The organism is Paenibacillus sp. FSL H7-0690 (assembly GCF_037980415.1).
Lineage (GTDB): Bacteria > Bacillota > Bacilli > Paenibacillales > Paenibacillaceae > Paenibacillus_AQ > Paenibacillus_AQ odorifer.
Window position 1 is genome coordinate 3,402,617 of record NZ_CP150281.1, and the last position, 115,343, is coordinate 3,517,959.

86 protein-coding genes and 1 pseudogene (2 of these 87 running past the window's edge) are annotated in these 115,343 nt (G+C 44.6%); 66 read left to right on the plus strand and 21 right to left on the minus strand.

Translation table 11 applies throughout. From position 1 onward, the window contains the following. Window positions 1-179 carry the final stretch of an SUMF1/EgtB/PvdO family nonheme iron enzyme gene (locus tag MHI32_RS15065; RefSeq protein ID WP_340012668.1) on the plus strand. The gene continues 649 nt to the left of window position 1, outside the view, so only the last 179 of its 828 coding nucleotides appear in the window; the start codon falls outside the window, past its left edge; its stop codon occupies window positions 177-179. Between the two features lie 104 nt (window positions 180-283). On the opposite strand, the gene MHI32_RS15070 is transcribed toward MHI32_RS15065, so the two are convergent. Beyond that, entirely contained in the window at window positions 284-1,138 is an 855-nt protein-coding gene (locus tag MHI32_RS15070; protein ID WP_036677458.1) for a LysR family transcriptional regulator, read from the minus strand. A gap of 131 nt (window positions 1,139-1,269) precedes the next feature. Here MHI32_RS15070 and MHI32_RS15075 point away from each other — a divergent pair, with 131 nt between their 5' ends. After that, complete coding sequence (locus MHI32_RS15075) at window positions 1,270-2,259, plus strand: zinc-binding dehydrogenase (protein ID WP_036677456.1); 990 nt, start codon at window positions 1,270-1,272, stop codon at window positions 2,257-2,259. Between the two features lie 23 nt (window positions 2,260-2,282). On the opposite strand, the gene MHI32_RS15080 is transcribed toward MHI32_RS15075, so the two are convergent. From MHI32_RS15080 to MHI32_RS15095, 4 genes are all read right to left on the minus strand, one after another. Further along, window positions 2,283-2,852, minus strand: coding sequence for a hypothetical protein (locus MHI32_RS15080; RefSeq protein WP_076125581.1), 570 nt, complete (start codon window positions 2,850-2,852; stop codon window positions 2,283-2,285). Between the two features lie 143 nt (window positions 2,853-2,995). Next, complete coding sequence (locus MHI32_RS15085) at window positions 2,996-4,243, minus strand: ATP-binding protein (protein ID WP_340012669.1); 1,248 nt, start codon at window positions 4,241-4,243, stop codon at window positions 2,996-2,998. Continuing rightward, the gene (locus tag MHI32_RS15090) at window positions 4,240-4,932 is read right to left on the minus strand and encodes a response regulator transcription factor (RefSeq protein ID WP_076184620.1); all 693 of its coding nucleotides are present in this window, start codon (window positions 4,930-4,932) and stop codon (window positions 4,240-4,242) included. Before MHI32_RS15090 ends, MHI32_RS15085 begins: the two co-directional genes overlap by 4 nt. 165 nt (window positions 4,933-5,097) lie before the next feature. Next, complete coding sequence (locus tag MHI32_RS15095) at window positions 5,098-7,182, minus strand: subtype B tannase (RefSeq protein ID WP_340012670.1); 2,085 nt, start codon at window positions 7,180-7,182, stop codon at window positions 5,098-5,100. A 252-nt stretch (window positions 7,183-7,434) separates the two neighbouring features. On the opposite strand from MHI32_RS15095, the gene MHI32_RS15100 reads away from it, so the two are divergent. After that, entirely contained in the window at window positions 7,435-7,938 is a 504-nt protein-coding gene (locus MHI32_RS15100) for a DUF1572 family protein (protein WP_340012672.1), read from the plus strand. Window positions 7,939-8,008: 70 nt separating this feature from the next. On the opposite strand, the gene MHI32_RS15105 is transcribed toward MHI32_RS15100, so the two are convergent. Further along, window positions 8,009-8,878 carry an AraC family transcriptional regulator gene (locus MHI32_RS15105; protein ID WP_340012673.1) on the minus strand — a complete coding sequence of 290 codons (870 nt, stop codon included), beginning with the start codon at window positions 8,876-8,878 and terminating at the stop codon, window positions 8,009-8,011. Between the two features lie 123 nt (window positions 8,879-9,001). On the opposite strand from MHI32_RS15105, the gene MHI32_RS15110 reads away from it, so the two are divergent. From MHI32_RS15110 to MHI32_RS15145, 8 genes are all read left to right on the plus strand, one after another. Then, complete coding sequence (locus MHI32_RS15110) at window positions 9,002-10,060, plus strand: Gfo/Idh/MocA family oxidoreductase (protein WP_076125574.1); 1,059 nt, start codon at window positions 9,002-9,004, stop codon at window positions 10,058-10,060. Further along, window positions 10,057-10,914, plus strand: coding sequence for a sugar phosphate isomerase/epimerase family protein (locus tag MHI32_RS15115; RefSeq protein WP_076125572.1), 858 nt, complete (start codon window positions 10,057-10,059; stop codon window positions 10,912-10,914). Before MHI32_RS15110 ends, MHI32_RS15115 begins: the two co-directional genes overlap by 4 nt. A gap of 24 nt (window positions 10,915-10,938) precedes the next feature. Continuing rightward, window positions 10,939-11,832: a sugar phosphate isomerase/epimerase family protein gene (locus MHI32_RS15120; RefSeq protein ID WP_340012674.1), complete on the plus strand. Its 894-nt coding sequence runs from the start codon at window positions 10,939-10,941 to the stop codon at window positions 11,830-11,832. 144 nt (window positions 11,833-11,976) lie between these two features. Beyond that, window positions 11,977-13,110, plus strand: coding sequence for an amidohydrolase/deacetylase family metallohydrolase (locus tag MHI32_RS15125; protein WP_340012675.1), 1,134 nt, complete (start codon window positions 11,977-11,979; stop codon window positions 13,108-13,110). Continuing rightward, window positions 13,064-14,176 (plus strand): DgaE family pyridoxal phosphate-dependent ammonia lyase, encoded by a 1,113-nt coding sequence (locus MHI32_RS15130; RefSeq protein WP_076306468.1) that lies wholly within the window; start codon window positions 13,064-13,066, stop codon window positions 14,174-14,176. The genes MHI32_RS15125 and MHI32_RS15130 overlap by 47 nt, the downstream gene beginning before the upstream one ends. Then, on the plus strand, window positions 14,169-14,924 hold the full coding sequence (locus MHI32_RS15135; protein ID WP_076276547.1) for a KDGP aldolase family protein: 756 nt from the start codon (window positions 14,169-14,171) through the stop codon (window positions 14,922-14,924). Before MHI32_RS15130 ends, MHI32_RS15135 begins: the two co-directional genes overlap by 8 nt. After that, window positions 14,917-15,933: a sugar kinase gene (locus MHI32_RS15140; protein ID WP_340012676.1), complete on the plus strand. Its 1,017-nt coding sequence runs from the start codon at window positions 14,917-14,919 to the stop codon at window positions 15,931-15,933. The genes MHI32_RS15135 and MHI32_RS15140 overlap by 8 nt, the downstream gene beginning before the upstream one ends. A 213-nt stretch (window positions 15,934-16,146) precedes the next feature. Then, a complete protein-coding gene (locus MHI32_RS15145; protein ID WP_340012677.1) occupies window positions 16,147-18,084 on the plus strand; it encodes a hypothetical protein in 1,938 nt (645 codons plus the stop codon). Between the two features lie 104 nt (window positions 18,085-18,188). Here MHI32_RS15145 and MHI32_RS15150 read toward each other — a convergent pair whose 3' ends face one another. Beyond that, window positions 18,189-18,728, minus strand: coding sequence for a GNAT family N-acetyltransferase (locus MHI32_RS15150; RefSeq protein WP_076309428.1), 540 nt, complete (start codon window positions 18,726-18,728; stop codon window positions 18,189-18,191). A 294-nt stretch (window positions 18,729-19,022) separates the two neighbouring features. Here MHI32_RS15150 and MHI32_RS15155 point away from each other — a divergent pair, with 294 nt between their 5' ends. The 24 genes from MHI32_RS15155 to MHI32_RS15270 all read left to right on the plus strand — a co-directional run bounded on the left by MHI32_RS15155 (window position 19,023) and on the right by MHI32_RS15270 (window position 51,915). Beyond that, entirely contained in the window at window positions 19,023-19,916 is an 894-nt protein-coding gene (locus MHI32_RS15155; RefSeq protein ID WP_076309429.1) for a LysR family transcriptional regulator, read from the plus strand. Between the two features lie 119 nt (window positions 19,917-20,035). After that, on the plus strand, window positions 20,036-20,551 hold the full coding sequence (locus MHI32_RS15160; protein ID WP_076125558.1) for a GNAT family N-acetyltransferase: 516 nt from the start codon (window positions 20,036-20,038) through the stop codon (window positions 20,549-20,551). 4 nt (window positions 20,552-20,555) lie between these two features. Continuing rightward, window positions 20,556-21,413, plus strand: coding sequence for a transporter substrate-binding domain-containing protein (locus MHI32_RS15165; RefSeq protein ID WP_340012678.1), 858 nt, complete (start codon window positions 20,556-20,558; stop codon window positions 21,411-21,413). Between the two features lie 33 nt (window positions 21,414-21,446). After that, window positions 21,447-22,232, plus strand: a complete 786-nt coding sequence (locus MHI32_RS15170; protein ID WP_076125555.1) for an amino acid ABC transporter permease — start codon at window positions 21,447-21,449, stop codon at window positions 22,230-22,232. After that, window positions 22,229-22,939 carry an amino acid ABC transporter permease gene (locus tag MHI32_RS15175; protein ID WP_076125553.1) on the plus strand — a complete coding sequence of 237 codons (711 nt, stop codon included), beginning with the start codon at window positions 22,229-22,231 and terminating at the stop codon, window positions 22,937-22,939. Before MHI32_RS15170 ends, MHI32_RS15175 begins: the two co-directional genes overlap by 4 nt. Continuing rightward, complete coding sequence (locus MHI32_RS15180) at window positions 22,936-23,688, plus strand: amino acid ABC transporter ATP-binding protein (protein ID WP_076125552.1); 753 nt, start codon at window positions 22,936-22,938, stop codon at window positions 23,686-23,688. The genes MHI32_RS15175 and MHI32_RS15180 overlap by 4 nt, the downstream gene beginning before the upstream one ends. A gap of 11 nt (window positions 23,689-23,699) precedes the next feature. Continuing rightward, entirely contained in the window at window positions 23,700-24,716 is a 1,017-nt protein-coding gene (locus tag MHI32_RS15185) for an LLM class flavin-dependent oxidoreductase (RefSeq protein WP_076125550.1), read from the plus strand. A gap of 53 nt (window positions 24,717-24,769) precedes the next feature. Next, a complete protein-coding gene (locus tag MHI32_RS15190; RefSeq protein WP_076278493.1) occupies window positions 24,770-25,951 on the plus strand; it encodes an amidohydrolase in 1,182 nt (393 codons plus the stop codon). Beyond that, window positions 25,948-27,120 carry an N-methyl-L-tryptophan oxidase gene (solA, locus tag MHI32_RS15195; RefSeq protein WP_340012740.1) on the plus strand — a complete coding sequence of 391 codons (1,173 nt, stop codon included), beginning with the start codon at window positions 25,948-25,950 and terminating at the stop codon, window positions 27,118-27,120. Before MHI32_RS15190 ends, solA begins: the two co-directional genes overlap by 4 nt. Continuing rightward, a complete protein-coding gene (locus tag MHI32_RS15200) occupies window positions 27,120-27,599 on the plus strand; it encodes a DinB family protein (protein ID WP_076184634.1) in 480 nt (159 codons plus the stop codon). The genes solA and MHI32_RS15200 overlap by 1 nt, the downstream gene beginning before the upstream one ends. 75 nt (window positions 27,600-27,674) lie before the next feature. Further along, window positions 27,675-29,021 carry an LLM class flavin-dependent oxidoreductase gene (locus tag MHI32_RS15205; protein WP_076125544.1) on the plus strand — a complete coding sequence of 449 codons (1,347 nt, stop codon included), beginning with the start codon at window positions 27,675-27,677 and terminating at the stop codon, window positions 29,019-29,021. Window positions 29,022-29,228: 207 nt separating this feature from the next. After that, window positions 29,229-30,122, plus strand: a complete 894-nt coding sequence (locus MHI32_RS15210; RefSeq protein ID WP_081387769.1) for an ABC transporter permease subunit — start codon at window positions 29,229-29,231, stop codon at window positions 30,120-30,122. Between the two features lie 6 nt (window positions 30,123-30,128). Further along, entirely contained in the window at window positions 30,129-31,025 is an 897-nt protein-coding gene (locus tag MHI32_RS15215) for a carbohydrate ABC transporter permease (RefSeq protein ID WP_036677267.1), read from the plus strand. Between the two features lie 30 nt (window positions 31,026-31,055). Further along, window positions 31,056-32,741: a hypothetical protein gene (locus MHI32_RS15220; RefSeq protein ID WP_076276554.1), complete on the plus strand. Its 1,686-nt coding sequence runs from the start codon at window positions 31,056-31,058 to the stop codon at window positions 32,739-32,741. Between the two features lie 102 nt (window positions 32,742-32,843). Further along, a complete protein-coding gene (locus MHI32_RS15225; RefSeq protein ID WP_340012680.1) occupies window positions 32,844-34,634 on the plus strand; it encodes a sensor histidine kinase in 1,791 nt (596 codons plus the stop codon). Then, window positions 34,634-36,238 (plus strand): helix-turn-helix domain-containing protein, encoded by a 1,605-nt coding sequence (locus MHI32_RS15230; RefSeq protein WP_340012681.1) that lies wholly within the window; start codon window positions 34,634-34,636, stop codon window positions 36,236-36,238. Before MHI32_RS15225 ends, MHI32_RS15230 begins: the two co-directional genes overlap by 1 nt. A 10-nt stretch (window positions 36,239-36,248) precedes the next feature. Continuing rightward, window positions 36,249-39,056 (plus strand): glycoside hydrolase family 2 TIM barrel-domain containing protein, encoded by a 2,808-nt coding sequence (locus tag MHI32_RS15235; protein WP_340012682.1) that lies wholly within the window; start codon window positions 36,249-36,251, stop codon window positions 39,054-39,056. An 840-nt stretch (window positions 39,057-39,896) separates the two neighbouring features. Then, window positions 39,897-42,545, plus strand: a complete 2,649-nt coding sequence (locus MHI32_RS15240; RefSeq protein ID WP_340012684.1) for a glycoside hydrolase family 2 TIM barrel-domain containing protein — start codon at window positions 39,897-39,899, stop codon at window positions 42,543-42,545. Then, the gene (locus MHI32_RS15245) at window positions 42,538-44,643 is read left to right on the plus strand and encodes a hypothetical protein (protein ID WP_340012685.1); all 2,106 of its coding nucleotides are present in this window, start codon (window positions 42,538-42,540) and stop codon (window positions 44,641-44,643) included. Before MHI32_RS15240 ends, MHI32_RS15245 begins: the two co-directional genes overlap by 8 nt. A 211-nt stretch (window positions 44,644-44,854) precedes the next feature. Beyond that, window positions 44,855-45,787: a sugar ABC transporter permease gene (locus MHI32_RS15250; protein WP_197740348.1), complete on the plus strand. Its 933-nt coding sequence runs from the start codon at window positions 44,855-44,857 to the stop codon at window positions 45,785-45,787. Window positions 45,788-45,792: 5 nt separating this feature from the next. Further along, window positions 45,793-46,677 carry a carbohydrate ABC transporter permease gene (locus MHI32_RS15255; protein ID WP_051490964.1) on the plus strand — a complete coding sequence of 295 codons (885 nt, stop codon included), beginning with the start codon at window positions 45,793-45,795 and terminating at the stop codon, window positions 46,675-46,677. 142 nt (window positions 46,678-46,819) lie between these two features. Further along, window positions 46,820-48,250, plus strand: coding sequence for an extracellular solute-binding protein (locus MHI32_RS15260; protein ID WP_081383668.1), 1,431 nt, complete (start codon window positions 46,820-46,822; stop codon window positions 48,248-48,250). Window positions 48,251-48,351: 101 nt separating this feature from the next. Then, entirely contained in the window at window positions 48,352-50,814 is a 2,463-nt protein-coding gene (locus tag MHI32_RS15265) for a hypothetical protein (RefSeq protein WP_280752976.1), read from the plus strand. Window positions 50,815-50,874: 60 nt separating this feature from the next. Next, a complete protein-coding gene (locus MHI32_RS15270; protein WP_280752977.1) occupies window positions 50,875-51,915 on the plus strand; it encodes a hypothetical protein in 1,041 nt (346 codons plus the stop codon). A gap of 370 nt (window positions 51,916-52,285) precedes the next feature. Here MHI32_RS15270 and MHI32_RS15275 read toward each other — a convergent pair whose 3' ends face one another. Continuing rightward, window positions 52,286-54,013 (minus strand): sensor histidine kinase, encoded by a 1,728-nt coding sequence (locus MHI32_RS15275; RefSeq protein ID WP_340012686.1) that lies wholly within the window; start codon window positions 54,011-54,013, stop codon window positions 52,286-52,288. 31 nt (window positions 54,014-54,044) lie between these two features. Beyond that, the gene (locus MHI32_RS15280) at window positions 54,045-55,328 is read right to left on the minus strand and encodes a response regulator (RefSeq protein WP_076307826.1); all 1,284 of its coding nucleotides are present in this window, start codon (window positions 55,326-55,328) and stop codon (window positions 54,045-54,047) included. A 270-nt stretch (window positions 55,329-55,598) separates the two neighbouring features. Between MHI32_RS15280 and MHI32_RS15285 the strand changes: the two genes are divergently transcribed. The 4 genes from MHI32_RS15285 to MHI32_RS15300 all read left to right on the plus strand — a co-directional run bounded on the left by MHI32_RS15285 (window position 55,599) and on the right by MHI32_RS15300 (window position 66,465). Continuing rightward, entirely contained in the window at window positions 55,599-57,773 is a 2,175-nt protein-coding gene (locus MHI32_RS15285; RefSeq protein ID WP_076307827.1) for an alpha-amylase family protein, read from the plus strand. A 63-nt stretch (window positions 57,774-57,836) separates the two neighbouring features. Further along, window positions 57,837-60,002, plus strand: a complete 2,166-nt coding sequence (locus tag MHI32_RS15290) for a GH92 family glycosyl hydrolase (protein ID WP_340010124.1) — start codon at window positions 57,837-57,839, stop codon at window positions 60,000-60,002. A gap of 417 nt (window positions 60,003-60,419) precedes the next feature. Beyond that, on the plus strand, window positions 60,420-61,517 hold the full coding sequence (locus tag MHI32_RS15295) for a hypothetical protein (RefSeq protein ID WP_340010126.1): 1,098 nt from the start codon (window positions 60,420-60,422) through the stop codon (window positions 61,515-61,517). A gap of 25 nt (window positions 61,518-61,542) precedes the next feature. After that, window positions 61,543-66,465, plus strand: coding sequence for an S-layer homology domain-containing protein (locus MHI32_RS15300; RefSeq protein WP_340010128.1), 4,923 nt, complete (start codon window positions 61,543-61,545; stop codon window positions 66,463-66,465). Window positions 66,466-67,320: 855 nt separating this feature from the next. Here MHI32_RS15300 and MHI32_RS15305 read toward each other — a convergent pair. The 3 genes from MHI32_RS15305 to MHI32_RS15315 are packed head-to-tail and all read right to left on the minus strand — an operon-like array spanning window position 67,321 to window position 69,148. Beyond that, on the minus strand, window positions 67,321-67,566 hold the full coding sequence (locus MHI32_RS15305) for a hypothetical protein (protein WP_036677231.1): 246 nt from the start codon (window positions 67,564-67,566) through the stop codon (window positions 67,321-67,323). Beyond that, window positions 67,563-68,711, minus strand: coding sequence for a M56 family metallopeptidase (locus tag MHI32_RS15310; protein ID WP_036677228.1), 1,149 nt, complete (start codon window positions 68,709-68,711; stop codon window positions 67,563-67,565). The genes MHI32_RS15305 and MHI32_RS15310 overlap by 4 nt, the downstream gene beginning before the upstream one ends. Then, on the minus strand, window positions 68,708-69,148 hold the full coding sequence (locus tag MHI32_RS15315; protein ID WP_036677226.1) for a BlaI/MecI/CopY family transcriptional regulator: 441 nt from the start codon (window positions 69,146-69,148) through the stop codon (window positions 68,708-68,710). The genes MHI32_RS15310 and MHI32_RS15315 overlap by 4 nt, the downstream gene beginning before the upstream one ends. Window positions 69,149-69,521: 373 nt before the next feature. Between MHI32_RS15315 and MHI32_RS15320 the strand changes: the two genes are divergently transcribed. From MHI32_RS15320 to MHI32_RS15385, 14 genes are all read left to right on the plus strand, one after another. Further along, complete coding sequence (locus MHI32_RS15320) at window positions 69,522-70,277, plus strand: hypothetical protein (RefSeq protein WP_340010131.1); 756 nt, start codon at window positions 69,522-69,524, stop codon at window positions 70,275-70,277. 136 nt (window positions 70,278-70,413) lie between these two features. Beyond that, on the plus strand, window positions 70,414-71,271 hold the full coding sequence (locus MHI32_RS15325; RefSeq protein ID WP_339167805.1) for a hypothetical protein: 858 nt from the start codon (window positions 70,414-70,416) through the stop codon (window positions 71,269-71,271). Between the two features lie 515 nt (window positions 71,272-71,786). Then, window positions 71,787-72,128, plus strand: a complete 342-nt coding sequence (locus MHI32_RS15330) for a helix-turn-helix domain-containing protein (RefSeq protein WP_036677218.1) — start codon at window positions 71,787-71,789, stop codon at window positions 72,126-72,128. Between the two features lie 317 nt (window positions 72,129-72,445). Further along, entirely contained in the window at window positions 72,446-73,015 is a 570-nt protein-coding gene (locus MHI32_RS15335; protein WP_081383283.1) for a TetR/AcrR family transcriptional regulator, read from the plus strand. A 73-nt stretch (window positions 73,016-73,088) separates the two neighbouring features. Further along, window positions 73,089-74,276: an MFS transporter gene (locus tag MHI32_RS15340; protein WP_254848961.1), complete on the plus strand. Its 1,188-nt coding sequence runs from the start codon at window positions 73,089-73,091 to the stop codon at window positions 74,274-74,276. Window positions 74,277-74,281: 5 nt separating this feature from the next. After that, the gene (locus MHI32_RS15345) at window positions 74,282-74,905 is read left to right on the plus strand and encodes an FAD-dependent monooxygenase (protein ID WP_340010134.1); all 624 of its coding nucleotides are present in this window, start codon (window positions 74,282-74,284) and stop codon (window positions 74,903-74,905) included. After that, window positions 74,898-75,494 (plus strand): FAD-dependent monooxygenase, encoded by a 597-nt coding sequence (locus MHI32_RS15350; protein WP_340010136.1) that lies wholly within the window; start codon window positions 74,898-74,900, stop codon window positions 75,492-75,494. The genes MHI32_RS15345 and MHI32_RS15350 overlap by 8 nt, the downstream gene beginning before the upstream one ends. A 142-nt stretch (window positions 75,495-75,636) precedes the next feature. Beyond that, window positions 75,637-77,379: a histidine kinase gene (locus tag MHI32_RS15355; RefSeq protein ID WP_340010138.1), complete on the plus strand. Its 1,743-nt coding sequence runs from the start codon at window positions 75,637-75,639 to the stop codon at window positions 77,377-77,379. Further along, a complete protein-coding gene (locus tag MHI32_RS15360) occupies window positions 77,295-78,971 on the plus strand; it encodes a response regulator (RefSeq protein ID WP_340010140.1) in 1,677 nt (558 codons plus the stop codon). Before MHI32_RS15355 ends, MHI32_RS15360 begins: the two co-directional genes overlap by 85 nt. After that, entirely contained in the window at window positions 78,968-80,710 is a 1,743-nt protein-coding gene (locus MHI32_RS15365; protein ID WP_340010142.1) for a hypothetical protein, read from the plus strand. Before MHI32_RS15360 ends, MHI32_RS15365 begins: the two co-directional genes overlap by 4 nt. Window positions 80,711-80,937: 227 nt before the next feature. Further along, complete coding sequence (locus MHI32_RS15370; protein WP_340010144.1) at window positions 80,938-84,288, plus strand: glycoside hydrolase family 9 protein; 3,351 nt, start codon at window positions 80,938-80,940, stop codon at window positions 84,286-84,288. Window positions 84,289-84,409: 121 nt separating this feature from the next. Next, window positions 84,410-85,369, plus strand: coding sequence for an ABC transporter permease subunit (locus MHI32_RS15375; protein ID WP_038574490.1), 960 nt, complete (start codon window positions 84,410-84,412; stop codon window positions 85,367-85,369). 13 nt (window positions 85,370-85,382) lie between these two features. Beyond that, the gene (locus MHI32_RS15380) at window positions 85,383-86,318 is read left to right on the plus strand and encodes a carbohydrate ABC transporter permease (RefSeq protein WP_081383287.1); all 936 of its coding nucleotides are present in this window, start codon (window positions 85,383-85,385) and stop codon (window positions 86,316-86,318) included. 90 nt (window positions 86,319-86,408) lie between these two features. After that, window positions 86,409-87,971, plus strand: a complete 1,563-nt coding sequence (locus tag MHI32_RS15385; protein WP_340010146.1) for an ABC transporter substrate-binding protein — start codon at window positions 86,409-86,411, stop codon at window positions 87,969-87,971. A gap of 94 nt (window positions 87,972-88,065) precedes the next feature. On the opposite strand, the gene MHI32_RS15390 is transcribed toward MHI32_RS15385, so the two are convergent. From MHI32_RS15390 to MHI32_RS15405, 4 genes are all read right to left on the minus strand, one after another. Further along, on the minus strand, window positions 88,066-89,826 hold the full coding sequence (locus tag MHI32_RS15390) for an ABC transporter ATP-binding protein (RefSeq protein ID WP_036677200.1): 1,761 nt from the start codon (window positions 89,824-89,826) through the stop codon (window positions 88,066-88,068). After that, on the minus strand, window positions 89,826-91,577 hold the full coding sequence (locus MHI32_RS15395; protein WP_340010147.1) for an ABC transporter ATP-binding protein: 1,752 nt from the start codon (window positions 91,575-91,577) through the stop codon (window positions 89,826-89,828). Before MHI32_RS15395 ends, MHI32_RS15390 begins: the two co-directional genes overlap by 1 nt. A gap of 119 nt (window positions 91,578-91,696) precedes the next feature. Continuing rightward, window positions 91,697-92,752 carry a HAMP domain-containing sensor histidine kinase gene (locus MHI32_RS15400; RefSeq protein WP_340010149.1) on the minus strand — a complete coding sequence of 352 codons (1,056 nt, stop codon included), beginning with the start codon at window positions 92,750-92,752 and terminating at the stop codon, window positions 91,697-91,699. Then, on the minus strand, window positions 92,749-93,423 hold the full coding sequence (locus MHI32_RS15405) for a response regulator transcription factor (protein ID WP_036677195.1): 675 nt from the start codon (window positions 93,421-93,423) through the stop codon (window positions 92,749-92,751). The genes MHI32_RS15400 and MHI32_RS15405 overlap by 4 nt, the downstream gene beginning before the upstream one ends. 325 nt (window positions 93,424-93,748) lie before the next feature. On the opposite strand from MHI32_RS15405, the gene MHI32_RS15410 reads away from it, so the two are divergent. Further along, window positions 93,749-94,714: an aldo/keto reductase gene (locus MHI32_RS15410; RefSeq protein ID WP_076281835.1), complete on the plus strand. Its 966-nt coding sequence runs from the start codon at window positions 93,749-93,751 to the stop codon at window positions 94,712-94,714. Between the two features lie 36 nt (window positions 94,715-94,750). Beyond that, window positions 94,751-95,602 carry an aldo/keto reductase gene (locus MHI32_RS15415; RefSeq protein WP_340010152.1) on the plus strand — a complete coding sequence of 284 codons (852 nt, stop codon included), beginning with the start codon at window positions 94,751-94,753 and terminating at the stop codon, window positions 95,600-95,602. A gap of 118 nt (window positions 95,603-95,720) precedes the next feature. On the opposite strand, the gene MHI32_RS15420 is transcribed toward MHI32_RS15415, so the two are convergent. Then, complete coding sequence (locus tag MHI32_RS15420; protein ID WP_340010154.1) at window positions 95,721-97,217, minus strand: glycoside hydrolase family 43 protein; 1,497 nt, start codon at window positions 97,215-97,217, stop codon at window positions 95,721-95,723. A gap of 174 nt (window positions 97,218-97,391) precedes the next feature. Here MHI32_RS15420 and MHI32_RS15425 point away from each other — a divergent pair, with 174 nt between their 5' ends. The 7 genes from MHI32_RS15425 to MHI32_RS15455 all read left to right on the plus strand — a co-directional run bounded on the left by MHI32_RS15425 (window position 97,392) and on the right by MHI32_RS15455 (window position 108,454). Then, the gene (locus MHI32_RS15425) at window positions 97,392-98,306 is read left to right on the plus strand and encodes an ArsR family transcriptional regulator (protein ID WP_340010156.1); all 915 of its coding nucleotides are present in this window, start codon (window positions 97,392-97,394) and stop codon (window positions 98,304-98,306) included. A gap of 154 nt (window positions 98,307-98,460) precedes the next feature. Further along, window positions 98,461-99,480, plus strand: a complete 1,020-nt coding sequence (locus MHI32_RS15430; protein WP_179088134.1) for a phosphotransferase — start codon at window positions 98,461-98,463, stop codon at window positions 99,478-99,480. Between the two features lie 70 nt (window positions 99,481-99,550). After that, window positions 99,551-100,474, plus strand: coding sequence for an aminoglycoside phosphotransferase family protein (locus MHI32_RS15435; protein WP_340010158.1), 924 nt, complete (start codon window positions 99,551-99,553; stop codon window positions 100,472-100,474). Window positions 100,475-100,701: 227 nt separating this feature from the next. Continuing rightward, the gene (locus MHI32_RS15440) at window positions 100,702-103,353 is read left to right on the plus strand and encodes a discoidin domain-containing protein (protein ID WP_340010160.1); all 2,652 of its coding nucleotides are present in this window, start codon (window positions 100,702-100,704) and stop codon (window positions 103,351-103,353) included. A gap of 283 nt (window positions 103,354-103,636) precedes the next feature. Beyond that, the gene (gene ppsA / locus MHI32_RS15445; protein ID WP_340010162.1) at window positions 103,637-106,252 is read left to right on the plus strand and encodes a phosphoenolpyruvate synthase; all 2,616 of its coding nucleotides are present in this window, start codon (window positions 103,637-103,639) and stop codon (window positions 106,250-106,252) included. Window positions 106,253-106,344: 92 nt separating this feature from the next. Then, window positions 106,345-106,953: a TetR/AcrR family transcriptional regulator gene (locus MHI32_RS15450; RefSeq protein WP_076133162.1), complete on the plus strand. Its 609-nt coding sequence runs from the start codon at window positions 106,345-106,347 to the stop codon at window positions 106,951-106,953. Window positions 106,954-107,125: 172 nt separating this feature from the next. Then, the gene (locus MHI32_RS15455) at window positions 107,126-108,454 is read left to right on the plus strand and encodes an amidohydrolase family protein (protein WP_340010164.1); all 1,329 of its coding nucleotides are present in this window, start codon (window positions 107,126-107,128) and stop codon (window positions 108,452-108,454) included. A gap of 64 nt (window positions 108,455-108,518) precedes the next feature. On the opposite strand, the pseudogene MHI32_RS15460 reads toward MHI32_RS15455, so the two are convergent. Both MHI32_RS15460 and MHI32_RS15465 read right to left on the minus strand, forming a co-directional pair. Further along, window positions 108,519-109,037 (minus strand): annotated as a pseudogene (locus MHI32_RS15460) (LysE family transporter); the annotation flags it as partial. Between the two features lie 140 nt (window positions 109,038-109,177). After that, a complete protein-coding gene (locus tag MHI32_RS15465) occupies window positions 109,178-109,678 on the minus strand; it encodes a DUF3231 family protein (protein WP_340010166.1) in 501 nt (166 codons plus the stop codon). A 179-nt stretch (window positions 109,679-109,857) separates the two neighbouring features. Between MHI32_RS15465 and MHI32_RS15470 the strand changes: the two genes are divergently transcribed. Beyond that, window positions 109,858-110,028: a hypothetical protein gene (locus MHI32_RS15470; RefSeq protein WP_175617339.1), complete on the plus strand. Its 171-nt coding sequence runs from the start codon at window positions 109,858-109,860 to the stop codon at window positions 110,026-110,028. A gap of 644 nt (window positions 110,029-110,672) precedes the next feature. On the opposite strand, the gene MHI32_RS15475 is transcribed toward MHI32_RS15470, so the two are convergent. Further along, window positions 110,673-111,221, minus strand: a complete 549-nt coding sequence (locus MHI32_RS15475; protein ID WP_076130485.1) for a TetR/AcrR family transcriptional regulator — start codon at window positions 111,219-111,221, stop codon at window positions 110,673-110,675. 182 nt (window positions 111,222-111,403) lie between these two features. Here MHI32_RS15475 and MHI32_RS15480 point away from each other — a divergent pair, with 182 nt between their 5' ends. The 3 genes from MHI32_RS15480 to MHI32_RS15490 all read left to right on the plus strand — a co-directional run bounded on the left by MHI32_RS15480 (window position 111,404) and on the right by MHI32_RS15490 (window position 114,247). Continuing rightward, on the plus strand, window positions 111,404-112,405 hold the full coding sequence (locus MHI32_RS15480) for an NADP-dependent oxidoreductase (protein WP_340010168.1): 1,002 nt from the start codon (window positions 111,404-111,406) through the stop codon (window positions 112,403-112,405). 232 nt (window positions 112,406-112,637) lie between these two features. Continuing rightward, complete coding sequence (locus MHI32_RS15485; protein WP_076307844.1) at window positions 112,638-113,390, plus strand: SDR family NAD(P)-dependent oxidoreductase; 753 nt, start codon at window positions 112,638-112,640, stop codon at window positions 113,388-113,390. Window positions 113,391-113,674: 284 nt separating this feature from the next. Continuing rightward, window positions 113,675-114,247 (plus strand): TetR/AcrR family transcriptional regulator, encoded by a 573-nt coding sequence (locus tag MHI32_RS15490; protein ID WP_076277331.1) that lies wholly within the window; start codon window positions 113,675-113,677, stop codon window positions 114,245-114,247. Between the two features lie 201 nt (window positions 114,248-114,448). On the opposite strand, the gene MHI32_RS15495 is transcribed toward MHI32_RS15490, so the two are convergent. Beyond that, window positions 114,449-115,343 carry the 3' portion of a glycoside hydrolase family 2 TIM barrel-domain containing protein gene (locus MHI32_RS15495; RefSeq protein WP_340010171.1) on the minus strand. 815 nt of this gene lie beyond the right edge of the window, so the window shows 895 of its 1,710 coding nt (coding positions 816-1,710); its start codon lies beyond the right edge, outside the window; its stop codon occupies window positions 114,449-114,451.

Genomic DNA, 115,343 nt, shown 5'->3' on the forward strand with positions numbered 1-115,343 from the left:
TAAGGGAATGGTGTTGGAACTGGTACGGAGATATAGATAGTAACAGCGGTTCTTTCCGGGTTGTAAAGGGTGGCGGGTGGATCGGCGGTATCAGCAACAACGAGATTTCTTTTCGGGGAAAGTTCGAAGCGAATGGTATGGGTCCTGATCAAGGTTTTCGAGTAATTCGTGGTGAGTAGACGGGAACAAGACATACCATATATAATCGGAAAAAGCTGAAAAGGGTTTGATTAATAAACAAGCTTTGCGCTCGAATATAATCAAACCCCAATATGTATGTTTGCTATATTTCTTCGATCATTTGGATTAATTTTGAAAACGCACTAGAAAAAACCGCGTTCCGGCGATACACAAACCATACCTGCAAATCTCGATATCCTTCAGGCAGACGGTGGGAAGTAATTACTCCCGTCTCTTCAGCCTTGGAAATCGAAGATTGGGGCAGCATAGACACGCCGAGTCCTGCGGTAACCCCACTTAGAATTACATCTAACGTTCCGTATTCCATAATCTTATAAGAGCTCATCCCGCTTTCATTTAGGAAACTCTCAGCTTTGGCGCGATGTGTACATCCGACGTCGAAAAACAACATTGGCTTTGTAAGCAATTCGCGCATATCGCTCTTACCTGGTTGTGAGATAAGCACCAGCTCCTCTTCGAAAGCAACAACATGTTCTATATCAGGCTGGTCAATGGGCCCATAAACAAAGGCTCCATCTAGTTGGTAATCAAGCACCTTTTGTAAGAGTTTATGCGTTTCTCCCGTTATAAGCGATAGATTAACATCGGGATATCGTAAGTGATATTCGGTTAGCAGAGGCGTTAGATGAGTAGCCGCTGTTGTTTCGATGGAACCTAAACGGAGCGGACCAGCAGGGTGCTCAGAGTATTGTGTGGTTATCACAGCCTCGTCCATTAGTAATAATATTTTGTCTGTATAGGCCAGTAAGTTCTCACCTGCCGGCGTTAACGTCATCCCTCGATTGGATCGACGAAATAGGGGGATTTTCAGCTGAGCTTCTAGATACTGAATCCGGTTCGTCACATTTGATTGGACATAATTTAAGACTTGAGCAGCCTTCGTTATGCTACCCTCGCGAGCAACCGCTTGAAATATTCTCAAATCTCCACTTTCCATTTCCTTTGCACCTTCTTGGTATGATGATTTATGATAGTCACCTTCAGTTTTGATCATTTTACTGGATTACACCCACTATGTAAAATTTATTATAGATTCATTAATAACAACTTGAGGAAGGGGCTTAGATGATGAAAGCCATTATACATGCTGGAGAAGGTGGCCTGAAGGGCTTGAACTATAAAGAGATTATGGATAAAAGACCGGGGATTGGAGAAGTGAAGGTTAGGTTAAAGGCTGCAGGGCTAAACCACAGGGACTTGTTTATCATGGATGCCAGAACAAAACAGGATGTTCCTTTGATTATCGGTTCTGATGGTGCAGGGAGAATTGAAGCAATAGGTGAAGGTGTGCTTGATCATAATGTAGGTGAAGATGTCATCATTAATCCGTGCATCGGATGGGAACATACCGATAATGTTCCAAACGTTCCAGCCATTGTAGGGGGACCTTCAGAAGGCACATTCGCTGAGTCAATCATCATTCCTGCGCAAAATGCCATCAGCAAGCCAGCTTACCTGTCATGGGAAGAAGCCGGCGTGCTGCCCTTATCTGCCTTAACAGCCTATCGGGCGCTATTCACTAGAGGCCGCTTAAAGAAAGGTGAACATGTTCTTATACCTGGCATTGGTGGTGGGGTTGCGACTTATGCCATGATGATGGCTTCAGCGGTGGGTGCACGTATCAGTGTCACTTCACGCAGTGAAACGAAAAGACAAGCTGCACTCGCTCATGGAGCTGATCATGCGTTTGACAGTCATAGCAACTGGAAGGAAAGCATGAAAGGAGACACCGTTCATCTCATCCTCGACAGCATTGGGCCTGCGACGTTCCCACATTACTTTGATATTATTAAACCCAATGGACGTATTGTTACGTTTGGTGCAAGCTCAGGAGATCGAATCGAAATCCCGACGCGAGCCATATTTTTCCCGCAAATTAGTATCATAGGTAGCTCAATGGGAAGTAGTGAAGAGTTTGCGGATATGCTTCAGTTTATGGAACACCATTCGATTCGACCTATCATTGATCGAGTGTATCCTTTACAAGACACAGTTCAAGCCTTTCACCGAATGCAGCAGGGAGAACAATTTGGTAATATCGCGATAAGAATAGAATGAGCGGAGTCCATTATAACTGGAATTCAAATGCCAAATATATCGATTTCGGAGACAGGAAACCACTTTTTCGAAGCCACATCTTTAAAAAATACTTGAATAGTGTAGGTGCCCTTTGTAGTAAAGGAATATGTATACTCGTTGGTTTTGAACCAAAAGTTTTCTTCGCTGTTCTTAATTTGTTGAGCATCAATGGTTTCTGTTTTATCCGCAGGATCGGTGATCACAACCTTAATATCTGAAATTTCTGTTTTTAAATGATCCACCTGTAATAGAGTAGAAAATGCAAAACGTGACGGGCTTTTTACTTTACCAAAAATCTCTCCGTTATTATCGAGCATAACCATGTTTATATTAGGCTTGTAGATTCGAACGGTTTTACCTGATTCATCCAAGGCGAATAGTGCAAATAAATCTTTAGACAACTGTTCAGTCGTCAAGGAAATCGAACCTTCGGACAATATTGCGGGCTGTTTTTGAAGCACATTATTCAAATATAATGATACTTCAGATGAGCCAGCTGCAGCATAAATCACGGTTCCCGGTAAAATCATGATGCAAAATCCTAAAAGAATCAGCTTCCTTATTTTTCTCAATGATTTTCCCTCCTATAGAGCTTTATGTTAATTATACCCATAAGATGGAAGATAGTTTCTTTTACACAATTAATAAAATATAAGAAGGTCAGTAGAGGGAAATACCCTTACCTGACCTTCTTGGTGTTAAATGAGAGAGTTAATTATTTGAACCGTCTAATGGTAAATTGAAAAGCCGTTCCTTTTCCCTGTTTGCTTGTAACCAATATTTTTTCTCCCAGACCATTTACAATTTCCTCGGCGATAGCAAGCCCAAGACCACTTCCTTTTTCATTATGGGACTGTTCACTTTTGTAAAATCTTTCAAAGATATAAGGGAGGTGCTCTTTTGCAATGCCGGGTCCATTGTCTGATATCTGCACAGTTACAACCCTCGAATGCACAATAGCATCAAAAGTTATTTTCCCATCCTCCTGAACGTATTTCATGGCGTTATCCATCAAAATATTGACTAATTGCAACACTTTATCTTTATTAGAAAAAACATCTGGAAGGTTTCTGGCGTTATCTGTAATCTCAAATACAATGCCCATTTCATCGGACAAGAAAGAGTATTTAGACTCAATAAGCATGACTAATTCCTGAGTATCTATTTTTTCTTTATTCCAAGTTTCTTTTTTATTTTGCATTCTTGATAATTCCAGTACATCATAAATCAATCGTTGCAAGCGCGCACATTCGGATAAAATAATTCCATAGTATTTATTTGTTTTTTCTTCATCTTGAATCATTCCATCTGCCAGCGTCTCCGTTAAAGCTCTGATAGAGGCAATGGGAGATTTCAGCTCATGGCTAATATTCGCTATATAATCCCGACGAGTCTTTTCAAGCTGCTTCATCTCCTTTAGATAGGAGGATATAAAGAAGCTGATTATTAGTGTGCCTAACAGAAGGGTACCTGTAAAAACGTAATAGAAGCCATTCAATACCGCCTGAAATTCACTACCAGGTTCTAATAAAAAGACGACTCCGACCGCTTGTTTATCCTGAATAATAGGTGCACCTACGACAATGGATTTACTCGGAAACCCATTAATATTTTTAATCGCAGCGAATTTATTGTACTTAATTACTTCGGGAATATAATCTATAAGGGCATCCTTGAATTCATCCGATGTAACATTGAAAAAAAGATGCTTATTTTCATCACCAGGTGAAAGGTCATTCCCCTCTAAATCATACACCTTCATAAGATACGGTTTAAAACCTCGAATGCTCATCTCATTTTGTGCCATTTCAGCAGCTATAGCAGAGGCCTGAGGCAGCATATCTTTTAATTTATAATTCAAAAAAAGCTGTTTAATAATCAAGGTTCCTCCAAGTTGTCCTAAAATGAAACAAAAGAGGATGGCCAGATAAATCACTTTTTTGTTGGAAGTTACTTTTTTCATGTGGAAGTCTCCATTTTGTAGCCCATCCCATAAACAGACTTGATTTCAAATCCCAAATTCTTTTCAGGCAGTTTTTTTCTCATTCTTTTTATGAGATTATCAACGGCTCTAGTATCACCGAAATAATCATAACCCCAGACCTTATTTAAGATTTGTTCTCTTGAAAGCACCTTGTTTTTATTAATTGTAAAATAGATAAGCAATTCGATCTCTTTAGGTGTAAATTCCATTCGTGATCCATTAATTTTGATATTAAAAGCATTTCGGTCAATCTTCATTTCTCCCAGCGTCAGGATGGCGTCTTCACTTGGAAAGGTGTAATGAGTGCGTTTTAAAATGGTTTTTACTCTTGTGACGACCTCCCGGGGGGAGAACGGTTTTGTAATATAGTCATCTGCACCAATTTCCAAGCCTAATATGCGGTCAGTTTCCTCACCTTTTGCGCTCAGCATTATAATCGGGACGTTACTAGTCAAGCGAATCTTACGACAGACCTCTGTCCCAAAAAGTCCAGGCAGCATAATATCTAGAATTATGAGATCAAAATGCTGATCTTCCAATTTGTAAAGAACTTCCTCACCATTGTATACGGATTCATATTCCATATTTTCCGCCTGTAAATAAGCAGATATGCTCTCATGTACAGCTATATTGTCATCACAAATTAGTATGTTCACTTTACCCTGCATAGCTACCACCTTTATTCCGATATCTTGGTCCTTATTGTATGTAAATTGTCTAAAAGGAGCAAGGAAGACTGCATGTTGGTGAGGGAAATAATCGCATTCTACATGGAATGGAAAGAGACCGATTGAAGGATCGGCCTCTTGTAACCAGAATAAGTTACTGTTCTATTATTTATTGCTGTCCTTATAGATGTTAGAAGTATCTATACTTATGGTGTGCGTTCCAGCATCCCATTCCAAATTAAAATCAAGTGATTTTGCAATATCCCTCAGCTTAAAATACTCACTACCGCCGATATTATAGCCCGTTACTGAAATCTCTTGTCCGTTCAAAGTTATCTTAGTGGCTGTCATAACACCGGTCTTTGAACTAGTATCTACAGATGCTGAAAGTTCAATGCCCGTCGGAGTGTACGTTTTGTCAGATGTAATGTTTAAAGTATTCGTATTTTCATCCGATGTCACTTCAAACTGTTGTGTAGTGTTGTTTACAACCATAGCAATGTCCCGTAATTTAAAATAGTTGCTGCCGTCGATATTGTACGCGTTAACAGATATCTTGTTACCATTCACCAACAATGATGATTTGGAAGGAATGGCAGTTGCGGATGCTTTTGGCGAAGTAGCACTAACCTTGTCTGCCCAAGCAAAAAGCTCATCCAGATCGTAATCTCCGCTGTGTGGAATATCCCAAGCCATTGCAAAGTCAACGTTTGAACCTTTGTTCTCAAGTTCTGTTGCCAATATAGTAGAAACAGCGAGGGAGGTATCACTATCCTTGGTTCCCATCCGAATCCGCCAATTATTTGTAGTGGTTGTTCCCTCAGTGCTGATATAGTTCATTGGATTCATCATTTTCACTAGATTCTGGTCAGCAAGTGTTCCCCCCGCTGTATCATGCTCCAAACCGAACTGAGTAAAATGCTGTGCAGCGACATTCGCTGTGCCGAATAGATCGTTTTCACCATTGCTCAGGTCTAAACCGTCAAAGGCTCCAGGCAGTTTCATTCTGCCCAAGTATGCAAGATATTGATCATAGTCGATATCCGTAACAGTGCCATTTTCAATGGTGATCCAGGTTTTGTCGGACAGATCTGTACCCGATTTTAACGCTTTTTGCGCTGAAGCGATCACAAAAGCTTTGATGTAATCTTTAAAGGTGCCATTGCCGTCCGCATCCATCTTCAAAGCTGTTCCGTCAGTATTCGTAAGTCCTAGACTATTGACGTATTCAGGGAACATAGCTTCCAGTTCGTTAGATACCTGAATCTGATCCTCCGTCAATGTTCCTTCTACCAACTTTCTTTCCATGTTAAAATCCGTATTTCCGGAGAAATCAAGTTTTTCATAAGTGTTAATTCCGTTGAATTGCCACTCATAAGCTGCATCTGCGTTATCTAGATTCGTAATCGGCGTGTAGGCCGAAACGGCAAAAACGTCGTCACGCTCATCAGCTGCTCCGATCGCTTCCAAATAAGGCTCATATTCCGCATTGTTGCCGGTAGCACCCAGTAATGCGGAGAGCGCGCCGCCAGCACTTGTGCCGTTAGAGATGATCTTCTCGGCGTCACCAGGCATAATGTCGTCGTTAAAGCGAAGGTAGCGGACAGCCGCCTTCAGATCTACGATAGCTGCGGGTGCCTTACCAGTGTAAACACCTTTTTCGTCCTTTGTAGTTCTACCGCGAGCGCCTGGAGATGCGACCACATAACCTTTGGACAGGGCAACTGCGATAGCACTGGGAGATTCAGATGAAGGTGTTCCTGCGTTTTCGTCTTTACCCGCAGCGGGTTTATTCAATTCCGTTCCTGTATCGGCGCCTGGGGCTGCTGCGGATTCCTTGTCTGTTTTCGGAGCGCCGTTCTGTGGACCTGCCCCCATACCCATTCCTTTACCTGTTTCAGTACTACCTGGCTGAGCAGGCATATACCCGCCAACCTGGTTTGGGAAGAAGATAGGTGCGGTATCGGCGGTGTAACTACCGATCGACTTACCCTGGAAGTATTCCTCAGGGACATAGACGTTCATAGTTTCATAATTAATATCTACAGGGTTCTTTACATAAACGATATTCTCATATGCCCGATAAGTGACGGATTGACCATCCACCGTTATGGTCTTTGTAGTATAGTTAGTCGCATTGAATTTCAAGCTATACTCGCGGTTAGTTGCTGCACTTGCAGATCCTGTAGCGAAAGAGAGGCTCATCAGAGAACATGTGAGGATAGGGGCAATCCATTTTTTAAGTTTCATTTCGTATCTCCTTTTTCTAAAAATAGTAGATAATCTCATCAGTCTCTTTTGTACTAATCTGAATGATCCAGTGTCATATACCAACTCCTTCTTTTAAGGCCAACAAACGTTATCAATTAACTCTACTCAGGAGCTCGGATAAGAATGTAACAAAACATTGTGGCATAAAAATAGCATTGGTACTGGATTTCATTTGACAGTAGAGATGAGTTTGGTAAAATTTACATAGGTTATATCAATAGGAGGTTAGCAATGGATATCGCCATTGAGTTAATTGAAAGTATGTTGGTTAAATTTAGATCGGAAAAGAAATGGACGCTCCAAGCAATCGAGCAATGTACCCAAGAGGATATTACATGGTCCCCAACCGTGGAAAGTAACAGTATTGCAAATTTGGTTGCTCATATTAGCGGAGCAGTACACTCACGAATTGAAACCATTCTTTTAGATATTCCTGATACAAGAGATAGAGAGAGGGAGTTTGAAAGAGGTCTAGAAATGACAAAAGAACAAGCTATAACCATGACCAGGGATGCTTTTGATGTTATTATCCAATATCTTGAACGGCTCCAATCTAACCCGGAGTTATTGATGTCACAACCCTTTCTTAATTTGCCACCACTTACATATAGCCAAGTAAATAACGAGACCACTGCTCTTAATCTCATGATAGCGATGGTGAGAGAAGTCCATTATCATACAGGCCAAATCATCTATGCAGCAAAAATAAGAAAGGGACAGCTTGTATGGCAATAATAGTTTAACTAGAGGAACGCTGCATACACTAACAAAGGACTGCCAAGAGGCAGTCCTTTGTTCACTCTAACTAGAATCCCCTCACACTGCTAGGGGTTACTTTTTTATGCTTTTTGAAGGTGCGGCTGAAATAGTAGATATCGCTGAAGCCAGTAGTGGTAGCGATTTCAGAAATCGTTAGCTGGGTATGGCGGAGCAAATAATCTGCACGGTCTAAACGGACAGCATTTACATATTCCGATATCGTATGCCCAGTTAGTTCCTTAAAGAGACGGCTGAAATGGAAGCGGCTTAGCCCCGTTAGCGCCGCAAGTTCGTCAACTTGAATCGGTTCTTGGTAATGGGTATCGATATATCGCAAAACAGGTGCGAAGCGTTCAACGGTCTGAATACGCCTCTCTTGCTCAGCTTGTGAGAGTACGGTGACGATATGTCTGCGCAACAACAGCGTTAACAGGCGGTATAGCTCGGACTTGACGGCCAGCTCGTAACCAAATTCGCGACGTTCCAGTTCCCGAATAATCGCCAAAGCACAGTCAGTAATATGCTGATCCCCCCGGATATGGTTACGTAACAGCAGCTGGTTCCGCTGAATCGGGGAGATGAACTTGGTTTCGGCAGCGTCGCTTACCGCACTATGCAGCAAAGAAGTATCTGCAATAATCGCATAATACAATAAATCAGAAGAAGCGCTTACCCCATAATGCAGCTCGTTGCTGTTCACAGCAACTAAATCGCCAGCCCGAACGTTGATCGGTGTTCGTCCGCACTCAAAAACAGCCTCACCACTCTCAATAAATATAAACTCAAGATGCTCATGCCAATGATGGGGGAACAACATAACTCCTTCTTGGTGGAAACGCTGGGTATGTACTTTAATCGGAAACTCGGGATCCGGCATGTCCATGGGTTCCTGTAGATGTTTATCATAGTCCAACATTTATAGACTGCACCTCCTATAGCACAATTGTACAAATGAAACCGCAAGGCTCTGCATGGTGTTTAGGGTTGAAATCATTATAATACGAATCATAACCTATGCAAAATAAAGGAGCGAGTGTTAATGGATAAGATCAAAATTGGCGTAATAGGTACGGGCTCTATCTCCGGCATGCACTTAAGTGCTTATCGGAATAATCCGCAGACAACCATATATGCGGTATGTGATCTGAATGAAGAACGTGCACGCGAAGTTGCTACAGAATATAACGTCGAGAAGGTATACACGGATTATCGTGAATTACTGGCCAATTCCGAAATAGATGCAGTCAGCATCTGCACATGGAACAACTCTCATGCCGAGATCAGCATCGCGGCGCTTGAGGCAGGCAAGCATGTGCTTGTGGAAAAGCCGCTTTGCCGTACGGTTGAAGAAGCGCTTCAGGTACAGCAAGCAGTGGAAAAGAGCGGCAAGATTTTGCAAGTAGGCTTTGTACGACGTTATGACTCCAATGCCCAGCTCCTTCAGACGTTGGTGGAACAAGGAGAATTCGGCGAAATCTATTATGCAAAAGCAACGACGTTCCGGAGACTAGGCAATCCCGGCGGCTGGTTCAGTGATATTGAACGCTCCGGCGGCGGACCGCTGATCGATATTGGTGTCCATGTGATTGATCTATGCTGGTATTTGATGGGCCGTCCGAATCCAGTATCGGTAAGTGCTAATACCTACCGGAAGCTCGGCAATCGTTCTAATATTAAGAATCTCTCATTCTATAAAGCCGCCGATTACGACGCAGCGAACAATACGGTGGAAGATTTAGCGAATGCACTGATTCGCTTTGAGAATGGAGCTTCGCTAATGGTCGATGTCAGCTTTACACTGCATGCCAAAGAAGACGAGCGTTCGGTACGCCTGTATGGTGACAAGGGTGGTTTTGAAATTGATCCTGAGATAGTCATTGTTAAAGAACAGGCGGATACGATCGTCAATACCTATCCGCAGACCGATAATAAGGGGTTTGAGTTCAACAGTGCATTCCAGAATGAAATTAATCATTTTGCGAGCAACATCAGTACCGGCTCTACACCAATTAGTCCTGTGCAAGACGGCGTTACAATCATGAAGATACTCGGCGCGATCTATGAATCCGCAGCCAAAGGTGAAGAGGTGAAACTATGAAGTTAGGAATCAGCACTTACAGTTTGCATTCGGCTTTTTCAACGGGTGAGCTCACGCTTGAAGGAGTCATTGAGACGATCGCCGATCTGGGCGCAGAACATGCGGAGATTGTACCTTTGGGTATCAATTTGGTTGAAAATCCTGAGCTAATAGATCAGATTGTACGAACAGCAGCGGGTCGTGGACTAGAGTTATCCAATTATGCTATCGGGGCGAACTTTGCCGGGCTGGAGACAGCGGAAATGCAGCGGGAAGTCGAGCGGGTAAAGCGGGAAGTAGACGTGTGCGCGGCATTAGGCATTCAGCGGATGCGGCATGATGTAGCCTCCTCAAACGATCTATCCATCACGCATTTTTTGGAAGAGCTTCCACGTTTGGCTGAAGCCTGCCGAGAAATTGCCGATTATGCCGCAGGTTTAGGCATTACGACCAGTGTGGAGAATCATGGATACTTTATTCAGCACAGCGATCGTGTACAGGCGCTGGTTCATGCGGTGGGTAGAGACAACTTCCGTACAACACTCGACATTGGGAACTTCCTGTGCGCAGATGAGAACCCGCTAATAGCTGTACCTAACAACATCAAGCTTGCTTCAATGGTGCATTTCAAAGATTTCTATATTCGTCCGCAAGACCGCCAGCCTGGCGAAGGTTGGTTCCAATCCTCCGGTGGGAACTGGTTGAGAGGTGCCATCGTTGGTCAAGGAGACATCGATATGCCGAGTGTAATTCGAATCGTTAAGGAAAGCGGTTACGATGGATATATCTCTGTAGAATTTGAGGGAATGGAAGAGTGCCGTAAGGGAACAAGACTGGGGCTGGAATACATCAAGCGGGTTTGGAACCAAATCTAATTCATTATACTGGAGGATTATGCCATGGTTAAACCAATGATCACTAATAAAATCGGTGTTATCGTAGACAGCTTTCAGGTTGGAGTGAAAGAGGGATTGCGCAAGGCAAAAGAAGCTGGGGCAGATGGAGTTCAGATTTATGCGGTACAAGGCGAATTTGATCCCGCTACTCTCTCTCAGTCAGCACGCCGTGAATGGAAGGATTACATTGCATCGCTGGGTTTAGAAATCTCTGCCCTCGTTGGAGATTTAGGCGGACATGGCTTTCAGGACCCTGCCCAGAACCGTGCCAAAATTGAAAAGTCCAAGCGCATTATGGAGCTGGCCAAGGAGCTAGGTACAGATATCGTAACTACACATATCGGTATTGTTCCTTCTAACCCTGCCAGTAAAATCTATGAAACCATGCACATTGCCTGTGAGGAACTTAGCAGATATGCACATGAGATGAATTCTTATTTTGCGATTGAGACTGGGCCAGAACCCGCTGCACGTCTGAAGACGTTCCTCGACGGTCTGGGTTCCAGAGGGGTTTCCGTTAATTTTGATCCGGCCAATATGGTCATGGTGACTGGTGATGATCCGGTGCAAGGTGTTCATACTCTAAAAGACTACATTGTACACACCCATGCTAAAGATGGTCTCAAGCTTGCCGATATCGATCCACGCGATGTTTACGGTCAATATGGTTATGAAGCACCAGCATTAGACCATGAGAAAATCGCTGAAATGGCCGAGACCGGCTCGGCATTCCGTGAAGTTCCGCTCGGAGCGGGTTCTGTTGATTGGAACAACTATCTGCAAGCACTGAACGACATCGGTTATACAGGATTCCTGACCATAGAACGGGAAGTTGGCACTAATCCGGAGGAAGATATCCGCCAGGCTGTGAATTTTTTAAAGGGGTTTCGGGTCTGAACACGGTAGTGATAAAGAATAAATAGTTCATTCAAACAGTCCCTGTGAAAAAAGATCCTACATCCATTGGGACTGTTTGTGTTATAGATTGTGCGGGAAAGACCTAGGACGGTAATGTTCTGAATTTGGAAAGAAGGTGTGACGATGACAGCAGAACGTTTGCTCCTCCGCCGGGCGAAAGTCCTGAATGGAGCGGAAGTGGACATTGTCATAGCTGATGGCAACGTAGTCCAGATTGTTCCCGGAGGCACCGCCGAAGACCATGGTTTCAAGGTCGTGGAAGCCAATGGGGCGTATGTCTCTAGCGGCTGGATCGACTTGCATGTACATGCGTTTGCAGAATTGAATCCGTATGGAGACGAGATCGATGAAATCGGAATCAAATGTGGCGTGACTACCCTCGTGGACGCAGGTAGCTGCGGAGCGGAGCGTATTGGTGAGCTGGCAGAGGCGGGGAAAAAGTCAGCAACGCAACTGCTTGCTTTTCTTAACATTTCAAAGATTGGCCTGATGCGAATTGACGAGTTGTCCCAATTAGAGTGGATTGATCATGAAAAGGTGCTTCAGGCGGTAGTTGCTTATCCTGAATTTATCGTAGGCTTGAAGGCCAGAATCAGCAAAAGCGTAGTGGGTGACAATGGCATTCAACCGCTTCAACATGCACTGGAGCTTTCGGAAAAGACCGGGCTGCCACTGATGGTACATATAGGCTCCGCACCGCCGGATATCCGTGAGGTTTTACCGCTACTTCAACGCAACGACGTGATAACCCATTATCTAAATGGCAAAAGCAACAATTTGTTCGATAAGGAGAATCTACCGCTCCAGGTGCTGAGAGATGCTATTGAGCGTGGGGTTCACTTGGATGTGGGACATGGTACAGCTAGCTTCTCGTTCGCTGTGGCCGAGGCGGCCAAACAAAACGGTATTGATCCGGATACGATCAGCACAGACATATACAGAGGCAACCGTATGAATGGTCCAGTTTACTCCATGGCGAATCTGTTGAACAAATTCCTTGCACTGGGATATTCCCTAGAAGAAACAATTGCACGGGTGACGAGTAGAGCAGCTCAGTGGCTGGGACGCCCGGAACTTGGGGAGATTCGGATCAACAACAAGGCGAATCTGACCCTTTTTCGTGTGACGGATAAGAAGATTGAGCTGGTAGATTCTGAGGGGGAACGCCGGGTAGCGCAGCAAACCATTCAAGCTATAGGAGTGATCATAGGTGACAAATACATGGAATGCGAAATACGGCCTGAAAAGAGTTATTAATGCAAGCGGCCGGATGAGCATCCTCGGGGTATCGGCACCGACCGATACGGTGATGGAAGCTATGCGTCAAGGCGGACAGAGTTATGTGGAAATCGCCGATTTGGTGGATAAAGCGGGGGATTATGTTGCACGTCATACAAGTTCTGAAGCAGCGGTGATCGTGAACTCGGCTTCCAGTGGAATTGCTTTATCCGTGGCGGCGCTGGTAACCCGCGGTAATATTCGTACAAGTCTGCGGCTCCATCAGGATAGCATTGTTAGAAATGAAATTGTGATGCTAAAAGGTCATAACGTACAATACGGTGCACCAGTGGAAACCATGGTTTATCTCGGCGGTGGTAAAGTAGTGGAAGCAGGTTATGCCAATGAAGGACGGGCGGAGCATTTGGCTGCTGCGATCTCGGATCAGACTGCGGCTATCTTGTATGTCAAATCTCATCATGCCGTCCAGAAGAATATGATCTCTGTAGAGGAAGCTTGGGCTGTGGCCCAAACGCATAACGTGCCGCTTATTGTAGATGCTGCAGCGGAAGAGGATCTGCAGAAATACGTGCAAATATCCGATCTGGTCATTTATAGTGGCTCCAAAGCCATAGAAGGTCCAACATCCGGACTTGTGGCGGGAAAACGTCTTTATATTGAATGGCTGAAAGTGCAGCTTCACGGCATTGGCCGCAGCATGAAGGTTGGTAAGGAAACATCCTTCGGCCTGATGCAAGCGTTGGATGAATATGCTCACAAACAGGATACAAGCGAAAAGGAAAAAGCTACGCTCCAATTGCTGATGCCGCTCGATGGGCTTCCCGGAATTCGGGTAACTATCGTGCAGGATGAAGCAGGCCGGGCGATTTACCGTGGACGCATCCATGTGGACCCGAATCAGTGCGCAATAACAGCACTTGAGCTGTCCCAGCAGCTTCAACAAGGTGAAGTGGCTATTTACACTAGAGACTATGGGGTAAGGCAAGGTTATTTTGATATTGACCCGCGTCCGCTAATGGGTGATGACATAGAAATGATTACAGCGAGGATAAGGGAATTGACAGGAGGGGCAAGCAATGTCTGAAATTAACAAGCGGTTCTATAAAGGTCGGGTGGCCTTAAACGTATTGGCTAAGGATATAGAAAATGCCAAAGAGGTATTTGCTGCTGCCGAAGGTTATGTACTGGTCGGTGTATTGTCCAAAGACTATGCAACGGTAGAAGAAGCTGTGCAGGCGATGGAGGCATATGGGCGGGAAATTGACGGTGCGGTATCAATAGGACTAGGTGCGGGTGATAATCGGCAAGCTGCTGTTGTTGCAGAGATTGTCAAATCCTATGCTGGCAGCCACATTAATCAGGTATTCCCAGCAGTTGGTGCGACCCGTGCCAACCTTGGAGCGAAAGATAGTTGGATTAACAGTATGATCGCACCAACGGGACAACCTGGTTTTGTGAATATCTCCACCGGCCCGGCCAGTGCGGCACAATCTGTACCCGCTGTAATTCCCGTAAATGCAGCCATTGCATTGGTTCGGGATATGGGCGGAAATGCTTTAAAGTATTTTCCGATGCAGGGGCTGAGCCGTAAAGCGGAGCTAATCGCTGTGGCCAAAGCCTGTGCGGAAGAGGGTTTTGCGCTGGAGCCGACCGGCGGTATCGATCTGGACAACTTTGAAGAGATCTTGTCTATTATATTGGAAGCGGGAGTGCCGCAGGTGATTCCCCATGTCTATACATCGATCATCGATCCGCAGAGCGGAGCAACGAGAGTGGCGGACATACAACAGCTGTATCGGACGATGAAAAAGCTGGCAGATCAATATGCCTAAACATATCGCCGCTTTTGGTGAAATAATGATGCGGCTACAGGTACCGGGCTTTGAACTGTTATCTCAGGGTAACCTGCTGAAGTATTCGTTCTCCGGCACCGGAGTCAATATACTGTCCGCATTGTCCCGATACGGACATCGGGGGACTTTGGTGTCCAGACTGCCTGCGAATCCTATTGGTGACGCAGCAACAGCCTATCTTCGGCGACTGGGCATCCAGCCGGAGCATATCCAACGCGGGGGCTCAAGTATAGGGATGTACTTTCTTGAAAACGGATTCGGGGCTCGACCCTCCCGAGTGACTTATTCCGGTCGCCCGGAGAGCAGCTTCAATACTGCTCCTCCGGGTACTTATCCATTCGCAGAGCTGGCAGACCTCGCGGATACTGTTCATTTCTGCGGGATAACACTGGCAATGAACGATGATGTGCGAAAAGCGATGAAAACTTATGCAAAAACGGTTAAGCAACACGGTGGTCTAGTCGTTTTTGACTGCAATTACCGCCCATCGCTCTGGGGGGAGAGCGGCTATGAGCTGGCGCGCTCCCATTACGAAGACATGCTGCATTTGGCCGACATCGTGCTGATGAATGAAAAAGACGCAATGCTAATCCTTGGTATGAAGCCCGAAGGAACTTCAAGAGAAGAACAACTTCAGGAGCTGATTCCCACAGTAGCTTCACGCTACAGTCTAAGTACGGTAGCAGGAACGCATCGGTCCATCCATGATGATAACCACCACTCGTTGCGCGGTTATATCTTCAAAGCCGGTTGCTTCGCTTATTCCGAGACCTTAACCTTTCCGGTGCTTGATAGAGTCGGGGCTGGAGATGCATATGCCAGTGGTATAATTCATGGTGAGCTGGAAGGTTTTGATCCTCAGCATTCTGTAGCCTTTGCGGCCACGGCCGGTATGCTAGCCCACACAGTAGAAGGAGATTCTCCGCTGGCCTCCGAGCAAGAAGTTATTGGTGTACTGACGGGTGCTGTAAGAGATATATTGAGATAAAGAAGAAGCTGCCTTACAGGAGAACAGGCCTGTGCGGTGGCTTTTTTTATCGCTACAAACACTGTACTTTTGTTCAGGCCAAGAATCAGATCCAATGGTTACAGGCTAGATTTGGCTTATTTAGATCTTTTTAAATAGGTGTAAAATCTCATTTTTTGCAACTTTATCCTCTATCTGGCGTCAAAGAAGAGAGAATAAGAAGGGGGAGCCTATATGAAAAAGTTAAATCTACTAGCCCTTTTAGCAGTTATTTCAATGATCTTTGTTGGATGTGTCAATACAGGGAATAAAGATAAAGGGAATCAAACGCTAATCGATCTGAGTTCTGTGGACTCCATGACAATCCATAATGATAGCGGCGGATTAATAACCATAACGGACCAAAAGCTAATAGAACGTTTCAATAAAGCTATACATACTGCTGAGTATGACAACGCGAAGCTTGATATTGCAGCACCTGATTATGAGGCTATTGTTGAATTGAAGAATAAAGAAAACGAAAAATTCTCATTCTGGATTATGGGCAATAATAATGGTCTTTTCACCAAATCAGGAGTAAATGGGCATTACAAGTTATCTGAAACGGATAAGGCTGCTTTGCTTAACTTATTTCAATCAAATGATCAGCATGTAGAATCCGATAATCTAAAGATAGATGAGACCATCAAGCGAATCACATTAGCAAACGCTCTAGCACATGGTTCAGTGAATGCTAACATAAAGGATGAATATACAGATCATGAAACCATAGATATTTTCGTCCGAGCCATCCGTACCGCTGAACAAATACCAGGGAATTTAAATACCGCAACGCCTAACTACGATATCGTTCTAATTTCAGATAATAATAAATATGCCTTTCATTTATGGATTAACGAGACAAGCGAGCAAGGCATGTTAATGAATGTGAACAAAACGGATACAGGCTACACACTTACTAACGAATCAACTGCCGAGTTAAAGAAGATTCTTTTCTCGGAAGCAAAATTTAATGGTTTGGAGTTTAATACAGAACGGAACTCTATTGGAGATCTAGTGGCCAAACCGATTGGCCTATCCGAAAATAACTATCTGTTAAACGGTGGAGAAGTAGTTGAACTGCAAGGGATCACTTATCATACCATTCATCTTTTCTATGGCGACCATAATGCTGTCAACGCTTTGTTAGCCCATGATCCTGCTTCGGATGAGGTAAAGGTGAAATGGAGCGACGAGCTCAACGATTCCAATAATCGATGGAATAATGCTTTTATGAGCAACTATAATATGCTAATCCCGCTGGATGAGGATCATCTATTATTTCTGGAATCGGATGTGACGAAAAAAGCTGGGCAATATCATTTGTCCTCATATAATGTTCTTACAGGAAAGATTGAACGACTTCGGGAAAACTTCTGGCCGCTTTCTGATGATTATGATTACATTTATAAATTTCAATGGAAAGCTGATGAGCAAAAATTGTTTATGCAGAGTTATCTCGGCAATGTATGGATCTTTGATCTGAAAACAGGAAAGGACGATGTTCATCTTCTGAAATATCGCGTAATCCCACATTCGACGACCGGGGCGCCATCCCTGTTCCTCTCACCAACTTTTAAAAGATTTGTACATGATGATGAGAGCGGCGAATTAACCTTTTACGATAATAAAGGAGTTTCTCTTCGTACTGTTCCGTTACCACAAGAGCAATATGTACCTTCTGAGAAAATAAAGTGGAACCCGGCGGGCACGATTGCCTGGATGGATACAGCAGAAGTCAACGAAAACCGAATTCTTGACATCGATATCGATTATCTGAAAATAGCTGCACAAAAAATTAATTTTTATAATCAGGATGGTCTTTCCATCGGCTCCATTAAGACTGAAGGCAACCATGAAGATACAGCTATTGAAGTTGTGGGGTGGATGGACGCTAATGTAGCCGTGATAAAATCCTATACTGTAGAACTTATACACAAGGATAATGTAGGGCTTAATGTTAAGGATGTTTCTTATTATCTCTATGATGTAAAAAAGAAGCAGAAGGGGGCAAGCTTTTCGTCCATCCCTTCCCGTGCTATCGTTACTACAGATCTTCGAATGGGCGATGCCGATAATACGGGGGAAATCACTGTGAGTTTTAAAGAAATCACTTATAAAAAAGAAAAATAAATAAGCCTCGGGAGTTCACCGTAACGATCACACAAGATCATTGGGGAAGCTTTCCGAGGCTTCTTTTTATATTTAAAAGACAAATATTTAAGAATTCTCGAATTCTATATTTGTCCCGCTGTAGAACGGACGGAGGACAGCAGGTCTAGCCGGAAGCCTTGTACTAGAGTGTCACCGTTCATAAGATCGGTCTCATATGCACGATTAAAGCCTAAGCGCTGGTACAGTTTGATGGCTGAAGACATCATTTCCGAGGTGTGCAGGTTCAAGGTGGTGGCACCCAACTGTAGTGATCTCCGTGCAGCATCGCGAATCAGAAGGGTTGCAACGCCAAGACCACGAGCGGATGGAGATACGGCTAGCAGACGTAGGATCGGGGAGTGAATCCCGAGCTCCGGTTTCCCGTAAGCCGTTTCCGAGGAGCTGAACAAGAGTGCGCTACCAACGATTTTCTTGTCGATTTCAGCGATGATCCGTACGAGCGGGGTATCACCATGAACGGAATCAAGAAGCGATTTCCGATACTCCAGCCACAACGGCTCAGGCATGATCTCCGAATATTGGTGGTATGCATCTAACAGCACTTCGGCGATAGCATTACGATCTTTATTCTCAGCTTCACGGATAATGATCTTTTGTGACATGTTTTCGCTATCCCCTTTCAGACAAATGTAATGTTCATTCGAATGAAATTATTATATATGATAATTCCCAGTGGAATAAGAGGTGTTTTATAATTCTGATATAGGAATAGAAAAGTTCTATATGAAATAAACATAACGTTTGATTCAAAATCCGATTGATTTACACGGAATTAATTGTTGACAAAAAATAGGGCGATGACTAAGATATAAACAAAATCTATAGGAAAGCATCGCTATAATTCATTGTTTTTTCATCGGAATAGTAAAATTAATAAAAGCATAGGGGGATTAGGGATGAACATTGAAAATATTGAGGCATTTGTCTACATCAATCATTATGGAAGCTTCAATAAAGCGGCCGAAGTCCTATATATCTCACAGCCGACAGTAACGGCCCGGATTCAATCGCTAGAAAGGGAACTGGATTGCAAAGTGTTTGATCGGTTGGGGAAGCAGATTAACCTGACGGATAAAGGTAAACAGTTTCTACCCTATGCCCAGCAGATTCTCCAGATCTATCAGAACGGTAAATATCAGGTTCAGGCTAAGGGACACATTCCAAATGAACTGAGAATCGGCAGTACGGTCTCGGTTTCCAATTATTTAATGCCCCATCTGATGCTTCATTTAAAGCGCAGATATCCTCATATCACAATCAAGCTTATGACAGCTTCTACGGAAGTATTGACTGAAAAGTTAAAATCGAAAGAGCTTGATTTGGCTTTTATCCGTAAGGTCGTAAATCCGGCAATTCAAACCTTTCCATTCTGCGAGGACCCCATCTCACTGTATGTACATGAGGGACACCGCTTTGCTAAAGCACAGCGGGCTTCACTGGAGGATATCCGCCAGGAGACGTTGGTTTTTTTTGAATGCGGATCTTTGGATTGGATGCGGCTGCATCGTGTATTTGAGAGTATGGAACAGCCACCGAAGATTGAATATCAGGTAGATAACCTGGAGACAGCCAAAAAGCTGGTATTGAAAAAAGCAGGCATCTGTTTCCTTCCCGCCCTCAGTGTGCAAGAGGAAGTGGCGACGGGGTCGCTGATCCGGGTGGATATTGCGGAGACGGAAGGCATCTCCTTGCGAACCAGCCTGATTTCACTGAATGGAGAGAACGCAGAATTCATCGAAACCTTGCTTGAACTGGGGATTGGTAAAGTGGGAGATCGACTAATTGTATAGATGTATTAAAAAACTCTATTAGCGCGTGGACACATGCAGTGATAAAGTTAATTGCATATAATCACGACTATTTCGATAGGGATTATTAAATTAATTTCCGAAAGGCTGGAGGGCATGTGATGAGTGAGGTATTCAGGCTAGCAGAACTGAAGGATGCGGAGCAATTGCTAGATGTTACATATCGTGCCTATCAGCTGATTCGTGAACTCGGGCTGCATTGGCCGGCGGCCACAGCCGACTTGGCGCTTATTGAAGACAATATAGCTACGAATGAGTGTTATGTGCTTGAAGTTGACGGAACGATAGTTGCAACCATAACCCTTTCAAAGGAAGAAGAGATTAAGAAGATTAGCCCACTGCCTTTTATCAAATGGTTTGCTGCTCATCCAGATTACAGTAACAAAGGTTATGGTGGAAAACTTTTGGATTGGGTTGAAGAGAACATTATTGCTGGACAGTTACGTTCGGCTGCAGTCACGCTGGCAACGGCGAAGAAACATCCGTGGTTGGTTCAAATGTATGAACGCCGGGGGTACGAACGGTTTTTAGAACTGGATCAGCAGAACGGTGACGGCATTATGTATCTGATGAAAAAAACACTTACAGACAAACCACAGTTCATTCAAAGGGGATAAAACAATGAAAAAGTCCATTTCACTAGTATTTGCATCGGTATTGACACTGGCGATTGCCGGCTGCGGAAACAACAGTAACAGCGCTAGCAGCAATCAGAATGGAAATGCAGCAGAAGCTGCGGCACCGGCAAAGGATTCGGCAAAGGTAACTAAGATCATTGTGGGCACGGGTACTGCTTTTCCGAAAGTCTGCTTCATAGATGAGAACGGCAAACTCACCGGATTTGATGTGGAACTGCTCAAAGAAATCGATAAGCAGCTGCCAGAATATGAATTCGAATTTCAAACCATGGATTTCAGCAATCTGCTGCTGAGCCTGGAAACCAAAAAAATCGATTTGGTCGCCCATGTCATGGAGAAAAATCCGGAACGGGAGCTGAAGTACTCTTTTAACAAAGAAGCCTATGCCCACTGGAGAAACCGCATTGTAGTGGCAAAGGATAATAATTCAATCCAATCGCTTGATGATCTCAAAGGGAAAAAGGTACTTGTAGGTGCAACGAGTGCACAAGCACAAATACTCGAGAACTACAATAAAGAGAATGACAATGCGATTGATATCGTGTATCAGAATGGTGCAGCGAATGATACCGTCGCACAGATTAGTACTGGGCGTGTGGACGCTACGCTGGCTGCAGATTTTGTCCTGCCGATCATTGATCCGCAGAGTCAGCTAAAAGCTACGGGTGACGAGCTGTCATCCGCGGATATTCTCTATGTTTTCCGTAAGGATGATGCCAATTCACAAAAGCTGTCAGATGCGATTGACAGTGCGATTAAAGAGCTGAAGACAGACGGCACACTAGGCAAGCTTAGTACGGAATGGTTGGGTGCGGATGTTACAGCGGATTCGGTGAAATGATTGAGCCGGTGAGCACGGGAAGGGGGGGAATATATGGGCGCACAGTTTGATATCAGCTTTGTATTTTCGTTTTTGCCTAAGTTACTAGGGACTTTAAGCACCACGCTTCTGATTGTCGCCTGTTCTCTACTGACAGGAATTCTTGTCGGCTTTCTCGTAGCTCTGCCAAGACTTTATAAAGTGCCTGTGTTAAAAACCATCTCCGAAATCTATATTTCTTTTTTTCGGGGAACTCCGATTCTTATCCAGCTCTTCTTGTTTTATTATGGTCTGCCCGAAATTATGAAGCTGGTTCATGTCGATATGACCCGGACTCCGGTGCTTGTTTTTGTGATTCTTACTTACGGGCTGCATACGGGAGCATACATGTCCGAAATGATCCGGGCTTCTGTAATGGCGGTGGATAAGGGGCAGGTAGAGGCTGCTTATGCTACAGGGATGACGGGGTTTCAAGCCTTTACGCGAATCGTGCTGCCGCAGGCGCTCGGAATCGCAGTTCCGGTATTCTCCAATCTGGTGATTGCTCTACTGAAAGATACGTCATTGGCCTTTACTCTTGGGGTGATGGAAATGTCAGGTAAAGCACAGACGCTAGGCAGCTTAACTCAGCATTTTATTGAAACGTATATCGCGCTTGCGCTAATCTATCTGGTCATCAGCTTTACAATTGAGAAACTGCTGCTTATAGCAGAACGCCGGCTGCTGCGGCATGAGAAACGGAATACACCGGAGAAAAAATCGTTCAAAATCAACAAAAGCTGGTCCTACCGCCGCATCATTGCTGAACTTGGACCGGGTAAAGGAGGTAGCGGATTATGAAGCTGGACCCATCTTTTATCTGGACTGCTCTGGTGCAAATTTTAAGTGCAATTCCTGTGACCTTATCTATTACTGCTGTCTCAGTACTCATTGGATTTGTGATTGGTGTGGCTGTAGCGTTGATCCGGATATACAGAATTCCACTGCTGTATCCGCTGGCTGTCGGTTATGTTACGTTCATCCGCGGGACACCGATGCTGACGCATCTTTTGCTTATCTATTTTGGGCTTCCCGTGTTAATCGATGGTCTGGCAGTGCAGTTCGGCTGGAGCTTCAGGTCGGTAGCCATTCCGATGATCGGTTTTGCCTATATTTCATTCTCGATTACAGCGGGAGCCTATATGTCCGAGGTCGTCCGTTCCGGTCTGCTTGCTGTGGATCGCGGTCAGCTGGAAGCGGCCCATTCTATCGGAATGACCACACCCCAGGCACTGCGGCGGATTGTTTTTCCTCAGGCGCTGGCGGCGAGTCTGCCTAATCTGTCAAATTCGGTAATCGGTATGCTGCATGGATCTACCCTTGCTTTTACCGTTTCGGTGGTGGATATCAATGCTAAGGCGCAAATTGTAGCTTCAACGAACTGGAAGTTTTTTGAGGCTTATCTGGCGGCAGCACTGATTTTCTGGGGACTTACGTTCCTAATCGAACGCGTGACGTCGCTGATTGAAAAAAGAATTAATCTGTACAATCGAGGTGGAGTAGCATGATCAAGCTTGCGCAAATTTCGAAGTCATTTGGTCGGAATCAGGTGCTCAATAATATAGATTTAACGGTGACGAAGGGTGAAGTTGTCGTCATTCTTGGTCCCAGCGGCTCAGGCAAAACGACACTTTTACGCTGTGTGAATTATCTGGAGAAGCCAAGCAGCGGAGAGATCGCCATCGGCGATTTCAAAGTGAACTGCAAACATCCCCGCAAAAAGGAGATTCATCTGCTCCGGCAAAAAACGGCAATGGTGTTCCAGCAGTACAATTTATTCCGCCATAAAACCGCGCTGGAGAACGTGATGGAGGGACTGCTGATTGTCAAAAAGCTTCCGAAGGACGAAGCGAAAAATCGGAGTATTGCCCTGCTTGAAAAGGTTGGTCTTGGCAGCAAGCTGGACGCCTATCCAAGTCAGCTGTCCGGAGGCCAGCAGCAGCGGGTTGGCATTGCCCGTGCCTTGGCGCTCGAGCCGGAGGTTATATTGTTCGACGAACCCACATCGGCGTTGGACCCAGAGTTAGTGGGTGAGGTGCTGGCCGTCATCCGTAAAATTGCCAAGGAAGGCATCACAATGATTGTGGTGACTCATGAAATGGGCTTTGCTCGCGATGTGGCGAATCATGTGGTTTTTATGGACGGAGGCGTCATTGTTGAAGAAGGGACTCCGGCAGAGCTGTTTAACCATCCGCGCGAAGAAAGAACGAAGCAGTTCCTGAAGCGGATCACACCTGAATTTAACTATTCCATATAGGAGGAAAAACAATGGCTATTACAATCAGCGTACTTGATCAAAGTCCGATCTATCCGGGAGAAACGCCGGAGGAAGCATTCCAGCATACGATCAAGCTGGCACAATTGTCCGAAGAGCTTGGATTCCACCGGTTCTGGGTTTCGGAGCATCATGACTCCGAGCAGGTAGCCGGCTCTTCCCCGGAAGTACTTATCTCACATCTTCTGGCTAAAACAGAGCGAATCCGCATTGGCTCCGGTGGCATCATGCTCCAGCATTACAGCCCATATAAGGTAGCGGAGAACTTCAATGTGCTGTCCACACTGGCTCCTGGACGAGTGGATCTCGGTGTGGGACGTGCTCCCGGTGGACTCCCACGTAGCACACAGGCACTACAGCAGGGAAAAGCTGAAACCCCAGACCTGACGGATAAAATCATCGAGCTGGAAAAATATGTACATAACCGCCTCGAAGAAAACCATCCGCTGGCAGGGTTGAAGGCAGGTCCCCTTCCTGGTATTCCTCCTGAGTTGTATGTCCTTGGCGCGAGTGTAAGCAGCGCGGAAATTGCCGCTGAACTGGGGTTACCGTACGTATTCTCCCTGTTTATTAACAGCGATAAGGCGGTAGCGCTGGATGCCATACGTGCTTACCGCAGCGGTTTCGCTTCTTCACAGGGCAGACAACCGCAAGCGATTATCGCTTTAGCGTTAGTGGTGGCTGAGACTGAGGAGGGAGCGAAAGAACTGGCAGGTGCGCATAAGCTGATCCGGATTCAACTGGCGAGCGGGAAGAAGCTGACGGTAGGGACCTTGGAACAGGCGGAAGAATTTGCCCGCCAGAGCAATGAAGCCTACACGATTGAAGAGCTGGAACCGGAGATTACCAAGGGAACAAAATCATCTGTCCGTGAACAGTTGTTGGAACTTTCAGAGGCATCCGGTGTCGAGGAGTTCATCATAACGACGAATGTACAGCCCTTTGACAAACGGCTCCGATCCTTTGAGCTACTGAGCGAAGCAATCGCTGAAGTGGCTGCAGAGGCATAAAGCGGGCGGGCTCGGTATCACACAGGAAATCGTGTAAAGGAGGGTGACTGTATATGACAAGTAAAGCTAAAGAGTTGAGTGCGGAAGCGCTTGAAGAAGAATTAATCGGGATACGCCGTCATCTGCACCGGCACCCGGAACTGTCCAATGAAGAATATGGCACAACAGAATATATTATTTCCCTGCTGGAGCGGGCAGGAGTCAGGATCGTAGAATACGGTCTGTCTACCGGCGTGATCGCAGAGATTGGCGGCAAAAAGCCCGGTTCGGTCATCGCACTGCGCGCAGATATTGATGCCTTGCCAATCCAGGAGGAAAGCGGAGTATCCTTCGCTTCATTATATTCCGGCAAAATGCATGCCTGCGGGCATGATTTCCATACGGCTGCCTTGATTGGTGCCGCCTATCAATTGAAACAGCGAGAGCAGCAATTACAGGGAACGGTGCGCCTGTTATTCCAACCAGCGGAGGAGAAGGCGCAGGGTGCACAGCGAATCATTGCTAGCGGGGCACTAGAAGACGTCCGGGCAGTGATCGGGCTGCATAACAAGCCAGACCTGCCAGTCGGAACCATCGGTATTAAGGGTGGTCCTTTAATGGCAGCAGCTGACGGGTTTGTGATTGAAGTGCAGGGTGGTAGTTCTCATGCTGCCGTTCCGGAAGCTGGCATAGACCCGATTGTAGCGGCTTCGCATATTGTGACGGCATTCCAGTCCATTGTAAGTCGCAATGTCAGTCCGCTGCAGAGTGCGGTGGTTAGTGTGACGCAGATTCACAGCGGCAATTCATGGAACATTATCCCCGAAAAAGCGGTGCTTGAAGGGACGATCCGCACCTTTGATGAAACGGTGCGCAGCAAAGTGCTGGAGCGGTTTCAAGAAGTGGCGGTCGGTGTAGCAGCGGCTCTTGGAGCAGAAGCTACCGTTCGCTGGATAGAAGGGCCACCTCCGGTTATCAACGATCCCTCCCTAGCAGCGCTTGGAGTTGAATCGGTCGAAGCTCTTGGCTACCGAGCGATTCAGCCAGAGCTTTCTCTGGCTGGAGAGGATTTCGCCTTCTATCAGCGCGTGGTACCCGGACTGTTCGTTTTTGTAGGTACTGAAGGAAGCCAGGAATGGCATCATCCGGCCTTCAATCTGGATGAACGTGCACTCCCTGTGGCAGCACGTTTCCTTGCGGATGTAGCTGTACGATCCCTAGTGCAGTACAGTCCCGAAGGAGGTGCAGAATTATAGCTGAACATAACAGTTACGATGTAATTATCGTCGGCGCAGGCTCGATGGGCATGAGTGCCGGTTACTATCTTGCGAAGCGCGGAGTGAAGACGCTGCTAATTGATGCCTTTGATCCTCCACATACACAGGGAAGCCATCACGGGGAAACGCGGCTGATCCGGCATGCTTACAGTGGTGATCCCGCCTACATTAATTTGGCTCTGCGGGCAGATCATTTATGGCAAGAAGCCGAGCAGTTGAGCGGAATAGAACTGCTTGTCCGCTCGGGCGTTTTGAATCTCGCAGATAGTGCAGTGTATTCCTTCAGCGGTCGTCTCGCGGAAGCAAAGAAACGGAAGGTGCAGGTCCAGCATCTGGATGCCGGAGAGATCCGGCGGCGCTGGCCGGGATTGAACATTCCGGAAACATTCGCAGCAATGTATGAACCAGATGCCGGGTATTTGTACAGCGAGCGCTGTATCTCCGCCTACCGCCAGCTTGCCCTTGGACAGGGTGCGGAACTGTTGACGAACACTTCGGTAGTAAACATCACCGCCCGCGAAAGCAGTGTAACAGTTCATACAACAAACGGCGATTATCACGGAGCGTCAGCTATCCTTAGTGCCGGAGCCTGGTTTGGTGCGTTAGCGCCTTTTGTGCATTTGCCAATCAAGGCGATCCGCAAAGTTGTGGGCTGGTTTGAGAGCTCACCTGCTTTTGCAGCCGGTAACTTCCCTGGCTTCACGCTAGGAGCTGAGGAAGGTGGCTATTATGGCTTTCCCAGCATTGCTGGAGCCGGTCTGAAGATCGGCCGGTACGATACGGGGCTGGAATGGAAACCAGGCACACTACTTGCTCCCTTTGGCAGTGAAACCAGCGATGAGCAAGACCTCCGAAGAGTACTGGAGACTTACATGCCGGGTGCAGCTGGCCGATTACTTAAAGGATCTGTATGCAAATATGAGCATACACCTGATGAAGATTTCATTATTGACCGCCATCCGCTCCACTCCAATGTGCTGGTAGCCGGAGGGTTCTCAGGGCATGGTTTTAAATTTTCTAGTGTTGTAGGTGAAATACTTGCTGATTTGGCGACAAGTGGAGCTACCAACCACAACATTCAACCTTTTGCGTTATCACGTTTTACACCTGATCATTCGCAAGCAGGCCTTATTTTGGAGGGGATTTAATGAGCAAAGTTCAAATTAGCAATTTTTTAAGTACGCACAACCAACTGGTGCATGCAACCGCAGGGTTATCAGAGGAACAGCTGAAATGGAAGGCAGCACCAACGAGTTGGAGTATTACTGAGGTGTTAGCCCATCTAGCTGATCACAGCATTGTGGTTTCGTTCCGTATACGTGATATTCTCGCTGCTACAACTGCGCAGCTGCCAGTCTTCAATCAGGACGCTTGGGTCAGCGGCCAGTACGCCAATAGTGGTAGTGCTTCCGATAGTCTGGAGTTGTTCCGCAGCCTGCTTTATTATAACAGTCTATTGTTTGAACGGCTCAGCGCAGAGGATTGGGAGAAAAGCGGGGTTAACTTCAAGGGGGAAAACGTTAAAATTTCCGATATCGTCCATAGCTTCACCGCACATGTAGAGAGACATCTTGGCCAGATTGAGCGAATCAAGCAGGGCGCAGCCAATGCATCGTTCGTGCAATGAATACTTTCATAGTTAGTTTTGCATGAAGTAAAACCTGGGAATCGTATGCTCACAAAACTTTTAGGAGGAATGAACATGACCAAACCAAAACAACTGAAGCTAGGCGCACTGCTGCATGGAGTAGGAGGCAGCACGTCGATGTGGCGCCATCCTGATGCTAAGCCGGATGCAAGTGTAAACTTTGAATTATACAAGGCGTGGGTACAGAAGGCAGAAGAAGGCAAGCTGGATCTGATCTTCATCGCAGACGGTTTGTACATTAATGAAAAGTCCATTCCGCATTTCCTTAACCGGTTTGAACCGCTGACCATTCTTAGCGCACTCGCCGCCGTCAGCACCAACATCGGTCTGGTTGGTACCCTGTCCACCTCCTACAGTGAACCGTTTACCGTCGCGCGTCAATTCGGCTCACTGGATGTAATCAGCGGTGGCCGGGCCGGCTGGAATGTGGTGACTTCACCGCTGGAAGGCTCTGCCTCGAATTACAGCAAAACAGAGCATCCTGACCATGGCAAGCGTTACCGTATTGCTACCGAATATTTGCAGGTGACCCGCGGATTATGGGATTCCTGGGAGGATGATGCGTTTGTTCGAGACAAAGAAACAGGTGTATTCTTTGATCCGCAAAAAATGCATACCCTGGACCATCAAGGAGAGTTCTTCTCCGTGAAAGGACCGCTCAATATTGCTCGTTCGAAGCAGGGGCAGCCAGTCGTGTTTCAGGCAGGTTCCTCAGAAGTTGGTAAAAATTACGCCTCAAAGGAAGCGGATGCTATCTTCACTGGCCACGAAACGCTAGAAGATGCCCAGGCATTCTATAGCGATGTTAAGACACGGGTAGCTTCATTTGGCCGGGATCCGAATGAGGTGCTGATCTTTCCTGGTATTGCACCAATCATTGGCGACACATCAGAGGAAGCAGAGCGTAAATATCAGGAGGTTGCTGGTCTCGTGACGATTGAGAATGCACTGAACTATTTGGGCAGATTCTTCGAGCATCATGATTTCTCGCAATATCCGCTGGATGAACCGTTCCCTGAGCTTGGCGAGTTGGGGCGCAATAGTTTTCAGAGCGGCACGGATAAAATCAAAAAGGACGCGAAGGAGAGAGGCTTAACACTAAGACAGGTCGCCTTACAATCCGCTACCCCGCGCAGCAGCTTTATTGGCACACCTGAGCAAGTGGCTGATCAGATTCAAACCTGGTTTGAGGGTGGAGGAGCAGACGGATTTATGATCGCAGCTGCTGTTCCTAATGGACTGGAGGAATTCGTCGATCGGGTAGTGCCGATTCTGCAAGAGCGGGGCCTGTTCCGCACTGAATACGAAAGTAGCACCCTGCGTGGAAATCTCGGTATTCCATTGCCAGAGAACCGCTATTCCAAGGCTTCACAACCGGTAGGGCAAAAAGCCGTACATTAACAATAATAATTTGAATCGAATAATTAGCTTTCGTCATAAAAAATGTAACGCAGCCGTTTAAGGCTGCGTTTATTTGCGTGCGAGCGGAGCTTGTCTAACAACGTAAGCGCTTTAAAGAACCAATCAGAGCAATAGATAACCAATCACTGTTATATAGGCAGGGTTCCCGCTGCACCTTATGATAGAAATATCAAGGAGGGATGTAAATTGTACGCTAAGTTCTACAAGTACCGATGGCAATACTTAATGATTCTTCCGGGAGTGCTGTTGCTATTTTTGTTCAGCTATATTCCGATGGCAGGGATTCAGGTCGCCTTCCGCGACTTTCAGATTGGCACCTCGATCTGGAACAGCACATGGGTGGGATTAGACAACTTTTCTTTCCTGCAAGATCCCCAGTTTTTAACTGTCGTCAAAAATACGTTATATATATCTGTGCTTAAGTTCATCTTCGGATTCCCGGCACCGATTCTACTGGCACTGGTGATTAACGAGGTAACCCGGCCTGTATTTAAGCGATTCGTGCAATCGGTCAGCTATTTGCCACATTTTTTCTCATGGATTGTAGTCGCTTACATCCTGCAGTCTTTTCTGACTTTGGATGGTGGGCTGGTCAATCAGTTCATCGAGAAGGCAGGCGGTGATCCTGTATTTTTTCTGGGTTCCACGGAGTGGTTCCGGCCCATGGTTATATTAAGCGGCTTGTGGAAAGAGACCGGCTGGAACACGATTCTCTATTTGGCTGCGATCACAACGATTGATCCGCAATTGTATGAGTCCTCCAAAGTAGAGGGTGCAGGAAAGCTAGCCCAGATTCGGCATATCACCTTCCCGGGTATTCTACCGACAATATCGATTGTGCTAATTCTGAGTATCCCTAGCCTGATTTCAGTAGGGATGGATCAGATTTATCCGCTGATGAATTCTGCTAATCAAGGGGTCGCGGATGTACTGGATACGTATATCATCCGCAACGGATTGCAGCAGGGATATTTTGGAATGGCGACCGCAGTGGGATTGTTATCCTCAGTGATCAGCTTGATATTGGTTGTTTCGACTAATCAGTTATCCAGAAAAATAAATGGTGAAGGATTATGGTGATGGCATATGAAGCTCAGCAGAGGTGAAAAAATAGCTCAATACGTCATCGTCATAGTACTGGCCGGTCTGTGCTTGTCTGTACTATATCCATTCCTATACATGCTGGCCATCTCACTGAATGACGGTGCAAGTGCGGCCAAAGGTGGCGTGTATCTATGGCCCAAAAATTTCACATTAATTAATTATGAGATTGTATTAGGAAATGAGATTATCCGCCAGTCTTATCTAATTACAATCGCTAGGACAGTCATTGGCACATTCGCAGGACTTATCGTCACACTTCTGGTGGCCTTTGGCTTGTCCTACCGCGGCCTTCCATTAAGAAGCACGATTCTAGGCTATATTCTTTTAACCATGCTATTCAGTGGAGGACTGGTTCCTTTCTATATTCAGCTTAATAATCTCGGGCTTATCAACACGTTCTGGGTGTATATTTTTCCCGGGCTGTTCTCGGTCTGGAACATGTTTGTCATGCTGAAGTTTATACAGGGAATCCCTGAAGCTCTGGTAGAATCCGCTGAACTAGATGGAGCCGGTCCTGTTCGTACTCTGATTCAGATTATTATTCCACTCTCTCAACCTATGCTTGCCGCACTTGGATTGTTTACCGCAGTGGGACACTGGAATGACTGGTTCGCCGGTGCTTTCTTCGTCACGAAGCAGAACCTGATTCCGGTGCAGACCTTCCTGCAGCAATTGCTCGCTGCTCAGGATTTATCCGCTGTCCTTGGCTCGAATACCAACCAGGAAGCTTTGGCGAGAAGCTCACAAATGCAGAATATTACACTGATGTCGATTAAGATGGCAGTCGTTATGGTGAGTGCAATCCCCATCCTGTGCGTGTATCCGTTCCTGCAGAAATATTTTGTGAAAGGAGTTCTTGTAGGGTCAGTAAAAGGCTGATTTTCAATAATAGAACAGGGGGAAAAATCAATGATATTCAAAAAAACGGGTCTAGCCGCTTTGGCTGCAGCAACCTTACTGATGTCTATTGCCGGATGCTCCGGATCAGGTGAGAATACTGCGAACAAGCCTGGAAGCGACAATGAAACGTCAAGTAACCTGCCCGCCAGTGGCTCGACTTCCTTTAATCTCTGGCTTGGATGGACGGCAACCATCAATAATGATAGTTTGGTCCAGAAATATTGGCGTGAACAGGAGCCTGGAGTAAATGTGAAGCTGGAAACCACTCAAGGCGACGCGATGACTGCACTTAATTTGAAGATAAACACAGGCGGCTTTGAAGATGCAGCTATCTTCAGCCGAAACGAAACGGTCAAAAGCGCGATGAACCGGTCGAAACAGCTTATGCCGCTAGAGCAGTATTTCGACATGCCTGACAAATATCCAGGACTGGCGTCTATTCCAAAGCAGTATCTGGAACTTATGAAGGATAATGAGGGCCATATCTGGTCCATTCCTACCTGGTTTGACCAAAACCCGGAAGATCCGTGGCCAGGCTGGGCATCTCAAGCCTGGATTGTCAGAAGTGATGTGCTGGAGAAAACAGGTATGACCAAAGAGGACTTAGCAACGTTAGAAGGAGTTGAGACCTTCCTTCGGAAAGCTGCAGAAGAGAAGGATGCTTCCGGCAAATCGCTTATTCCTCTATCATTCCTAATGGACACTAGTGATAATCTGGGCTGGAGCGATGAAAACGCGATTTTGACCGCATTCGGGGTGACTACAGCGGGTAATGGCGTTGACAAACGCGGCGATGATTTTGTATTCGCTTACGACGATCCCAATTATAAAGCAGCGTATCAATGGATGAACAAGATGTACCAGGAGAAGTTGATCGATCCAGAGGTCGTCACCAGCAAAAAAGAACAGTATACAGAAAAGAACAAATCAGGTCGTATTGCCTTCAATGTCGGCAGCTTCTGGAACATTCCTGCCTCAGCCTGGGAGACATTGGACGGTCCAACAGAGCCAGGGTGGTTTTACGAAGCGATCCCTTTTCCTAAAGTGGATGGTGTAGAGAAAGTCGGAATTAATCAGGTTACCAATCCGAATCCAGGCTATGATGTCTATGTTAGTGAAAAAACTAAAAATCTGGAAGCTATTCTGAAATTCTTCGATTATACCTTGCAGCCAAAACCCGAGCAGCAGCAGGTCATTAATGAAGGACCGGCGGGATTATACTGGGATTGGATTGATCAACCGTTGGGCAAATGGAAATTCACAGACGAAACCTACAAGACGAGCCGCAATTCCGGAGACACCGCACAAAAAGCTAAAGTCACCCCTGAGCTTTACATGACTGCCTCTTACAGCAATGAATGGTACCCATGGTGGAACACAGAGGATGCAGGAAAAGCCGGAGCTGCTAAGACCATTAAGTTCACTGAAGCTATCGGCAAAATGGGAACGATCCGCGTGGCAGAGCCTTATGATCTATTCCAGATGAAACAGGGCGGCGCATGGGAGAAATATTCACCGGAGATCGAAAATATCCGCAAGGAATATCGAGCCAAGCTTTTAATGGCCAAAGACGAGGGGCAATTCGAAAAGAATTGGAGCGATTTCCAAGCAGCACTAGAGAAGCGTGGGCACTGGAGTGAAGTCAAGCAGGAGTGGCTGGATACGTACAAGGAGGAAGTAACAGCCTTGCAATAGACAACCGTGCCGCTCTTTCAGTCGCGGATCGTAAACGATAAAAAATTAATGGAGCACCTCTCACTTGGAGGGGGCTCCCTTTGCACTTCATGGGGGGAATCTATGATTAAACAACAAATAGAGAAATGGATCATCCGTATGACCCGTTCCATGAACCTGAGGAGTAAAATTGTATTATTCTACGGACTCATTGTATTTCTCCCCACCGTACTGCTGGCTGCAGGTGCAGGGTACATGATGCTTCATACGGTGCGGGCCAATTATATGCTTACGATCAGGGAAGCCGTTCGGCAAAGTGCGCAGAGTATTGAATTCAGGAAGCAAAGCTATGATCTGCTGGCTACCCGAACGGCTACGGATGGTGAGCTGATCTCTAGATTAGCCAGGGACTATGCGGATATCGATGAACAATTGGGTACGGTCAATTATGTGGACCGATCCTTTCTGCTCACCAGCAAATACTTGCCAGGTATTGAGAATTTCCGAATCTATCATACCAACGATACACTAGTGCAAGATGGAGGGCTTCTGTGGAAGCCGGAAGAACGGAGCCTTTCGGGAATTCGAGAGCGGGATTGGTATACGAAAATGCTTCGCACAACAGACAATCTGGTATGGACTAATGCAGCTGACGACAGGACTAAGCTAGTGGTATCCCATAAAATTCTGAACGCGTATGGAGATGTTTACGGGATTGTGTACCTGTTACTGAACTATAACGGTGTCTTCATGGAATCGTTCGAACATCCTTTTGAAGGGGCCGGAGAATTGTATATCGTTGACGACAACGAACGCATTATTGCATCCTCGGAGCCCTCTGAAATTGGCAGCCGGTTAACTTCATCCTCCTTAGGTCAGTACTGGAACAACTCGTTGGAAACCTCAGCAACAAAAAGCGGGATGATGCTGATCACTCAGGAGATTAAGTCTGGCTGGACGGTTGCCGCACTTGTGCATCTTGACCGACTGGAGGAGCAGTCTACGCGGATTATGTACTATATCGGAGCAGGTATTGCATTTTTCCTGCTGCTGTCCATCTTTCTAATCATGATTGTACTTAAAAATGTGATTTGGCGGATCCGCAAGCTGGGCACCAGGATGACAGATATCTCACAGGGCTATTTCGAAGTTACAGTGAGAAACCGTGACAACGATGAGCTGGGGGAGCTTGAGGTATTGTTCAATTCCATGTCTGGCCGTTTGAGAAAACTGGTCGAAGAACATACAGAGGCCATGCTCAAAGAGCGGGAGCAATCATTCAGGGCGTTGCAGGCACAGATTAACCCTCATTTTATTTATAATTCGTTAAGCCTGATCCGTTGGCGGGCATTAGATCAGCAGGACGAATTGCAAATCCGAACCATAGATGCGCTGACGACATTCTATCGGCTGGCACTCAATAACCGGGTTAATGTGACGCTGATCCGTGACGAAATTGAGCATCTGAAAGCGTATATCGAAATTCAGCAGCTGCGTTATCCCGGTCAGGTATCCGTAGAGTGGCTGGTAGAGCCGGACGTTCTTGACCTGTACAGCATTAAGCTGATCCTACAGCCAACGGTCGAGAACTGTTATCTGCACGGGGGCATCACAACTAGAACTCATGCTTTTATACAAATTACGATCAAACGAGTGGAGAATACGGTGCAGTTTCAGATTTTTGATAATGGAAAAGGGATTGGCAGTGAGAAGCTGGAACAGATCCGTGCCGGCAGCTACACGGGTACGCAAAACGGATTCGGGATGAACAATATCCGTGAACGTCTTGCATTGTATTTTGGCACAGAGGGCCGCTTTGAGATTAAAAGTGTAGAAGACGAATGGACTTGTGTAACCATTGATATCCCTGTTTGCAAGGAAAGTCCTGAGATAAAAAAGGGGGATGGAGCTTAATGCGGGCATTAATTGTCGACGACGAGCCTATGCAGATTCAAGGGCTTCTTCGTCATATTGGCTGGAAAGCTCTGGGGTATGAGGAACCGTTAACTGCATTATCTGGTGAAGAAGCACTAACGATTCTAGGAGAAACTCCTGTGGATGTGCTGATCGCTGACGTCTCGATGCCCGGTATGACAGGGATCGAACTGCTCGCCAGATGCAGAGCGGATTATCCGACACTCCAGTCTTTACAGACTGTGATGATCAGTGGATATGACGAGTTTGAATTTGTGCAGGAGGCTATACATCTGGGAGCTAAGGCTTACGTTCTGAAGCCCATCAAGACGGAAGAACTCGAAATGAAACTGGCTGCGTTCAGAGAAGTAGTTGAGAAGAAAAAACAGATTGAACAGGAAACCACTATACTTAGGGAGAAAGTTACAGAGAGCTATGAGGTGCTGCAGGAACGTTTCGTCAAAGATATGGTTGAAGGCTGGATCCACAGTGAAGAGCTGCTCGAATCCTGGCGGCGCCTGCTGGATCTGCCTAATGGGGAATGGCAGGCAACATTATTCCTGTTCGGATATGACCGCAGGTTCCTAGATAATCCGCATGATGCCAAGGATCGGATCCTGCTTAGCGAAGGGCTATTGAACTGCGTTAAGACTGGTCTATCTGGTTTCTCCGGTACCTATATAGGGAAGACAGGAGCGGATGAACTGGCCGTCATTGTGCTGAACGCAACGCCATTGGTGCGGGCAAGACTTGAGAAGCAGCTTGCGTTTATCCAAGATATCCTAAGAGAGCAGTATAAAGCCTCCGTCTCGGTCGGAATCAGCAGAGAGTGTTTGTTCTGGACGGAAATACCGTTGCTGTATAAGGAAGTAAGGCATATGATGAGCGGTGCCAGGCTGGCCGGCTACGGACAAATCCTCTATTTCGACCGGAACTTGATGAATGAATATCATGATTTCAGGTTGCGTGAAGAATACATTCCGGAAATCGTTAAGCTACTGGACAGAGGAGAGAGCGATAAAGCTTCCGCTTATTTCAATCATGCTTTCGAAGTGTTACTTGCACGAGAGCCTGTATCCTTTTCCTATGTGCAGGCTTTCGGAATGGGTTTGCTTAGCGAGCTAGCCAGAAAACTGAAGCGTGTACATGAGAAGGAAACAGAGATGAACATCCTCATGTGGCAGCGGTTGATCGACTGTACAGGCGTAGATGAAGTCAGGAAGGTCGTACTGGAATATTTGGCGCAATATGCTAAGCTTAATCAAAGAGAGCAGGTCGCTCAGCAGCATAACCTTATCCAGCGGGTCGCCCGCCAACTGGAGGAGCATCTGCATGAGAACATGACTGTTAAGCAGCTTGCTGAGCAGTTCCACTTGAATCACAGCTATTTAAGTGTTCTCTTCAAGAAAGAAATGGGCCGGACGATTTCCGACTTCGTGCAGGAAGCGCGTATGAACAAAGCCAAGGAACTGCTTCGTGACCCCAATATTAAGGTTTACGAGGTTGCCGAGCAGGTGGGCTTTCAGACCGCGGCTTATTTTGCCTTCCTTTTTAAGAAAACAACCGGCACTACACCTCAGGAGTTCAGAGATTATCATTATTAGGAGTGATATTTTGCAGACAAAGATCAGCCTGGAAGGCGAATGGAAGTTGCAATTGGATGAGGGAAAACAAGGACTGCTGGCATTGCCTTTTACAGATGTTATCACACTGCCCGGAACAACGTCCTACGCACGCAAAGGTCCGAAGAACGAGGATGTTTTAGTAAGCGCATTAACGGATGAGTATTTGTTTGAAGGGCAAGTCTGGTATTCAAAAGAGGTCGTCATTCCGGAAGAACTAGCCGGCAAAGTCTGCTTCCTATTTTTGGAACGTACGAGACTGACGACTCTATGGCTGGACAATCAGGAAATAGGCAGCCGTAACAGTCTAAATACCCCACATATATATGAGTTGCCGCAGCTTCAACCTGGGAATCATACGCTCACCATCCGCGTGGACAATACTGGTTACCCAACCAAAGGTGGACATTTAACGTCGCAGGATACCCAAACCAACTGGAACGGGATTACCGGACGTATGGAGCTTCAGTTCTATGGTGAGTCACGGCTCAGCGGCATCCGGCTCGATCCGGATCTCTCAGCCCGCTCAGTCCGAATCACGGCAACCTTGGACAGCAGGAATGAATCTATACTTACAGTGTCTGCTCAGAGCTTCAACAGCGACAATACACATGCTGTGGACGAGCGGGAGTACCCAGTCTCACCGGGTAGTTTTTCCGTCAACTATGAGCTAGGTCAAGACGCGCTGCTCTGGAGTGAAGGCGCTCCCAATCTTTATAACATAAACCTTGTTTTGAAAGACAGCGATGGATATATAATGGACCGACAGGAGCTCGTTTTTGGATTGAAGGAATTCCGGGCAGAGGGCGATAAGTTTACAATCAACGGAGAAAAAACCTTCCTCCGCGGCAAACATGACGGCCTGATCTTCCCGCTTACCGGTTATGCCCCGACTGACGTCGAGGAATGGGTAAGAATCCTGGGCATCTCCAAGTCTTACGGCATCAATCATTATCGCTTTCATACCTGCTGTCCGCCGGAAGCTGCTTTCACCGCAGCGGATATGCTCGGTATCTACATGCAACCAGAGCTTCCCTTCTGGGGAACAATCACAGAAGAAACCGATGAGGGCCATAATCAGGCGGAGCAGGACTATCTGATTAGCGAAGGCTATGCCATTCTCCAGGCTTTTGGCAATCACCCCTCCTTCGTGATGATGTCGCTTGGCAACGAGCTATGGGGCAGCAAAGCTAAGATTGATTCCTTCCTAAAGGACTATAAAGCATTTGATAACCGGATTCTCTATACACAGGGGTCCAATAACCACCAATGGGTGCCAGAAATTCTGGGACATGACGATTTCTTCAGCGGCGTGCGCTTCTCCAGAGATCGGCTGTTCAGAGGCTCCTATGCGATGTGTGATGCTCCATTAGGTCATGTCCAGATCGATCTGCCAGGCACGATGAAAGACTATGACGATCAGATCGTCCCTCAGGATCTCTTCAACGGAGAGGGGATGGAAGCTGCCGCTGGCGGAGAGATCCAGATCCAGTATGGTACGGAAGCCAAGACGGTGAAGGCTGGAGACGCTTCCGCAGAATGGATACCGCACATTCCGGTAATCTCGCATGAGATCGGACAGTATGCTACCTATCCTAATTATGAGGAAATCGATAAATACAACGGTCCGCTCAAAGCTGAGAATTTCATAATTTTCCGTGAACGACTGGAAAGTAAAGGGCTGGGTCATTTGGCTGCCAAATATTTCGAATGCTCAGGGCAACTGGCAGTAGCTTGCTACAAAGAGGAACTCGATGCGGCATTCCGCTCCCGGCGGCTTGCGGGCTTCCAACTGCTTGATTTGCAGGATTTCAGTGGCCAGGGAACGGCGCTGGTGGGTGTCCTCGACGCCTTTATGGATTCCAAAGGAATGATAAGTGCTGAGGACTGGCGAACTTTTTGTAATGATGCCGTTCTGCTGGCAAGATTCCCCAAGTATAACTATGTCTCTGGTGAAACGTTCGATGCCCATGTCGAACTGAGCTGTTTCCGCAGCGGGATGCCGAGTACATTTGAACTGCATTGGGAGCTTACCTCAGATAACGGTATACTCGCCGCAGGTTCAACCGAGGTGGACGTACCTGCAGGAACGAATTATATCGATATCTGCGATCTGGCAATAAAACTACCTGTAGTTGACCGGATGAGTACTATCGTATTGTCCCTCTCCATACAGGGAACAGATATCCGTAAGAGCTATGACCTGTGGATTTATCCAGTGAAGAGTGGCAACATGCTGGAGGGTGTCCATGTCTTCGACAAGCTATCTGATGATGCACTTGCATTGCTGGAGCAAGGTGAGAATGTACTGCTTATGCCGAAACCGGAATCTCTCAAAAATGCTGTTGAAGGTTATTACTGCACAGATTTCTGGTGTTATCCAATGTTCCGCTCGATCTCAGAGAGCATGAACCGGCCAGTACCCATTGGTACTATGGGGCTGTTGATTGATAACAAGCACCCGGTGCTTCGTGAGTTCCCGAGCGAGGAATATTCTACCTATCCTTGGTGGAGTATTGTTGAGAATTCGAAATCGCTCATCATGGATGCAGCTGACCGCGATTGGAATCCCGTTGTGCAGACTATCGATAATTTTGAACGCAATCATAAGCTGAGTTTCCTAGTGGAATGCAGTGTAGGAGCAGGCAACCTGCTGATATGCGCATTGGATGCTGTTAAGGTTAGCGATACGCCGGAAGGCAGACAGTTCTTATCCAGCCTTGCGGGTTATATGAAATCAGACGATTTCAAACCACAGTACAAGGCCAATGTTGCGGAGCTTCTAGAGCTGATCCAATAGGCAGAGGCAGGCGATTACTGAGCTACTTATCGCATTTCATATGGATGAACAGTCCAAGGGCGCTATACTAAAAACTACTTTTTTATTGAGTAAGACAGAAGGTTTCATCGTAAAAAACTCTAGAGCAGCGTTTCTCATAATAAAGAGAGATTCGCTGCTCTTAGTTTTTTGCTGCTTTTAGTTTATTGGTAGCCGCCAGCTTCAACTGTGTCATCGTTATCTGAGTCTCTGAGGGTTTCGGACCCAGATGACACTATTTGCTAATTTTCAGCCTTTTGAACAACATTACGGACTCCAGTGACGCTATTGCTTAAAAAGAGGTCCATATGTGTTGTATTTCATACAGATAGTGGCTATGGGGACCGTTAGCCCACCAAAAGTACAATAATACTGCTTTTAGCGTCATCTATGTCCGATAGGTGGTGCTACATTGTTGCAATAGTTCTTAAAACTTCTATCGAACAAAAAGTAAAGGAGTTCACCAAGCAGCCTTTCGCGGCTGAAGGGAACTCCTTTTTTCGCGTTCGACGTATTACACGTATTGGTAAAGCACGGGAGTCAGAGGCTCCGAAACAAAACAAGCCTTAAAAAGTCACCTCTATAGATGATTGCTGATAAGCCTCACTCCAGCCTAGAGGGGTTGTTTGTGTTTATCAGCAACTGAGCAGTTTTACAAACGATTTCACAGGGTTGGAGACCTTTGAAAACATTAACCCGGTGCTATCATTGGTAATGAAGCTGCACACCTAAAGTTGTAAGCGCATTAACGAATGGCGCCAGAGCCGCTCATCGTCAGGAACAGCGCCAAATTTAGCAGGGTTTGGGGGAACGGGAGAAGACATGAATGAAATTCTATTGAACGATTTGAAGTGGGAAGTCAAAGGGTATTGGCCCTGGGTTCCGCTAAAGGGCACCAGTATGGAGCTGGGACAGGAATTGATGGGGGTTACGGACTGGATGCCTGCCACTGTGCCGGGTGGAGTTCACTATGATCTCTTCAGACAGGGCTGGATTACCAACCCTTATCAAGAGTTAAATAGCCTGAGTTGTGAATGGGTGGAGAACCGCTGGTGGGTTTACCGTACGACCTTGAAGCAGCCTGAGCTGAGAGCAGCCAGAGTTGAACTGGTCTTTCAGGGACTGGACTATGAAGCCTCGGTATACGCTGATCATTTACTGCTGGGTGAACATAAAGGTATGTTCGAGCCGGCTGTATTTGATGTTACAGACCTGCTCTCCGGGCGGGAAAGCCTTGAAATTTCAGTGCTGTTGAAGCAGGCGCCAGATGAAATGGGGCAAATCGGCAAAACCTCGGCTACCTTCACGCAGAAGAGCCGTTTTAATTATAAATGGGATTTCTCTACCCGGTTGGTCAATGTCGGAATCTGGGATGATGTGGTATTGAGGGTACATCAACAGTGCTCTTGGGATGATGTGTCGATCACTACAGATGCGGAGTTTGGCGAGAACGATAGAAATCAGATCTCGTCTGGTCGAATTACCATTCAAGCAGGAATCAAGCGAATGGCTGGCTCTGAAGATGATGGGACACTGACAGCGTGCATCACCTGTGCTGATCCGGAGGGGAATCCGCTGCTGGTTCAATCGCGACTAGTTCGAGCTGGAGAGCTTCTGAACGCGGAGCTGGAAATACCCGAACCTGAGCTATGGTACCCAAACGGTTATGGAAAGCAGCCACTGTACAATCTTGAACTAAAGCTACTGGATGAAGCTGGAACGGAATTGGATACCCAGAGCTTTCAAACGGGCATTCGCAAGCTCGATTATATCCACAATGTAGACAGTCCAGACAACGCCCTACCATATACAGTGGTGATTAACGGAAGCAAGATCTATATGAAAGGGGTAAATATGACCCCTCTGGACCATCTCTACGGGAATGTAACGGTTGAACAATATCAACTGATGATTCGTCTGATGAAAGCAGCTCATATTAATCTCGTTCGGGTATGGGGCGGTGGAATCATTGAGAAAAAGGCTTTTTACGACTTATGTGATGTAAACGGCATTATGGTCTGGCAGGAGTTCATTCAGTCCAGTTCAGGTATTGACAATATCCCTTCGAAGCAGCCGGAGTTTTTGGAGCTGCTTCACAAGACTGCCTGCACAGCGCTCTGTGACAAACGCAATCATGTATCGCTAACGGTATGGAGCGGCGGCAATGAATTAATGAGTGAGCCAAATAAGCCTTCCGACAGCAGCGATTCCAATCTGGCGATGTTGAAAGAACTGGTAGAACAGTATGATCCGCAGCGACTCTTCCTACCGACCTCAGCTTCCGGCCCGGTAGAATATATTACGGATGCAAAAGGTCAGGGGCATGATGTGCACGGTTACTGGAAGTATATGGGAAACCCTTATCACTACGAGTTATATGGCAGCAACGATAATATGCTGCACAGCGAATTTGGGGTGGACGGTCTGAGTTCTCTCAAAAGTCTGGAGAAATTTCTGAGTGAGACCAACCGGCGACCGGTTTCTATGGAGAACAACGCGATATGGAGACATCACGGGGAGTGGTGGGATACGCTGAGCCGTGAAGAAGAAATGTTCGGCAGCATGACAGATTTGGAGCAGTTCTCTGCCTGCAGCCAGTGGATACAGGCGGAAGGAATCCGGTTCGTGCTGGAGGCTAACCGCCGCCGTAAGTTCCGAAACAGCGGCAGCATTGTCTGGCAATTCAACGAGCCGTGGCCGAATGTGTCCTGCACTAACCTTGTCGATTATTACGGTGAAACGAAGATGGCCTACCATTGGGTGAAATCTGCCTTCCGTCCGCTACATGTTTCGCTGGACTACCGCAGTCTACTGCTTACACCAAGCACCGGATTTCAGGGAGATGTATACGTGCATGGAGGAAATGGACACAGGGTAGAAGTCGACGCGGAAGTCTTCGATGCAGTCGGACGGTGCATCTATCAGCAATCATTTGAGGCAGAGGGAAACAAAGATCAGGCTGTCGGCGCTGGGGTGCTGAATTTCAACGTGCCAGAGCATGACGATGCTTTATATTTCGTCAGATTGTCCTACCAGGACGGCGATGAAGCACCACAGCAGAATTTATATGTATTCTCTACCAATAAAAAGCATCCATATGCTCCCGCGCTTGCACTTATAGGAGGCAATCTTGAGGTGCGTCAGGAGAGTTTATGGCAGCCGACGGGTGCTCAGGAGAAGAGCCAGCAGGCCCGTTTTACAGTCCGAAATACCGGTAGTGAAGTTTTGCTGCATGTACATGCAGAGGAAAGGGGAGACCGCTACTGGATGGAAGCGGATGAGCAGTTCCATACCCTCTTTCCGGGTGAGACCAAAACAGTAACGGTTACTTGCACTCCTAAACTCTCAGGAGGATTCCTGTCTGGGGAAAATTATAGGATCACAGATGGCTTGCCAGAAATTAGATTCATGTCGTTCCTAACAGCACAGAGCAGAATGATACAGGTTGGAGGAGAAAAAAATCGTGAGTAAAACATTGTGTTTTGTACCGGAGGCATATGTTCCGCTAAGTCGGTTTATTCAAGCCGAGGGATCTACACCTGTAGCTATACCTGTTAGCAGAGCAGTGGCTGATTACTTAAGGCTGCACAACGCTCCACTGCTGCTTGCTTGCTTGCGAGGCGGCGAAGTAGCTTATCAGAAAGCGAATTGGTCAACCCTCCATGAAGACACTGTTGAAGCTGAAGCAGCAGAAGGGATCTCCGAGAAAGAGGAGGGGGTATTTGTATTAGTCAGTCCTTTGCTGACCAATATGCTTCCTGTAGTGTCTCATTGGGATAATAGCGTTGCTGAGGGAAAAGGAGGCTTCCGTTATGGCGGAACAGATGGCATAGGGACATTGCGGATGGACGAAGCCGGGGAAAAGGTTGTTTCCGAGCATGCACGGCTCTATAATAGCGACCCAGATAGCCCTTATGTATACAATACGGAAGATCATCAGCTGTTCGGAGGCAACGAGGGGAATAAGAATCTTAAAACTCCGCAATTCGAGCATTATATCGGTGACCGCTACAGTCTCTATGCTGTAGATGATCTAGTTGCAGTTTCCTTGAGCGACCGCATCCTTAAGACCTTCGGATTTCCGGTGGTTTTCCGCAATGCATCCACAGACAATGCTGCACTTTTAAGCAATGCGCCTGTATTTCAGCTCATCAGCGGCAGTCTGCTAGTTACAGAGAATGACCAGCATAGCCTTGCTTCCTATATTCTGCCGCCCTTTTGGAGCGCGGCAAATGTTAAGGGATATCCACTGTTGTTCAATGGTTATTATGATGCCAATGAGAATACCTTCAGCACGGTAGGTCCCTCATTTCTGGAAATCATCGGCAAGACTCTGGCCAGCACCGGCAAAGGCGTTGTCGGCATTCTGTGGAACGGAGGAGGATATATCGGCAGCCGTTCCTTGCAAGGCTCCATCTATGCTGGCATTGGGGCGGCAATTACCAGAGGTCAAGAAAGTTATGGCGGTGATGCAGAGCAGGTAGTGGCTGTAGGTGGTTCGCGCGGCGGCTTAACTGCGCTGCTGGCTGGAGGCAATCCGCTTTGCTTACCCTATCGGGTGCGCTACACACTGTGTTATGCACCGCCGTTGATTCTGAACGGGCTCACCCGTGAGTTTGCCGAAGGAGCTTGCCCACTGATCTGGCATGTGGCGGAAGTAGACACCGGTTACCGGGAAATCTGGAAGAAAGATTGGCAGCATCCACAGAACGGCAGCACGGGAATCGAGACTCTGCTACAGACTCTGACGGGAACTATTGACTCTGCAAGTCTAAAGGAAACGACCGGACTGGAATCCGAATTTTTTCTGGAGGGTCTTAAAGCGAGTGGCACAAAGCTGCTGATTAACCATGGCACGCATGATGCCTTTACCCTTAGCCGCTTCAGCTTTTCCTTCGCGGCTTTGGTTCGGAGTCGCGGGATACCGCTTCGCCATGAGATCGGATACCGCTTCGGCCATAACAACTGCACGGATCTTTACGAGCAAGCTACTCTATGTCTAATAGCTCTGCTACAGGAACAGGAGCTCGAATTCACGGGCACGGTGCATTATCGCAGACGCAGTCCGGCTGCGGGAGAGTGGGAGCAGACCGAACGTTTTGTCCCAACTCATCAACCCGTTTTTCTGGAAGCACCTAAGTTCGTAGCGGTGGGTAGCCCTGTGGCTTGGACTCTTTATGGAGAGCCGGGAATGGAATACCGCCTGGATCTGGGAATCCTAGATCAGCAGGCTTGGGAACAGAAGCAGCAGGTAGTTCGAAATGAGCGCATCACACTGGCGTCCGGTGTATTGCCGGACAAACAGCATCCGCTTGAACTCTGCTCGTGGCAGGATGGCGTAAGCCAGCTCACTGACGGACAACATGCGGGCTTTTATCTTTATGAGCTGTCATACAGGCTCAAGGGTGAGCAGAAGTGGAGCGTAGTTTCTCCCTCCCGTGTGCCACAGCCCGGCGTAGAGCCTCAGTCGGTGCTTCGTATTTTGGAGGAGCAGCCCAATCCGGCGAGCGAAGCGTTTCGGGCGGAAGCGGCCGTCCTCTGCATCAGCGCAGGGTTAAGTGAGGCCTAAACGATTCACCATAACATGAACATAAGCGGTGTGCGGCCATTCCGGTGCGTGCACTGCTTTTTTTTTGCCAACAAATAAGTAGCTTTACAAACGCTTTCGCAGGGTTACCGGATTTCGGCGCTCAGTAGGAAGCGCTATCATTTAGGTATAACAACTATACAACGCCTGACCGGATTAAAGCTTGATTCCGGGAGGAAGGAAGGACAGGAGCATGATTGGAAAAACCAGTGAACTAAATCCTTTAATGACAGAGAAAAAGAAAGGTTATCCTGTACGGCGTTTATTCAAAGATTGGTCATCCTGGATATTAATTGTACCCACACTGTTTGCCTTTTTCTTTTTTTCCTGGCAGCCGCTCGTGAAGGGCATTGTGCTCTCTTTTTTCAATACTGAGGGTTATAATGCCGTAAGCTTCGCCGGACTGCAGAATTACAAGGACGTTATACAGAACTCGGCGTTTCAACAGACATTGACCAACTCTTTTGTGTATGTGTTCTGGTCACTACTGATCGGTTTTGCCGTACCCATTATTGTCGCTGTCGTGATTAATGAATTGAGACATGGGAAGTCATTTTTTCGCTTTTCGGTTTTTTTTCCGAGTATGGTTCCCGGCATTGCCGCTTCGATGTTATGGATGTTTTTGTTTGAGCCCGGAAAGGGTGGCGTGCTGAATATTATGCTGAGTGCCATGGGATTTCCGGTGCAGCAATGGCTTCAGGATCCGCAAATGACGATAATGCTGATTATCTTCACGATTACCTGGCGAAATTTCGGGGGAACAGTGCTGCTTTATCTGGCAAGTCTACAGAGTATTAATCATGATCTGTACGAAGCAGCCTCGATTGACGGTGCGAATGTATGGCGGAGATTCAAAAGTATCACCATTCCGCAAATCTCTAGCATGATCGGACTGATGATGATTTTGCAGATCAGCGGTGTATTCCAGATCTTCAATGAACCCCTAGTAATGACTGAGGGTGGACCGAACAATGCCTCAATGACCTTGATGCTGCAAAGCTATTATTATGCGTTCCGGAGTTTTGAAGCAGGCCATTCAATGGCGCTCGGGGTTATTACTTTTCTAGTCCTGATGGTGCTTACCATTATTTATTTCCGGCTGGATAAGAAATTGAACAGGGAGTAGAAGCTATGAAAACTAAAGAAGCATATGGCATTATCGGCAATATAGAATACAGATCACCTTGGGTGCGCCTGCTGTATTGGTGCATGTTCATTCTGATGATTGTGCTGGCCGCTGTCTGTATTTTGCCTCCGGTCTGGATTATGGTCTCAAGTCTGAAGGACATCAAAGAGTTTTATGCAATCCCGCCCACCCTGATCCCCCGCTCGTTCAATGTTGGCAAGCTATGGGAGACCTGGCAGGAGTTTAACTTCCTCAGTTATTATCTGAATACGGCTTATCTGGCCGCAGGTTCTGTACTGTTCTGCCTTACTTTTAACGGACTGGCCGGATATTTCTTCTCCAAGCTAAAGCCGCGGGGCAGTGCTCTGCTGTTTGCACTGATCGTGTGGACCATGATGGTGCCGAATACAGTGGGCATGGTGCCGCTGTTTAAGAATCTGATTGATTTTCCGCTGTTGCACTTGAACCTGACCAATACTTACTGGCCGATGTGGTTTATGGCTGCTGTGAATCCGGTGGTAATTCTGATCTTCAAAAACTTTTTCGATACCATCCCACAAGCGCTGCTGGAAGCCGCCAAAATTGACGGAGCGAGCACCATCGGTATTTTTATTCGAGTCATTCTCCCGCTCAGCGGACCAGTTATGGCTACAATTACAATCCTTACGATGAACAGTGTCTGGCAGGACTTCTTCTGGCCCTTTATGGTGCTGAAGGATAAATCGACCTGGTCGGTCATTGTGGCTATTTACAATCTGAAGGCGACATTGCCGCAGGACATACAGTTTATTGCGTTGACGTTTGCGATTCTGCCGCCGATTATCCTGTTTATTTTTTTCCAAAAGTACATTATGAACGGGCAATCCTTCGGCGGCAGTATTAAAGGGTAACATCACCCGATCACAAACCATTTCACAGTTTTGCCCCGTAGGGTGCTGCAGAAGGTGCATGTTAAGATGATTTCAGATTCAAAAAGAAAGCGCTTTACATGTTGCGAAGAATGCTTTAACAATAAGACTAGGGGGAATTACATTGAAAAAAGGACACACCAAGAACCTGACAGCTACACTGGCACTTACGCTGCTTTTTTCTGCCGGACTGGCTGGCTGCGGAGGCGGCTCCAATGAGAAGAATGCCGGAGGAAAGACGGAGACAGCGGGCAATCAACAGGTGACGATCAAGGTCAGTAACTGGCCAAAGCCGAATGAGGAAGCCAAAATCGCCCAGTATGAGCAGGTCATGGCGAAGATGAAAGCCAATTATCCGGAAATTATTGTGGACAAAGATGAATGGGGTTATGATGTCAGCTCATTCCTGCCAAAAGCGGCCAGCGGCCAGCTTCCGACGGTATACGAAACCTTTTTTACAGAAACAAGCAAAATCATCAAGGCAAATTACGCGGCTGACATAACGGATACGATGAAGAAATATGGCTACGACAAGGCGATCAATCCAGATCTGCTGAAAATGGTTACCAAGGACGACAAGTATTATGGGATTCCGAAGGACGGATACGTCATCGGTATGCTCTACAATATGAATCTTTTCAAGGAGGCTGGACTGCTGGACGACAAGGGGATTCCTAAATTTCCTAAAACATATGAAGAGCTAGCAGAAACTGCGCAGATTATTAAACAAAAGACCGGTAAAGCCGGAATGTTCTTGCCTACAAAAAGTGGTCAAGGCGGTTGGATGTTCATGAACATTGCCTGGGCATACGGAGCAGAATTTGAAAAACAGGTAGACGGGAAATGGCAGGCGGTGTTCAATTCGCCTGAAGCAGCAGCGGCCCTGCAATATGTGAAGGACTTAAAATGGAAATATGATGTACTGCCCGACAACAATCTGGTCGATGTTACGAACGATATGTTCCGCTTGTTCGGAACCGATCAGGTCGCTATGAGCTTCGGCACGAATGACTGGTCACCGGTCATCCAGCAACAGACTAAGATGTCCAAGGACAATGTGGCAATGTCCGCGCTTCCAGTAGGACCAATCGGGAAACCTGTAACCCTGCTCGGTGGCGGCCTATATATGTTCTCGCCTAATGTAACACCTGAGCAGATTGATGCCGGATTCAAATGGCTAAAAACCTACGGATTTACACCAGAGTCCTCTGAAGAGGCACTGACCGGTTGGGATATTGAGAAGAAGACACTGAGCGATCAAGGGCTGATCGTAGGGCCTTACGGGCTGCGGATTTGGACTGATGAGAAACGGATTGGAGAAGAACAAAAGATTCTCGACAAATACAACAACGTCAATCTGGATTTGTTCCGTGATTATATGGACAATGGCAGCAAAGGCATGCGGGCGGAAGAACCAGTCAACGCACAGGAATTGTACCAAAAGCTGGATATCGTACTGCAAACCGTACTGACGGACAAGAACGCAGATCCGCAACAGATCTTGGATAGGGCTGCCGAAGAATTCCAACGTGATTATCTCGATAAGGTTAAATAAAACGCAGACCAACGGCGACGTCGTCCTTCTGAAGGGCGGCGATGCCGTTTCTGCGTAGATTGCCTTAACTACTTAAATGAGATAAAGGAGATATGCATAACATGGCAGCAAAAGAATGGGGAGACTGGGGAGCACGCTGGATCTGGCCGCAGGAGGAGCAAGGATCAGCGGATAGGGAACAGCAGCACGAGCGTGCGTACTTTCGCAGAGTGTTCGAACTGCCAGCTGGTATCGGAAAGACCTGCACCCTGGATGTGGCCATTACCGCAGACAGCCGCTACAGGCTGTTCGTCAATGGGCAGCGTTTATGGGCCGGTCCTTGTAAAGGACATGGTCATATACAGTATTATGAAGAATTCAGTCTGGACAATGTTCTACAACCAGGTTTAAATGTGCTTGCTGTTATGGTCGTTCATTATGCAGGGACTACGCCCTTTGAACTGGGTGAAGACGGACCTTTGTCCGTCTGGCGCTCGCAAAAAGGCGGGCTGCTTGTGGAAGCGGCAGTTACACAAGGCGGGCAGCTAGTACAGGAGCTAAATACGGATAGCTCATGGAAAAGTATTAAGGATCGCAGCTATAAGCTCCAGCAGTTTCCGATCATACGCTGGATGGGTGGACTGGAAGAAGTGGAGGGTGACGCAGCGCTGCTGGATTGGACACTGCCCGAATATGATGACAGTGCCTGGCTTGCTAGCGGAATTGTGCAACCGGTGCGGGATGAATATGGCCAATTAACCCCTTGGCAGCTGGCCCGGCGTCCGATTCCGCTGTTGTATGAGCGGGGGCAATTTTTTCTGAAGCTGATGCGCAGCAGTAGCGGGGAAGGGCATGCCTTTTTTGAGGAAGGGCATAGTCTGGATCTGCGAAATGGAGATGGCGGCGCTTCACCCAACGCAGTACTGCCTTCCGCTGGAATAACAATAGAAGCAGGGCAACATTTTTGGTTGGAGTTGGATGCTGGCGAGCTAACCACAGGGTATTTGCAGCTTAGACTTCTTAGAGGCAAAGGTAGCCGGATTACCCTATTATGCGCTGAGTGTTATGAAGAAGAAACGGGGGATGATGAGATTCGCCGCAAAGCTGTCCGCGATAATACGAAGGAACATGTATTAAGAGGCGGTTACGATAGCTATCACCCGGCAGGTTACGGCATCTCTGCGCGTAAGGAAATCTACGAACCGTTCTGGTTCCGTACCTTCCGCTATGTACGGCTGGAAGTGCAGGCTGGTGTCGAGCCTCTAACGATTTCCAGCTTTAGCTATAGGGAGACCGGATATCCACTGCAGCCGGAAGGAAACTTTCACTGCTCCGATGAACAATATAACCAACTATGGGAGCTCAGTGTACGAACACTTCAGCGCTGCATGCATGAGACCTACGAGGATACTCCGTATTATGAACAGCTGCAGTATACCATGGATACCAAACTGATGATGGAGTTTACGTACCTATTATCAGGGGACGACCGGTTAGCGCGGAGAGCTATGGAAGATTATAAGGCCTCTCAGCTACCAAACGGGATGCTGCAAAGTCGCTATCCCTCAGTGCTGCCGCAGGTCATTCCTTCCTTCTCCCTATATTGGATCGGAATGATTCATGACCACTACAGATCCTTCGGGGATATGGCCTTGGTGAATCAGTACCGGTTAGCGCTGTTATCTGTGCTGGACTGGTTCGATCAACATCTGACTCCGGAGGGTCTGGTGGACAGAACGCCCCGCCAATATTGGAATTACTTCGATTGGGTGGAGGAATGGCCGCTCGGCGCACCGGATTGTACGGATGATGCACCCGCAACCGTACTGAGCCTGATGTATGCGGCCGCGCTGGAGCAAGCGGCTGAATTGCTTGCAGCCAGCGGTTGGACACAGATTGCTGGTGAACTGCGTCAACGCAAAGCGGCGGTCAACGCTGCGGTAATGGATTGCTGCCGGCTAACGAACAGTCTGCTGTTCCGCGACAGTCCGGAGGCAACTGCGGGAACGCAGCATAGCCAGCACACGCAGGTCTGGGCGGTTTTGGCGGGCACAGTGGATGTTGTAGAAGGGGCGGCACTGCTGGAGTCAACGTTAACAGACACATCACTGGCTAAGCTTTCGTTGCCGATGAGCTACTATCTATTCCGCGCGCTAGAGAAATGCGGAATGTATGACCGCTCGTTCGGACTATGGACACGGTGGTTGAAGCAGTTGGAGCTTAATCTCACTACACTTCCAGAAATAGATTCAACCGGCACCAGAAGTGACTGCCACGCATGGAGCGCACTGCCGATCACTGAGTTCACCAGAGGGATATTGGGTGTCCAACAAGGAATAGAGGGAATAACTATAAAGCCCCACTATGGAGAACTGCGGCAGGCCAGCGGAACCGTAAGTACAAGTATCGGCCCAATAAACATCAAATGGGAGATCCGTTCAGTAACAGGACAGGAGATCTTCCACATGAAAGCTTTTTGGCAAGCCGGATCGGCAATTACAATAATTCTGCCTAATCATGAAGTGCATGAGACAGATGAGGGTTCCTTTTACAAGGAGATCGACATTAGTCACCTTAGCTGTTAGTCTGATTTCAGTTGATTTTGTTTTCATGATTCATACACCGGAGGGGGATGGGGAAGTCATATGTTCAGATCGTTCGGCCGCAATATCCGCCTAGTCCTGGTGTTGTTCATTACTGTCTATATTGTCGCTTCGAGCTTCATTCTGTACCGTACTATGGAGCATAGAAGCCTTGACATGCTGCGGCAGCTATCCGTTCAGTACACTGGCCAGCAGCATAAGAACACACTTCTGTTCATGAACTGGCTGGAGGAGACCTCGAAGCTTATATCCAACAACCAGGTGGTGCAGAATGCGCTGAAAAAACCAACATATGACGGGGCAATCTCTCCGATACTTGAGGGCATACGTTCTTCCAGTAGTGACATTCTCGGCATTTACATTTGGGGAGAAGCAGGGGGAACTTACTCCTCGAGCAATGTTTCCGGGTTGCTGCCCTTTGCAGAGATCAAAAAAGAACCAGGGATGGAACAATTTCTAAATAACCGAGAGCAGGCTTTGCGCTGGACGGTGCTGAACCGGGAGCATCTAATGAATGCACCTTCGGATCTGCGCGACCGTCTGTTGCTTGAAGTAAAAATTAAGGGTTCGATGGGAGACGTCCTCGGTCTGCTCTCGCTCGAAGTGGAGATTGACAAGCTTTACAGCTTCTACCTATCTGGCGAGAATACAATCTACGGGGGAAATGAAGTTTACCTACTGACCGGAAACAGGAAGCTATTGAGTGCTGCCGATGTCCCGAAGGAGCGCCTGCAGGAGATCAAAGCAGCACTAGTTACTTCGGAAAAAGCTACCTTGCCTGAGCCTGTGACACAGGGTATCGATCAAAATAGTACAGGCAGAGGTGATGCAGATCTGCTGGAGCGGGAAACGGCTGACGGCCTGATTTTGCTCTATCCACTACCGGAATCGGCAGAGCGGATTGTCACCTATATCTCAGCAGATGGCATGAATGCAGAGCTGCGAACGTTTAAGTATTTAATGCTCGCCCTGAACCTCGTAGTGTTCATAGTGTTCTGGCTGCTGATCTCAGTGCTTAGCGGCAGTATAGTTAATCCACTGAAGCAGTTGTACCTGAAGATTAATTCAACAATGAAAGACTAAGATAAGATGGAGTCTGAATCATGAAAATCGCTAACCGAAGTGTATTTCATACATCTAGCTTGGGCAATAAACGGATGAAGTAAGATATAGTTGTATTCAGTACACTTATTATTCGGAAAGTTAGTTGCTGCCAACAGAATTGGAACGTATAGATGTACCAAATACATTTAAACTTCTGCTCGCTGCAAAAAAAGGGTGCTTTAGCTGTATTAAATACAACTAAAGCACCTATAATTCTCGAAAGTATCTTTAATTTGCCACTACTCAGAATAAAACAAGAAATCGTCTTTTTAAGCAAAGTAGAAGTCCCTTCTACCCACTCAAAAAGGATCGATTTCTTTGTTATGTCCGCATTTATAAACTAAATTCGCTAATTGGGCAGTTCCTTCTTCAAGTTGATCGTAACCGTGGTGCCTTGCCCCGGCGTGCTGGAGATACTTAAACCATATTGAGGACCATATTCAAGTTTAATTCGTTCGTCCACATTTCTTAGTCCATACCCGCTCTGAAACAACACATCTTCCTTGGCTTGGCTAAGCGTCGCACCGTTGGAAAATCCCACCCCGTCATCAGTCACTGTGAAGCGAATCTCATCTGCCACTAATTCGCCTTTAATCCAGATTCGGCCCATCCCGCGTTTCTCGCTGATGCCGTGTTTGATCGCATTCTCTGCAATAGGCTGAAGAATCAGCTTCAGAATGCGAACCTTGCGCAGCGATTCCTCAATCTCGTATTCAATCTCGAACTTATCCGGAAACCTCATTTGCTCAACTGTCACAAAACTCTGCACCAAGCGGATTTCTTCGTCCACGGTCACGAACTTGTCGCCTTTATGCAGGCTGATTCGAAAAAAGGTAGCTAATGAAGAAATCAGCCGTTCGATATCGGGCTGCTTCTTCAGTCGGGCAATCCAGGCAATTGCATCCAGTGTGTTGTAGAGAAAATGGGGATTGATCTGTGATTGAAGTGCGGTTAGCTCAGCTTTCCGTTGCTTTTCTTTCTCCTCATCTTTCTCCAGCATTAATTGGCTGATCCGCTCCACCATCTGATAGTAGCTGTTCTCAAGCTGAAAAATCTCATCAACCTGACCGCGCTGTTCATAAACAGCGGCCAGATCTTTTTTGCCAAACAGGCTCAGCTTCTTCTTCAAGTTCAGCAGTGGACGGGTGATTTTGGCTGCCAGATAGAAGGAAAAAATCAGTAGCACAATAAAGGTAACGCTGGCGAACAGAAGCGCATTTTGATTGCCTTTGGCGATTCCCGAGAGCAGTTTGTGATTGGAAATCACACTGGTGAATTCCCAGCTGACCCCAAGTGTCTCCAACCGGGGATTCAAAGGATAAGTAGCAATGATGTAGGAATTTTCGTTATCTGACCAGGTACGATAGCCTTCTTTTTTACCTGGGCGAAGAGGGGCGTTTTCCTCCAAAAAATTGCCCAAGAGCCGTTTGTCGGGGTGAGAAATAATCCGATTGTCGGAAGTCAGGAAGGAGTAGCCGATGCCAGTGAAGCTGGAGGAATACAGGTCCGCCAAAGCAGCCTCCCTGACATAAATGATCACGACCCCGATATTTTGTCCAGTATTGAAATTGCGGAACTGCTGGCCGAATGGAATATACGCATTGCCTTCTCCATCCCGTTTGATCTCACCGACAACAGGCATGCTGCTCTCCTGAATGCGTTTGATGAACAGGGCTTCAGGCACTTCCAGCATCTGCTCCTTAGACTGGTAAGAATAAAGCATATTATCGTTGGTGCTGATAATTACATTACCCACCAGGTCGTTCTGGGCCAGCATACCGTCGATGATAGCTCCAATTCGCGATTCCTTGTCAGCTGACGGCAGGGAATCGTTATTGATGATTTGGTAGATATCACTGTTCACCAGAAACCGCAGAAACAACATTTGAATGTCATCGACCATGAGCTCCACGCTAAGCCCAATTTGGCGCTGAGTCTGAACGACATGGCGGTACAGATCCTTTTGCAGGTAGGTATAGGAATAAAAATTGAAAATAACGAGCATCAGCACCAGATGCATAGACAGTCCTGCTAACAGAACAACAACAATCCGGCTTTTGATCTTGAACCGCCTCATCCAGGAATCCATCCGGTTGGCTAGTCTCCGCTTACCCATAGGTTTTTGCATATTCACTCGGCGGGATGCCCGTCATTTTTTTGAAGATCTGGCTAAAGTATTTGGAGTCGGTGAAGCCGACCTGATTGCCAACCTCGTACACCCGATACTTCGGATTGCGCAGCATACGTTTGGCTTCCTCGATACGGTATTCCGTCAGACATTCGTAAAAAGTTTTGTTCAGATCTTTACGGAACAGATGCATCAAATGGGTTGGACTGACGAAGACCGCCGCAGCAACCATCTCAACGGTAATGTTTCCGGCAAAGTGCTCCCGTATAAAAGCGAGTGCGTCCCTGATTTCGCGCCGGCACCGAGCTCCAGCCTCTTCTTCAGCATACAGCACACGTTCAATGCCAGAAAGGGCACGCTGCGCAGCAAGTACAGCCTGCCGGTATGAATCTACGATCCCGTTCCATTCTCCCGCAGGTTTACCTATGCCGACGCTTAAGGCCTGGCCGAAGTGCTGTTGGCTCCATTCAGATAGTTGTTTGCCCAATTTTCGTGCAGAATCTCCGGCCAGCTCTGGTTCCCCGGTCCGAAGGATCATAACCCACTCCAGATGGCTGTCCCGGAATAGACACAGTTGCTCAAAAGAATGCGCTTCCAGAATAGTCGCCGCTGCATCCTCCAGCGCTTTGCCTACAGTATTTCCTTGAAGGCCGTTATCAGGAGGAAAGGTAATGGACAGCGGTAGGATAGCTTTTCCAGGTTCCAATTGCAGTTCCAGTAATTTTATCTTATTTGAAATAAACTCTTCGTCATGCAGTTGGTCATGCAGCAAATCCTGCCAGAACTGCTTGGAGATCGAGGCCAATTCCTCATTAAGCTGTGAATACCGCTTGGAGAGTTGCTTTTTGCCAAGGATTTCATCCCCCACGCTTCGAACTGTATTTGCAAGTTCTTCTATATTAATGGGCTTTAGCAAATAGGTGGAGGCGCCATAACGCAAAGCAGCCTGAGCATATTGAAATTCGTCATAACCGCTGAGCACGACAATCCCTACGAGCATGTCCTGTTCCCGTATTTTTTCGATGAGCTCAAGACCGTTCATATACGGCATACGAATATCGGTAATGATCACATCTGGACGGTGCAGTAGGGCAAGCTCCAATCCTTCCTCGCCATTGCTGGCTTCTCCTATGATCTCGACGTTGTATTCTGCCCAGTCTATGGTCTGGGTGATGCCCATGCGGACCAGATATTCGTCATCCACTACAAGCGCTTTCAACATTGGCTTCACCTCGAAGTAGTTTCTAATATGTCTTACAGCCATTATAAACATGAAACCTCTTAAAGAGGAGGTATAATTTCTGAGGTTGTCAGGATCGCAAACGATTTCGCAGTATATTCCCCGGTGACTCTGCGCAGTGACTGCCACGTAGCGTAAGGATCAAACATTTCAACAGCTTCGCAAACCGTTTCATAGGATTCCATCCTAACTTTTGCAAAATCCACTGTGATAGACTTTAAGCGTAAAAGAGCAGTAAGCGCTTTTATAAACATAGAGAGATCGAAATTGAACGTTGTAGGAGGAGTACACTAGATGCAAGATTCATTTATTCCATTTGGGTTTCAATATTACCGTTCCCCGACCCCCTTCCGTGATCAATGGGAACAAGACCTAAGCAATATTGCCGGACAGGGCTTCAATTGTGTGAAATATTGGGTACAATGGCGCGCGAGTGTGTCCAAAGAAGGGACCTATCATTTCGATGATATTCAGGAGCTAATGGATATTGCGCAGAGGAATGGTTTGAAGGTCATTTTGAATGTAATTTTCGACGTGGCGCCGGCCTGGTTCTATAAAAAATATCCTGATTCCAAAATGGTTACAGCGGACGGTTCCATTCTGGAACCAAGGGCGATTAACTGCCGCCAGATCGGCGGAGCGCCGGGGCCCTGTTATCATCATGCAGCTGCCGCCGAAGAAAAGGCAAAGTTTCTGGCGGAGACGGTGAAGACTTTTAAGGATCATCCGGCGCTCTGGGTCTGGGATTTATGGAATGAGCCTGAACTAACCACAGGAATCAAGCGCAAGCTGTCTTTTGACAACCAGGTGTGTTATTGCGAGCAATCGCTGTTGGTGTTCCAAGAACGGCTAAAAAATAAATATGTTACTTTGGAAGCCCTCAATGAATCATGGCAGCGGACTTACGGGAGCTGGGAGGAAGTAGAGGCACCGCGTGGACAAGGCGTATTTAATGATCTGGTGGACTGGCGCCTGTTCATGTCCGGTACTTTAACGGATGAGCTGCAGAGCCGGGTAGATATAGTGAAGTCACTGGATCTTTTGCATCCTGTTATGGCCCACACTGTGCCCGCCCCTATCTTTAATATGATTACAGCGGGTTCGGACGACTTCAAGCTGGCTGAGCCCTGTGACTTGACAGGCAATAGCCTTGGGTCCTCGGCCTGGTCTGCTGATCTACTGATCTCTGCCGCCAAAGGTAAACCCATTATCAATTCGGAGATTCATGCTTTGCCAGGCAATACTGCAATGAAGCCGCGTCAGCCGGACCTGCGGGAAATGAAACGGCATATTCTGACCCCGCTCGCTCGTGGCATCACGGGATATTTGTTCTGGCAGTACAGACCAGAGATATTGGGACAGGAGGCCCCTGCATGGGGCAGTGTATATTTGGACGGAAGTCCAACCCCATGGTACAAGGATATGGCTCATCTAAATAAGCTGGTGCAAAACAATAAGCAAGAGCTGATGCATGCAAAACGGCGCGGAGACGGGATTGCCATTCTGTTCAGTCCGCAGAACCAGGTTGCTAACTTTGCGGCACATGATCATCTGGACACCTACAACGATTCCTTACAAGGCGCCCATAAACTACTGCATGAGCTCAATTATAAAGTTGAATTTCTGCATGAGACGGATGTTAACGAGAAGACACTGGAGCAATACCACTGCTTGTGGATGCCTTATCCTCTATATTTGAACCGCAAACTGTGTGACATCCTACGCGAGTGGGTGGAAAAGGGCGGGATCTTGATTTCGGAATGCTCGTTCGGTGCACTTCAGGCAGAGAATGGCTGCCACAGCTATACGGTGCCCGGTTATGGATTTGACCAGGTGTTCGGGGTCCGTGAGACTTGGATTCATTCCGCTGAGAACCTGGATCACAGCTATCATCAGGTTGCGTTCGAATCACGGACAGCGATTCCGTTGCGGAATGTTATGGAGCACAGCAAGGCGGAGGAATCGGCAGCAGACGATACGGCGCACGGATCCTATTACAAATCGGATATCGAGCTGGAAAGCCATGTGAAGGTACTGGCTGAATTTGCCGAGGACCGCATGCCTGTGTTGACTACCGCCGCTTATGGCAACGGGCGTGCCGTATGGTTCGGTACCTTGCTTGCGGCTGCCTACTGGCAGGATGGACATCCCGGAACGCTTCAGCTGGTGCGGGATCTATTACAGAAGGAACTAAAGCTGCAGCCGTATGTACAAGCAAGCGGCGGTGTCCGCGCGGATCTCTCCGAGTGGGAAGGTGAGCAGGACCGAGGGGCATTTCTTTATGTTCATAATGAAGGGGATATGGCGGTTAAGGCTGACGTTACGCTGGGTATTGTTTATACTTCTGTCGAACCGTGGTTTGATGATGGCAGCGCTGAAATTCAACCAATGAATCTATTGAAACCCACAACTACAAAACTGACTGTGCGGGTGGAAGCTGGAGATGTTCAAGTATTCCGATTATCTTAACCGGTATCAGTAAAGAGCGGAGAATATAGAGCCGGTGAAAACTGGCTAAAGGAGTGTATCTATTTGGGTTGGTTAGATTATGTAAATCCATTACAGGGGACGGAGTCAGATTTCCGGTATTCACATGGCAATACACTGCCACTTACAGCGATGCCATTTGGTATGGCGGCTTGGTGCCCGCAAACCTATGAAGCAGGTGGAACCTGGTTCTTCCACCCGCGCCATCGCCACCTAGAGGGCATCCGGCTGACCCATCAGCCCAGCCCGTGGATCGGAGATTATGGGCATCTGATCCTGTTGCCGCAGACAGGTCCACTGCTCCTCAGTCCCGGTTCACGTTCTTCTTCCTTCAAAACGGAAGAGATGCAAGTGTCCCCTCACTATTTCGATGTGTTTCTTCAACGTTACCGCACCCGGCTTGAGCTGACTCCAACCGAACGTTGTGCAGCGATAAGAATAACTTTCGCTGAGAGGCAGCAGAACAGGCTTATTATAGCACCTCTGAAAGGTGAGTCACATCTCACCTTCCAGCCGGATAAACGTAGAATCACCGGCTACACAAGAGGCCATACCGCCGGGGTGCCCGATAATTTCGCGATGTATTTCGTGTTCCAGTTCGATAGGGATTTTCACATGGAGGAGTCGGGAATCTTTAACGGAGATTATCAGCCACTGGGGACCCATGAAGGGACTGGCGAACGACTGGGCGCTTATGTAGGAATAGCTGCACCGGAATCTGGCATAGTGGGAGTGAAGTGCGGGACTTCCTTTATTAGCGGAGAGCAGGCGCTGCTTAATCTGAACCGAGAGATTGGGGAAGACGGCTTCGGAGAGATCTTGAATAGAGCAGAGGCAAGCTGGGAAGAACGGTTGGGGCGCATTGTTGCTGAAAGCGCAGATGAAGAGAACCTCCGCACCTTTTACAGCTGCATGTACCGAATCTGCCTGTTCCCGAGAACGTGGCATGAATATAACGAGCAGAACGAGAAAATCCATTACAGCCCTTTTAATGGCAGCATCTGCCAGGGTCCAATGTATTCGGATATCGGGCTGTGGGATGTATACCGAACCAGCCTTCCTTTATACAGTATCTTATTCCCATCTTTATTGGGTGAGATTATGCAGGCGTGGACATTGGCATACAAGGAGAGCGGCTGGCTGCCAAAGTGGCTGTCACCAGGGGAGCGCAGTGCCATGCCCGGCACACTGATTGATGCCGCAGCTGCGGATGCCGTGGTTAAGGGCATCGGCGGATTTGATACAGAGGTACTGTATGAAGGTCTTCTGAAGCATGCAGATCGTCCATCAGTGGACGAGAAGCTGGGCAGAAGGGGCCTTGAATTGTACTTGCAGCATGGTTATCTGCCGCATGACCGTTTCCATGAAAGTGTAAGCAACACGTTGGATTATGTATACGGAGATTTCTGTATTGCGCAGATGGCCAAAACACTTGGCAAAATGGATGATTATGAGCGTTTTATGGCTCGGGCACAGAATTATAAGCTGCTGTTTGATCTGACAGTTGGGTTTATGAGAGGTCGCAATGAGGACGGTACTTGGCAGGAAGTATTTGATCCTCTGGAGTGGGGTAATCCGTTTTGTGAAGGCGGGGCTTGGCAGGGGAGCTGGGCAGTGCCCCACGACTTCCCGGGACTAGCCGGGCTGATGGGTGGTGAAGAGGCTTTTGTCCAGCGTCTGGATCAGTTGATGACCGAGGAACCGGTATTTAAAGTGGGATCCTATGGTTTGGAAATACACGAAATGTCGGAAATGGCCTCCGCCGATCTGGGGCAGTTTGCCATCAGCAATCAGCCGAGCTTCCACATTCCTTATATATTTGCCAGACTGGGTGTGCTGTCCAAAACGCAATATTGGGTCCGCAAAACCATGGCCGAACTGTTCAGCAGCCAGATGGATGGTTTACCCGGCGACGAAGATAACGGCAGCATGGGTGCTTGGTTTATTTGGAGCGCCATCGGCCTGTACCCTTTAAGTCCTGGAATTCCTGAATATGTGCTCGGCAGCCCGCTTTTTGATAAGGTAACTATTCAGCTTGAAAATGGGCAGCAATGGATCATTGAAGCAGAGAACAACAGCCCCGCCAATGTGTACAGTAAATCCGTCCACTGGAACGGATCGCTATGGCAGCACCACTCTCTGTCACATGATGAGATTGTCAAAGGTGGAGTCTTGAATTTCTGTATGTTTTCGGGCACAGATCAGTCTTAAGAACAATGCAAGGCAGTCTGGAAAATTCCGGACTGCCTTTGTTTTTATTAGATGATTTTACAATCAAAAAAAATTGAGGAACACACTGAATCAGTGATGAATGCAAATCGACTTTTCTATAAATCACTCCGATCCCGTAATTGCATGGAAATCATGCTTGATATACAACAAGCTGCTGCTCACTCCCGACAAACGCGCTGAATTCCTGCACATTGTACAACATTCCACGTTCGAATACGTAACTTCTCTATTCTCCGACAGCATTTTTTTATAGGGCGAAAACTGGGCTTTACGGTCAAATCGTGAAATGGCAAACCATTTCGCAGCTTTCCCGCCTGTTATTTCAACGTAAACATGTCTAATATCGAAGAGAATGAAAGCGCTTAACATCGAGGATGAGAGAGGAGGAAATAACTTATGACTCTAAAACTTCATTCCAAAAGAAATCAGCTAATCGTTATTCTGACCGCTCTGTTAGCAGGAAGCCTGCTGCTGATTGGTGCGAAGAAGTTGCAAGCTCCACAAGCAGAAGAAATGCTTCTGACCCTTAACGGGCAGGAGGCCACAGCAGCGGAGTTCAACTGGCATCTTCAAATGAATCGGGCACTGATTGTTGATTATTTTAAACAAACTTACAACGCCGACTATTCAAAAGACTTCTGGTCTGCCTACTATTCCGGCGAAAATCCAATGCAGAAATGGATCAATACAGCTCAAACTCAGCTTTTGACGAAGCGGATGGAGCTACAGCTTGCTCAAGAAGCAGGAGTCGTAACGGATATCAGTTTTGAAGGTTTTCTCAAGGAGATGGAGCGCGAGAATAATCGGCGGAGTCAGGCAGCAGCGAATAAGGAGGTGGTGTATGGTCCTCTTCATCTGGAGGCGCAGGCCTATTTCAATTATTACATGAGCAACCTTGAGGATGCCACGATTGAGGCAATGCGCAGTAACGGAAGTATCGTGATTTCAGACGAACAGGTGAAATTGGAATATACAGCAAATCTAATTGCGGAATATTCTCTGCCGGGAACGATTCGTCTGGAATGGGCAACGCTTCCCTTTGGCCCAGAAACAGAGTACAAAGATCAGCAAAAAGCCTTAGAAAGAATGGAAAAGCTCCATGCAATAGCAACAGCGACAGCAGCAACAGATTCTTCAGGCACAGGCTTCCAAGACCAGGCAAAAGAGTTTGGCGTAAACGTTGGCGAGGTGAAAATAACAAGTGCTTCACGGCGAACAGCAGCTCTGGAAAATCCAAAGGTATTGCTTACCGCAGAGCAACTGGCGCCGGGAGAGATTAGCAGTTTGTTTGCTGAAAATGGGGCTATCCATCTACTTTACTGCCTGTCGGCAGATGATGCAGCTGTTCAGCCGCTCGATCATGTGAAGGATGCCATCGCACTGAATTTGGCGCAGCAGAAGTATAGATCCATTGTGGACGAAAAGCTGTCCGAAGCTGTCGTGGAATGGAATTACCCGATGGCTGAAGGTCTCGCAAACCAAACCATCCAATAAATGTTCAAGGGGGAATAATACAATAATGTTCAAAAAACTCGTAAAATCACTGCTTATAATGGTGCTGATCTTCACAGCGCTGCTTCCCGTAATGGGCGTTTCTGCCCATTCTGAAGAGACGAATGCCGATGATTTCTCAACCCTACCGGCAGCGGAACACAGGTCCGAGAACTGGCTAATTGACAGTAGTAATCCTCAATTTTTCGGAGGAGATGCAGCCCGGCTGGTCAGAACCTCCACGGAGACTGGCTATGCCATTTACCCTTTGACTGGAGTTCAGTCGTTTACGCTTCAAGCGTATTATTTCTCTGGTTCCACGGCTGTTATCAAGTTCTACGGATCGCCAGATGCAGATATCTGGACGGAGCTTCCAGCCATCAACGACAGTCCCACCGCAACCGGTTCTGGCTGGTACGGAACAGTATATACACCCTCGGGGGCGCTGCCGGATGGTGTCAATTATGTCAAAATTGAAGTCAGTGGTGACCTCGATACCTGGCTGATGCAGCTTGGGCACCTTACGCTCTCCAATGTGTCGCTTGCACCACAAACGATTGTTGATGAGCTTGACGACATTGCACAGCTTTATACACACAGTACAAATTGGTCTTTAGATACAAGCAATCCCGCTTTTTTTGGTGGAGATCATTCTCGTGCGGTGAGAACAGCAGACTCAGCAGAATCACTCGTGTACCATTTGCATAATCTGCAACATTTCACAGCCCGCATGCATTCCTTTGCCGGGTCTAGCGGGACTATCAAGTTCTATGGTTCGGCGGATGCATCCACTTGGACAGAACTTTCTGCTGTTCATGAACCTCCACAGGCCACTGGTGATGCGGCTTGGATCGGGACGAATTATACTCCGGCACAGGGGATTCCTTCCGGACTTCATTACTTAAAAATAGAACTTAGCGGTGATTCCGCACCCTGGCTGATGCAACTAGGATCGGTCACCTTATCCAACCGCTTGCCTGGAGATGGAGGGAGCAGCGGTGGAGACGGAGAATATTATGTGGATTCATTTGCAGGCAGCGACAACAACGATGGAAAAACACCGGAGACTGCCTGGAAGACCTTTTCTATAGTGAATCAGACTACCTTTGAGGCTGGGGATCGGATTTTATTAAAGAAGGGTGGAATCTGGAACGAACAATTATATCCTAAGGGCAGCGGCACAGATGAAGAACCGATTACAATATCTGCCTATGGGAGTGGAAGCAAACCGATTATCAATGGTGGAGGCATGGCCGGAGCAGCTGTATACCTACGTAACGCCTCGAACTGGGTGATTCGGGATCTTGAGGTCACTAATTATGCTTCCGAGAGGGGAACTGTTTACCGGGAAGGTATTATGGTGGAGAATGATAATGGAGGAACATTAAGTAATATCCGCATTCAGGATAACTATGTCCATGATGTATCAAGCAGTTTCCGTTATCCGACGGTTTCCGGAGCCGAAGGTGGCCCGCATGCGTTTGGAGGTATCTCCGTATATGTGGGCGGAACGACGGGCACGGACAAGTTCGATGGGGTATGGATCGAGGGCAATACAGTGGAACGGATAGGCCGGACCGGTATTGTGGTATGGGATCAGCGTTTTAACGGAGCAGACTATGCTACGGTCAATGTTACGATCCGTGGAAATTATGTCAAACAAGCCGACAGCGACGGTATTCTCACCTTCGGTGCGGATGGAGCGGTGATTGAGCATAACATAGCGGAGGAAGGCGGAAATTATTCCGAAGAAGGCGAGTTTAACGGCTCTGCCGCAATTTGGCCGACTCGCGGCAAGAATAATATCGTCCAGTTCAATGAGTCTTTTAACACGAACAAACCAGAGGGAGATGGTCAAGGCTTCAATCTGGATATCGATACGATGGACAGTGTGGTTCAATATAATTACAGCCATGGCAACAAAGGCGGATTCATGCTTTTTGTCGATGCCCGTTTGACTCCAGGCGTGCTGACAGGCTCCTCTAACAATGTAGTCAGATACAACATCAGCCAGAATGATCTAACGCATACGTTTAATTTTGCAGGCGGGGTTACACCAGATACACAAATCTATAACAATACTATCTATATCGGAGCTGGGCAAAACACCAAAATTATCGATCATGAATGGGATGACGCAGGAAATATTAACGCTCCATATTCTTTTAGGAACAATCTGGTCTACAACCTTGGTCAAGGAGGTTATAATCTGCCAGGGGTGAACGGTAGCTTCGACCATAATCTATTATATGGCAACCATCCAGTAAGCGAGCCGGAAAATACCAATCCTATAACAGCAAATCCACTCTTAGTTGCTCAGGGCACCGCCGGAATGGGCTGGAATACAGTGGACGGTTACAAGCTGAGAGAGGGGTCTCCTGCACTTGGGGCCGGTGCTGTCATTGCAGACAACGGTGGGCGGGACTACTGGGGCAATCCCGTTTCAGCAGCAACTCCACCGAATATTGGAGCTTATAATGGACCCGGACTTGATCCTGCTACGCTTCCAGAAGCCCCTGTAGATGATCTGCGACTATATTTTCAAGGTTTAAAAATTGCTCCTCATATTACAGATGGTAATAACGGCGGCATGTCGCTACAACTTCAATTTACGAACAGTTCCAGTGTGGATCCTCTGAGAATTAAAAAGATTTCCTGGACCCTAGGGGAAGAGACTGGTCAGATCAGCGGTAGTGAATCGCAATTGTCTGAAATTGCCCCAAATAGTGGATTTACTTATTCAATTCCACTGCCGGGATTCTCTGAAGGGGTTAAATATCCTCTTGAGTTGACAGTTGACCTTGAAGGTTATGAGACAGTTCACCTCAAGCAAAACATAGATATTAACCGGATGCAGCATCAGGCCGATACACGAAGTCCAGCTCTGATTGATCTTGCGGACGGAACCCCTTTGCTCAACGGATATAAGGGTGCGGATGATCTTAGTGGAACAGCGCAACTACGCTGGGATGAAGAACACATTTATTTGACCGCCGATATCCGCGATGATGTATTCAGCCATAATGCCGCCGGGATTAATATTTGGCAAAATGACAGTATTCAGTTCAGTCTTGCTCCCGGTGTACCGGGCGATAGTCAATCCTGGTATGAATACGGAATCTCGCAAACCCCAGAGGGGCCGCAAATATATCGTTGGCTGTCCATGAAAGGTGCAGCTACCGGAGTGTTGACTAAGGGAACTTTAAGTGTGACCAGAGATGAGGCGACCAAGGTTACCTCATATGCACTGGCACTACCTTGGAGCGAAATAAGCCCGATCCGTCCAGCGGCGAGCGATATCTTAAGCTTCACCATGCTGGTTAACGATAATGATGGCGCGGGTCGAAAAGGATATATTGAATGGGGATCAGGCATTGGCGCTGCGAAGGACGCCTCACTTTTCCGCACCTTCCAGTTTATGAACGTAGAAGGTGAAGAAGAGACCCCACTGAGTGATAATGCCGATTTGAGCGTTTTGAGTATGGACGGTACAGACATCCCTGGGTTTGACCGTAAGAAACTGACCTATACAATAAATGTGCCCTTTTCCAAGACAGCGGTGGCTGTAACTGGGACACCTTCTGATGCAGAAGCCAAATTGACGGTAACGGGCGGAAGTGAGCTTAAGGTAGGAGATAACAGAATCGATGTTAAAGTTACCGCTGCGAACGGCATAACAACTAAGACCTACACTTTGAATGTAGTGCGGAGTGAAGAAGGTGGGGGAACAGATACGCCCGGCAATTCGTCCGGCAGCAATAATAGCAACACAAATGAGAGTAGTGGAGGAAAAATAGATAGTCCAGTGAATATAATTTCAGCGGGCCGTATTCGCACTCAGGGTTCACCCGGTGCTGAAGGAATAAAAATTGCACAGCTTTTCACAGGAGAACTCCAAAAAGCGATGAAGGGAGTGCAAGATGGAGCTTTAGTACTTGAGCTTGCTGAAGAGGATGCGACTGCCAGTGGTGTGGCTTTTCAAGTGCCCATTCCCGAACTAAAAGATAATGTTACTTCCCTAACTGTAAAAGCAGGTGCTGCCACAATAACACTTCCAATTAACACTTTAGGTGAGAATATTCCAGAGGGTGCCCGGCAGTTGGAGCTATCTATCCATTTTGTTGATGCATCAACCCTTCCAGTTGCCTTAAAAGAGAAATGGAAAACGCATGCTTTGTTCCGGATCTCAATGACGGTAGACGGTAAGTCCAAAGAAACATTAAGCCCTTCTGCGGCAATGAAGGTATCATTTGGATATGAATTAAACCCTGATGAAGTTCCACATCAAGCCATCGTCTACTCTGTTACCGGCGAGGGAGTGGCCGAAGTGGTCAAAAACTCCAAATACGTATCAGGTACAGGCAAAACAACGTTTACAACAAGGGATTTTGGACTCTATGCTGCAGCTAATGCAAATATCCACTTCTCTGATGTTGATTCAGGCTCCACAGTCATCTTGGAAGCTTTGGCTTCCCGTGATCTTATTCATGGCACAGGCGGGGGCAAATTCGAGCCTGCCCGGCAAATTACAAGAGCGGAATTTGTTCAGCTGTTAGTATCAGCGCTAGAACTTCAAGCCGAGAGTAGCAGTACTTTCAAAGATGTGAGTTCAAATGCTTGGTATTACCAAGCTGTCTCAACAGCTCTGGCGCTAAAGCTTGTTAACGGACGTAGCGAAGGCGTATTTGCCGCAAAAGAACCTATTTCCCGCCAAGAAATGGCTGTTATTCTGTTTCGCGCTCTGAGTTTAACTGCTCTCCAGTCGGATATCTCCGGCAAGGCAGCAACTTTTGCCGATGAGAATCAAATCGGTTCTTACGCGATGGATGCGGTTGAGTACCTGCGGGAGACAGGAATTGTCAACGGTTATACCGACGGTACCTTCAGACCACTGAGCCTGACCACACGTGCGGAAGCCGCTGCTTTAATTTACAGAGTAATGGAATTGTAAGCACCACAAAAGAGCTGGAGCCAAGTTCACTTGGCTCTAGCTTTTTTTGCTTACAAAGTGTTTATTAATAGGTGGCGAAAGATCTAATAATTAAAAATGTTGTTTCCTTTCACATGTATCCATTAACAGCTACAATTATTAATAAATATCTTTTGAAGTAAGGAGTGGTAAACATGGAAGAATAGCATTTATCACACTAATCACAGGACGCTATTCAGCCACTTATTTCTGTTATTAAGGATCGTTGGGTTGGACGAACCAGCCCTTTGGTCGAGTCTTTGGATGGAGGCAGTGTTACTAGTGAATTTATTGTGATGCTGAGGTTACTTCTTACTTGGATGCTACAGTCATAGAGTACGATAACTTCTTCGAAGCGAATATCACTAATGATGAATGTGACTCCTATACAACGGAGCAAAAATATACTCTGGTAATAAATGGAAGATTGTGAACTGAGACACTATAATATAATTAATGATTAGTGGTAAAACACAGAATAAAACCATTTTCGTTTTTCGTCTGTGAATGGTATTAAAGCGTATCTATTACAAAATTCCCTTCAAAGGTAATTATTCTGAAGGGAATTGTAGCTCGCTAACTGAACTATCCGATGTTGTTGACCTTACAATTCTAGTGGATAAATTACCCGAGCCGCGCAGCTAGTGTAGCCACACTTTTCTGTGAAATTGCTAGGTATTGTTTATCCATGATCTTAATTTATATTGAAAAAGCGAGACTGTACTCTCTATATTGAAGTACGGTCTCGCTTTAATTTTTGACTTTGGTAGCTCGTGCATCTTAAGATTTTTTTAGCTCATTTATCATTTTTCAGAAAATTATATTCGTGCAGATAATCTAATTCCGCTTAATTTCTTTTTTACTAATGATCTTCCCCGTAGTTCTATTAAATACGATTTCATACCATTTACCGTCAATAAGTACTATCTTATTTTCCAGTACGTCTGCAAATATTTTAAAGTCACTTTGTTCGAGTGGTGTTGTATATGAACTAGCTTCTATATGTACACTCAAAAAATTACTAAAAAAAGCAATGATTATAATACTTCCAATGATCCTCTTGAAAATCTTCTGGTTCTTCATTTAATATCGTCCTCTTTCATTTTTATGATAGGTAACTTATCGTAAAACGGATTAATCTCTTGTATGGTAGTGAAATAACCTAATTTATTGAGATAAATATCAAAAGTACCATCCTTGTTTTTTATTATGTAAGCTGTATCAGGCGTTATATCAATAGCTGTGCTAGCGTAATTATCTGGAAAAGAATATCGTGGTTGTACAACAAAAAATAATGTAGACACAAAGCATGATAAGGCTAATATACTCGTGGTTGAAAACCTTAACCATGATTCTTTAGGTTTATTGTTTGATAACAGTAGCTCAAAGCGGTTCATGAAAGTAGATCTGTTTTTATCAATAAGGTCCATAGTAAAGGGCATATATTTAGATTTTATAGAGTTTTTATAGGTATTCACAAGAAATTCGAGGTAATTAAGCCGTTTATATTCCTCCCAATTTTTTGTTATGGTAAGATCATTTTTTATTTCCAAAATTCTATCCACTTGGTTACGCAATTGATATACAAAAGGATTCCACCAATAAAAAGCACATAACAGTTCAATGATAGTTTTAATCCAATTATCTTTATTAAAATAGTGATGCAATTCATGCCGAATAATAAAATATTCCTCTTGATCAGTAAAATTATGTACTGGAAAAACAATTGTGGGTCTAAAAAAACCATACATCATGGGAACTGAAGTCAATGAGGTTTCAATTAACTTTAAATTTTTAGGTATTTTAATTTCCTTCTGGAGGACACTTAAAAGTTCAGAGTTTATATTTTTCTTGATAGAACACGTCATTATTAATTTACACAAATTAGAGTATCTTTGAAAAATCCGACTAATACTTATGAGTGTTCCCGATAACCAAATAACACCCAAAAAAAGATATAAGTTAATCTTTATTTGATCGCTGAATGAATAAATAGAAAAATTAAAAAAATCATTTATTATGGGTAGGAATTTTGGTAATTCGATAGTATGAGCAAAAGGTATTTCTATTGGAACAAGTAATCTGATTGTAATAAGTAACAGCAATAGGGATAAAACCGGAACACCAACTTTACTAATAGTAGATGATTTTTTAGTTATAAGGCAATATAAGCAAATAAACAAACTACTTACTAATAGAGTAGTTTGTATACTCCAAATGGTTATCATCTATCGACCTCCCCATTTTTTTGCGTCAGTTTCGTTTGTTCAAGCTCTGTTTTTTTCGCTTTTATTAACTTTTCTAATCTATCAATCGTGTGTATATCAATATTTTCATCCTCGAACTTAAATAATGTTGAGATTAATTCTGTAATACCAGTTTGAGCATCATCCGTTGAGTAATATTGAGCAAATTGCATAACTGCATAATCATTTGTAGTGATAATAGGTCTGTACTTTCTTGCAGTTGTTTTAAAAACCTTTGTATAAGCTGCAACTTCAATTGCATTTTTAGTAAGTAACGATTGTAAGGCGTTTTGTATGCTGTATATACTAAATTTCTCCTCGATTTTCTCAAAAATATTTGTCGCGGTAAGAGGGTGGGGTTCCTTCCATAAAATATGCATGATTTCTAATTCCCGATTAGTCAATTTTGTATAGGACATAAAGGTTCCCCCAGTATAATATAGTATCTTAAAATTATAGATCGATTTTCACGTTATATCAACCGTTGATTTTTACTTTATATTAATAATTAAGAGAATAATGGTATCTATTAAATTATTGTTGACAAAATAATGATTTAAATGGTAATTTATCCATACACTTTAAATGTTAAGCGTTAATGTTAAAGGTATATACATGTCTTTATTTTATTCATATGAAGGTGGGTGGTCATATTGATTTATTAATAAGTACAATTGTTGTTACTTTTTTCTTGTGATATTTTTTGAAACTAAATTGTTGATGATGTAAATAACTATTATTTGGATAACACATTTTAACGAAAAATTCCATAAATTCGAAAGGGTGACTTTGATGCGATATGAAAAAAACTGTACTAAGATAGGTGGTTTAAAAAAAAGGGGTGGAGCTGTAAGAACACAAAAAACTAGAAAAGTTTTTACAATGCTGCTTGCATGCTTTTTTTGTTTTGGTCTAAGCACAACCGCTTTTGCAGCATCAGAATGTCAGGATACAATTACTGTAAATGAAGCCGGCGCAACTGAAACTTATATCGGTGACTATGCATCCGAGAGTATCTTTAAATCCGAACAGGATACAATTACTGTAAATGAACCAGGTGCAATTGAAACATATATCGGTGACTATTCAACCAAGCGCAGCTTTACACCAGAACTGGAAACAATTACGCCGAATGAACCCGATGCAACAAATTATTTGGCAAGAGCGACATACACACTTTCTAATGTAAGTAAGCCTATAAGTTATAATTTATTTAAGCCAGTCTCAGATTACGTTGCTTATCCTGGTACTGTTTCAGTTTCGAAAGGAGTAACCACAACTGTCACTGCTTCAGTTACGGGTGGTGGTGGAGTGGACGTAGCGTTTTTAAAAACCAATATTTCAGGAACGATCGGTTCAAGTGCTGCATTCACAACGACACAGACTATTTCGTACCCAACTACTAAAGGATACAAAGGTAGGATTATTTTAAGATATTACCAAGAACAGTATACTTATGATGTTACTAAGTTAGGTGTTAAATATGCAGGCAGCGCTTTTACTGAAGCACATGACCAATATTACGCATTACAGCAGGTTGCTCTATAGATTTGATATTAAAGATGAGTTATAACAGCAGAAATAGGTTTGAGAGTTTAAGAGTTTAGTTAATGTAAAAAAGGAGTGGATACATACTATTCACTCCTTTTTTATATCTGTATAACTGGAAGGGAATTGACACTATTTGAAAAAAATAATGTTTTTGATTGAAGTAGCTCTTCTATTAATAGTATTTGGGTGTGAATCTAATAGCATTAGTAATATACTAAATAAGCTAGAATTCAACCAAGCAGTTGGGATATATACGATCAATATAAAACATTCAGAAAATAATGGTTCGTCATTGCTGTTATTTGGATCAACATCAAATTTAAAAAAAGATACTTTTGAAAAATTAAATAAATCGGATATAACAATAACTTTATCCAATGAAAAAAAGGATGAAATTGAATTTAGCCCAGACGATATAGAATGGGAATTGACTGACCAGAATTTTTTAGTAGAAGGATTTTCTATAAGGTTAAATTCTGATAGGATATTAGGTTTAGAAAAATTGGGTTTTGATAAAATCAAAATAAAACTAAGAAGTAAAACCTTTAAAAAAAATATTAGTCCAGTATATTTACAATTTTATTCTGGTGAGGAAAATGGAATTTCCGTAATGGAATCTCCGATATCCCCTAAAAATGTAACAGCACTAAATAAAGAGTATTCATACTCGTATAAGATATTAGATTCAAATCATATTATTACTAGTGATATAAAAGCAGAATTAATTTATCCGAAAGAAGTAAAGAGTTTTATTGAAATTGTTACTGTAGAAGTTAATCCAGATATATATGCAGAGGAAGAAATTAAGGAAGAATTCAGAAATAAAGTTGATAAAAAAATTTTAAAAGAACTGAAAGTTTATGAAATTAAATGTAATTATATTATTAAGAAAAAGGAGAATATAGTTTTTCAACCAGAAATAAAACTTCTTTATAATAATAAAGAACAAAGTTTAGCACCATTTACACCAATAAGTTTTTTTAATTTTTAGAAAAATATATTATTAATATAAAAATAGGAGATAAGTAATTATTTCATGAAGATGACTTGTAATAGTTGCTTATACTAAAAGTATTAAATGCTAATATAGAATCTAAAAGAAAAGAAACAATGAATAGTAATATGCACATTTTTCGTTTAATCCAGAGTGTTTTACGATGGAAGTATGATAAGCGGCACTTCTCTCCAGATGCAACTTTGTAACGATCGCGTTCCCTTTGCTTGTCTTTTATCACAATCTTCATGGGTCTAATGATTTGCTGAACGTTTTAGTTATTTCACTTTAAAATGAGAGCAGCTGAAAATATGTGGTGTGTCGAATAAAATTGAGGAGTAATATGTAACTAAGTACAACACTCATCTTTTCCTGATGTATTACAATAAGAATTAGAAATGGTGCTTTATTGAAAAAACGAACAAGTTTCTATTAAAGGTAGCAAACTAAATAAAATTAAGAAGTTTATTAGCTGCAAAAATTACAAGAACTAAATAAGCGGGGGAATATCTATGAAAAATCTTAGTAACGTTATTAGTTCAATAATTTTAGGAATTGCAATCATTACTGGTTGTTTTATCATCAAAGGCAGTCAGTCATCTATAAGTCCAACAATTAACAATGAATATTCAAATAAACCATTAATGACACTTAAAGAAACTGCTAAATATTTAAACATCACTGAATCTCAAGTGCGCAAGATTATTACTACAGAAGAAACAATGTTGAAAACACAAGGTGCATATACCGGTGTGTTGTTTCCCATTATTAAAATCGGAGATGAAATTTTTGTTAGTACATCCGTTTTAAATGATTGGATAAAAGAATCTATCCAACAAAGGAAAGAATTTTAAAGGATATTGCACCGATAACAGATGTAGCTCAAGTTTTAGCCATCATCAGTGGAATGATGTATCTGGACTAGTCATCGAATCCTTAATTGCAAATATTCACGAAAACTAACGCTTCGGACCATTCCGAAGCGTTAATTTTTGTATGCGCAAGTTATTTTTCGTCATCTACCGCATGCCTAAATCCAGAAAATAATAATTTTCAAATTAACTATTTTAAATTTTATGAAAATGATATAAGATAGTGTAACAAATGAAACGATACGTATCGTTCTATAATTACATCCTTTTAATAACTTAAATAACATCTAGGAGGTGAAATGAATATGAACGTGAAAAACAAAGAACCTCGAAGTAAAAAAGAGATTCTTACTGCAACACTTGAAATGTTAGAATCCAACAGTTATTCATCTTTAACGATTGAGGCGATTGCAGCACAAGCTGGAGTAGGCAAAACAACCATCTATAGATGGTGGGAAAATAAAGCGCGTCTTGTACTGGACGCTTTTCTAATGACCGTAGAATCAGAGTTTGAATTTGATAGTAATAAATCCATTCAGGATAACTTCAAACAACAGCTTGAAGCTTTAGCTCGTATCCTCAATAGCAAAATCGGGAAATCCACTTTAACTATAGTTACAGAGAGCGAAGAAATCGCGAAAGATTTTTACGTATTGTTTTTAATGACAAAAAGAAATGAAGCCAAACAATTACTCCAAGCAGCCATAGATATGGGAGAATTGAAACCAGCAATCAACCTTGATATAACTTTAGATCTGCTTTATGGTCCCATATACTTTCAAATTCTCATCTATAAACAAATTCCGGATGCGGATTACATAAACGATTTGTTGATCCATGTCTTGGAAGGCATCACTGTTGCAAATTAATAGTAAACCGGGGGATATTTACTTTATGAATCAGACGATAGACGTTCAGAATTACAATAAGAACTATTCATTAATGACGATTATTTTATTTTGGTGTGGATTAGTTATTTTAACTAGCATGTATATTACAATTCCATTATCCGAAGTATTTTCACATGCCTTTCAGATTAGCTCGAGTGAGGCGGCTTGGATTGGGAGTTCATTTTCTCTTTGTTATGCTCTGGGCTGTCTTTTGTATGGACCTTTTTCAGACAGATATGGACGTAAAGTATTTTTAGTAGCCAGCATTATTGGGTTAACCGTAGTTACGCTTGCATTAGGATTTGTGGATAGTTTTTACGGGCTTATTATGCTCAGAGGAGTGCAAGGCCTAGTGGCTGCTGCTTTTGCACCTATTGCGCTAGTGTATGCAGGGGAGATGTTCCCGCCTCATAAAAGACTAACAGCCGTTGGATTTATAAGCTCAGGACTGTTAATGGCAGGTATAGTAGGCCAGGTTTTTAGTGGGATTGTTAACGAAGCTCTTGGCTGGCGTGCTATTTTCTTTATTTTGGGAATTGTGTATGGTATTACTTCAGTGATAGTAATGAGGTTCCTTCCTAAAGATGAAATGCTAAGACCGAAAGAAAATGTTCTGCGGAAGTTTAAACAAATGACAATTCTGCTAAAACAATCACAATTGCTTTTGGCTTTTGCGATAACCTTTATGCTTCTATTAACTTTAGTTGGCATGTACACCGTTTTGGGAAGTTATTTAAGCTCAGCTAAGTTTGGTCTTTCCTCACAGGATATCCTTTATATTCGTGCATTTGGAATCGCGGGGATGCTTTTATCACCCTTTTCCGGAAGAATTGCTCAAAAACTTGGAATGGCCGCTGTTCTAAGGGGAGGCTTAGCTTTAGCTGCAATTGGGTTGCTTGCTCTAGGTTTTAGTACGAACCTGCCACTTCTTGTCCTAATGAGCGTTGTATTTGTGGCTGGTATCGCGCTGGTAACTCCCGTTATCATCTCAATCGTCAGTCAATTAGGGGGAAATGCAAGAGGGTCTGCGATTTCATTCAATGCATTTATTCTATTCCTAGGCGCTAGCACAGGCCCGATATTAGCTTTGAAATTACTAAAAACAGAAAATTATTCGTTATCCTTTACTATATTAGGTTCTATTCTTTTATTAGGTTTTTTAATCTCTCTTTTTCTTAGATTATCGGCTAGGGTTCCAGTAGTGAAAAATGAACGGGCTGCTACTTTACCCACAGAGTGATAGGAATGAATAAAGAAACGGAGATTTGCAATGTTAGTGGTGGACCTTCTGGTCTCTTTCTAGGGCTGCTGTTAGCCAAAAACGGAATTAGAGTTACCGTACTGGAAAGTCAAACAAGCTTTAATCGCAAGTTCAGAGGAGAAGTTCTTCAACCTCGATTTGTAAGGCTCATGAAAGAGTTGAATCTGGAACAGCGTCTTGAAAAGTATGAGCATATAAAATTATTTAATGCTGAAATATGGAATAATAAGAAATATATCACTCAAATTGATTATGAAAAAGAAATGCCGGAGGCACCTTACGCAATTAAAATAAAACAATCCGTCCTGTTAACTTTTCTTTATGATCTAGCAAAGGATTATAGTAATTTTGAGCTCATTTTTAACGCAAAGGTCACTTCAACTATTAAAAGTGCAAATCGAACAGTCGGAGTAAACGCCTTAGTAGATGGACAAATGACTGCGATCCATGCTTCTTTAGTAGTCGGAGCGGATGGACGGATGTCGACGGTTAGGAAGACAAGCGATTTTTCTTTTAAGTATAAAAAAGAAGATTTTGATTTAATCTGGTGCAAAATATCGACTAATGAGTTCAAGCTAAATCAAAAAACTCCTTTTCAGATTGTCTGATTTTAGTAACTTCATCGGGCTTCCTTATTCCTCTGATTGTGTGCAGATAGGTTTTACAATGAGGAAAGACCAATGGAATTCCATAAAAAGCAAAGGCATCGAACCATTAAAGCTTGAATTCATAAAGGCCTTTCCCGAGCTTAAAGAAGACATTGAAAAGATCATTGATTTCAAATCGTTTGTTTCTATCCAATCAGAGACTTTCATGGTGGACAATTGGCATAATAAGGGTTGTATTCTAATCGGTGATTCTGCACATTGTTCCTCACCACTCGGAGCTATCGGATTGTCCTTGGCTTTTGAAACAGCGCTGGTCGCTGCTGAACTTATTGTTGCATCAAAATTAGAGCCAAATCATGAATACAAGTGTTTAGATCGTTTGCAGCCCATTCGTAATCGGGAAATTCGTTTTGTGCATTTTGCTCAACAGTTGATAATCAGCATGACCGTTAAATCCCCTAAAGGGGTTAAAAAATTCTCGCTAGCCTGCATGAAACTGATGGGAAATAGCAGGATCGCAAGATATTTAATGCGGAGATTCTTTTTGGGGAGTCCTAAAATAACGGTTGATAATGCCTTCAAATTTTAACGCAGCCTCATTCCTAAGTAGAGTTCATTGGGAATGAGGTTATTTTAATTTGCTGAAACGCAAAGAATTTGTATAGAAAACGCTTTCTATCCATTGTAAAATACAGGTTGAGGTGTAATTACAAAACAAGGATGGAAATCCCATGCGGATCAAATTTAATATTTTTCAGAAAATGTTAGTGTTGTTGCTGATTCTGCTAACTCCGGTCGTGGCGCTGTACTATTATTCTACCTCTAAGAGCATCAACGTCATACAGGAGGAGCTTATCAAAGCCAGCCTGAACCGGATGGAGCTTTTCGTGGCACAACTGGATGCCAGCATTGAGAAGTTCGACTTAGTCTCCGCACCTATGCTCGTTGACACGAACGTGCTGGAGTACCTTTACAACCTCAACATGAGCGATTATTCCCTAATGAAAACAAGGCTGCTGATCCAAGAGAAGCTGTCGCTGGCCAGCGCATCGGGCAACTGGCGCAATGACGTGACCGTCTATTTCCCGCAACGAGACGATAGTATTTCTTCTTCCCCCTCCTATGAATATGACCTTAAAGAGTTTGAAAGCCGATTTTCGCTAGGGTGGAGCTACAGCGAAGATTTGGAGATTGGCTCCGGTTTTACTCGAACTTATGTCACTACGGGTTACAAACCAGCCCGTCCGGACGATCTGGATGTTGCCGTTCGCATTAACCTCTACAAGTGGAGCTTCGAAAATTTGCTTGATACCTACAAATCTGGTCACTCTGACAACCCGTTTTTTTACAAAGAAGGACATGCCATCATCGCCAGCCGATCCGCAGATGGGCCCAAGATGGACCAAATTATCACGGAATTAGGCGACAGGATCAATAGCCGGAATTCAAGTTTTTTAATTCATTCCTTCGACGGCAGGCCTTATCTGATTACCTATTATTATTCCAATATTCTTGAGTGGCATCTCGTCGATTCTGTTCCACTTAACCAGATTATCGGACCTATCAAGCAACAGAGGTTATTATTTGGAGCTTCTTCGATTATTTTGCTCCTATCCTGTATTACCGCCGCGTCTGCCTTGTACTGGAACGTACATCGACCTATCTTCCAACTTGTGCGTGCGGTGCAGCGGATTAAGGAAGGCGATTACGCGTACCGGCTACCGAAGAAATCAAACAATGAATTCACGTTCCTGATGCAGAACTTTAACGAGATGGCGACGCAGATCCAAGATCTCATCGAGAATGTCCTACAATCGCGTATCCTTGCGCGCGATGCCACGCTAAAACAGCTACAAGCCCAGATCCATCCTCATTTTCTGTACAATTGTTTGGGTTTCATCATTAATATGACCAAAATGGGAAAGAATCGGGCAGTTATAGACATGGCGTATCATCTGGCCGACTATTACCGGTATACGACGCGAATGGATAATCAAGGAGTCAGCCTGGGTGAAGAACTGGCGTTCGTGCGCATTCACCTCGAGATTCTACGGCTTCGCAATGAGACACTGTCCTACAGCATCGAACTGCCTGAAGAGTTGGCGGAGCTGCGAATTCCCCGGCTTCTTATCCAACCAATCGTGGAGAATGCGATCGTGCATGGACTTGAGAACGTCGAATATCCAGGCCGGGTTGAAATTAGAGTTTACGTCAATGAAGACCAATTGCACTTGGAAGTGGAGGATAACGGAAAAGGATTAAATAAAGAACGGATGGACCAACTGCAAATGGAGCTTCATATTCCGGCCAGCGAATATGCAGGCTGCGGTCTTTGGAACGTATATCAAAGACTGCAAGGCAACTTCGGTTCAGACGCTCAAATTGAGTTTTGCCCGTCCAGACTGGGTGGTCTAAACGTGAGGCTGATTTGGAGACAGGGGATGAAAGAAGAAACGAAGGAGGAAGAGCATTGAATAGCCTGCTTGTAGTTGATGACGAGAAACATTATGCGGACAGTCTGGCAGATACGATTCCATGGGCGACACTTGGTATCTCCCGCGTTTGGAAGGCATACAGCGCGAGCGAGGCACTTGCTCTGATAGACTCCTTCCCCATTGATATCCTTATGACGGATATCCTTATGCCGCGCATGAACGGCCTGGAACTGATCGAACAGGCCAGGCTTCGTATTCCAGGGCTGAAGTGCCTGCTGCTCACAGGTTATGCGGACTTCGATTACGCCCGAAAAGCGATTGAGCTGCAAGCGCTCGATTACCTGATGAAGCCCGCGAAGGACGAGCAGTTACTTACGGCAATGGGCCGGATCATTAAACAGCTTGAGCAGGAGCGATCAATCGAACAGGGCTTCCGTATCTACCGAGACAATAGTGCAGAACTGAAAGCAGGGTTGTTGCTCAAAGTACTCAGCGGAAATCTAAATGGGAAGGTTCTTGCAGAGAAGTTAAAGCTGTTTGACCTGCCTCTTCCGATACCAGGTCACGTCTCAATGTGCCTTGTCCGGTTGGGTTCCCCTTTCGACGGACAAGATCTCTATTCGCAGTCACTGATCCGGTTCGCGGTAACAAACATGCTGGAAGAATTGCTGATGGACCGCTATGACTGCTGGTCGGCAGCGGATGATGAAGGAAACCTGCTCGCTCTGGTATACGACCTATCAGGAGCACCACCTGATCCGGAATGGGTGCTTGAGCGGATAGAGCGATTAAAGCAAGAAGTACAGCGTTTGCTTAAAGGTGAAATTTCTGTAGGGGAAACCGACTGTCTATTCCCGGAAGAACTGCAAGCTAGTTATATGACAGCTAAATCGCGATTGGATAGTGACAGTTTTTCGGGTGGACAGGTGCCAGAGCGGAATGAAGAGGAAGCGCGTCTTATGCGCAAGCTCTATGAAACGCCTCTGCTGACACATCTTTTGGAAACGGAGCAATGGGAAGCGGCGGAAGCTAAGATCCGAGCGTTCGTGTCACCGCTTATGCATACGGGTTCACCTTACCTCATGCGCGACGTCTTTTTCTTTCTCTCCAATGCCTTCCAGTATATCGCGAATCGCAGTGGCAGGACGCTGGCCCAAATGCTCACTCCTGAGCAATCGGCTTTCGTTAAAGGAAAAGCAATGCTGCACGCGTCGCAGCTGGAAAGCTGGGCGCTCGACTTACTACGCACACTTCGCGATAAGCTAGGGGAGGAGACCGAGGACCACAGCCAGGTGATCGTCCGGAAGACGCAACTCTACATCCAGAAGGAGCTGGACAAGGACTTGTCACTTACTTTGCTGGCCAAACGCGTCTTCGTACATCCTAACCATCTGTCAAAAATCTTTAAGCAGTGCACAGGCACTACCGTATCCCAATATATTTACGAGCAGCGTATGCTCAAAGCCTGCGAGATGCTCAAGCATACAAATAATAAAATCTACCATATTGGTGAAAGCATTGGCTATCCCAATACTAACTGGTTTATTCGGAAATTCCGTGACTATTATCAGGTGACGCCCCAGGAATTCAGGGACAGATACCGATCGGGAATGGAGGGATTGGGCCGGTGAAGAAGCAAAAAAGAAAGGCCATCTTTCTATGGGCAGTTCTGAGCGGAGTGCTGCTAGTTTCCGGCTGTTTAAGTAGCACAGGGAAAACGGCACAGAACAGTACATCCAATGGGGAAAAGAAGCCGGTATGGGACTTTAAATACGATCCGCCTATAACGATCACAACAGGAATCGTAGACGAGAATCGGCCTAACGCATTCAAGCCAGATGAAAGCCTTACAGACAACGTGCATACCCGCTGGATGGAAGATAATCTGGGAATCGTCACGAAGTTTGATTGGATTGTCAGCAAGTTCGAAGATGCAGATACCAAAATTCGGCTCGCGCTGGCTGTGAATGGCAAGCTGCCGGACACCCTTAGCGCTGAAGGAGACATCCTGAAGTATCTGCTCAAAGCCGACAAGTTGCTTCCGCTGGATGATGCCATCGAGAAGTATGCTCATCCTAAGCTAAAAGAAGCGCTGGAGAAGTACGCTTATACCATGGCAGAAGTGACCAAAGACGGCAAGATATATGGACTTCCCCGTTTTAGTGCAGGAGATGAGGGAACGGTCATGTGGATCCGTAAGGATTGGCTTGAGAAACTGTCGCTGAACCCGCCTACGACGATAAGTGAGTTGGAGAACGTGCTGAAGGCATTTTCTGAACAAGATCCTAATGGGAATGGCGAAGATGACGAAGTTGGTCTAGCGGTTCCGCTGAAGGAAGGTCCCTGGAGCTGGATGGGGCAGACAGATGCGATTTCCGGAGCTTTTTCAAGGCAGATGATTAGCACGTCTGACATCAAACTGTTCTGGAATGAAGACGAGAAGGGCAGCTTGATCTTTGGCGCCGTACACCCGGATGCTAAGAAATACCTGGAAACGATGGCATCCTGGATGGCGAAGGGCTATATGGACAGGGATGCAGGCATGCAGGACCCGAGCCAAGCGTCCGAACTGGCGGTTAACGGAATGGCCGGTGTCATGTTCGGCCCGTTTTGGATGGGAGCCTGGCCGCTCGGCGATACAGTGAAGGTCGATCCCGAAGCGGCTTGGCAGGCTTACCCCCTTCCTGCCGGACCAGATGGGTTAAAGGGCAAGGCACAAAAGCCGTTGTACGGTATCTACACGGTGTTCAGCAAGGATTTCACGAATATGGAAGTCTGGTTCGCTTATTATAACAAGTTGCTTGCCAAAAATTTCGGCCCGGATGACCCGTACTTCGATCCCCGATTCGCACAAGGGTTTCACGAAGGTTACGATTATGTGATCATGAACGACAAGGTCATTACTGTCAATTTCGCCACTGAAGGCGTGCCGAATGATAAGTGGCCGCTTGCGGACGGGTCTTCAATGGATATGCGCTGGATGCTCTATCCGCTGACAGGTGGCGCTCCAGCCTTGCCTTATATGAATGCGGATGCAATCAGAAAATTATCTGAAAATTCGGAAGCCATAGTGACGACGCCGATCGAACAAGCTATTAAAGGTTTAAATTCAGCTCAACTTACGGCGGCTGGGGTGGCGATTGCCGAGCAGGGACTCGAAATCCCAAACCGATACCACGGACCTTTAACGGACGGGATGGAGAAACACGGAGTGTTCCTGCAGAAACTCGCAACGGAGAGTTATCTGAGCATCATTTATGGCGAGAAGCCGATCTCCTACTTTGATGAGTTCGTAGCCCAATTTTACAAGAATGGCGGCGACGTAATCACGAGAGAAGTAAATAATTGGTACATGGAAAACAAGCCATAATATTGTGGCTTGTTTTCTTCTATGTTCCTTTATTTCTTCTATATAACAGGATTAACTTCGTGAATTAAAATGATTTTATTAGAAAGCGTTTTCAAAAAAAGAGGTGATGGTATACGAAGTTAATCATAGAGTAACTCTCACTAACTAAGTGTAAACTTTCGAACTGATTTTTGTATGAAGCGGAGCGAAGCAGTTTATGCTCACAAAACTTTTTAGGAGGAGAGGTAATGAGGAAAAAAGTAAGCGTGTTTCTGGCATTAACTATGTTTGTGACTATCTTTTTTTCAAATCCGATCAAGACTAATGCGGCAACCCCCGAAGCGCCTGCAGGGTGGAGAGACTTACTAGATTACCAAATATTCAGTAATATATCCGACGGCTGGGCAGGAGATAGCGGGTTTGGATTGGAGACGGAGAACAGCAAGCTTCCCATTGATTCTACAGCAATGTACAATGGATTGCCTTCATTATTGTTGAATGCGAAGACGCCTACCAGTCCTTCCTGGTACAACGCTTTAATTACGGTTGCCGGCTGGAAAGCATATGACTTTACCTCTTATCATCCAAATGGATTCCTTGAGTTTAATATCAAAGGAAATGCGGGCGGAGAGTCCTTTTTACTGGGCTTCAAAGACCGGGTATTCGAAAGAGCTGCCGGCAATGAAATTACCACTACAGTAAACATTAACAACTACGTCAACATTACTACAAGTTGGACCCATGTGAAGATCCCGTTAAAGGATCTAATTCAGGTCTCCCAAGGAATTGATGTATCTTCCATAGATGCATTATCCATCAAGAATAATGGTTTTCAACCTTTAAAAGTGTGGCTTAATGACATTAGGGTTACGTCTCCCGATAAGGAGAAAGAGTACGCCCCCATCAAGGTCAATCAATTAGGGTATCCCGTAGATGGAGTAAAGCAAGCGCTTGTAACCGGTTTTGAGGATGTGCTCACGGTCGATGCAGGTACTACGTTTAACATTATTAACGCCACAAATAATTCGACAGCTTACTCCGGAACGCTTGTACTCACCAAAAATTATGATGCTATCGATAGCGGGGAGTGTATTTTTACCGCCGATTTCACAAATTTAACGATTCCGGGAAAATATTATGTTTCAGTGCAGGGTCTTCAGAATTCGCCCAAGTTCACTATCGGCGAAGCTAACGAAATCTATGAACCCTTTTTAAATGACGTAACAAGATACTTCTATTACCAGAGAACCGGGATTAATATTACCAGCCCATACACTCAAAATTATCAAAGAACAGATTTTACCCCTGACACCGCAGTGCCTTTAATGTCTAACCCTTCCATCAAAAAAGATGTTTCCAAGGGATGGTACGATGCGGGTGATAAAGGCAAGTACGTTAACGCAGGAGCCAAAGCCTTGTCGGATCTCTTCTGGGCCTATGAAATGATGCCGGAGAAATTTACAGACAATCAATTTAATATTCCTGAGAGCGGAAACGGCATTCCCGACATCCTGGATGAGGCAAGGTGGGAACTGGAATGGATGCTCAAAATGCAGGATGCTGCAACTGGCGGTTTCTATGCTCGAGTGACCTTTCAGGATGATGACAATATGGTAGACAGAGAAATTATCGATAAGGATACGGTAAGCTCGCGGACTGATATCAAAACGACCGCCGATACAGCTACCGCAGCCGGTGTATTGGCACATGCCTACTTAATTTATCAGAATATTGATCCGGTTTTTGCCCAAAGTTGCTTGGATGCGGCAATAGACGCATGGGGGTACCTGGAAGCACATCCGGAAAATATTCGGACACCTAACACGGGCAGATGGCCTTACGATGTGACGGATGACGCTTCGAATCGTCTGTGGGCTGCAGGCTCCCTGTACCGATCGACCGGCGATGCCGAATACAATGATTATTTCCTGGCGAATTACACTGATATGGGAATATTTTTTGAGGATACCCTTGATTTCGCCAGTGGTTGGGCAAACACCTGGAATACAGGCTTCTTCAGTTATCTGAAAGCCGCTAATCCGGACTCCGGAGTCTTAAGCTGGTATTCGGATAAATTCCAGCAATGGTTCAATGACAAAGTGAGCAGATATAACGATAGCCCTTGGAAAAGCATCATAAAAGATGGTAACTACTATTGGGGAATCACCATGCAGGTTGCGGACACACCGATGGAAATGATCATCGGTACGAAGTTACTGGGAACTTTTGAGAGCAACCGCGCTATCATTAATGAGATTAACAATAGTCAGTTAGACTGGATTCTTGGCCAGAACCCGGTAGGCGTATCTTTTGTATCAGGTTACGGCGATAACAGCGTGAAATATCCGTTCAGCATCATGTATAGAACAGATGGATTACCTGGTGTACCTAAGGGATATCTTGTCGGAGGACCGAATAAATACTCCAACGACATAACCGTAGGAAACCAGATATCAAGATTTGCAGCCAAAAACTATACCGATAACTTCCAAGAATGGACTACAAATGAACATACCGTTTATTGGAATTCAGGGTTGGTATTCATTGCCGCATTCGCAACCGGAAATAGCAGCAACTCGACCATTAGTCCAACGACTGCTGCCTTTGATAAGAAAACAGCAAATCAAGCTGATATTCCGGTGACTCTAACGTTGAACGGCAACACGCTCACCGACATTAAGAACGGTACGACATCTCTCGTTGTGGACACGGACTATACCGTTTCGGGCAACACGGTCACTCTACACAAGAGCTATCTCGCGCAGCAGCCAATCGGCAAGGCGAACCTCACTTTCCTGTTTAACGCCGGTTCATCTGCTACGCTATCCGTTGCTGTGAACGATTCGTCGGTTATTAACTCGGCGATCAGTCCGATGACCGCTGCCTTTGACAAGCAAACCGCGAATCAGACCGACATTCCGGTGACCTTGACGCTGAACGATAACACACTCATCGGCATTAATAATGGCACGACTGCCCTAGTTGCTGGTACGGACTACACCGTATCAGGCACGACAGTGACGATTCAGAAGGCATATCTGGCTGCCCAACCGGTGGGAACAACGACGCTGACGTTCAACTTTAGCGCAGGAGCAAGTGCGAATCTTGAGGTCTCCGTGGTCGATACCCCCACTGCCGAAAGTGGTTCTATCAAAGTGCAGCAGTACAATTCTCCTGTTACGGCAACGAGCAATTCGTTGAGCCCTCGGATAAAGCTGAAGAACACCGGTACCACGGCCATCAATCTGTCCGACGTGAAGCTTCATTATTATTACACGATCGATGGGGAGAAGGACCAGAATTTCTGGTGCGATTGGTCCACTGTCGGCAGTAGCAACGTAACTGGCGCCTTCGTCAAGTTGCCGGCTCCTTTGACAGGAGCTGATCATTATCTGGAAATCGGCTTTACGAGCGGAGCCGGAAGTTTAGCAGCTGGAGCCAGCATTGAGCTTCAGATCCGCATGAACAAGACCGATTGGACGAACTATACGCAGACGGGAGATTACTCCTTCGATCCGACCGATTCGACTTACACCGATTGGAGCCATACAACTGGCTATATCGCAGGCGCTCTTCAGTGGGGAACAGAACCTCAATAAGTAACGTCACAATTGACGTTACGGCTCAATAGTGAAAACCTGAACTCCCCATTACCGCCTAAACAACGGTGTGGGGAGTGTGTAAGACAGTGAAAGGAGTGCAACAACTCTATTGAAAGCTATGCCGCTTCCTACAAATAGGAAACCAATACGTACTGTACGTAATTTTTCCATCGTGAAGAATCTTCGTACTTACTGGATGTTCTACGCAATGATGCTGCCGGGAATCGTTCTGCTTGTAATAAATAACTACATCCCTTTGTTCGGGATCGTTATTGCCTTTAAAACAATCAATTACCAGGACGGAATCCTGGGAAGCCCATGGACAGGGATGAAGAATTTCGAATATTTGTTTGCCTCGAAGGATTCGTACATCATCATTCGCAACACATTGCTTTATAATTCGCTGTTTATTGTATTGAACATGGCGCTTCCTCTAGGGTTCGCCTTGATGCTTAACGAGATGAAAAACCGCTTCCTCTCGAAGCTACACCAAACGATCATGTTCCTGCCATACTTCCTGTCGATGATCGTCATCTCGTACTTAGTATATGGGTTCATGAGCGACGAGCGAGGATACTTCAACGGCACGTTGCTGCCGGCGCTTGGTCTTGATTCCGTACGCTGGTACTTCACGAAAGAAGTGTGGCCGATCGTTTTGCCGATCATTAACACGTGGAAGAACATGGGGTACTACACGGTTGTGTATATGGCAGCAATCATTGGTATCGACGAGGAGTACTACGAAGCCGCGACAATTGATGGGGCAAATAAGTGGCAACAGATCAAGAAAATCACGATTCCCTTGATCATGCCTGTCCTCACGATTATGACTTTGCTGCAGGTTGGCCGGATCTTCAATGCCGACTTTGGCCTATTCTTCCAAGTGCCACGTGAATCGGGGGCATTGTTCCCTGTGACAAACGTTATCGATACCTATGTCTACCGCACCTTCCTGACCGTTGGGGATATCGGACTTTCCTCAGCAGCAGGCCTGTTCCAATCAGTCGTTGGTTTCATCTTGGTTTTTGTATCTAATTGGGTCGTTCGCCGCTTTAACCGCGAGAACGCGCTGTTCTAAGAGAGGAGCCCTTATGACCAATACAATGAGTAAATCCTTATCTGGGTCCAATCCAAAGAATCAGCTGTCGGGATGGGCGTCAACCCTCATCAACATCTTCTTTGTCATCTATTCGGCGCTCTGTATCCTACCGCTTTTGCTGATTCTTTCGGTATCGTTCTCCGATGAGCAGTCCGTTATGACACACGGATATCGATTTATGCCCGAAAATTTCAATCTGGCAGCCTATCGATTCCTAATGAAAGATATCAGTCAAATCGTTCATTCCTATGGAATCTCACTAACCGTCACGGTGATAGGTACGATACTAAGTGTCATCATAATAGCTCTGTATGCGTACCCCATTTCACGGAATAATTTTCCGCAGGCTAAGTATTTTACATTTTTTGTTTTTCTAACGATGCTGATTTCCGGCGGCTTAGTCCCTTGGTACTTGGTATACGTACAGATGCTGGAATTAAAAGATACACTTTGGGCACTGATCATGCCGCTGATCATGTCCGCATTCTGGGTACTGATCATGCGCACTTTCTTTAAGGAGACCGTACCTGAAGCTGTGCTGGAGTCAGCAAAAATAGATGGGGCAGGGGAGCTACGGATATTTATCCGAATTGTATTGCCATTATCTCTGCCGGTTCTGGCAACCGTTGCACTGTTCCAAACACTGACATACTGGAACGACTGGTTCCTAAGCCTAATGTTTATTACAGACAACCACAATATATCCGTGCAGTACTTTCTTTACAAGATGATGGTCAACATCCAGTACTTATCCAGTAACCCGAACGCGATGGCTGAAATTACCCGAGCTGGCGGAATGATCAACTTCCCAAGTGAAACCGTGCGTATGGCGATGGTGGTTGTAGGTGTTGGACCTATCGTATTTGCTTACCCGTTCTTCCAGAAATACTTTATCAGAGGCCTGACAGTAGGCTCCGTTAAAGGCTAAGATTGCCGATCACTTACGTGGGCACGGAAACTGCTAAAACCAGTATATGGTTTAGCATATCATTCTATTTTATGGGGGGATTACTTGAAAATGAAGGATACGAAAAGCAAGGCTTCACTGCTTCTTACACTGATGCTTATTTCAGCATTAGCCACTACGGCTTGCGGCAATTCAAACAACTCGAACAACGCTACACCGGATAATGTCGGAAAAGAAGGCGCCACACCGAGCTCATCAGCGAACTCAACCACCGATAACACATCCAATGAGCCCTCGAAGCTGGAGCCCTATAAACTAAAGCTGGTCTACGAAGGAGCTCCACAGGCGGACGAGGCTATCGTCGAGGAAGCGCTGAACAAGATCTTGACCGAAAAAATAAACGCGACGGTAGATATCGCACCAATCGATTGGGGAGCATGGGATGATAAGACTAACCTCATCATCGCTTCTCGAGAGCCCGTAGACATTCTATTTACAGCCTCATGGAACGGGTATGCAAAGAACGTTGCCAAAGGTGCTTACTTAGATCTCGGTCCCTTGCTCGATCAGTATGGCCAGGGCATTAAGGATAGCTTGGATCCAGCTTTTCTAGATGGCTCCAAAATCGGCGGCAAAAATTATGCAGTCCCTACTAATAAAGAATTGGCATCGTCAGGGGGCATTGTGTACCGGAAGGACATTGCCGATGAACTCGGCATCGACATGAGTAAAGTGCAAAAAATCGAAGATTTAGATGCTGTTTATAAGATCGTTAAAGAGAAGAAGCCAACCATGTATCCGCTGTATACAACGGGTGGCACGTTCGCCTCTCACTCCTTTGTGGAATTGGATTTTTTAGGTGATACGACGATACCTGGCGCTATCGATAAGAATGGCACGGAAGCGACAGTCAAACCGGCCGAAGAGTATCCCCAATACTTAAATGCATTAAAAGTAACCCGTGATTTCTTCCAGAAGGGGTATCTTAACAAAGATGCGGCCACTTCCCAAACGTCATCCCTTGATGCTTATAAGACTGGCAACGTATTCTCCACTGTAGAGCCTCTCAAGCCAGGCAAAGCAGAGGAAATCGCATCCGCGACAGGACTTGATGGCAAGCTTGCCCAAATTACTCTGACAGGTAAAACGGTCGCCACATCGGAGACTACCGGCGCCATGTTAGCCATCTCATCAACGTCTAAGAACCCGGAACGCGCCATGATGCTGATTAACCTGCTTCATACAGATCAAGAGATTATTAATCTGCTTAACTTCGGTATTGAAGGTACACACTTTACACTTAATGGTAATGTTATGACGCAGACGGAGAAGTCAGGACAGTACGCGCCGGGCGTCGCTTGGGAGCTGGGAAATCAATTCCTGAACTATGTCTGGAGTTCGGAAGCTCCAGACAAGTGGGAGCAGTTCAAAAAGTTCAACGAAGGCGCTAAATCATCGCCGGCACTGGGCTTCACCTTTGACAGCGAGCCAGTCAAATCCGAAGTCGGAGCACTAGCAAACGTTCTAAGAGAATATCAAAAGATGCTTGAGACCGGATCGGTTGATCTGGACAAAGAATTGCCGAAATTTATCGCCGCCCAAAAATCGGCCGGCCTAGATAAAGTCATTGCTGAAAAGCAAAAACAGCTTGATGAATTCCTTGCCAGTAGGTAATATGCGTTCATAGCGAACAAAGGACCTGCTTATTGTTCTTATACTGAACAATAAGCAGGTCCTTTCGCTATATAATTCACAGTTCAACTAGGCTTTAAGAGGCTTGATCAAATTGGCTATTATAAAGCTCCGCATAGAAACCATTTTTGGCAAGTAGTTCTTCGTGGCTGCCGCTTTCCAGAATATCGCCTTCCTTCAGAACCAGAATCACATCGGCGTTCTTAATGGTTGAGAGTCTATGCGCAATAACAAAGGAGGTTCTTCCTTCCATAAGCTTATCCATTGCCTGCTGAATCAAGAGCTCTGTTCTTGTATCGACTGAGCTTGTAGCTTCATCGAGGATGAGCATTGGAGCATTTTTGAGCATCGCGCGGGCGATGGTAAGCTGTTGCTTTTGGCCGGTGGATAAATTAACCTTGTCATTTAGTATGGTATTGTAACCGGCACTTAAGGTCTGAATGAAATGATGCAAGCCTACCGACTTACAAGCATCTTCAACTTCTTTATCGGTTACACCTGTTTTGTTGTACACTAGATTTTCCCTGATAGTGCCCTCAAAAAGCCAGGTGTCCTGCAAGACCATACAGAATAGATCATGGATGTTTTCTCTTGTTAAGCTGCTGATGGGGGTATCATCAATATATATTTCTCCGCCCTTTAATTCATTAAACCGTATTAGAAGATTTATCAGTGTAGTTTTACCTGCGCCGGTAGGACCGACTATAGCAATTTTTTGCCCAGGCTTAATCTCTGCAGAAAAATCTTTAATCACAAGTTTATCTGAATTTTCATAAGCAAATTGCACATGTTCAAAATCCACTTTGCCCACTGCAGTTTTAAGATGTCTTTCTTTATGACTTTCATTGTCCATTTCATCAGCATCGAGGAACTCAAAGACACGTTTGCTTGCTGCGGAAGCCGATTGCAGACTTTGTGCGGCTTGAGCAATCTGAGAGAGCGGTTGTGTAAAGTAACGGACATACAGTATAAAGGCTACAATGACCCCAAAGGATATCGTTCCGTTCATAGCAAGTACAGCACCAACTACACAAACGGCCACAAAACCTAGATTGCCTATAAACATCATAATCGGCATCATAAGACCGGATAGGAACTGCGCTTTAAATGCACTATCTTTAAGATTCATATTCAGGGATTCAAATGTATTGCGCATTTGTGATTCACCATTGTAGGCTTTCACTACAGTATGTCCTGTATATACTTCCTCCACATGGCCATTGATTTTCCCTAAGTATTCTTGCTGACTTTGAAAATACTTTTGGGATTTTTTCATAATTGCCGCTATGAGGCCAAAGCCAATGATAGTTGCAACTACCGCCGTAATAGTCATGATCACATTTGTTTTGAACATCATGATGATGGATCCCGTAAAGAGGGCAAGGGCAGTTACCAATGTGCCTACGCTTTGGTTTAAAGCTTGCCCGATCGTATCCACATCGTTGGTAACCCGGGACAGGATGTCACCGGTTGTAGAATTATTATAATAAGAGATCGGAAGTTTGTTCATTTTGCGTGAGAGATCGGCTCTTAAGTTTTTGGAGACCTTTTGCGTAACTGCGGACATAATTAATCCTTGTACCAAAGATAACACAGCGCTAAGGATATAGATAAATACAAGGAAAAGGCCGATAGAAGTTACTGCTTCCATATCAATTCCGGTGACGAGGCCGGCCGTGATCAAGTCTGTCATCTCCGAAAGCTTATCCGGTCCAAGCAGAGTCAGAACCGTACCGATTGCTGCACTAATAATAGCTATAAGAACTACAGGGATATATTTTCTGCAATAGTGGAGAAGTTTGCTCCACGTGTTGAGTTGCTCTTTGCTTTTGTTCATTAAGCTAGCTCCTCCTTTGAAAGTTGTGAGTAAGCAATCTCTTGGTAGACATCACAGGTCTGCATCAATTCATCATGTGTTCCCATGCCTGCCATTCGTCCGGCTTCCAGTACAATGATTTTGTCTGCGTCTTTGATTGTACCGATCCGTTGGGCAACGATTAGTATCGTTGTACCGCTGGATTTTTTCTTCAATTCACTTCGCAATTTGCGATCCGTCTTATAATCAAGCGCTGAGAAGGAATCGTCGAAGATTAATATTTCAGGACGACGGGCAATGGCTCGGGCAATGGAAAGACGTTGTTTTTGACCGCCAGACAAGTTCGTACCGCCTTGAGAGACATGAGCCTCGTAGCTTCCTTCCATCTTTTCAACAAAATCTGAAGCTTGAGAGGTGAAAATGGCATCAACAACATCCGAGGACAGATCACTGCCATTATCGCCAAAAGCAACATTAGAGCTCACCGTGCCGCCAAACAAAATCGCTTTCTGAGATACATATCCCATTTTATTGCGCAGTGCAGTTTGCTCATATTGGTTAACATTAATTCCATCCACCAACACTTCACCTGCTGTAGCATCATAAAAGCGAGGAATCAGGTTCACGACGGTACTTTTTCCGCATCCGGTTGAACCGATGAAGGCTACAGTTTCTCCTTTTTTCACCGTAAAGCTGATATCTTCAATAACGTATTCTTCTGCATCCGGATATTTAAAGCTGACATTTTTGAATTCGACCTCACCCAACCGATTTGCCTTGGAGGAAGTAAGTGATCCGTTCTCTAAGCTTGGCTTAGTATCCAGCACTTCATTGATTCTTTTAGCGGATACATGGGCACGAGGCATCAGGATAAAAATCATGATCAGCATCATAAATGCCATAACCACCTGCATTGCATAGGATGAGAAGACAATCATATCTGAAAATAAGCCCATCTTCGCCGTACCATTGGCATTTTGAATCAAAATAGCACCAATCCAATATATTGCGAGACTTAAACCGCTCATAATCAGAGAAATACTTGGCATCATCATGGACAGTACATTATTGGCGAATAAATTCGTTCGGGTAAGCTCGCTGTTGGCTACGCTAAATTTATCTTCCTGGTAACTTTCCGCATTATACGCACGAATGACACGAAGGCCGGTAAGATTCTCTCTTGCAACACGATTAAGATTATCAGTCAGTTGCTGCAAATTTTGGAATTTCGGAAGCACTAGCACGATCACTATGCCGACAATAAGAATCAATACCCCAATGGCGACACCGGTAGCAAGCGACCACTGCCAACTCTTGCCTGTAATTTTGAGCATTGCCCAAACGGCAAGGATGGGAGCCTTCACCAGCAGTTGCAGACCAATGACAATCAGCATTTGCACTTGCGTAATGTCATTCGTTGAACGGGTAATTAAACTAGCTGTTGAGAAGTTGTTGATTTCTTCCATAGAAAAAGATTGTACCTTATCAAACAATTTAGAGCGTAATCTTGAAGAGAAGTTGGCGGCAATTTTAGCGGCGATCCCTGCCACTATGATTGATGTAGCTAAGCTGCCGAGGGCACAGAGCAACATCCAGCCTCCGGCTGCAATGATTTCGCTCATTTCACTTCCTGGTATCTGTACAAGACGAGTAATCTTGCTCATATAACCGGGCAATTCCAGATCCAGCCATACCTGTGTGACAATGAACAGGATACTGATACCGATTAGGGTCCATTCCTTCGGTTTTAAGTACTTAAGTATAGTTACCATACATCTGACTCCTTTATGTGGCGTTGCTTAAATGATAACGAAAGAAGATAAACTGAAAGTTAACTTTTCTGAAAAATGAAAAAACCCTGAAAGAACGATGAGGTTCTCCAGGGCTCGTACTACATTCCAATCGGAATCGTAACTGTAAATGTAGTTTCTTGTAATGGAATGCTTTCGCAAGAAATGGTCCCATTGTGTAGATGAATGATTTTTTTAACAATTGCTAATCCAAGTCCATTACCCGCAGTCGAATGGGAAGTATCCTGCTGATAAAATTTATCGAATATCTTGGGAAGAGCCTCAGGATGAATACCGCTTCCGCAGTCACGAACTAGAATCACCAGGTTATCTTCGTTTTTCTTCATGTTAACTTCAATTTCACCATGCTCAGGAGTGAATTTGATCGCGTTATCCAATAAATTTAACCAAACCTGATTTAAAAGCTCTTTATTGCCGGAGAGTTCATAATCCTGAATATTAACATTCAGCTTCAGGTGCTTCTTCTCAAATTTGGCAGCCAGCAAAAGCACAGATTGGCGAATTTGTTCCCCAACGTTAAACCTCATTTTGTTTGTCAGAATCTTTTGCGTCTCAACCTGCGTCAGCTCCAGTACATTCGAAGCAAGGGAGGCAAGTCTGGTCGACTCCTCAATGACAATATCTAGATATTCATTCCGTTCTTCTTTGGTAAGATCATCGTTCTTTAAGACTTCGGCAAACCCTTTAATAGATACAATCGGTGTTTTGAATTCATGGGAAAAATTGTTTACAAAATCAGTTCGCAGAATTTCGATACCCCCAAGCTCTTCAGCCATCCGGTTAAAGTTCTCTGATAGAATTTCAAACTCTGGCGGGCTTTTGAGCTGGAGCCGCATGGAGAAGTCACCACTGGCAAGACGCTCTGTGGCCTCTATAAATATCCGGATGGATTTTACCATTTTCCGGCTTGTGATGGCTGATATCGTGGTACCGATAATTGTACAAGCGATTAATACCATTATGGGTAGTACGAATCCATCCTGGGCAAGCTCTTCGTTCAACAAACCAAAAACCTGTGCGAGAAAGAAGAGTAGTCCTGTAATCACAACGGTAATAAGAAAGATGAAAAATATGATAAGGGAAAAATAGATGGGAAGGCTGATTCTGTTGCTGAGCTTGTTACTTATTTTGCTCACTGGCTTCGCACCGCCTTGTATCCAAGACCTCTGACGGAAACCAGTTCAAACTCTGGATAAGCGTCAAACCGTTTCCGCAAACGATTAATGTGCACATTAACGGTTGTATCCGTACTTTCACTTTCCATGCCCCATATCTCGTCCATAAGCTGGATGCGCGTGAAAATCCGTTCAGGATAGGACAACAACTTATACAACAAATAGAATTCTTTTTGCGGAAGCGTTTGTTTCTCGTCCTCCCGGGTTACTGTCAATGCGTCATAATCAAGGATCACTTTACCCACTACTAATTTACGGGCACTTGCGATTTGCGAACGGCGAAGCAGCGCTTGGATTCTGAGCAGCATTTCTTCGGTATCAATGGGTTTGGTCATATAATCATCAGTTCCAATCCGGAACCCCTTTTTCTTATCTTCAGGCAGCTGTTTTGCTGTAGCCATAAGAATGGGGACCAAGCTATCGGCATCTCTTACTTCCTTGGCGAATTCATAACCATCCATATTAGGCATCATGATATCCAGAATGATTAGATCAATATGCTGTGAATCAAGGACCTCCAAAGCTTTAACTCCGTCTTCAGCAGTTACAACATCATATCCTTCGCGTTTCAGAACAGCTTCAAGAAGTCTTCTTACATGCTTATCATCTTCAACTACGAGTATGTTAATCATTACTGTTCACTCCAATAGTAGGTTTGTATCCATTATTACCTGTTAGGATTTTGTTTTAAAGGGAGCAGAATCAATATTTATCTAATCTTAAGATTTGGTTTTAAATCCTTGTAGTCGCCATAAAGTAACTCATACATAGGGAGGTTTCAATGAAATGAGAGGAATAGGCAATGATTTAATACTATTATGATATCTGTTTTGTGAAAAACTGTTGCATACTAAAATAGTACCCAAACTAATTTAGCTGGATTAACGTGCTGAAAATAATGCAGACTACGTCGAACGTTGAACTTTGACTGAACTTCATGCGAAAGGAAGATCACAGATGCAAATGCGTAAATTAGGAAATAGTGGCTTGGAAGTTTCGGCAATAGGGCTTGGCTGTATGGGAATGGATCATGCCTATGGAAAGCCAGCCGATCGTAATGAAATGGTTAAATTAATTCGCAGAGCAGTTGAACTAGGATGTAATTTCTTTGATACTGCTGCTTTTTATGGAGATTCCAATGAGGAATTAGTAGGCGAAGCCCTTGCACCACTAAGAGATCAAGTTGTGATTGCAACTAAATTTGGAATTTTAGGACAAGAAGCTGTAGACGGTCAACCTCAACTTATTTTGAATAGCACACCAGATTCTATTCGTGAACAAATAGAAGGCTCATTAAAAAGGTTGAAGGTCAATTGCATTGATTTATATTATCAGCACCGAGTGGATCCGAATGTCGAACCTGAAGCTGTCGCAGAAACAATGAAAGATTTAATAGCTGAAGGGAAGATTAAAACATGGGGAGTCTCTAATGCACCGATTGATTATATGAAACGAGCACATGCTGTATGTTCGATTACTGCAACCCAAAATCAGTACTCCATGATGTGGCGTGAACCGGAAAAAGAGTTGTTTGAGCTTTGTGAAGAGTTAGGAATTGCTTTTATCGCTTACAGTCCATTAGGAAATGGTTTCTTAAGTGGTAAATATACCAAGGAAACCAAATATGATGAAGGTGACTATCGAAGTTTCATGGGAAGATTCAAACCTGATGTGATTGATCATAATCAAGTGTTATTAGATTTAATTACTCAAGTTGCAAAAAGTAAAAATGCAACACCAGCTCAAGTCGTACTCGCGTGGGAATTAGCTCAAAAACCATATATCATTCCAATTCCAGGCACTACAAAATTAAACAGATTAGAAGAAAACCTATATGGAGCTGATCTCAAATTAACAAAGGAAGATGTAGATAGTCTAAATGAAGCTTTGTCTAAAATGGATATTGATAGTTCACACTTTTAAATAGAGCTATATCATCAACTAATAGGAGGATTTTTTATGCAAAAAGTTATTTTGAACAATGGTGTTGAAATGCCGATACTTGGTTTTGGGGTTTTTCAAATTCAAGATGAAGCTGAATGTGAACAAGCTGTTTACGATGCGATCATGTCAGGTTATCGACTGATAGATACCGCAGCCTCATACCTAAACGAAGAAGCGGTGGGAAGAGCCATCAAACGGAGTGGAGTACTAAGAGAGGATCTATTTATTACTACGAAATTATGGGTTCAAGATACAGGATACGAACGTACAAAGGAAGCATTTGAAAAATCCCTTTCAAGATTGCAACTTGATTATTTGGATTTGTATTTAATTCATCAGCCATTTGGCGATGTGCATGGTTCTTGGCGGGCGCTTGAGGAATTGTACCGTGAAGGAAAAATAAGAGCGATTGGCGTAAGTAACTTCCAGAACGATCGTCTGATTGATTTGATTATTCATAATGAAGTAACTCCTGCAGTTAATCAAGTTGAGACACATCCCTTCTGCCAACAAATTGAAAGTGCTGCATTCATGAAAGAAAACAATGTTCAGATTGAATCATGGGGTCCATTTGCTGAAGGTAAAAACAACATGTTCCAGAACGAAGTTTTAGTATCAATAGCCCAAAAATATAATAAATCTGTTGCCCAAGTGGTTTTACGCTGGTTGACGCAAAGAGGAGTTGTTGTGATTCCAAAATCTGTCCGGAAAGAAAGAATAATTGAAAACTTTAATATCTTTGACTTTGAATTACACTCAGAGGATATAGAAAAAATTACGCTGTTAGACACAAAAGAGAGCTTGTTCTTTTCACATAGAGATCCTGTAATGGTAAAAGCGTTAAGTACCAGGAAGCTGTATATCTAATTTTCTTAGGATCTTGTTGGTTTTTATAAATGATGGGTTAACCATAATTAAGGGGTTAACCCATCTTTTATTTATATGAACACCCCTAGCCTTGAACAGTTCATTTTAATTTGAAGGTTTAAGAATAAAGGCAGCTAAAGCTTGTGAATATCGCATTATAATCTTGATCTTCTCCAGTGGCGTACAAACCAATAAGCACACCTGTGAATCCTCCGGCTATTTCAGAGGATAGATATTTGGTTTGCGCAGCTCCGAGTAAAATCTCAATACCGTCTACCTGGATATAAAATTGATAATGCGTTGGACTGCTTTTGACAACTAATGAAGCATGGTTGCACTGACCTATATTTTTTGTTTTTTCAATGGATTTGATATCTCCGATATTCAGCCGTTCGATAATCTCATAACCCTCTGGATGTTTACGCAAGGCCAAATCATAATGGTGATTTTCGTCCATGTAAAGTGTAATTCCGGCTTCACCATTCGTAAGGCTGACTTGGCACGAAATAATTGCGTTAAAATCTTTTTGACGAATACCAATAAATGTCGGAGTAGCCGGGATATCTAACGTAACTGCAGTTCCTTTAAGCTTTATTTTATCAGCTTCTAACCGATAATTTTCTGTAACCGGGTGACGCAGGTAACACCAGTCTAAATTCCAATCTGTGTTCTCGAACGTAAAGACTCTTTTCTCCTGCTGAATGACTGTGTCCGCAATACGATCAGTCTCGAAACTTATAAGTGTGGTACCTTCCTGACCTGCTGTAAACCATCCATCCTCGCCAAAGGTAATCGGAGTTAGAAAAACCTCGCGCCCCAAATGGTGATAGGTGAGATACTGGCCAGTCTGCCGGAATCCAAGATGTAACAGCCACCAATCCCCCTCATGGTCTTGTACCAAATCTCCATGTCCAACTCCCTGAAGCTCGTAACCGCCTAAATTTCGATTAGTCAATACGGGATTATGCGGATAGGCTTCGAATGGACCAGCAGGAGAATTGCCCCTTGCATAAGTAACCATATGCCCATATTCGGTTCCACCCTCAGCAGCTAGCAGATAGTATTGTCCATTAATTTTGTATAAATGAGGACTCTCCAAATAACGCCCACCGGATCCTTGCCAGATTGAACGGCTTGGCGACAGCTTCTGCCCAGTTTCAATTTCAATTTCACATTGGACAATACCATTAACTCCGTAATCGTCTGTCCCATTACTCATGAAATACGTTTTGCCGTCTTCAAAATACAAATCCGGATCAATACCGCCTTGATCTACATTAATCGGATCAGACCATTCGCCGTAAATATTGTCAGTCCAGACATAGAAGTTCTGGCGCAGAGTGTCATTAGTGGTCGTCATGTAGAATCGTCCATTATTGTACCGCAGGGTGGGGGCGAATACACCACCGGAGCTGTCCACAGTATCCAGTTGAATCTGGTTCTTTCGGGTTAAGCAATGACCGATTTGGGTCCAATTAATTAAATCTTTGCTTTCAAAAATCGGAACACCGGGAAAATACTGAAAGGAACTGCAGACCAAATAATAAGTGTCTTCAACTTTACATGCGCTGGGATCAGGATAAAACCCTTTGATGACCGGGTTATTGTATTTCATTTCTCCACCTCATTAATAAATTCATATAAATAAGAATTCAATATATTTAACTACTAAGAAAATTAAACACTATTGCTTATAGGTTTTCAATGAATCGGGGTTGAAGATGTACGTTATATTTATTAAATTAATATATATGTAATTTCAATAAGCACAGGTCAGGTGATTATGATGATGATCAAAGCAAACGGCGAAGCAAAATTCATCGCGTTATATGAAGCGTTGGCAAGCGAAGTCAGATGGAGGATTATGAGCCTCATTGCAGATAATGAAATGAATGTGAAGGAGATCGCGGCTAAGTTAGAGCTTAGTCCTTCCATAGTTACTATGCATATCCGAAAGCTCGAACAAGCTGGACTTACAGGAAGCCACAGGGTACGCCTAAACGGAGGAACGCACAAAATGTGTTTCCTTAAACAAAAAAGAGTTGAAATCGAACTCCCCACTGCCACTCAAACCCCGAGGATCAGAGAGCAGACCATTTCAGTCGGTCATTATACCTCGTTTGATGTCCATCCTACATGTGGTCTTGGGACACAAGAGAAAGAGATTGGGGTTTGGGACGATCCCCGCTATTTTCTCGATCCCGAGCGGGTCAACGCCGGCATTTTGTGGTTTGGGAGAGGTTACGTAGAGTACAAAACGCCTAACTACTTACTTCCCGGTCAAATGCCCGAGGCCATCGAGATTTCAATGGAAATTGCTTCTGAAGCGCCAGGCTTGAGAGATCATTGGCCTTCGGATATTGAGTTCTTTTTTAACGGTGTGAAGCTTGGAACTTGGACCAGTCCGGCAGACTTTGGAAGAGCGGCACGAGGCATATATACTCCGGATTGGTGGCATCGGAATGTAAATCAATACGGGTTATTGAAGACGATCCGCATTGACACTTCGGGCACATTTATTGATGAAGAAAGGATGTCGGACATTACTGTCGCAGATATTTTGCTACGGGAACAATTCTGGACGCTTCGGTTCGCAGTTGACGAGAAGGCTGTTAATGTTGGTGGTTTGACACTTTATGGGGCTGGATTCGGTAACCATAACCAAGATATTTTAATTCGTGTGTACCTAGGAACGATGACCTAATGAAGCAGGATAGTTCAGTTATAGTTGTTTTCTCCATCCTGTTTATCTGCTGGAACTGGTAAACTATCCATATATTGAAGAAGTTGAGAGGAGAGATATTCTGAATTATAACGAGGTTATTAAAATCGCTGATACACACTTACTTCCATTAGTGATGGAATTGTACGGATTGGAAGGTTATGAAATCAGGCTTATCAATGCACATGAAGGAGGACGGAATGTCGCATATAACTGTGATAAAGCTGATTCTGAAGCAAAAATAATCAGAATTGCCTTTTTAAGTGACAGAAGCCGAGAAGATATTTTGGGTGAAGTGGAATATATCAGGTATTTGTACGAGCATGGCGGCAGTGTTTCGAATGTGGTCAACTCCCAGAAGGGGAATCTGCTGGAAACGATAACTCTTAATAATCATACCTTTTTTGTCTGCTTGTTTGAAAAGGCCAAGGGGGGGATGCTCGCGGAAAATAATTATCAGTATCGGGAAGGCGTTCCTATTACGGAATACTATTATAACTGTGGCAAAGTTCTTGGGAAAATGCATCAATTGTCGAAGGGTTATACACCTGTCCATTCCCGGTATGATTTTTTTGATAAATACAATGCCGATTATATAGATAAGCTAATACCTAACTCGTTATCTCTTTTGAAGGAGAAACTGGTAGATCTCTTAACAACCTTAGAAGGGATGGACAGGAATCACGAGTCTTTTGGGATGGTTCATTTTGATTACTGCGATGGGAATTATATGATCGATTTTGATACAGGGCAAATAACTGTTTTTGATTTCGATAACTCCTGCTTTTGTTGGTATATGTATGACCTGGCAAATCTCTGGACACTTGGAGTGGGCTGGATACAATTTGAACAAGACACTGATAAACGCAAAAAGTTTATGGATGATTATTTTAAAACAGTCCTTGATGGCTACAGATCCGAGACCAGGATCGAAGATTCGATGTTAGACACATTGCCATTATTTATCCAAGTAACCCTCATGGAAAACATCGTTGATGCATTCGAGGTAATGCGGAACAATGGTGAAGAGCCGGAATGCGATGAAGAGCTGTCATATCGTATAAAATGTCTAGAAGACGATATCCCATATGTAGGATTTTTCCATGAAATTTACTCATGTGATGAACCCTTTGAGTATGAGGAACGAGATATTTAGGATGATGGTGTTTTTGATATGCTGCGGATAAATTCATAGTAGACTCAAATAAGCAGGAGTTGGAGTAAAAATGGCTTACGAAAAACCGGAATTGACCATGAGTGAAATTGAAAAAGTACTGTGGAATCATCTTGGACAGGGAGCGGCTGAGATTACACCGTTGTCTGGCGGCAATATAAGCAACGTGTTTTCTTTTATTTTAGAAGGAAAAGACTATGTTGTGAAATTCAGCGATTTGGAACGAGCATATGAGACCGAACAATTTGTATCTAATTTGCTACTCGACCAAGGTATCCCTTTCCCAAAATGTTTGGGGTTAGGGAGGACTAATCAGTTAGCCTATTTGATCATGGAGCGAATGGAAGGTCGCAATCTATCCGATTGTACAGCAGAGGAACAAACCCGTCTGATGCCAGAAATTATCGGCATTTTAACAAGAATGGCCGAAGCGGATATTGGGGGAACTAACGGTTATGGTTGGATCGGACCTGACGGCAATGGTTCCTATTCATCTTGGAAAGACTTCGTCATTGCCGTAAATGCGGAAGATCAGACGGGGACATTCTGGGAGAATTGGCATGAACTCTTCCGCACGTCTTGCTTGGAAAGAGACGTATACGAAGAAATCTATAGTCGTTTGATGACCTATGTATCCTATAATGAATCTAATAGAAGCTTTATACACGGAGATTTTCAACAGTGGAATATGTTGTCCAACGGAACACGGATAACCGGCATTATTGATGGAAATTGCATGTATGGCGATTCTCTCATAGACCTTGCGATTCTCGACAAGCATATGCCTTGGTGTGATGTCATTAACACATATCAAAATTATCAAAAGAAAGCTAGAATAGTGACCCCGAATTTTGAGGAGCGGCTAATCGGTGCCTATTATTTTAAGGGACTCGATGGACTTCGATTCTATGCTAAGATGGGCTGGACAGATGCTTATCAGGACACACGGCATTTTCTTTTAAACCTAAAAGCGTAATAACTGAACGCTTTACCTTATCCTATACATTTAATAGCCGCATAATTGCGGCTTTTTGTATATAAATATCAAATTTCTAGGAGCAAATTCCCCACTGGGATTATAGCCTAGGCTGACGACCTGTAATAAATGCACCTGAACTTGCCATTAATCCACTATCTATAGCTTTGTCCAACTTGATAAAATGTAAGCGCAATCATTTAATTAATCGATTGGAGGAGTATGGCATGAAAAAGATTGGGGCAGGTTTTATATTCTTACTTGTGATGTGCGCAGCCTTATCCACAACTGCGTTCGCGAAACAGCCTTATTCATCCTATTGGTTTCCGGAGCAATTGCTTCAGTGGAGTCCGGCATCTGACCCGGATGCCGCATTTAACCGGAGCACAGTGCCGCTGCAGGACCGTTTTGTAGCAGATGGAGTCAACGCTTATGCAACCAAAACGCCAAAAGTCATGGCTTTATCAGCACTGAACCCGGGAACAAGCGGAGTTCCATCGCAGGGTTCAAGCAAATTCGAAGCTAACACATTTACCTATTGGCAATATGTTGACAAGCTGGTCTATTGGGGTGGTTCCACGGGCGAAGGGATCATCGTACCTCCAAGCGCTGATACGATCGACGCGGCTCATAAAAATGGGGTGCCGATCATTGGAACGGTATTCTTCCCACCAACCGTATATGGCGGGAAGTATGAATGGGTCAAGCAGATGCTTCAGCAGAATAGTGACGGATCCTTTCCTGCTGCTGACAAGTTGATCCAGGTTGCGAGCCATTACGGATTTGACGGCTGGTTTATTAACCAGGAGACTGAGGGCGGAACGCCGGCTGACGCACAGCAAATGCAAGCTTTCCTAAGTTATTTGGAGTCACACAAGTCAAATTCTATGCACATCGTATGGTATGATTCCATGACCAATGAGGGCAGTATCAGTTGGCAAAATGCACTTAACGACAAGAATGCGATGTTCCTGCAAGACAATAAAAAGCAAATAACAGACAATATGTTCCTGAACTTTTGGTGGAAGGATCTTAAAAGCTCGGCAGAGAAGGCTAGAAGCTTGGGCAGAAGTCCTTATGACTTGTATGCAGGCATCGATGTCGAAGCCAAGGGTTACGATACAAAGGTGAACTGGAATCTGTTGTTTCCGGATAAAGATCCTGCCGTTACTTCCCTTGGTATTTACCGCCCCGATTGGGCTTTTAACAGCGCAGAGAGTATGGAAGATTTCTTCGTACGCGAGAACAAATTCTGGGTGGGTCCAAACGGGAATCCGAGTAACACCTCGAGCGATCAAGCCTGGAAAGGTATCGCTAACGATGTGATCGAATCATCACCAATCAATGAGCTGCCTTTCACCACCAACTTCAACACGGGAAGCGGACAGAAATATTTTGTAAGAGGGAAGCAGGTGCGGGATAAAGGCTGGAACAACCGGAGTCTGCAGGATATTCTTCCCTCCTGGCGCTGGATTGCAGACAGCAAAGGTATCCCGCTTTCACCAGTACTCGATTGGTCCGATGCCTATTACGGCGGCAGTTCGCTGAAGGTATCAGGCGTGCTGAACCCTAACAATGCGACACATCTGAAGCTCTACAAGACCGACCTTAAGATCGAAGCAAGCACAAAGCTGTCTATTACGTACAAAACACAAAATAAGCCAAGCCTGAAGGTTGGTCTTGCATTCGCTGATCAGCCCGATCAATATATCTTCCTTAATGTGAAGGATAAGACATCGCCAGACTGGACAACTGACACATTGAATTTGACCCCATACAAAGGGAAACGGATCGTAGCGTTGTCATTGTATTTTGATTCTAAGAATGCGATTAATAATTACAACATTCAAATTGGCCAGCTCTCCATTCAAAATGCTAATGACCCGATCAAACCACTACCCGCGGTTCGCGATCTTAAGGTCACTCAAACTGATTTTCGCAATGGGATTTATGGAGATGCCAGATTACAGTGGAAACAGCTTGACCAACAGGTCAAGCAATACGAAATCTATCGAGTGCTTCCAGATGGCAGTGAGATGTTCATAGGTGCAACACCAAATCATGTGTTTTACGTTCCTGAGATGCGAAGAATAGACAAAGAAACTATCACAGTATTGAAGGCTGTTGCCGTCAATGGAAGATACGAGCAAGGTCAATCCTCTAGCGTGAAGATCAGCTGGCCGGATTATCCAAAGCCGACTGCGGAGTTCAAAACTGATCAAACCCTAGTCGCTCCAGGCGAGAGCGTAAACTTCACCGACCTGTCGACTGAAGTGACAGAAGGATGGTCATGGACCTTCGAAAGCGGAAGCCCCGCGGTCAGCACATCAAAGAACCCAGTTGTGACGTTCGCTCAGGAAGGCGTTTATAGTGTGACGCTGACTGCAACTAACAGCTCGGGCCAAGACACAATTACGAAAAAAGAGCTCATCACAGTGAGTAAGGAAGCTGGAGCAGTGAAAAATCTGGCACTTGGTAAAACTGCAACAGCCGATCATGCCTGCGGGGAAAAGGAAGGTGCACCTAACGCCGTAGATGGTAAAGTGACGGATAACAGTAAATGGTGCGCAATTGGTAATCTGCCCCATTGGCTTCAGGTCGACCTTGGCGCCGAACATCAACTCAGCGCTTTTGTTATCAAGCATGCCGAGAGCGGAGGAGAGTGGTCCGGTTTTAATACCAGTGATTATACGATTCAGGTCAGCAGTGACGGAACGAACTGGACGGATGTCGTCAACGTCCAAGGAAGCTCGGCTGCCGAGTCGACTGATTCAATTGCGTTAGTAAAAGCCCGCTATGTAAAATTATTGATTCTCAAACCTACGCAGGGAGCCGATACGGCAGCGCGGATCTATGAGTTTGAAGTGAAGGGATTATAATATACCCTATTACGTCATTCTAATATTAAAGCAAATAAACCGTAGGCCACTTGAGGGGCTACGGTTTATTTGTTTTAACACTAATGATAGCTGAAATCAAAAAAAGAACCTGATTTATCTCATCAGATTCTTATATATTGCATATGAAAAGACACGATGATATAATCAACTCACGACTGATATTCTATAGTGGCATAATAATTGCATCTTATATATTTAGTTTATCATGCCGTTAAATTCTTGTCAATTTTTTTCTCAATTTAATAGTTAGGAGCGATAATAAATGCGTTCTTTAGTTCTCGGTTTTCAGGAAGTGGACAATACACAGCTTTTGCTCGTTGGCGGAAAAGGGTTAAATTTAGGGAAACTATCACAAATAGAAGGAATACAAGTACCAGAAGGATTCTGTATTACAACAGTAGGATATCACCAAGCCCTCGAACAGAACCAAACGTATCATGCTTTGTTGGATCAACTAACTATGCTAAAAGTAGAAGATCGAGATCAAATCGGTGAAATCAGTAGGAAGATTCGGCAAATCATTATGGAAGCAGAAATTCCTTCCGATGTTGTGAAGGCAGTTTCTCACTATCTCACCCAGCTGGGTGATGAACATGCTTATGCAGTGCGTTCTAGTGCCACCGCTGAAGATTTACCACATGCCTCTTTTGCAGGTCAACAAGATACCTATTTAAATATCATCGGCATAGAAGCAATCCTTCAGCATATCAGCAAATGTTGGGCTTCTCTATTTACGGATCGTGCCGTAATCTACCGTATGCAAAATGGATTTGGCCACAGTCAAGTTTATTTATCCGTTATCGTTCAAAGGATGGTTTTTCCACAGGCTTCAGGGATTTTATTTACCGCTGATCCGATTACTTCTAACCGAAAACTGCTATCCATCGATGCCAGTTTTGGACTTGGCGAAGCTCTGGTCTCTGGCTTGGTATCTGCCGATGGTTATAAAGTACAGCAAGAGAAAATTGTCGATAAGAGAATAGCAACCAAAAAATTGGCTATTTACGGACTAAAAGAAGGCGGAACAGAGACCCGGCAGATCGAACTCGATCAGCAAGAGACTCAAACACTTACTGAACAACAAATTTTACAATTAGCAAGGATAGGCAGACAGATTGAAGCTTATTTTGGTTGCCCACAAGATATCGAATGGTGTTTGGCCGAGGATACATTTTATATCGTCCAGAGTCGGCCGATCACGACTTTATTCCCCATCCCTGAAGCGAATGATCAAGAAAACCACGTTTATGTATCTGTTGGTCATCAACAAATGATGACAGATCCCATGAAACCGCTGGGATTGGCTTTTTACCTGTTAACGACTCCTGCACCTATGCGTACAGCTGGCGGAAGATTGTTTGTTGATGTCACATCAAGTCTTGCTTCACCTGGCAGCAGAGAAATGATCATAGAACCCTTAGGTAAATCTGATCCCCTCATAAAAGACGCACTCATAACCATCGTAGAGCGAGAAGATTTTATAAAATTTTCGGCAGATAATGAAAAGGCTTCTACTCCGAGTAAGAGCAATACAAGCCTGCCACCTAGTGATTCTCAAGTAGAACTCGAAAATGATCCGACAATCGTTTCTGACCTCATTAAGAGCAACCAAGCCTCGATAGAAGAGTTGCAACAAATCATTCAAACCAAATCAGGGGCGGAGTTGTTTGATTTTATTCTGGAAGATATGCAGCAATTAAAGAAGATTCTATTCAACCCACAAAGTATGCGTGTGATTATGGCGGCTATGGATGCCTCAGCATGGATCAATGAAAAAATAAATGAGTGGTTAGGTGAAAAAAACGCAGCGGATACGCTTTCTCAATCTGTACAGGGCAATATTACTTCAGAAATGGGTCTGGCGCTACTCAATCTCGCTGATGTGATTCGGCCATATCCGGAAGTCATTGATTATTTACAGCAGGTTAAAGATGATAATTTCTTAAATGAACTGGTTAGTTTTGAGGGTGGGCAGGAAACCCAAGACGCTTTCTATGACTATCTCAGTAAATACGGAATGCGATGTACCGGAGAAATCGATCTTACAAGAACTCGTTGGAGCGAAAAACCAACTACACTTGTCCCCATGATTCTCAGTAATATCAAAAACTTTAAACCTAATGCTGGCCATCGGAAATTTGAGCAAGGTCGACAGGAAGCTTTGAAAAAAGAACAAGAGCTATTAGATCGATTGAAGCAATTACCCGATGGTGAACAAAAAGCGAATGAAACAAAACGAATGATTGATCTCATCCGGAATTTCAGCGGGTATAGGGAATACCCCAAATACGGTATGGTTAATCGCTACTTCGTTTATAAACAAGCTTTACTGAAAGAAGCTGAACAACTAATACAAGCGGGAGTTATTCCTGAAAAAGAAGATATATACTATCTCACTTTTGGAGAACTATGCGAAGTTGTAAGCACAAATAAATTGGATTACCAGATCATCAGCAAACGCAAAGAAGAGTACAAATTATTTGAAAAACTAACTCCACCACGTGTTATTACGTCTGAAGGTGAAATCATTGCGGGTAAGTATAAACGAGAAAACCTCCCAACTGAAGCTATTGTAGGTTTAGCGGTTTCTGCCGGTGTTATAGAGGGACGTGCGCGTGTCATCTTAAACATGGAGGATGCTGATCTAGAAAACGGAGATATATTAGTTACCTTATTTACTGACCCTAGCTGGACTCCATTGTTTGTATCTGTAAAAGGCCTAGTTACTGAAGTTGGTGGACTAATGACCCATGGGGCAGTTATTGCGCGTGAATATGGCTTGCCAGCAGTTGTCGGCGTGGAGAATGCTACCAAATTGATAAAAGACGGGCAACGAATTCGTGTGCATGGAACAGAAGGCTATATCGAGATATTGTAATGGCTGAATCACGAATGTGGTTTGACAAATTCAATCTTTTGAATTATTTTTAATAGTGAATTATCAATTCATTATTAAAGGTGAGGGGCAATATGCAGTCTAAAAAAGATGAAGTGAAACAGGAAATTGAATCCGCCGCTTTAAAGGTATTTTTCCAAAAAGGCTTCTCTGATGCCAAAATGAATGATATTGCCGATGAAATTCAAATTTCTGTTGGAAATATTTATACTTATTTTAAAAATAAAAAAGAGTTGTTCTATTCGGTTGTTCCGCCGTCTTTAGTGGACTATTTAAAGAATGTGTTAGTGGAAAATATTCGCATCGATAACCAGACTTTTTTTGATGATGTTAATAATGAGAAAAAATCAGCTATCGTTCAAGAGCAAATAACTATATTAACTCAGTACAGCAGGCAGATTGTTATTATTTTTGAAAAGAATAAAGGGACCGTATATAGCAATGCCAAAAACGAGCTGATCGATCTGATGATCGAAACTAAAAGGCCCTATATTAAGGATCATTATAAAAGATACGAAATCGGAACCGAAGAAAATATGATTCTGCTGAAGATCATCGCGAACAATGTCATCAATATGATTCTGGATTTATTAAAGCACGAGATGAGCGCCGATAGCCGGAAACGGATTTTTGAGGCATTAAGCTTATACTGGCTGCATGGACTAAAAAGCTTAAACGAATAACGTCAATGCGCCGAATTTAGGTGTGGGGTGGAACTGGCGCACAACGCTGCAATGAGGGACAACTAAGTGGATATGCACATTAAGCATCTACGAGGGTCCCTATTTTTTTAATCCAATATTGAATAATGAATTCACTATTGAAAGGTGTAATCATGAAACGGGGGAAGCTACGATGAAGATAGGTTATGCGTTTAAGGACTGCAATGTTATATATGGAGATGCAATAAAAGGAACAGATACCCATATGACTATTTTGATTCAGGAAAACGGGTTGATTCAAGAGATCGGGAAAGCAAGCGCTGTAACTGTTCCGAACCATTACCAAACGATCGATTGTTCGGGGAAATATGTGATGCCCGGTCTCATCAACGCGCATGTTCATCTTTTTGCCGATGGGAAGCCATTTACGCTATCTGCCAGTGAAGGGCTGCTGAATTTTGCGTTTCATCATATTTTGGATACGAGACTGGGCAGAAACGTATTGAAGAAACGGATGAAAAACAATGCCCTAACCGCACTGCATTCCGGAGTAACAACGATGCGTAGCATAGGTGAATTTTTTTATACTGATGTTCTTTTGAGGGATGAGATTAAGGCAAATCAATTTATTGGACCTAATCTTTTGGTATCCGGGTATTTCCTGAGCGTAACGAATGGCCACGGTGCACCTTATTTGGCTTTGGTCGGTGATTCACCATGGGAAGGGAGAAGAAATGTAAGAATCAATGTAAAAAACGGAGTGGACCTAATCAAAATATGTGTAACTGGCGGGGTTACCGATGCCAAAAGGGTCGGAGAAGCAGGCCGCTTGCAAATGACGGAAGAAGAGGTGGCTGCGATTTGCGAGGAAGCTCATAAAATTGGGATGCGTGTGGCGGCACATGCAGAAAGTACCGAAGGTGTAAGAGTTGCGTTAAAGGGTGGGGTGGATACTATTGAACACGGCGCGGAGATGGATGAGGAAATGATCAGGCTGTACAAAAATAATCCCAGAGCCTTAAAGGGCTACACCGCTGTGATCCCTACTTTACAAGCAGCTTATCCCAGTGCGAAATTAGACCCGAGCCTGACAAAGTTGAATACAACCGTTAAGGAAAATGCCCGGCTTGTGTATGGCTCTATGTTAAAAGGGCTACAGCAGGCTATAGAACATGATATCAAAATTGGTGTGGGCACGGATACCGCTATGTCCTATGTAACCCACTATGATCTTTGGCGTGAGCTTGATCATTTCATGCGACAAACAAAGCTGAACGCAAGTCAGGTTATTGAACTAGTAACCAAATCAAATGCAGAGATTTTGGGAATCGATCACCAGACAGGGACAATAGAAGTTGGCAAATATGCGGATTTAATCATGATGGAGCAAAACCCATTGGAGAACATAAAAGCTTTGTCGAATGTAGCTATGGTTATGGTCAGAGGGAATTTAATACAAACACCCTCTGTGAACAGAATTCAAGCAGTGGACGAGCTGCTGGATACGGTTTGGAGTATTTAGGAGTGAGATGAATGATTGTAGAAGCACGTTTGGGTATCCTAGCTATTCTTAAAAGAACAGCGCCCCGAAAGAGGCTGGAGGCGGCAGCCATGGCTACATCCCAGAGTAAAATCCCGAGGACGATCGCTCCACTGTAGATCAATAACTGCTGAATTGGATACTCGCTAACCACCTTAGCTAATATTGAGCCGTATATACCCAGCCAAAAAAGGATGGAGAGGGGATTAAACAAGGACATCAGAAATCCCGAAAGATAAGATTTGGACAGTGAGACATCGTTTCCCCTCATCTAAATCCCTGAAATTTCTCTTGTATTTTTAATGCTGTCTACACCTGAATAGACGAGGACAAAGAATCCGAACAACCATAAAAACACTTTAACAAACGGAGCATCCAGCAGATGAATGAGGCCAAAATAAACAAGCAGCATATAGATGATATCGGCACTAACCGCCCCTAAACCAACTATCCAGGCAGGCATAAATCCTCCGCGGAGTCCCTTGTTCAGCTGTGCTGCATTAATGGGTCCGAGAGGTGCCGAGAGGGATAATCCTAGAATCATATAACCTATAAATACGTTAATGTTGTCCTCCTCCTTAATATAGATAACATATTCTAATAAAGGTAGTAGTAGGACAAGCAAAAGAAGGCCCGCGGATGATTGCAGGCCTTCTTTTATAAGAAGCTGAAGAGTGAGTAGGATTACGCCTTAACGGATTCAGGTCATTTGACAAGAAGAGGTGGAGGAATCAACCAGCCCTTTTTCTTAGTCAAATGTAGAATTTTAAGGCCGATGGCTGCTTTGGTAAGGTGATATTTAGCAAACAAAGCCCCTATATCTTCTCTGATCGATTGTCCCATTGCCTGACTACATGCCACAAGTCCAACAGCATTATCAGCTGCAAGTTTGGCAGCAATTTCAGGATCTGTGAAACGTGCCCCTACAGGAATATCTTCAAGCTTGGCATCGGGCCGATTTGGCATTACTGGTGCAGATGCAATACCTTGCTCTGAGAGCAGTGTATCACACTCACTGATTTCAAGCTCCGCTTGATCAATTAAAGCTCCTAATATTTTTTTCAGGTCATTGTCACCAGCGTGATACATATAAGCTCTGTAACAAGAGAGTGCTCCCTTTGCTACCATAGAGGCTTGCCAAACCGTAAAAATCTCTCCATAATGCATCGGTTCTTCTTTGGGGTTACCGCCTAGAATCCCTGTCATAAACAGTCTCCTTTATTGTTGAATTTGAACAAACATTAGCATGCCCACAAAAACACGGAAATTGCAGCTTTTCACATAAAATTGGTATGTCAATTTGAGGCGTCGTCATCCGTGCAAGTTTAAGGATAAATGTGAAAATAAGGAACGATAAAATTGAACACGAGTTGTGGAGGAATCAAATGTTTTTCAACGTGATGATTGCAAGTATAATTGCCTTTGCATTCAATGAAGTTGCTTATCACTGGAGATGGTGGAGTGTATCTCCAATCAAGGCAGGGATGGATTGGGAGTCATTAAGACTTCCAACACCTTTGGTAAGTGCTCGGCTAATCAAACAAATGATAACCTGAATGAAAGGAATGTTAATGCAACGGGTAATCATAATTCAACAGCGGTCGAGAATGGAAATTACCGAGCGCAGGCACTCGGGGATGAGAATCGAGGCACTAATATGAGGTGGTTGGGTCTCTTAGGGTTGCTTGGACTTACAGGCTTGGGAATAGAAGCCGAGAAAAAAGCTAAACTTTTTAGAACTAAAGGGAACTGTAGGGGGAATGGACACTCTATGGTTCGAGATTCGGCAATTACGATCTGGATATTGTAATCCGCTTGCACTTTAACGATATTTATTAATTCGATAATCCGCTGAATGAAAATAAGGAATAAAAAAGAGATCTGTCTTATTACAACAGACCTCTTTTTATAAGTTGTAATCTTAGAAGAACCAATAAAGGTTTACGCCGTGCGGCGCATATCTAGCACCAGCCACAGGTTCCAGAAGTCGTCCGTAACCTGCACATGTTGGCATACTCAGTGAGGAGTTCCGCGTATTCCATCGGAGCAGGACTTCGTAATGATAATTTTATTCCGAGTTTACGAAAATTGGCGGAACCGGACAAAAGTGGGAGAGTAACTGCAGTACTTCAGAAGACAGAAGCTTCTGGACCATGTTTATGATTGAAGAATAATTTTTTTAAAACTAAGGGATTTGAATTCATAGACCCTGTTTGATTAAACTCCAGATGCGTTCAAACCTGTCTTGGTAGTCAGGTAAATTCCAGGATTCTTTGAAGGATGGGAGGCTAAATACTGCAAACGCAGAGAGAATCGCCTCAGCCCGTTCCAAGTGGGGATCGTGATAGTCCATGAAGCCGTCAATGATTTGGTAGGAATCCCAGAGAACATCGCGTAATACCAGTGGATTGCTATCCACGTATTGAGTATTCAAGGCAAACATCTTGGGATTCTCGTTATAAGCGCGTTTTTTTGCGTTAACAAATGCCCATAGCCAATCGTGAAGCAATTCTTGCGGTTTAGTTAAATTAGTCATATCTAATTTAATTTGTTCTGAAATCATCCGGTTGAACCAGCTCTTAGATACAGCTGCCCAGAGCTCTTGCTTATTTTTAAAGTGCTTATAGAGCGCTGCATGGGTGATACTTAATTCATCCGCAATTTGTGAGAGTGTCACTTCGGATTTTTCCGTGCGTTTAATTAATGCCTCAGCTGTTTCAATAACAAGCTCTTGAGTGATTTTAGCCACCGACTGTCAACCCTTCTTTCTTCAATAAATTCCTTTTTGTCGTTTATACACTTGCGAGTATTTTAACATATGAAATATCCAGTAACAATTGTTGACTTTTGTAACTTATAGTTTTATGCTTGTTGTGTAAGTTACAAAAATAAATAAATGTTACTTTTTTAACGCATAGGAGGTCATTTATCATGAAAGCAGCACAGATCACCAAATATTCAAAAAAGTTCATAGTAAAAGTGAACGATATTCCAATCCCAGAAATAAGTGATTACGAAGTCTTGGTCCAGGTGAAAGCAGCAGCAGTTAATCATTTGGAATTGCTTATTGGTACCGGAAGTGTAAAGCTGATTCAGGATTATGAATTCCCATTAGTACTTGGTAACGAGCTGACGGGTGTTATTGAAAAAGTGGGTAAGAAGGTGCAAGGTTTCAAAGTTGGCGATGCAATTTATTCACGTCTGCCACTACAAAAAATCGGTGCCTTTGCGGAATACGCGGCAATTAATGCAGATGCCATCGGGTACCTACCTGCCAATCTGAATTTTGTGACTGGTGCTGCTGCGCCATTAACAGGATTAACAGCTTATCAAGGATTAAATGAAGAATTAGATGCTAAAGCAGGCGAAATCGTGTTTATCCCTGGAGGGTCTGGTTCATTTGGCCAAATGGCCATTCCTATCGCCAAAAGCATGGGGCTCAAGGTCATCATCAGTGGAAATCCAGGAGCACGTGAACGGACAATGGCCGCTGGTGCAGACCAATATATTGATTATACGACTACGAACTATTGGGAACAGCTTAGTGATGTTGATTATGTGATGGATACCTTAGGACCCAGCGAATTTGATCATGAACTTTCAATTATTAAAGCAGGAGGCCGCCTTCTTTCTCTGCGGACCGGTCCTAACAAACGTTTTGCAGAAGATCTGGGCTTCTCTGGCTGGAAACAAAAGCTCTTCACCATCGCCGGGGCTAAGTATGATCATAAAGCGAAGAAAAAGAAGATTCAATATCATTTCATTTTTGTTCGCAGTGATGGCGAACAATTAAAGAAAATTACGAAGATTATTGAAGATAATGGGATTGTACCAGCAGTGGACCCTACAGAATTCCATATAGAAGATATTAACGAAGCACTGAATTTTGTTGCTGAAGGTCATCCTAAAGGGAAAGTTATTATCAGATTTTAAGGAGGGGGCTCAATTGTTGTCAAAAAATTCTTTACTGATCATTCTAGAATTGATATACTGATGCAAATTAGAGTTAATAGTGTAGTTTTTTTACCTTAACTAGAATGATCGTTCTTGAATATTTTGAAGAAATTTATTAAGGGAGGGATGAATGAGATACAAGTTTAATCGTGAACAAAACTCTATTGAAATGTTGTTAAATGATCAAAAAACTTAAAAGGGAGAGAATAATATGAAATATACAGTGATTACAGGAGCAAGCTCAGGAATTGGGTATGAAACAGCATTAGCGTTTGCTGCACGCGGTAAAAATTTAATTTTGGTAGCTAGAAGATTAGATAAATTAGAAGAACTTAAATCAACAATTCAGAATATTGATCCTAATGTAGATGTTATTGTTCGTTCAAGTGATCTGTCTGTTACAGAGCAGGCTTACACACTGTATAACACTTTGAAGGAATACCAAATAGAAACCTGGATTAATAATGCAGGACTTGGTGAAGCTTCTTTTGTGGTAGAACAGAATTTAGATAAAGTTGAAATTATGTTACGTGTTAACATCGAATCCTTGACGATCCTTTCTACACTATTTGTGCGAGATTATGCTGATGTAGAAGGAACTCAGTTAATTAACGTATCCTCCGCACTCGGATATGCCATTGCTGTTGGGAGCGTTGCTTATTCTGCATCTAAATATTATGTTAGTGCCTTCACCGAAGGGCTTGCAAAGGAACTAGAGCTTAAAGGCGCGAAATTAAAAGCAAAGGTTTTAGCACCAGCAATAACTGAAACGGAATTTGTGAAGAAATCTATAGATGCTGAAGAATTTGATTACAAAGCAAACATGCCTAAATACCACACTGCCAAACAAATGGCGAGTTTCATGGTAGAGCTTTATGATAGCAATGATATGATAGGGATTGTTGACCAGAACTATGACTTCAATCTGAGAGATCAAATCTATCCAATTATATCTGAGTTTTAAATCGAATTAGATATTAGTCACTAAAACGATCGTTGTAGAAACTGGAGCAAAAAGAACTGGCTTCCCTATTCTTAAACGTGGGGTACAACTTTTTTGCATACGCTGGAAAAAGATTGGACTCTGGATTGTTTATAAGCAGACAAAGTAAGAATTCTTCGGTAAGCATCAGTTAAGTTATCATGTTATGAATAAAATCAAGCATCTTGCTTGATTTTATTTACGTTTTATATATTAGTTTGCGGATCGTTTACTTAAATGTATAATGATTGCTTGAGGTGATTACAATGGCAAGAAGCAAAGAATTTGAAATTAATGAAGTACTAGATAAAGCGATAAAACTATTTTGGATGCAAGGTTACGAGAAAACTTCAATGCAAGATTTGGTAGACTGTATGGGAATTCACAGAAGAAGTATCTATGATACATTTGGTGATAAGCACGCCTTATATTTGACGGCACTCCAACGGTACGAATCTACTCAAAACAAAAAAATGAGCTTCTTGGTTGAGAAACAAGAACCCGTAAAGGAGATCATTCGACAATTTCTAGAATCTTCGATGAGGAGCGAAGGAGAACCTCAAGGATGTTTCATAGTTAATTCGGGTGTGGAGTTGGGAGTACTGGATCCGGAGGTTGCATCCTTTGTTGAGAATAGCTATTCAAAAACGGAGAAGTTGTTATATGACCTCGTTCAGACTGGCCAGCAAAGAGGTGAACTTAGAATTTCACTGGAGCCCGAGGCTATTTCCCATTATTTAATGAATGCCTGGTTAGGACTACGTACAATGGTAAAAACGGCAACGGACCATGAGAAATTAACAAGTATTATTCATACCATACTGATCACTCTAGATTAAAACTCCTTTATCTAGCACTTGTATCGAATGCCGAAAATAGACAATCAACTTACTGCTACCCGAGTACGCAAAGAATAGAACCGACTTAATACGCCCAGTTTAACTATATAAATACCGCGTCCGACACCAGCTGTAAGGAACTAAGAATGCAGACACTAAAAAAACCCATGTTGACGATGGGCTTCTTAGTCAATGTGGATATTAATCTGTCCAAGATCGATAGATACGGCGCACTTCACGGAAGGATTGTTTAGGTTTGCGGTATTCATTAACCAGACCCTTGTTGTTGAAGCCGCGGGCACGGTCGCGAAAGTTCTTGCTGCTGCTCTTCAGATCGCCGCGGATGTCTGCAAACTGCCAGATGTAAGTCCCGCCAATTTTCGAATCATTTTTGAAGATCGCCAGTGCTTCAGTTACAATATCTGCCTGATAATCCTCGCTGAACAATCTCTGCTCCCAGCCCACATCCCCAAATAGTCCAGCACCACCGAATTCGGTCATGAGCACTACCTTGTCACCGGCTCCCATCTGCTCCGCACGCACATGGAACTGTTCCAGCATGTCTTTAAAGCTGGCTGTATCGCCTTCGTACCAACCAAAATATTTATTAATACCGATAACATCGAATAAAGGAAGTAGAATATCTTCGAGTGGATGCATCGTAGCGTAGGTGACAAGCCTAGTACTGTCGAGTTTCTTCACCAATCCGACTAGAGCTTGTGTGAAAGCATATGCTTCTTGCGTCCGGGTATCAATCTCATTATGAACGGACCAAAAGATCACACCTGGGTGATGCATATGCAAGCTGATCATTTCTTCAATCATAGTCAGTGCACGCTCCTGGAAGAGCGGCTCACTTACTGTTTCGTTCGGCAGAAAGGCTCCCCATATCGGAATTTCGCTCCAGTATACAATCCCTTGCTCATCGAGTAGATCAAGCCAATATGGGCTTTGGGGATAATGAGAACCCCGGACGGAATTGCAACCTAACTCCAAAATGATACTGAGCTCCTTGTGCATCAGCTTCGGAGGGAAGGCGAAACCCCACTCAGGATGCTCTTCATGTCTATTCACCCCCTTAAGATAAACGGGTGAA

Bases quoted from the DNA above. Each gene is read 5' to 3' on its own strand.
- MHI32_RS15070 (WP_036677458.1), bottom strand. From the start codon at position 1,138: ATGGAAAGTGGAGATTTGAGAATATTTCAAGCGGTTGCTCGCGAGGGT.
- MHI32_RS15075 (WP_036677456.1), top strand. From the start codon at position 1,270: ATGAAAGCCATTATACATGCTGGAGAAGGTGGCCTGAAGGGCTTGAAC.
- MHI32_RS15085 (WP_340012669.1), bottom strand. From the start codon at position 4,243: ATGAAAAAAGTAACTTCCAACAAAAAAGTGATTTATCTGGCCATCCTC.
- MHI32_RS15090 (WP_076184620.1), bottom strand. From the start codon at position 4,932: ATGCAGGGTAAAGTGAACATACTAATTTGTGATGACAATATAGCTGTA.
- MHI32_RS15095 (WP_340012670.1), bottom strand. From the start codon at position 7,182: ATGAAACTTAAAAAATGGATTGCCCCTATCCTCACATGTTCTCTGATG.
- MHI32_RS15100 (WP_340012672.1), top strand. From the start codon at position 7,435: ATGGATATCGCCATTGAGTTAATTGAAAGTATGTTGGTTAAATTTAGA.
- MHI32_RS15105 (WP_340012673.1), bottom strand. From the start codon at position 8,878: ATGTTGGACTATGATAAACATCTACAGGAACCCATGGACATGCCGGAT.
- MHI32_RS15110 (WP_076125574.1), top strand. From the start codon at position 9,002: ATGGATAAGATCAAAATTGGCGTAATAGGTACGGGCTCTATCTCCGGC.
- MHI32_RS15115 (WP_076125572.1), top strand. From the start codon at position 10,057: ATGAAGTTAGGAATCAGCACTTACAGTTTGCATTCGGCTTTTTCAACG.
- MHI32_RS15120 (WP_340012674.1), top strand. From the start codon at position 10,939: ATGGTTAAACCAATGATCACTAATAAAATCGGTGTTATCGTAGACAGC.
- MHI32_RS15125 (WP_340012675.1), top strand. From the start codon at position 11,977: ATGACAGCAGAACGTTTGCTCCTCCGCCGGGCGAAAGTCCTGAATGGA.
- MHI32_RS15135 (WP_076276547.1), top strand. From the start codon at position 14,169: ATGTCTGAAATTAACAAGCGGTTCTATAAAGGTCGGGTGGCCTTAAAC.
- MHI32_RS15140 (WP_340012676.1), top strand. From the start codon at position 14,917: ATGCCTAAACATATCGCCGCTTTTGGTGAAATAATGATGCGGCTACAG.
- MHI32_RS15145 (WP_340012677.1), top strand. From the start codon at position 16,147: ATGAAAAAGTTAAATCTACTAGCCCTTTTAGCAGTTATTTCAATGATC.
- MHI32_RS15150 (WP_076309428.1), bottom strand. From the start codon at position 18,728: ATGTCACAAAAGATCATTATCCGTGAAGCTGAGAATAAAGATCGTAAT.
- MHI32_RS15155 (WP_076309429.1), top strand. From the start codon at position 19,023: ATGAACATTGAAAATATTGAGGCATTTGTCTACATCAATCATTATGGA.
- MHI32_RS15160 (WP_076125558.1), top strand. From the start codon at position 20,036: ATGAGTGAGGTATTCAGGCTAGCAGAACTGAAGGATGCGGAGCAATTG.
- MHI32_RS15165 (WP_340012678.1), top strand. From the start codon at position 20,556: ATGAAAAAGTCCATTTCACTAGTATTTGCATCGGTATTGACACTGGCG.
- MHI32_RS15170 (WP_076125555.1), top strand. From the start codon at position 21,447: ATGGGCGCACAGTTTGATATCAGCTTTGTATTTTCGTTTTTGCCTAAG.
- MHI32_RS15175 (WP_076125553.1), top strand. From the start codon at position 22,229: ATGAAGCTGGACCCATCTTTTATCTGGACTGCTCTGGTGCAAATTTTA.
- MHI32_RS15180 (WP_076125552.1), top strand. From the start codon at position 22,936: ATGATCAAGCTTGCGCAAATTTCGAAGTCATTTGGTCGGAATCAGGTG.
- MHI32_RS15185 (WP_076125550.1), top strand. From the start codon at position 23,700: ATGGCTATTACAATCAGCGTACTTGATCAAAGTCCGATCTATCCGGGA.
- MHI32_RS15190 (WP_076278493.1), top strand. From the start codon at position 24,770: ATGACAAGTAAAGCTAAAGAGTTGAGTGCGGAAGCGCTTGAAGAAGAA.
- MHI32_RS15200 (WP_076184634.1), top strand. From the start codon at position 27,120: ATGAGCAAAGTTCAAATTAGCAATTTTTTAAGTACGCACAACCAACTG.
- MHI32_RS15205 (WP_076125544.1), top strand. From the start codon at position 27,675: ATGACCAAACCAAAACAACTGAAGCTAGGCGCACTGCTGCATGGAGTA.
- MHI32_RS15215 (WP_036677267.1), top strand. From the start codon at position 30,129: ATGAAGCTCAGCAGAGGTGAAAAAATAGCTCAATACGTCATCGTCATA.
- MHI32_RS15220 (WP_076276554.1), top strand. From the start codon at position 31,056: ATGATATTCAAAAAAACGGGTCTAGCCGCTTTGGCTGCAGCAACCTTA.
- MHI32_RS15225 (WP_340012680.1), top strand. From the start codon at position 32,844: ATGATTAAACAACAAATAGAGAAATGGATCATCCGTATGACCCGTTCC.
- MHI32_RS15230 (WP_340012681.1), top strand. From the start codon at position 34,634: ATGCGGGCATTAATTGTCGACGACGAGCCTATGCAGATTCAAGGGCTT.
- MHI32_RS15240 (WP_340012684.1), top strand. From the start codon at position 39,897: ATGAATGAAATTCTATTGAACGATTTGAAGTGGGAAGTCAAAGGGTAT.
- MHI32_RS15250 (WP_197740348.1), top strand. From the start codon at position 44,855: ATGATTGGAAAAACCAGTGAACTAAATCCTTTAATGACAGAGAAAAAG.
- MHI32_RS15255 (WP_051490964.1), top strand. From the start codon at position 45,793: ATGAAAACTAAAGAAGCATATGGCATTATCGGCAATATAGAATACAGA.
- MHI32_RS15265 (WP_280752976.1), top strand. From the start codon at position 48,352: ATGGCAGCAAAAGAATGGGGAGACTGGGGAGCACGCTGGATCTGGCCG.
- MHI32_RS15270 (WP_280752977.1), top strand. From the start codon at position 50,875: ATGTTCAGATCGTTCGGCCGCAATATCCGCCTAGTCCTGGTGTTGTTC.
- MHI32_RS15275 (WP_340012686.1), bottom strand. From the start codon at position 54,013: ATGAGGCGGTTCAAGATCAAAAGCCGGATTGTTGTTGTTCTGTTAGCA.
- MHI32_RS15280 (WP_076307826.1), bottom strand. From the start codon at position 55,328: ATGGCTGTAAGACATATTAGAAACTACTTCGAGGTGAAGCCAATGTTG.
- MHI32_RS15285 (WP_076307827.1), top strand. From the start codon at position 55,599: ATGCAAGATTCATTTATTCCATTTGGGTTTCAATATTACCGTTCCCCG.
- MHI32_RS15295 (WP_340010126.1), top strand. From the start codon at position 60,420: ATGACTCTAAAACTTCATTCCAAAAGAAATCAGCTAATCGTTATTCTG.
- MHI32_RS15300 (WP_340010128.1), top strand. From the start codon at position 61,543: ATGTTCAAAAAACTCGTAAAATCACTGCTTATAATGGTGCTGATCTTC.
- MHI32_RS15305 (WP_036677231.1), bottom strand. From the start codon at position 67,566: ATGAAGAACCAGAAGATTTTCAAGAGGATCATTGGAAGTATTATAATC.
- MHI32_RS15310 (WP_036677228.1), bottom strand. From the start codon at position 68,711: ATGATAACCATTTGGAGTATACAAACTACTCTATTAGTAAGTAGTTTG.
- MHI32_RS15315 (WP_036677226.1), bottom strand. From the start codon at position 69,148: ATGTCCTATACAAAATTGACTAATCGGGAATTAGAAATCATGCATATT.
- MHI32_RS15320 (WP_340010131.1), top strand. From the start codon at position 69,522: ATGCGATATGAAAAAAACTGTACTAAGATAGGTGGTTTAAAAAAAAGG.
- MHI32_RS15330 (WP_036677218.1), top strand. From the start codon at position 71,787: ATGAAAAATCTTAGTAACGTTATTAGTTCAATAATTTTAGGAATTGCA.
- MHI32_RS15335 (WP_081383283.1), top strand. From the start codon at position 72,446: ATGAATATGAACGTGAAAAACAAAGAACCTCGAAGTAAAAAAGAGATT.
- MHI32_RS15340 (WP_254848961.1), top strand. From the start codon at position 73,089: ATGACGATTATTTTATTTTGGTGTGGATTAGTTATTTTAACTAGCATG.
- MHI32_RS15345 (WP_340010134.1), top strand. From the start codon at position 74,282: ATGAATAAAGAAACGGAGATTTGCAATGTTAGTGGTGGACCTTCTGGT.
- MHI32_RS15355 (WP_340010138.1), top strand. From the start codon at position 75,637: ATGCGGATCAAATTTAATATTTTTCAGAAAATGTTAGTGTTGTTGCTG.
- MHI32_RS15370 (WP_340010144.1), top strand. From the start codon at position 80,938: ATGAGGAAAAAAGTAAGCGTGTTTCTGGCATTAACTATGTTTGTGACT.
- MHI32_RS15375 (WP_038574490.1), top strand. From the start codon at position 84,410: ATGCCGCTTCCTACAAATAGGAAACCAATACGTACTGTACGTAATTTT.
- MHI32_RS15380 (WP_081383287.1), top strand. From the start codon at position 85,383: ATGACCAATACAATGAGTAAATCCTTATCTGGGTCCAATCCAAAGAAT.
- MHI32_RS15385 (WP_340010146.1), top strand. From the start codon at position 86,409: ATGAAGGATACGAAAAGCAAGGCTTCACTGCTTCTTACACTGATGCTT.
- MHI32_RS15390 (WP_036677200.1), bottom strand. From the start codon at position 89,826: ATGAACAAAAGCAAAGAGCAACTCAACACGTGGAGCAAACTTCTCCAC.
- MHI32_RS15395 (WP_340010147.1), bottom strand. From the start codon at position 91,577: ATGGTAACTATACTTAAGTACTTAAAACCGAAGGAATGGACCCTAATC.
- MHI32_RS15405 (WP_036677195.1), bottom strand. From the start codon at position 93,423: ATGATTAACATACTCGTAGTTGAAGATGATAAGCATGTAAGAAGACTT.
- MHI32_RS15410 (WP_076281835.1), top strand. From the start codon at position 93,749: ATGCAAATGCGTAAATTAGGAAATAGTGGCTTGGAAGTTTCGGCAATA.
- MHI32_RS15415 (WP_340010152.1), top strand. From the start codon at position 94,751: ATGCAAAAAGTTATTTTGAACAATGGTGTTGAAATGCCGATACTTGGT.
- MHI32_RS15420 (WP_340010154.1), bottom strand. From the start codon at position 97,217: ATGAAATACAATAACCCGGTCATCAAAGGGTTTTATCCTGATCCCAGC.
- MHI32_RS15425 (WP_340010156.1), top strand. From the start codon at position 97,392: ATGATCAAAGCAAACGGCGAAGCAAAATTCATCGCGTTATATGAAGCG.
- MHI32_RS15430 (WP_179088134.1), top strand. From the start codon at position 98,461: ATGGAATTGTACGGATTGGAAGGTTATGAAATCAGGCTTATCAATGCA.
- MHI32_RS15435 (WP_340010158.1), top strand. From the start codon at position 99,551: ATGGCTTACGAAAAACCGGAATTGACCATGAGTGAAATTGAAAAAGTA.
- MHI32_RS15440 (WP_340010160.1), top strand. From the start codon at position 100,702: ATGAAAAAGATTGGGGCAGGTTTTATATTCTTACTTGTGATGTGCGCA.
- ppsA (WP_340010162.1), top strand. From the start codon at position 103,637: ATGCGTTCTTTAGTTCTCGGTTTTCAGGAAGTGGACAATACACAGCTT.
- MHI32_RS15450 (WP_076133162.1), top strand. From the start codon at position 106,345: ATGCAGTCTAAAAAAGATGAAGTGAAACAGGAAATTGAATCCGCCGCT.
- MHI32_RS15455 (WP_340010164.1), top strand. From the start codon at position 107,126: ATGAAGATAGGTTATGCGTTTAAGGACTGCAATGTTATATATGGAGAT.
- MHI32_RS15465 (WP_340010166.1), bottom strand. From the start codon at position 109,678: ATGACAGGGATTCTAGGCGGTAACCCCAAAGAAGAACCGATGCATTAT.
- MHI32_RS15470 (WP_175617339.1), top strand. From the start codon at position 109,858: ATGTTTTTCAACGTGATGATTGCAAGTATAATTGCCTTTGCATTCAAT.
- MHI32_RS15480 (WP_340010168.1), top strand. From the start codon at position 111,404: ATGAAAGCAGCACAGATCACCAAATATTCAAAAAAGTTCATAGTAAAA.
- MHI32_RS15485 (WP_076307844.1), top strand. From the start codon at position 112,638: ATGAAATATACAGTGATTACAGGAGCAAGCTCAGGAATTGGGTATGAA.
- MHI32_RS15490 (WP_076277331.1), top strand. From the start codon at position 113,675: ATGGCAAGAAGCAAAGAATTTGAAATTAATGAAGTACTAGATAAAGCG.